Source organism: Pseudomonas sp. Irchel s3a12, assembly GCF_900187485.1.
Taxonomy (GTDB): domain Bacteria; phylum Pseudomonadota; class Gammaproteobacteria; order Pseudomonadales; family Pseudomonadaceae; genus Aquipseudomonas; species Aquipseudomonas neuropathica.
The window spans coordinates 1-113256 of record NZ_FYDN01000014.1 but is presented as its reverse complement, the minus strand read 5'-3'; the positions used below and the strand labels follow the sequence as shown (position 1 = coordinate 113256).

Annotated in this window: 106 protein-coding genes, 5 tRNA genes, 3 pseudogenes and 1 riboswitch (1 of these 115 only partly in view); of the genes and pseudogenes, 71 read left to right on the top strand and 43 right to left on the bottom strand. The window is 58.0% G+C overall.

What is annotated here, in order from left to right:
* From CKW14_RS22810 to CKW14_RS22800, 3 genes are all read left to right on the top strand, one after another.
* Positions 1 to 507, top strand: partial view of an ABC transporter ATP-binding protein gene (locus CKW14_RS22810; RefSeq protein ID WP_095048187.1) — the 3' end only. It extends 654 nt beyond the left edge of the window; only the last 507 of its 1161 coding nucleotides appear in the window; the start codon falls outside the window, past its left edge; the stop codon is at positions 505 to 507.
* Positions 508 to 730: 223 nt separating this feature from the next.
* Positions 731 to 2080 carry a carbohydrate porin gene (locus CKW14_RS22805; RefSeq protein ID WP_095126181.1) on the top strand — a complete coding sequence of 450 codons (1350 nt, stop codon included), beginning with the start codon at positions 731 to 733 and terminating at the stop codon, positions 2078 to 2080.
* 113 nt (positions 2081 to 2193) lie between these two features.
* Positions 2194 to 3048, top strand: a complete 855-nt coding sequence (locus CKW14_RS22800; protein ID WP_064391715.1) for a D-hexose-6-phosphate mutarotase — start codon at positions 2194 to 2196, stop codon at positions 3046 to 3048.
* 80 nt (positions 3049 to 3128) lie between these two features.
* Here the strand turns inward: CKW14_RS22800 and CKW14_RS22795 are convergent, their stop codons facing one another.
* The gene (locus CKW14_RS22795) at positions 3129 to 3989 is read right to left on the bottom strand and encodes a MurR/RpiR family transcriptional regulator (protein WP_171057240.1); all 861 of its coding nucleotides are present in this window, start codon (positions 3987 to 3989) and stop codon (positions 3129 to 3131) included.
* Positions 3990 to 4215: 226 nt separating this feature from the next.
* On the opposite strand from CKW14_RS22795, the gene zwf reads away from it, so the two are divergent.
* From zwf to CKW14_RS22775, 4 genes are all read left to right on the top strand, one after another.
* On the top strand, positions 4216 to 5682 hold the full coding sequence (gene zwf / locus CKW14_RS22790) for a glucose-6-phosphate dehydrogenase (protein ID WP_064119140.1): 1467 nt from the start codon (positions 4216 to 4218) through the stop codon (positions 5680 to 5682).
* Complete coding sequence (pgl, locus tag CKW14_RS22785; protein WP_095048185.1) at positions 5669 to 6379, top strand: 6-phosphogluconolactonase; 711 nt, start codon at positions 5669 to 5671, stop codon at positions 6377 to 6379. Before zwf ends, pgl begins: the two co-directional genes overlap by 14 nt.
* Before the next feature lie 17 nt (positions 6380 to 6396).
* Complete coding sequence (locus CKW14_RS22780; protein WP_008082815.1) at positions 6397 to 7062, top strand: bifunctional 4-hydroxy-2-oxoglutarate aldolase/2-dehydro-3-deoxy-phosphogluconate aldolase; 666 nt, start codon at positions 6397 to 6399, stop codon at positions 7060 to 7062.
* 280 nt (positions 7063 to 7342) lie between these two features.
* Positions 7343 to 7921, top strand: coding sequence for a hypothetical protein (locus tag CKW14_RS22775; RefSeq protein ID WP_095048184.1), 579 nt, complete (start codon positions 7343 to 7345; stop codon positions 7919 to 7921).
* Here the strand turns inward: CKW14_RS22775 and CKW14_RS22770 are convergent.
* Both CKW14_RS22770 and CKW14_RS22765 read right to left on the bottom strand, forming a co-directional pair.
* A complete protein-coding gene (locus tag CKW14_RS22770) occupies positions 7918 to 9099 on the bottom strand; it encodes an aminotransferase class V-fold PLP-dependent enzyme (protein ID WP_095048183.1) in 1182 nt (393 codons plus the stop codon). The two genes, CKW14_RS22775 and CKW14_RS22770, sit on opposite strands and share 4 nt — an antisense overlap.
* A 31-nt stretch (positions 9100 to 9130) precedes the next feature.
* Positions 9131 to 9367, bottom strand: a complete 237-nt coding sequence (locus CKW14_RS22765) for a DUF3820 family protein (RefSeq protein WP_003227425.1) — start codon at positions 9365 to 9367, stop codon at positions 9131 to 9133.
* A 205-nt stretch (positions 9368 to 9572) separates the two neighbouring features.
* Here CKW14_RS22765 and CKW14_RS22760 point away from each other — a divergent pair, with 205 nt between their 5' ends.
* Positions 9573 to 10040 (top strand): PA2169 family four-helix-bundle protein, encoded by a 468-nt coding sequence (locus CKW14_RS22760; protein WP_016983691.1) that lies wholly within the window; start codon positions 9573 to 9575, stop codon positions 10038 to 10040.
* A gap of 257 nt (positions 10041 to 10297) precedes the next feature.
* Here the strand turns inward: CKW14_RS22760 and CKW14_RS22755 are convergent, their stop codons facing one another.
* A complete protein-coding gene (locus tag CKW14_RS22755) occupies positions 10298 to 10768 on the bottom strand; it encodes a MaoC family dehydratase (RefSeq protein WP_003227420.1) in 471 nt (156 codons plus the stop codon).
* 42 nt (positions 10769 to 10810) lie between these two features.
* A complete protein-coding gene (locus CKW14_RS22750; RefSeq protein WP_095048182.1) occupies positions 10811 to 11755 on the bottom strand; it encodes an alpha/beta hydrolase in 945 nt (314 codons plus the stop codon).
* 199 nt (positions 11756 to 11954) lie between these two features.
* Here CKW14_RS22750 and fadD2 point away from each other — a divergent pair, with 199 nt between their 5' ends.
* On the top strand, positions 11955 to 13643 hold the full coding sequence (fadD2, locus tag CKW14_RS22745; RefSeq protein WP_095126180.1) for a long-chain-fatty-acid--CoA ligase FadD2: 1689 nt from the start codon (positions 11955 to 11957) through the stop codon (positions 13641 to 13643).
* Positions 13644 to 13990: 347 nt separating this feature from the next.
* Complete coding sequence (fadD1, locus tag CKW14_RS22740) at positions 13991 to 15688, top strand: long-chain-fatty-acid--CoA ligase FadD1 (protein ID WP_095048180.1); 1698 nt, start codon at positions 13991 to 13993, stop codon at positions 15686 to 15688.
* 250 nt (positions 15689 to 15938) lie between these two features.
* On the opposite strand, the gene CKW14_RS22735 is transcribed toward fadD1, so the two are convergent.
* Positions 15939 to 16316: a hypothetical protein gene (locus CKW14_RS22735; RefSeq protein WP_007917843.1), complete on the bottom strand. Its 378-nt coding sequence runs from the start codon at positions 16314 to 16316 to the stop codon at positions 15939 to 15941.
* A gap of 197 nt (positions 16317 to 16513) precedes the next feature.
* Here CKW14_RS22735 and CKW14_RS22730 point away from each other — a divergent pair, with 197 nt between their 5' ends.
* The 3 genes from CKW14_RS22730 to def all read left to right on the top strand — a co-directional run bounded on the left by CKW14_RS22730 (position 16514) and on the right by def (position 18362).
* On the top strand, positions 16514 to 16705 hold the full coding sequence (locus CKW14_RS22730; protein ID WP_027612573.1) for a CsbD family protein: 192 nt from the start codon (positions 16514 to 16516) through the stop codon (positions 16703 to 16705).
* A gap of 164 nt (positions 16706 to 16869) precedes the next feature.
* The gene (locus CKW14_RS22725) at positions 16870 to 17820 is read left to right on the top strand and encodes a YihY/virulence factor BrkB family protein (protein WP_007917840.1); all 951 of its coding nucleotides are present in this window, start codon (positions 16870 to 16872) and stop codon (positions 17818 to 17820) included.
* 2 nt (positions 17821 to 17822) lie between these two features.
* Positions 17823 to 18362, top strand: a complete 540-nt coding sequence (gene def, locus CKW14_RS22720) for a peptide deformylase (RefSeq protein ID WP_095126179.1) — start codon at positions 17823 to 17825, stop codon at positions 18360 to 18362.
* A 129-nt stretch (positions 18363 to 18491) separates the two neighbouring features.
* Here def and CKW14_RS22715 read toward each other — a convergent pair whose 3' ends face one another.
* Positions 18492 to 18911 (bottom strand): GNAT family N-acetyltransferase, encoded by a 420-nt coding sequence (locus tag CKW14_RS22715; protein ID WP_095048178.1) that lies wholly within the window; start codon positions 18909 to 18911, stop codon positions 18492 to 18494.
* A 325-nt stretch (positions 18912 to 19236) separates the two neighbouring features.
* On the opposite strand from CKW14_RS22715, the gene CKW14_RS22710 reads away from it, so the two are divergent.
* The 6 genes and pseudogenes from CKW14_RS22710 to CKW14_RS30545 all read left to right on the top strand — a co-directional run bounded on the left by CKW14_RS22710 (position 19237) and on the right by CKW14_RS30545 (position 24740).
* Entirely contained in the window at positions 19237 to 20178 is a 942-nt protein-coding gene (locus CKW14_RS22710) for a fatty acid desaturase (RefSeq protein WP_095126178.1), read from the top strand.
* 141 nt (positions 20179 to 20319) lie between these two features.
* Positions 20320 to 21111 carry a phosphate/phosphite/phosphonate ABC transporter substrate-binding protein gene (locus CKW14_RS22705; RefSeq protein ID WP_095048176.1) on the top strand — a complete coding sequence of 264 codons (792 nt, stop codon included), beginning with the start codon at positions 20320 to 20322 and terminating at the stop codon, positions 21109 to 21111.
* 189 nt (positions 21112 to 21300) lie between these two features.
* Complete coding sequence (locus CKW14_RS22700; protein WP_095048175.1) at positions 21301 to 21828, top strand: sigma-70 family RNA polymerase sigma factor; 528 nt, start codon at positions 21301 to 21303, stop codon at positions 21826 to 21828.
* Positions 21825 to 22838, top strand: a complete 1014-nt coding sequence (locus tag CKW14_RS22695) for an ABC transporter substrate-binding protein (RefSeq protein WP_095048174.1) — start codon at positions 21825 to 21827, stop codon at positions 22836 to 22838. Before CKW14_RS22700 ends, CKW14_RS22695 begins: the two co-directional genes overlap by 4 nt.
* A gap of 582 nt (positions 22839 to 23420) precedes the next feature.
* Positions 23421 to 24197: pseudogene (locus tag CKW14_RS30550) on the top strand (PAS domain-containing protein); the annotation flags it as partial.
* A 3-nt stretch (positions 24198 to 24200) separates the two neighbouring features.
* Positions 24201 to 24740: a methyl-accepting chemotaxis protein gene (locus CKW14_RS30545; protein ID WP_225919999.1), complete on the top strand. Its 540-nt coding sequence runs from the start codon at positions 24201 to 24203 to the stop codon at positions 24738 to 24740.
* 115 nt (positions 24741 to 24855) lie between these two features.
* Here CKW14_RS30545 and CKW14_RS29700 read toward each other — a convergent pair whose 3' ends face one another.
* The 5 genes from CKW14_RS29700 to CKW14_RS22660 all read right to left on the bottom strand — a co-directional run bounded on the left by CKW14_RS29700 (position 24856) and on the right by CKW14_RS22660 (position 28612).
* Positions 24856 to 25284, bottom strand: a complete 429-nt coding sequence (locus tag CKW14_RS29700; protein WP_141231818.1) for a hypothetical protein — start codon at positions 25282 to 25284, stop codon at positions 24856 to 24858.
* A gap of 42 nt (positions 25285 to 25326) precedes the next feature.
* Positions 25327 to 25740 carry a hypothetical protein gene (locus CKW14_RS22675; RefSeq protein WP_095126176.1) on the bottom strand — a complete coding sequence of 138 codons (414 nt, stop codon included), beginning with the start codon at positions 25738 to 25740 and terminating at the stop codon, positions 25327 to 25329.
* A gap of 182 nt (positions 25741 to 25922) precedes the next feature.
* On the bottom strand, positions 25923 to 26468 hold the full coding sequence (locus CKW14_RS22670; RefSeq protein WP_095126175.1) for a hypothetical protein: 546 nt from the start codon (positions 26466 to 26468) through the stop codon (positions 25923 to 25925).
* Between the two features lie 153 nt (positions 26469 to 26621).
* On the bottom strand, positions 26622 to 28046 hold the full coding sequence (locus tag CKW14_RS22665) for an MFS transporter (RefSeq protein ID WP_095048170.1): 1425 nt from the start codon (positions 28044 to 28046) through the stop codon (positions 26622 to 26624).
* A gap of 125 nt (positions 28047 to 28171) precedes the next feature.
* Positions 28172 to 28612, bottom strand: coding sequence for a PACE efflux transporter (locus tag CKW14_RS22660; protein ID WP_093430448.1), 441 nt, complete (start codon positions 28610 to 28612; stop codon positions 28172 to 28174).
* A gap of 121 nt (positions 28613 to 28733) precedes the next feature.
* Here CKW14_RS22660 and CKW14_RS22655 point away from each other — a divergent pair, with 121 nt between their 5' ends.
* The gene (locus CKW14_RS22655) at positions 28734 to 29606 is read left to right on the top strand and encodes a LysR family transcriptional regulator (RefSeq protein ID WP_095126174.1); all 873 of its coding nucleotides are present in this window, start codon (positions 28734 to 28736) and stop codon (positions 29604 to 29606) included.
* Positions 29607 to 29647: 41 nt separating this feature from the next.
* Here CKW14_RS22655 and CKW14_RS22650 read toward each other — a convergent pair whose 3' ends face one another.
* On the bottom strand, positions 29648 to 30679 hold the full coding sequence (locus CKW14_RS22650) for a LacI family DNA-binding transcriptional regulator (protein ID WP_095048168.1): 1032 nt from the start codon (positions 30677 to 30679) through the stop codon (positions 29648 to 29650).
* Between the two features lie 216 nt (positions 30680 to 30895).
* On the opposite strand from CKW14_RS22650, the gene CKW14_RS22645 reads away from it, so the two are divergent.
* Together CKW14_RS22645 and CKW14_RS22640 are read left to right on the top strand one after the other, a co-directional pair.
* Entirely contained in the window at positions 30896 to 31429 is a 534-nt protein-coding gene (locus CKW14_RS22645; RefSeq protein WP_095048167.1) for a gluconokinase, read from the top strand.
* An 82-nt stretch (positions 31430 to 31511) separates the two neighbouring features.
* Positions 31512 to 32867 (top strand): GntP family permease, encoded by a 1356-nt coding sequence (locus CKW14_RS22640; protein WP_095048166.1) that lies wholly within the window; start codon positions 31512 to 31514, stop codon positions 32865 to 32867.
* Between the two features lie 171 nt (positions 32868 to 33038).
* On the opposite strand, the gene alaC is transcribed toward CKW14_RS22640, so the two are convergent.
* On the bottom strand, positions 33039 to 34247 hold the full coding sequence (gene alaC, locus CKW14_RS22635) for an alanine transaminase (protein ID WP_053122962.1): 1209 nt from the start codon (positions 34245 to 34247) through the stop codon (positions 33039 to 33041).
* 139 nt (positions 34248 to 34386) lie between these two features.
* On the opposite strand from alaC, the gene CKW14_RS22630 reads away from it, so the two are divergent.
* The 3 genes from CKW14_RS22630 (at position 34387) to CKW14_RS22620 (ending at position 36425) form a co-directional block, all read left to right on the top strand.
* Positions 34387 to 35049, top strand: a complete 663-nt coding sequence (locus CKW14_RS22630) for a LysE family translocator (protein ID WP_095048165.1) — start codon at positions 34387 to 34389, stop codon at positions 35047 to 35049.
* Positions 35050 to 35117: 68 nt separating this feature from the next.
* Positions 35118 to 35612 carry a GyrI-like domain-containing protein gene (locus CKW14_RS22625; protein WP_095048164.1) on the top strand — a complete coding sequence of 165 codons (495 nt, stop codon included), beginning with the start codon at positions 35118 to 35120 and terminating at the stop codon, positions 35610 to 35612.
* Positions 35613 to 35936: 324 nt separating this feature from the next.
* A complete protein-coding gene (locus CKW14_RS22620) occupies positions 35937 to 36425 on the top strand; it encodes a GNAT family N-acetyltransferase (RefSeq protein ID WP_095048163.1) in 489 nt (162 codons plus the stop codon).
* A gap of 147 nt (positions 36426 to 36572) precedes the next feature.
* On the opposite strand, the gene CKW14_RS22615 is transcribed toward CKW14_RS22620, so the two are convergent.
* Positions 36573 to 37178 carry a pyridoxamine 5'-phosphate oxidase family protein gene (locus CKW14_RS22615; protein WP_095048162.1) on the bottom strand — a complete coding sequence of 202 codons (606 nt, stop codon included), beginning with the start codon at positions 37176 to 37178 and terminating at the stop codon, positions 36573 to 36575.
* 18 nt (positions 37179 to 37196) lie between these two features.
* Complete coding sequence (locus CKW14_RS22610) at positions 37197 to 37682, bottom strand: GNAT family N-acetyltransferase (protein ID WP_095048161.1); 486 nt, start codon at positions 37680 to 37682, stop codon at positions 37197 to 37199.
* 141 nt (positions 37683 to 37823) lie between these two features.
* Between CKW14_RS22610 and CKW14_RS22605 the strand changes: the two genes are divergently transcribed.
* Genes CKW14_RS22605 through CKW14_RS22595 form a run of 3 tightly spaced genes read left to right on the top strand, consistent with a single transcriptional unit; the run spans position 37824 to position 39898 of the window.
* A complete protein-coding gene (locus CKW14_RS22605) occupies positions 37824 to 38249 on the top strand; it encodes a nuclear transport factor 2 family protein (protein WP_095126173.1) in 426 nt (141 codons plus the stop codon).
* 40 nt (positions 38250 to 38289) lie between these two features.
* On the top strand, positions 38290 to 38634 hold the full coding sequence (locus tag CKW14_RS22600; protein WP_095048159.1) for a YciI family protein: 345 nt from the start codon (positions 38290 to 38292) through the stop codon (positions 38632 to 38634).
* The gene (locus CKW14_RS22595; RefSeq protein ID WP_095048158.1) at positions 38627 to 39898 is read left to right on the top strand and encodes an RNA polymerase sigma factor; all 1272 of its coding nucleotides are present in this window, start codon (positions 38627 to 38629) and stop codon (positions 39896 to 39898) included. Before CKW14_RS22600 ends, CKW14_RS22595 begins: the two co-directional genes overlap by 8 nt.
* Positions 39899 to 39939: 41 nt before the next feature.
* Here the strand turns inward: CKW14_RS22595 and CKW14_RS22590 are convergent, their stop codons facing one another.
* Positions 39940 to 40794, bottom strand: a complete 855-nt coding sequence (locus CKW14_RS22590; RefSeq protein ID WP_095048157.1) for a LysR family transcriptional regulator — start codon at positions 40792 to 40794, stop codon at positions 39940 to 39942.
* 89 nt (positions 40795 to 40883) lie between these two features.
* Here CKW14_RS22590 and CKW14_RS22585 point away from each other — a divergent pair, with 89 nt between their 5' ends.
* The gene (locus CKW14_RS22585; protein WP_095126172.1) at positions 40884 to 41321 is read left to right on the top strand and encodes a multidrug/biocide efflux PACE transporter; all 438 of its coding nucleotides are present in this window, start codon (positions 40884 to 40886) and stop codon (positions 41319 to 41321) included.
* A 108-nt stretch (positions 41322 to 41429) separates the two neighbouring features.
* Here CKW14_RS22585 and CKW14_RS22580 read toward each other — a convergent pair whose 3' ends face one another.
* Positions 41430 to 42188, bottom strand: coding sequence for an SDR family NAD(P)-dependent oxidoreductase (locus CKW14_RS22580; RefSeq protein ID WP_095126171.1), 759 nt, complete (start codon positions 42186 to 42188; stop codon positions 41430 to 41432).
* A gap of 125 nt (positions 42189 to 42313) precedes the next feature.
* Here CKW14_RS22580 and CKW14_RS22575 point away from each other — a divergent pair, with 125 nt between their 5' ends.
* Positions 42314 to 43210 (top strand): LysR family transcriptional regulator, encoded by an 897-nt coding sequence (locus CKW14_RS22575; RefSeq protein WP_095048154.1) that lies wholly within the window; start codon positions 42314 to 42316, stop codon positions 43208 to 43210.
* 120 nt (positions 43211 to 43330) lie between these two features.
* Here the strand turns inward: CKW14_RS22575 and CKW14_RS22570 are convergent, their stop codons facing one another.
* Both CKW14_RS22570 and CKW14_RS22565 read right to left on the bottom strand, forming a co-directional pair.
* Entirely contained in the window at positions 43331 to 44944 is a 1614-nt protein-coding gene (locus CKW14_RS22570; RefSeq protein ID WP_095126170.1) for an inorganic phosphate transporter, read from the bottom strand.
* Between the two features lie 224 nt (positions 44945 to 45168).
* On the bottom strand, positions 45169 to 46191 hold the full coding sequence (locus tag CKW14_RS22565; protein WP_095126169.1) for a transporter: 1023 nt from the start codon (positions 46189 to 46191) through the stop codon (positions 45169 to 45171).
* Between the two features lie 277 nt (positions 46192 to 46468).
* Between CKW14_RS22565 and CKW14_RS22560 the strand changes: the two genes are divergently transcribed.
* Together CKW14_RS22560 and CKW14_RS22555 are read left to right on the top strand one after the other, a co-directional pair.
* Entirely contained in the window at positions 46469 to 48091 is a 1623-nt protein-coding gene (locus tag CKW14_RS22560) for a methyl-accepting chemotaxis protein (protein WP_095048152.1), read from the top strand.
* Between the two features lie 110 nt (positions 48092 to 48201).
* Positions 48202 to 48645, top strand: a complete 444-nt coding sequence (locus tag CKW14_RS22555) for a hypothetical protein (protein ID WP_095126168.1) — start codon at positions 48202 to 48204, stop codon at positions 48643 to 48645.
* A 306-nt stretch (positions 48646 to 48951) separates the two neighbouring features.
* Here the strand turns inward: CKW14_RS22555 and CKW14_RS22550 are convergent, their stop codons facing one another.
* Both CKW14_RS22550 and CKW14_RS22545 read right to left on the bottom strand, forming a co-directional pair.
* Positions 48952 to 49257 carry a PepSY domain-containing protein gene (locus CKW14_RS22550; RefSeq protein WP_095048150.1) on the bottom strand — a complete coding sequence of 102 codons (306 nt, stop codon included), beginning with the start codon at positions 49255 to 49257 and terminating at the stop codon, positions 48952 to 48954.
* A gap of 162 nt (positions 49258 to 49419) precedes the next feature.
* Positions 49420 to 50547 carry a glycerophosphodiester phosphodiesterase gene (locus tag CKW14_RS22545; RefSeq protein ID WP_095048149.1) on the bottom strand — a complete coding sequence of 376 codons (1128 nt, stop codon included), beginning with the start codon at positions 50545 to 50547 and terminating at the stop codon, positions 49420 to 49422.
* A gap of 221 nt (positions 50548 to 50768) precedes the next feature.
* On the opposite strand from CKW14_RS22545, the gene CKW14_RS22540 reads away from it, so the two are divergent.
* Positions 50769 to 51095: a DUF2025 family protein gene (locus CKW14_RS22540; RefSeq protein WP_095126167.1), complete on the top strand. Its 327-nt coding sequence runs from the start codon at positions 50769 to 50771 to the stop codon at positions 51093 to 51095.
* Between the two features lie 131 nt (positions 51096 to 51226).
* On the opposite strand, the gene CKW14_RS22535 is transcribed toward CKW14_RS22540, so the two are convergent.
* Both CKW14_RS22535 and CKW14_RS22530 read right to left on the bottom strand, forming a co-directional pair.
* Positions 51227 to 51532, bottom strand: a complete 306-nt coding sequence (locus CKW14_RS22535; RefSeq protein ID WP_095048147.1) for an antibiotic biosynthesis monooxygenase — start codon at positions 51530 to 51532, stop codon at positions 51227 to 51229.
* Positions 51532 to 52236, bottom strand: a complete 705-nt coding sequence (locus CKW14_RS22530) for a CTP synthase (protein WP_095126166.1) — start codon at positions 52234 to 52236, stop codon at positions 51532 to 51534. Before CKW14_RS22530 ends, CKW14_RS22535 begins: the two co-directional genes overlap by 1 nt.
* Before the next feature lie 15 nt (positions 52237 to 52251).
* Between CKW14_RS22530 and CKW14_RS22525 the strand changes: the two genes are divergently transcribed.
* Complete coding sequence (locus tag CKW14_RS22525; protein ID WP_095126165.1) at positions 52252 to 53193, top strand: LysR family transcriptional regulator; 942 nt, start codon at positions 52252 to 52254, stop codon at positions 53191 to 53193.
* Here CKW14_RS22525 and CKW14_RS22520 read toward each other — a convergent pair whose 3' ends face one another.
* From CKW14_RS22520 to CKW14_RS22505, 5 genes and pseudogenes are all read right to left on the bottom strand, one after another.
* Positions 53194 to 53727 carry a DUF1003 domain-containing protein gene (locus tag CKW14_RS22520; protein WP_095048144.1) on the bottom strand — a complete coding sequence of 178 codons (534 nt, stop codon included), beginning with the start codon at positions 53725 to 53727 and terminating at the stop codon, positions 53194 to 53196. It abuts the gene before it with no gap.
* Positions 53728 to 53886: 159 nt separating this feature from the next.
* Positions 53887 to 54324: pseudogene (locus CKW14_RS30540) on the bottom strand (methyl-accepting chemotaxis protein); the annotation flags it as partial.
* 108 nt (positions 54325 to 54432) lie between these two features.
* A pseudogene (locus CKW14_RS30535) lies at positions 54433 to 55116 on the bottom strand (PAS domain-containing protein); the annotation flags it as partial.
* A gap of 280 nt (positions 55117 to 55396) precedes the next feature.
* On the bottom strand, positions 55397 to 56464 hold the full coding sequence (locus CKW14_RS22510; RefSeq protein ID WP_095126206.1) for a diguanylate cyclase: 1068 nt from the start codon (positions 56462 to 56464) through the stop codon (positions 55397 to 55399).
* 156 nt (positions 56465 to 56620) lie between these two features.
* On the bottom strand, positions 56621 to 57229 hold the full coding sequence (locus tag CKW14_RS22505) for a TetR/AcrR family transcriptional regulator (protein ID WP_095048142.1): 609 nt from the start codon (positions 57227 to 57229) through the stop codon (positions 56621 to 56623).
* Positions 57230 to 57445: 216 nt separating this feature from the next.
* Here CKW14_RS22505 and CKW14_RS22500 point away from each other — a divergent pair, with 216 nt between their 5' ends.
* Positions 57446 to 58501 (top strand): MBL fold metallo-hydrolase, encoded by a 1056-nt coding sequence (locus tag CKW14_RS22500; RefSeq protein ID WP_095048141.1) that lies wholly within the window; start codon positions 57446 to 57448, stop codon positions 58499 to 58501.
* A gap of 11 nt (positions 58502 to 58512) precedes the next feature.
* On the opposite strand, the gene CKW14_RS22495 is transcribed toward CKW14_RS22500, so the two are convergent.
* The 4 genes from CKW14_RS22495 to CKW14_RS22480 all read right to left on the bottom strand — a co-directional run bounded on the left by CKW14_RS22495 (position 58513) and on the right by CKW14_RS22480 (position 60409).
* Entirely contained in the window at positions 58513 to 58833 is a 321-nt protein-coding gene (locus CKW14_RS22495) for a helix-turn-helix domain-containing protein (protein WP_095048140.1), read from the bottom strand.
* Positions 58820 to 59188 carry a type II toxin-antitoxin system RelE/ParE family toxin gene (locus CKW14_RS22490; RefSeq protein WP_095048139.1) on the bottom strand — a complete coding sequence of 123 codons (369 nt, stop codon included), beginning with the start codon at positions 59186 to 59188 and terminating at the stop codon, positions 58820 to 58822. The genes CKW14_RS22495 and CKW14_RS22490 overlap by 14 nt, the downstream gene beginning before the upstream one ends.
* 42 nt (positions 59189 to 59230) lie before the next feature.
* Entirely contained in the window at positions 59231 to 59548 is a 318-nt protein-coding gene (locus CKW14_RS22485; RefSeq protein WP_095126164.1) for a hypothetical protein, read from the bottom strand.
* Positions 59549 to 59641: 93 nt separating this feature from the next.
* Positions 59642 to 60409 carry a helix-turn-helix domain-containing protein gene (locus CKW14_RS22480; protein ID WP_095126163.1) on the bottom strand — a complete coding sequence of 256 codons (768 nt, stop codon included), beginning with the start codon at positions 60407 to 60409 and terminating at the stop codon, positions 59642 to 59644.
* 112 nt (positions 60410 to 60521) lie between these two features.
* On the opposite strand from CKW14_RS22480, the gene CKW14_RS22475 reads away from it, so the two are divergent.
* The 3 genes from CKW14_RS22475 (at position 60522) to CKW14_RS22465 (ending at position 63367) form a co-directional block, all read left to right on the top strand.
* The gene (locus tag CKW14_RS22475) at positions 60522 to 61337 is read left to right on the top strand and encodes a sulfite exporter TauE/SafE family protein (RefSeq protein ID WP_095048136.1); all 816 of its coding nucleotides are present in this window, start codon (positions 60522 to 60524) and stop codon (positions 61335 to 61337) included.
* 76 nt (positions 61338 to 61413) lie between these two features.
* Positions 61414 to 62133 carry a hypothetical protein gene (locus tag CKW14_RS22470; protein WP_095048135.1) on the top strand — a complete coding sequence of 240 codons (720 nt, stop codon included), beginning with the start codon at positions 61414 to 61416 and terminating at the stop codon, positions 62131 to 62133.
* A gap of 85 nt (positions 62134 to 62218) precedes the next feature.
* Complete coding sequence (locus tag CKW14_RS22465) at positions 62219 to 63367, top strand: hypothetical protein (protein ID WP_095126162.1); 1149 nt, start codon at positions 62219 to 62221, stop codon at positions 63365 to 63367.
* 3 nt (positions 63368 to 63370) lie between these two features.
* On the opposite strand, the gene CKW14_RS22460 is transcribed toward CKW14_RS22465, so the two are convergent.
* Positions 63371 to 64360: a hypothetical protein gene (locus CKW14_RS22460; RefSeq protein ID WP_095048133.1), complete on the bottom strand. Its 990-nt coding sequence runs from the start codon at positions 64358 to 64360 to the stop codon at positions 63371 to 63373.
* A 240-nt stretch (positions 64361 to 64600) separates the two neighbouring features.
* On the bottom strand, positions 64601 to 65308 hold the full coding sequence (locus CKW14_RS22455; RefSeq protein ID WP_371857761.1) for an HNH endonuclease: 708 nt from the start codon (positions 65306 to 65308) through the stop codon (positions 64601 to 64603).
* Positions 65309 to 65863: 555 nt separating this feature from the next.
* Here CKW14_RS22455 and CKW14_RS22450 point away from each other — a divergent pair.
* The 8 genes from CKW14_RS22450 (at position 65864) to CKW14_RS22420 (ending at position 74348) form a co-directional block, all read left to right on the top strand.
* Positions 65864 to 66610 (top strand): methyltransferase domain-containing protein, encoded by a 747-nt coding sequence (locus CKW14_RS22450; RefSeq protein ID WP_256587276.1) that lies wholly within the window; start codon positions 65864 to 65866, stop codon positions 66608 to 66610.
* A 13-nt stretch (positions 66611 to 66623) separates the two neighbouring features.
* Positions 66624 to 67541: a bifunctional 2-polyprenyl-6-hydroxyphenol methylase/3-demethylubiquinol 3-O-methyltransferase UbiG gene (locus CKW14_RS22445; protein ID WP_256579885.1), complete on the top strand. Its 918-nt coding sequence runs from the start codon at positions 66624 to 66626 to the stop codon at positions 67539 to 67541.
* On the top strand, positions 67538 to 68683 hold the full coding sequence (locus CKW14_RS22440; protein WP_176471325.1) for a M50 family metallopeptidase: 1146 nt from the start codon (positions 67538 to 67540) through the stop codon (positions 68681 to 68683). The genes CKW14_RS22445 and CKW14_RS22440 overlap by 4 nt, the downstream gene beginning before the upstream one ends.
* 10 nt (positions 68684 to 68693) lie before the next feature.
* Positions 68694 to 68849: a TglA family RiPP precursor gene (locus CKW14_RS30015; protein ID WP_156685508.1), complete on the top strand. Its 156-nt coding sequence runs from the start codon at positions 68694 to 68696 to the stop codon at positions 68847 to 68849.
* Between the two features lie 66 nt (positions 68850 to 68915).
* Positions 68916 to 69830: a DUF692 family multinuclear iron-containing protein gene (locus tag CKW14_RS22435; protein ID WP_095048131.1), complete on the top strand. Its 915-nt coding sequence runs from the start codon at positions 68916 to 68918 to the stop codon at positions 69828 to 69830.
* Entirely contained in the window at positions 69820 to 70626 is an 807-nt protein-coding gene (locus CKW14_RS22430) for a hypothetical protein (protein ID WP_095126161.1), read from the top strand. Before CKW14_RS22435 ends, CKW14_RS22430 begins: the two co-directional genes overlap by 11 nt.
* A 57-nt stretch (positions 70627 to 70683) precedes the next feature.
* A complete protein-coding gene (locus CKW14_RS22425; RefSeq protein ID WP_256587275.1) occupies positions 70684 to 73071 on the top strand; it encodes a lantibiotic dehydratase in 2388 nt (795 codons plus the stop codon).
* A complete protein-coding gene (locus CKW14_RS22420) occupies positions 73068 to 74348 on the top strand; it encodes an MFS transporter (RefSeq protein WP_095048128.1) in 1281 nt (426 codons plus the stop codon). Before CKW14_RS22425 ends, CKW14_RS22420 begins: the two co-directional genes overlap by 4 nt.
* A gap of 84 nt (positions 74349 to 74432) precedes the next feature.
* Here CKW14_RS22420 and CKW14_RS22415 read toward each other — a convergent pair whose 3' ends face one another.
* Entirely contained in the window at positions 74433 to 75683 is a 1251-nt protein-coding gene (locus tag CKW14_RS22415) for a ribonucleotide-diphosphate reductase subunit beta (RefSeq protein ID WP_095126160.1), read from the bottom strand.
* A 541-nt stretch (positions 75684 to 76224) separates the two neighbouring features.
* Complete coding sequence (locus tag CKW14_RS22410; protein ID WP_093430405.1) at positions 76225 to 76485, bottom strand: DUF2790 domain-containing protein; 261 nt, start codon at positions 76483 to 76485, stop codon at positions 76225 to 76227.
* 454 nt (positions 76486 to 76939) lie between these two features.
* Here CKW14_RS22410 and acs point away from each other — a divergent pair, with 454 nt between their 5' ends.
* The 7 genes from acs (at position 76940) to argR (ending at position 85038) form a co-directional block, all read left to right on the top strand.
* Entirely contained in the window at positions 76940 to 78895 is a 1956-nt protein-coding gene (acs, locus tag CKW14_RS22405) for an acetate--CoA ligase (protein ID WP_095048126.1), read from the top strand.
* 748 nt (positions 78896 to 79643) lie between these two features.
* Complete coding sequence (locus CKW14_RS22395; protein ID WP_038366516.1) at positions 79644 to 80417, top strand: ABC transporter substrate-binding protein; 774 nt, start codon at positions 79644 to 79646, stop codon at positions 80415 to 80417.
* Between the two features lie 91 nt (positions 80418 to 80508).
* Positions 80509 to 81198, top strand: coding sequence for an ABC transporter permease (locus CKW14_RS22390; RefSeq protein WP_007912702.1), 690 nt, complete (start codon positions 80509 to 80511; stop codon positions 81196 to 81198).
* The gene (locus CKW14_RS22385; RefSeq protein ID WP_007912703.1) at positions 81195 to 81893 is read left to right on the top strand and encodes an ABC transporter permease; all 699 of its coding nucleotides are present in this window, start codon (positions 81195 to 81197) and stop codon (positions 81891 to 81893) included. The genes CKW14_RS22390 and CKW14_RS22385 overlap by 4 nt, the downstream gene beginning before the upstream one ends.
* Before the next feature lies 1 nt (position 81894).
* A complete protein-coding gene (locus CKW14_RS22380; RefSeq protein ID WP_095126159.1) occupies positions 81895 to 83007 on the top strand; it encodes a M14 family metallopeptidase in 1113 nt (370 codons plus the stop codon).
* A 27-nt stretch (positions 83008 to 83034) separates the two neighbouring features.
* Positions 83035 to 83799: an ABC transporter ATP-binding protein gene (locus CKW14_RS22375; RefSeq protein ID WP_007912705.1), complete on the top strand. Its 765-nt coding sequence runs from the start codon at positions 83035 to 83037 to the stop codon at positions 83797 to 83799.
* A gap of 246 nt (positions 83800 to 84045) precedes the next feature.
* Positions 84046 to 85038 carry a transcriptional regulator ArgR gene (gene argR / locus CKW14_RS22370; protein WP_176471324.1) on the top strand — a complete coding sequence of 331 codons (993 nt, stop codon included), beginning with the start codon at positions 84046 to 84048 and terminating at the stop codon, positions 85036 to 85038.
* Positions 85039 to 85045: 7 nt separating this feature from the next.
* Here argR and CKW14_RS22365 read toward each other — a convergent pair whose 3' ends face one another.
* The gene (locus tag CKW14_RS22365; protein ID WP_095126158.1) at positions 85046 to 92833 is read right to left on the bottom strand and encodes a dermonecrotic toxin domain-containing protein; all 7788 of its coding nucleotides are present in this window, start codon (positions 92831 to 92833) and stop codon (positions 85046 to 85048) included.
* Between the two features lie 304 nt (positions 92834 to 93137).
* Between CKW14_RS22365 and CKW14_RS22360 the strand changes: the two genes are divergently transcribed.
* From CKW14_RS22360 to astE, 7 genes are all read left to right on the top strand, one after another.
* Positions 93138 to 94358, top strand: coding sequence for an aspartate aminotransferase family protein (locus CKW14_RS22360; RefSeq protein ID WP_008077923.1), 1221 nt, complete (start codon positions 93138 to 93140; stop codon positions 94356 to 94358).
* Positions 94359 to 94573: 215 nt separating this feature from the next.
* The gene (gene aruF, locus CKW14_RS22355) at positions 94574 to 95593 is read left to right on the top strand and encodes an arginine/ornithine succinyltransferase subunit alpha (RefSeq protein WP_007951057.1); all 1020 of its coding nucleotides are present in this window, start codon (positions 94574 to 94576) and stop codon (positions 95591 to 95593) included.
* Between the two features lie 51 nt (positions 95594 to 95644).
* Positions 95645 to 96670, top strand: a complete 1026-nt coding sequence (gene astA / locus CKW14_RS22350) for an arginine N-succinyltransferase (RefSeq protein WP_095048121.1) — start codon at positions 95645 to 95647, stop codon at positions 96668 to 96670.
* Positions 96667 to 98136: a succinylglutamate-semialdehyde dehydrogenase gene (gene astD / locus CKW14_RS22345; RefSeq protein ID WP_176471327.1), complete on the top strand. Its 1470-nt coding sequence runs from the start codon at positions 96667 to 96669 to the stop codon at positions 98134 to 98136. Before astA ends, astD begins: the two co-directional genes overlap by 4 nt.
* Positions 98137 to 98299: 163 nt before the next feature.
* A complete protein-coding gene (gene astB / locus CKW14_RS22340; protein ID WP_095126157.1) occupies positions 98300 to 99646 on the top strand; it encodes an N-succinylarginine dihydrolase in 1347 nt (448 codons plus the stop codon).
* 57 nt (positions 99647 to 99703) lie between these two features.
* Positions 99704 to 99994: a hypothetical protein gene (locus CKW14_RS22335; RefSeq protein WP_016983958.1), complete on the top strand. Its 291-nt coding sequence runs from the start codon at positions 99704 to 99706 to the stop codon at positions 99992 to 99994.
* A gap of 12 nt (positions 99995 to 100006) precedes the next feature.
* Positions 100007 to 101017, top strand: coding sequence for a succinylglutamate desuccinylase (astE, locus tag CKW14_RS22330; RefSeq protein ID WP_095126156.1), 1011 nt, complete (start codon positions 100007 to 100009; stop codon positions 101015 to 101017).
* 151 nt (positions 101018 to 101168) lie between these two features.
* Here astE and CKW14_RS22325 read toward each other — a convergent pair whose 3' ends face one another.
* On the bottom strand, positions 101169 to 101678 hold the full coding sequence (locus CKW14_RS22325; protein WP_095048117.1) for a 6,7-dimethyl-8-ribityllumazine synthase: 510 nt from the start codon (positions 101676 to 101678) through the stop codon (positions 101169 to 101171).
* A gap of 101 nt (positions 101679 to 101779) precedes the next feature.
* Positions 101780 to 101951, bottom strand: a riboswitch (FMN riboswitch).
* Between the two features lie 198 nt (positions 101952 to 102149).
* Here CKW14_RS22325 and ltaE point away from each other — a divergent pair.
* From ltaE to CKW14_RS22285, 8 genes are all read left to right on the top strand, one after another.
* Positions 102150 to 103154, top strand: a complete 1005-nt coding sequence (ltaE, locus tag CKW14_RS22320; RefSeq protein ID WP_095048116.1) for a low-specificity L-threonine aldolase — start codon at positions 102150 to 102152, stop codon at positions 103152 to 103154.
* Positions 103155 to 103300: 146 nt separating this feature from the next.
* Positions 103301 to 105919, top strand: a complete 2619-nt coding sequence (gene alaS, locus CKW14_RS22315; RefSeq protein WP_095048115.1) for an alanine--tRNA ligase — start codon at positions 103301 to 103303, stop codon at positions 105917 to 105919.
* A gap of 90 nt (positions 105920 to 106009) precedes the next feature.
* On the top strand, positions 106010 to 107251 hold the full coding sequence (locus CKW14_RS22310) for an aspartate kinase (protein WP_007919332.1): 1242 nt from the start codon (positions 106010 to 106012) through the stop codon (positions 107249 to 107251).
* A gap of 187 nt (positions 107252 to 107438) precedes the next feature.
* The gene (gene csrA, locus CKW14_RS22305) at positions 107439 to 107627 is read left to right on the top strand and encodes a carbon storage regulator CsrA (protein ID WP_002554426.1); all 189 of its coding nucleotides are present in this window, start codon (positions 107439 to 107441) and stop codon (positions 107625 to 107627) included.
* Positions 107628 to 107689: 62 nt separating this feature from the next.
* A tRNA-Ser gene (locus tag CKW14_RS22300) sits at positions 107690 to 107780 on the top strand.
* Positions 107781 to 107887: 107 nt separating this feature from the next.
* Positions 107888 to 107964, top strand: a tRNA-Arg gene (locus CKW14_RS22295).
* Between the two features lie 72 nt (positions 107965 to 108036).
* Positions 108037 to 108113: transfer RNA gene (locus CKW14_RS22290), tRNA-Arg, on the top strand.
* A gap of 71 nt (positions 108114 to 108184) precedes the next feature.
* Positions 108185 to 108261: transfer RNA gene (locus CKW14_RS22285), tRNA-Arg, on the top strand.
* A 19-nt stretch (positions 108262 to 108280) separates the two neighbouring features.
* Here the strand turns inward: CKW14_RS22285 and CKW14_RS22280 are convergent.
* Positions 108281 to 108799, bottom strand: a complete 519-nt coding sequence (locus CKW14_RS22280) for a cell envelope protein SmpA (RefSeq protein ID WP_095126155.1) — start codon at positions 108797 to 108799, stop codon at positions 108281 to 108283.
* A 321-nt stretch (positions 108800 to 109120) separates the two neighbouring features.
* On the opposite strand from CKW14_RS22280, the gene mgtE reads away from it, so the two are divergent.
* Positions 109121 to 110563 (top strand): magnesium transporter, encoded by a 1443-nt coding sequence (mgtE, locus tag CKW14_RS22275; protein ID WP_095048113.1) that lies wholly within the window; start codon positions 109121 to 109123, stop codon positions 110561 to 110563.
* Positions 110564 to 110676: 113 nt separating this feature from the next.
* Here mgtE and CKW14_RS22270 read toward each other — a convergent pair whose 3' ends face one another.
* Complete coding sequence (locus tag CKW14_RS22270; protein ID WP_003178899.1) at positions 110677 to 111003, bottom strand: Arc family DNA-binding protein; 327 nt, start codon at positions 111001 to 111003, stop codon at positions 110677 to 110679.
* A gap of 390 nt (positions 111004 to 111393) precedes the next feature.
* On the opposite strand from CKW14_RS22270, the gene phnN reads away from it, so the two are divergent.
* Positions 111394 to 111963 carry a phosphonate metabolism protein/1,5-bisphosphokinase (PRPP-forming) PhnN gene (gene phnN, locus CKW14_RS22265; protein ID WP_095048112.1) on the top strand — a complete coding sequence of 190 codons (570 nt, stop codon included), beginning with the start codon at positions 111394 to 111396 and terminating at the stop codon, positions 111961 to 111963.
* Here phnN and CKW14_RS22260 read toward each other — a convergent pair.
* Together CKW14_RS22260 and CKW14_RS22255 are read right to left on the bottom strand one after the other, a co-directional pair.
* Positions 111938 to 112117, bottom strand: coding sequence for a PA3371 family protein (locus tag CKW14_RS22260; RefSeq protein ID WP_095048111.1), 180 nt, complete (start codon positions 112115 to 112117; stop codon positions 111938 to 111940). The genes phnN and CKW14_RS22260 overlap by 26 nt on opposite strands.
* A 20-nt stretch (positions 112118 to 112137) precedes the next feature.
* On the bottom strand, positions 112138 to 112374 hold the full coding sequence (locus tag CKW14_RS22255) for a hypothetical protein (protein ID WP_095126154.1): 237 nt from the start codon (positions 112372 to 112374) through the stop codon (positions 112138 to 112140).
* A gap of 295 nt (positions 112375 to 112669) precedes the next feature.
* On the opposite strand from CKW14_RS22255, the gene CKW14_RS22250 reads away from it, so the two are divergent.
* A tRNA-Arg gene (locus tag CKW14_RS22250) sits at positions 112670 to 112746 on the top strand.
* The last annotated feature ends 510 nt before the right edge of the window (positions 112747 to 113256 follow it).

Here is a 113256-nt window from a genome sequence, read left to right as displayed (position 1 = left end):
ACGCCGAAAGAGATCTACAACGATCCGGCCAACCTGTTCGTCGCGAGTTTCATCGGTTCGCCGCCGATGAACTTCATTCCGCTGCGCCTGCAGCGCAAGGACGGCCGTCTGCTGGCGCTGCTCGACAGCGGCCAGGCGCGTTGCGAGTTACCGATGAGCATGCAGGACGCCGGGCTCGAAGATCGCGAAGTGATCCTCGGCCTGCGCCCGGAGCAAATCGTACTGGCGAACGGCGAGGGCAATGGCCTGCCGAGCATTCGTGCCGAAGTGCAGGTGACCGAGCCGACCGGTCCGGACACCCTGGTATTCGTCAACCTCAATGAAACCAAAGTCTGCTGTCGCTTGGCGCCGGATGTGGCACCGCAGGTGGGCGAGAACCTGACGCTGCAATTCGATCCGTCGAAAGTGTTGTTGTTTGATGCCAACACCGGTGAGCGCCTCGGCACTGCCGGGCAACCACAGACCGATGCGCGGTCTGCGAACGTGGCGCAATTCAAAGGCCGCTGAAGATCGATGCTGGAATGCGGTCATGTGGGAGCTGGCTTGCCAGCGATGAGGCCGGCACATCCAACATGGATGTCGCCTGAAGCACCGCCATCGCTGGCAAGCCAGCTCCCACAGGGATTGGATTCCAAAAGGAGCACGCGGTGGATTGCCTGTAATCCATCGCACTTTATGTAAACCGCGTTAGATAAAAACAGTTAATAACAATAAAGACGAGGATGTAGGGATGAAAAAGAAACACGTCAATGCCCGGTTGATCTGCCAAGTGTCGGCTGCGGCGGCCTTGGTGCTGGCCGGTAACGCCATGGCGGCGGATGCCTTCAGTTCCGATTCGAAATGGATGACCGGCGACTGGGGTGGCGAGCGTACCAAGCTGATCGAGCAGGGTATCGATATCAAGGCTGACTACGTTGGGGAAGTCGGTGGCAACCTGAACGGTGGCTACAACGACGACAAGACCGCGCGTTACGCTGACCAGTTCGGTCTGGGCGTGGCACTCGATCTGCAAAAGCTGTGGGGCTGGGATAACACTCAGGCGAAGATCCAGCTGACCAACCGTAACGGTTACAACATCTCCAACGACCGCGTTGGCGATCCGCGTGCCGGCACCTTGAGTTCGTCGCAAGAAGTTTACGGCCGTGGCCACATGGTGCGTCTGACCCAGTTGTGGATTCAGCACCAGTTCTTCGACAACAAACTCGACGTCAAGGCCGGTTACTTCGGTGAAGGCGAAGACTTCAACACCTTCCCGTGCGACTTCCAGAACCTGGCGTTCTGCGGCTCGCAAGTGGGTAACTGGGCGACCAACATCTGGTACAACTGGCCGGTCAGCCAGGCCGCGATCCGTGTGAAGTACAACATCAACGACGAGCTTTACGCGCAGATAGGTGCGTACAACCAAAACCCGTCGCAGCTGGAACACGGCAACGGCTTCAAGCTCAGTGGCAGCGGCACCAAAGGTACCGTTCTTCCGGTCGAGCTGGTCTGGTCGCCGAAGGTCAACAGCCTGCCGGGCGAATACCGCGTCGGTTACTACAAGAGCACGGCCGATGCCGACGACGTTCGCGAAGACGTCAACGGTTTCGACGCTGCTACTACTGGCGATGCCTACAAGACCCACAGCAGCAAAAGCGGCTACTGGTTCGTCGCGCAACAGCAACTCACCAGCCACAACGGTGATGCGACCCGCGGTCTGAACATCGCGGCCAACGCCACGTTCCACGACAAGGACACCAACTTCATCGACAACTATCAGTCGGTGATGTTTGTCTACAAAGGCCCGTTCGACGCGCGTCCGAAGGATGACGTCGGTATCGGCGCGGCGCGTATCCACGTCAACGATGACGTGAAGAAAAACGCCGAACTGCTGAACGCTTCCAACGGTGTGTCGGACTACGACAATCCGGTGTTCTCGCCAATTCGTGAAACCGAATACAACTACGAGATCAACTACGGCTTCCACGTCACCAACTGGCTGACCGTACGTCCTAACCTGCAGTACATCACTCACCCGGGTGGTGTGGATGAAGTGGACAACGCATTGGTCGCTGGCCTGAAAATTCAGTCTACGTTCTAACGCGTCTGCGATAAGCTCCTCTCTATGTGCGCATATTTGCGGACAGCCAAGGCTGTCCGCTTTTTTTTGGGGGCGGCGCACCCCTGTGAAAGACGAGTTCAGGATCGTGGCAAATGCATGAGCATCCGCTACAACGCTTCTTCAAATCCCTGCGTGAACAACCGGTGTTCGCCTGGGAGCGCTATCAGATGCGCGACGTGTTGGTGATCGATCACCCGCTGTGTCAGGCGGTGTTCAGTCGTCAGGGCGCGCAGTTGCTGCACTTTCAGCCGCGCGGGCAAAAGCCGTGGTTGTGGTGTGCGGCGAAGTGGCCGCATGTCGGCGCTATTCGCGGTGGTGTGCCGGTGTGCTGGCCGTGGTATGGCCGTCATCCGAGCGAAAACGCCTGGCCATCGCATGGTTGGGCGCGACTGCTCGACTGGAAGTTGCTCGACAGCAGCAGCGCCGAAGATGGCGTGCGCCTGCACTGGCAATTGCAGCTATGCGACTGGCAGGTTGACCTGCATGCACATCTGGGCGAACGCATGGAACTGCGCCTGAGCACCGAGCATCAGGACGATATGCCGTGCCAGTTGAGCCAGGCTTTGCACGCTTACTGGCGTATTGGCGATGTCGGCGAGATAGCGCTGTCTGGGCTTGAAGGTGCGCAGGGCTATGACCAGTTGAATCGCCAGGTTTGCCAGCAGGAAGGCGAGTTGCGGGTGGATGGCGGCTGTCAGCGGGTGTTCCAGCATGACGGCGAATTGCAGCTGAAAGATCACGCCTGGCAGCGTGAGTTGTGCATTGATACCGGTGACAGTGCGGACACGGTGGTCTGGCATCCGGGCGCGCGGCCGTTGTTGGGCGTGAGCTGGGATGAGATTTCGGAGTTTGTCTGTGTGGAAGCGGCGGCGGGTGGGACGGACAGCTTGCACCTGGCGCCGGGGGAGAAGGCGCATTTGAGTTTGCAGGCGTGGGCGGCGGCTTGATGATCGTTCCCACGCTCTGCGTGGGAACGATCAACCCCTGTAGGAGCTGCCGAAGGCTGCGATCTTTTACGCGAAGCGTCCTAATTAAACTCGTCACCCACCGGATACCGGCTGGCATTCAAACTCTCTTTGATCTTGCGCAAATGCGGCTGGAAATCCACCCCGCGACGCAACGTCATCCCGGTCGCCAACACATCCAGCACCGTCAACTGAATGATCCGCGAAGTCATTGGCATATAAATGTCGGTGTCTTCCGGCAACGGAATATTCAGGCTCAAGGTACTGGCCTTGGCCAGCGGCGAATTCTCCGCCGTCAAACCCAACACCGAAGCCCCGTTCTCGCGAGCAATACGTGCCACCTCGACCAACTCGCGGGTGCGGCCGGTGTAGGAAATGATCACGAACAACTCACCGGTGTGCGCCACCGACGCAATCATCCGCTGCATCAACACATCAGCATGCGCGGTCACCGCCAGGTTGAAGCGGAAGAACTTGTGCTGCGCATCCAGTGCCACCGGTGCCGAAGCGCCGAGGCCGAAGAAGTGGATCTGTCGCGCCTGAATCAACAGGTCGACAGCGCGGCTGATCAGGTTCGGGTCCAGCGCCTGACAGGCACTGTCCAGGGACGCGATGGCGCTGCCGAAAATCTTCTGCGTGTAGGCCTCGGGATTGTCGTCGGCCTCGACCGCGCGGCTGACATACGCCGCGCCGCTGGCCAGACTCTGCGCCAGTTGCAGCTTGAGTTCGGGATAGCCGCTGACACCGAACGAACGGCAGAAACGGTTGACCGTCGGTTCGCTCACCGAGGCTGCCTGGGCGAGGGCGGCGATGCTGAAGCGGGTGGCCTGCTGCGGGTTGAGCAGGATCACCTCGGCGACTTTGCGTTCGGCCTTGTTCAGGTCTTCAAGGCGACTCTGGATCTGTTCCAGTAAATTTCGCACGCGGTCCATATGGAATTCCTAATTCACCTGCGCAAAGGTGCGCCGGGCTATGCAAATTGGGCCTTTGATATGGCCCGTAACGGTGGCCTATCCTACTGATGGCTCCGACCGACCACCACTCGGAATCTGTATTTTGCGAAAATGTTGTGGTTATTACTACATTTTCCCTTGAGTGATGCCTTGAAAAAAGGTATTTGTAGCTTAACTTGATAAAAGAACAAACATCATGCCTTCGATTACGGTTGAACCGTGCACCTTTGCCTTGTTCGGCGCGCTTGGCGATCTGGCCCTGCGCAAGCTGTTTCCTGCCCTTTATCATCTCGATGGCGCCGACCTGCTGCACGAGGACACGCGCATCATCGCGTTGGCCCGTGAAGAAGGTTCCGAGCAACAGCACATGGCGTTCATCGCCGCCGAACTGCGTCGTTATGTGGGCAAAGAGCTGGACGAGGCCGTCGCCGAGCGTTTTCTCGCACGCCTGACCTACCTGCACGTCGACTTCCTCAAATCCGAAGATTACGTGGCGCTGGCCGAACTGGCTGGCAGCACGCAACGCATGATTGCCTACTTCGCCACCCCTGCGGCGGTGTACGGCGCGATCTGCGAAAACCTGGCGAAAGTCGGTCTGGCAGAAAATACCCGCGTGGTACTGGAAAAGCCGATCGGCTCCGACCTCGAATCCTCGCGCAAGGTTAACGACGCCGTGGCGCAGTTCTTCCCGGAGAACCGTACCTACCGCATCGACCACTACCTGGGCAAAGAAACCGTTCAGAACCTGATCGCCCTGCGTTTCGCCAACAGCCTGTTCGAAACCCAGTGGAACCAGAATTACATCTCCCACGTGGAAATCACCGTGGCCGAGAAGGTTGGTATCGAAGGCCGTTGGGGCTACTTCGACAAGGCCGGCCAACTGCGCGACATGATCCAGAATCACCTGTTACAGCTGCTTTGCCTGATTGCCATGGACCCGCCGGCCGACCTGTCCGCCGACAGCATCCGCGACGAAAAGGTAAAAGTGCTCAAGGCGCTCGCGCCGATCAGTCCGGAAGGCCTCACCACACAGGTGGTGCGCGGCCAGTACATCGCTGGCCACAGCGAAGGCAAATCCGTACCGGGTTACCTCGAAGAACCGAATTCCAACACCCAGAGCGACACCGAAACCTTCGTCGCTTTGCGTGCCGATATCCGCAACTGGCGCTGGGCCGGCGTGCCGTTCTACCTGCGGACCGGCAAGCGCATGCCGCAAAAACTGTCGCAGATCGTCATCCACTTCAAGGAACCGTCGCACTACATTTTTGCGCCGGAACAACGCCTGCAGATCAGCAACAAACTGATCATCCGCCTGCAACCGGACGAAGGCATTTCCTTGCGCGTGATGACCAAAGAGCAGGGCCTGGACAAAGGCATGCAACTGCGCAGCGGCCCGCTGCAACTGAATTTTTCCGACACCTGGCGTAGCGCGCGGATCCCCGATGCCTACGAGCGGTTGTTGCTGGAAGTGATGAACGGCAATCAGAACCTGTTTGTCCGTAAAGATGAAATCGAAGCCGCGTGGAAATGGTGTGACCAGCTGATTGCCGGGTGGAAAAAATCCGGTGACGCGCCCAAGCCGTATGCGGCCGGGTCGTGGGGGCCGATGAGCTCCATTGCATTGATCACGCGGGACGGGAGGTCGTGGTATGGCGATATCTGATGTGCAACTGCCTGCGGGCGTGAACGCTCACGAATTCAAGAGCCCGGTGTTGTTGGCCGAAGGTCTGGCGCTGAACGTCGCCAAGCAATTGAGCGACGCCATTGCTGCACGCGGCAACGCGGTGCTGGTGGTGTCCGGCGGTCGTAGCCCGGTGGCGTTTTTCCAGCACCTGGCCAAGCAGGAACTGGACTGGTCGAAGGTCGTCGTGACCCTCGCCGACGAGCGCTGGGTACCGGTTGAACATGCCGACAGTAATGCCGGTTTGCTCAAGCAATACCTGCTCAAAGGCCCGGCAGCCAAGGCGCAGTTCCTCAGCCTGTATAGCGCGGCGGCCAACGTCGAGCAGGCTGCTGAACAGGCTGATCGCTTGCTTGCCGAATTGCCGCCGATTGACGTGCTGGTATTGGGCATGGGCGATGACGGTCACACCGCGTCGCTGTTCCCCGACAGCCCGAACCTCGCCGAAGCGCTGCAGGCTGATGGCACGCGCCGTTGCTGGCCGATGCTGGCGCCAAGCGTGCCGCGTCAACGCCTGACCATGAGTCGTGCGCTGCTGGCCTCGGCCAAACACAAGATTCTGTCGATTTCCGGTCAGTCGAAACTGACCACCCTGAATGCCGCGCTGGCATCCGACGTCGCCGCCATGCCGGTGCGCGCGTTTCTGCAACCTACGTTAGAGATTTACTGGTGCCCATGAGCCAAGGAACAGCCGCTATGACAACCCCATCCCCGACCGTTTCCATGGCGGACAAAGTTGCCCTGATCGACAGCCTCTGCGCCAAGGCGCGGATCCTGCCGGTGATTACCATCGCTCGCGAACAGGACGTGCTGCCACTGGCTGACGCTCTGGCTGCCGGTGGCCTCACCGCGCTGGAAGTGACCCTGCGTTCGCAGTTTGGCCTCAAGGCCATCCAGATCCTGCGCGACCAGCGTCCGGAATTGATGACCGGTGCTGGCACCGTGCTCGATCGCAACATGCTCGCGGCTGCCGAAGCCGCTGGCTCGCAGTTCATTGTCACCCCAGGCATCACCCGCGACCTGCTGGAAGCCAGCGTCGACAGCCCGATTCCGCTGTTGCCGGGCATCAGCAACGCCTCCGGCATCATGGAAGGCTACGGTCTGGGTTATCGCCGCTTCAAGCTGTTCCCGGCTGAAGTCAGCGGTGGTGTAGCAGCAATCAAGGCCCTCGGCGGTCCGTTCGGCGAAGTGAAATTCTGCCCGACTGGCGGCGTCGGCCCGGCCAACATCAAGAGCTACATGGCGCTGAAAAACGTCATGTGCGTGGGCGGTAGCTGGATGCTTGATCCGGAGTGGATCAAGAACGGCGACTGGGCCCGTATTCAGGAATGCACCGCTGAGGCACTGGCGCTGCTGGACTGATTGTTACCAGACACTTCGTTGTGTGTTCTACGGCTTTACGGTGCGCTTGGTCGGTGCACCGTTTTTTTTTGCCTGAAAATTGCTGTGTAGAAGTCATGTAGGAGCTGTCGAGTGAAACGAGGCTGCGATCTTTTGACCTTGCTCTTGAGCGCCAACATCAAAAGATCGCAGCCTTCGGCAGCTCCTACATCGACACCGTTACGACGCGATACATAGTTACCGCACAGCCGCGTTTGCGTGGCGCTAATCTGCGTTCATCTTACGGAAGAGAGAACGCCTCATGGATGACCATCAATCAGTAGCCTTGCCACACCCACCTCTGCGGCAACGGACCATTCAAATCCCTGGCAGCTTCGATTGGCGCAAAACCGAAGGCAAGGAGCGCAACATCAGTAGCGGTGTCGAAGGCCTGCCACTGGTTTTGCGTCTGACCCTGGTCGATCTCATGACCGGTGAGCCGGTGGTTGGCGCCCGGGTCTGGATCGAACAGCACATTGGTGCCGATACGCTGTGTGGAACCCAGTCGACCGACAGTCAAGGCATCGTACGGTTTACCAGTATTTACCCGGATCGACCCTCTGGTGGTGCTTCGTGCATCGCCATGACCGTGTGCATCGCCAGCGACGATCAACATTCGCAAGCACTTCACGAAGCCTGGAACGGACGGCTGCATCTGCCCTGTGCCTGCCGCTGTGAGACCATCGGAAATGACGCCTCGCGGCTGGAGTTGCGACCGATTGCCGGGGCAGGCGTGGAGGATGGCTACTTCGGTTGCCAGACGATCGGCGTCGACACATTTGCGGTGTCGTCGCAGATCGGCCTTGCGGGCTACGAAAAGTCCACGGGCGCGGTGTTTTAGCGCAGCTCGTTCAGCGCCCGCACCAGTAACTGCATGTCGGCAGCGGTGGTGGTCAGCCCCGGTGTAATGCGGATGCTCGGCCCGCTGGCTGCGCCATGGCGCACCACGGTGAACAGGTTGTAGTCGTTGAGCAGACGTTCGGCCATCGCCTGTTGATCGTCGTGTCGAGTGAAGCGCATGGATGTGATGCCGCAATACAGCCGAGGGTCGTCTGGCGTCATCACTTCGATGCCCGGCAAGTGCCGCACCGCGCTGACCCAAAGGTTGCGCAGATAATTCAGGCGAGCGCCCTTGGCTGGTGCGCCGCCGAGGGAACGGTGCTCCTCGAACACCAGCGGCAAGGTCATCAGCGCCGGAATGTTGGGCGTGCTGTACGAAGTGCGCGCACGGATGTCATTGCCCGGGTAATGCATTTCGCCCATGTCCGGATCAATGTCGGCCAGGCGGTGTGGCGCGATATAGAGGAAGCCGAGGGTGAGCGGTGCGCCGATCCATTTGTGCAGGTTGTATCCGGCGAAAGCGATGCCGAGGGCATCAAGATCGAACTCGATCTGACCGAGTGCATGGGCGCCATCGAGGATGACATCGACGCCATGCTCTTTGGCCAGCGCGGCGATGGCTTGCACCGGCATGACCAGACCGGTGCGGTGAGTGACGTGAGTCAGGGCCATCAGCTTGACTTGCGGATGACCGACGAAGGCTTCGCGGTAAGTCTCCACCAGGCTGTCGTAGCTCGTCGGGTGCGCGTGAGCAATCTCGATCACTTCAGCGCCGCGCTGCCTGGCGAGCCAGCGCATGGCGCCTTTGACCGTGTCGTATTCCAGATCGCTGATCAGCACCTGATCGCCCGGTTGCAAGCGGTTGTAGTTGCGAATCAGCGACTGCAGGCCTTCGGTGGCATTGCGGGTGAACGCCACACTCTGCGCGCGCACGCCAATCAACTCGGCCAGTTGCGCGCGAATATCGAGGTTGTCGTGCTGCTCGAAACGCTGGCGCACGTACACCGAGTTGCTGGTGTTGATCAGCTCGATGTTGCGCTGGTATTCCTCGATCACCGTGCGCGACATGCGCCCGAAATAACCGTTTTCCAGGTTCACGGGGCCGGGTTGAACGTCGTAACGATCGGCGAACGTTCGCCAAAAGGCTTCGTCACGGGCGCGGCGGGTGTTATCGGGCATGGTCGGCTGACTCAAGAGAGAGGAGGGCGCTTCAATGGCGCGGAGCAGGTTTGCCGTGTTTGGCGCGCAGCGGTTCGAGCAGGTCCGAGAGGCCGTTATGGTCGATCTCCTGCATCAGTGCGAGCAAGCCACCGAGTTCGCCGTGCGGGAAACCTTCGCGGGCAAACCAGTTCAGGTATGGCCCCGGCAGGTCAGCAATGATCCGGCCTTTGTATTTACCGAAGGGCATTTCGCGGGTGATCAGCAGTTCGAGTTTTTCAGGATTCATCGGTGAGATCGTCTGGCTTCAAATCAGCTTGGAAAATACAGGCATTCTGCATGCAGGCCAAATGACAGATCATGCAAATAACCGTGATACAGATAGTTCACTTATCTTTAACTAACTGATTTATAGGTATTTTTTAAAAATAAAAAAGCTGGCATGCACACTGCAATATCCCTTGCATCTTCAACCAATCGCAAGGAATTGAAAAATGACCGACATGAATAAAGAAGCCATCTCTGTACTCAATGACCTGATTGAAACCAGCAAGGACGGTCAGGAAGGGTTCAAGACTTGCGCTGAAGACATCAAGCACCCAGAACTGAAAACCCTGTTTGTAACTCGCTCCGCTGATTGCGCCACCGCTGCAGCAGAACTGCAAGCCGAAGTTCGCAAGCTGGGCGGCGATCCGGAAACTTCCACCAGCGTCAGCGGTGACCTGCACCGTCGCTGGGTCGACGTCAAAGCCATGTTCACCGGCAAAGACGAAGAGGCTGTACTGAACGAAGCAGAGCGCGGTGAAGACCATGCGCTGAAGGCCTACAAAGAAGCCCTCGAGAAAATCAGCAAGCATAATCTGGTAGGTATTCGTGACCTGGTTGAACGCCAATACCACGGCGTACAACGCAACCACGACCAGGTGAAAGCCCTGCGTAACCAGGCTCGCGCTCGTTCGTAAGCGTTTGCCGGTTATAAAAAACGCCAGCTAGTCTGGCGTTTTTTGTGTCTGGAAAAAGCACAAGCCCCTCACCCTAGCCCTCTCCCGGAGGGAGAGGGGACTGACCGAGGTGGCTGTTGGAGATACACCGACTTGAGCGATCTGAGGTGAACTCAGGTTTTGAAAAGCACGAAGATCGGCTCCCTTTCCCCCTCGCCCCCCCTGGGGAGAGGGCTGGGGTGAGGGGGAAAAGCTTTACCTGACACCCCGCTAATCAATCAGCCAATGCTAATCGCCGGCAAAGTCGGCAACGTCACCGTCTGCTGCTTACGCGGCGCCAGAATCTCAGCCTCACCATCCACCACCAGCTCATCACGCTGGTTGAACACACGAGTGGCAATGCGCACGCGAAACTTCGGCAGCTTCTCGAGAATTTCCAGGCGCACGGTCAGCGTGTCACCGATCTTCACCGGCTTCTGAAAGCTCATCTGCTGACCGATATAAATAGTGCCGGGCCCAGGCAGCTCGCAGGCAACGGCGGCACTGATCAGCGCACCGCTGAACATACCGTGGGCGATACGCTCCTTGAACATGCTGGCGGCAGCGAACTCGGCGTCCAGGTGCACCGGGTTGTGGTCGCCCGACATCGCGGCGAACAGCTGGATGTCGCGCTCTTCGACGGTCTTGCTGTAGCTGGCGGTCTGGCCGACTTCGAGGGCTTCGTAAGGGATGTTGGTAACCTGGGTCATCGGTCTCGATTCCTGTGACGGATTCAGTGAATCCACAAAAAATTATTCGCTGCGATGAGGTCGCGGATGGCTCAAGGCCTGATCGATCCAGGCCAGCACATCAGCGATCACTTCGTCGCGGTTGGTTTCGTTGAACAATTCGTGCCGCGCCTGCGGGTAGATCTTCAGTTGCAGGTGCTGGCTGCCGGCCGTGCGCAACGCATTGGCCAGATCTGTCAGACGCTTGCCTTCACTCACCGGATCACATTCGCCGCCGATTACCAGCAGCGGCAGGCCCGGGTCGATCTGGGCGAGATTGGACGCTTTGCTGATCTGCTGCAAGCCGCCGAGCAGGTCGATCCACAGTTGATTGGTGCAGCGAAAGCCACACAGTGGGTCGTTGGCGTACAGGTCGACCTCGGCCGGGTCGCGGCTCAGCCAGTCGAACGGTGTGCGCGCCGGTTTGAACTTGTTATTGAACGAGCCGAACGACAGCCACTCGATCAACGCGCTGCGACCCTTGCCACCCTGACGCAGTTTTTCCAGGCGAGCGATTTGCCGCGCAGCGCGGTACAGCGCAACGGGTTGAAAGTTGGAACCACTGAGAATCGCCCCGTGCAGGCTGGCGCTGTGATGCAGCAGATAACCTTGGGCGAGGTAGCTACCCATACTGTGCCCCAGCAGGATGATCGGCACACCAGGGTGCTGCTGGCCGATGTGCTGATTGAGGCTGGCTAGATCGCCGAGTACTTTGCACCAGCCGTCGTCATCGGCGAAGTGGCCGAGGGTACCGTGATTGGCGGTTTTGCCATGTCCGCGTAAATCCGGCGCGTACACGCCATATCCTTTGTCGCAAAACGTGTCCGCCAATCGCGCATAGCGGCCGCTGTGTTCGGCCATGCCATGGGCCAGCAGGATCACCGCTTTCAACGGCGCCGCCGGCAGCCATTGATTGACGAACAGGCGGCTGCGGTCACTCGCGTCCAGCCATAGGGTGTCGTGGATCATGGCGATTCCTTTGCTCAAAGTCGGATCATTGTATAGCGCGTCTGATCAGCCCACGCCACGGCAGGAAGATTCACACGATCAATGACGGCTTTGGCCATATTTGCCTCAATGGCCATAACTGCTAGTGTCCGTGAAGCTCCGCTTTTTCAGAAATGACAGAAAGCGGCCCGGATCGGCTCAGGTAAAGAGGACAAGAACAATGCAACCTGATTTCTGGAACGACAAGCGCCCGGCCGGCGTACCGCTGGACATCGACATGGGTGAGTTCAAGTCGGTGATCGAGGTGTTCGAGCGTTCCTGCAAGAAGTTCGCTGATCGCCCGGCGTTCAGCAATATGGGGATCACCCTGACTTACGCTGAACTTGAGCGGCAGAGCGCCGCCTTCGCCGGTTACCTGCAGGCGCATACCGATCTGGTTCCGGGCGATCGCATCGCCGTGCAGATTCCCAACATCCTGCATTACCCGATTGCCGTGTTCGGTGCACTGCGTGCCGGGCTGATCGTGGTCAACACCAACCCGCTGTATACCGCACGGGAGATGCGCCACCAGTTCAAGGATTCCGGCGCGCGGGCGCTGGTGTACCTGAACATGTTCGGCCAGAAGGTCCAGGAAGTACTGGCCGACACCGACATCCAATACTTGATCGAAGCCAAAATGGGCGACCTGATGCCCACCGCCAAGGGCTGGCTGGTCAACACCGTGGTCAGCAAAGTGAAGAAAATGGTCCCGGCGTATTCGCTGCCGCAGGCCATCTCCTTCAAAAGCGCACTGCGCATGGGCCGAGGTCTGGGCATCAAGCCGCTGAAGGTCAGCCTCGACGACATCGCCGTGCTGCAATACACCGGTGGCACCACCGGGCTGGCGAAAGGCGCGATGCTCACCCACGGCAATCTGGTGGCGAACATGCAGCAAGTGCGCGCCTGTCTCGCGCAACTCGGCCCGGACGGGCAGCCGCTGCTGCGCGAAGGCCAGGAAGTGATGATCGCACCGCTGCCGCTGTATCACATCTATGCCTTCACCGCGAACTGCATGTGCATGATGGTTTCCGGCAACCACAACGTGCTGATCACCAACCCGCGCGACATTGCCGGCTTCATCAAGGAGCTGAAGAACTGGCGCTTCTCCGCGCTATTGGGCCTGAACACCTTGTTCGTGGCGCTGATGGATCACCCGGATTTCAAGACCCTCGATTTCTCCAGCCTGAAGCTCACCAACTCAGGCGGCACCGCGCTGGTCAAAGCCACCGCCGAGCGTTGGGAACAGATGACCGGTTGCCGCATCACCGAGGGTTACGGCCTGACCGAAACCTCGCCAGTGGCCTGCACCAACCCGTACGGCGACCAGTCGCGGCTGGGCACGGTCGGCTTGCCGGTGCCGGGCACGTTGCTCAAAGTCATCAACGATGACGGTGTCGAACAGCCGATGGGCGAGCGCGGCGAGTTGTGCATCAAGGGCCCGCAGATCATGAAAGGTTATTGGCACAAGCCTGAGGCCACTGCCGAAGTGCTGGATGCCGAGGGCTGGTTCAAGTCCGGTGACATTGCGGTGATCGATCCGGACGGTTTCGTGCGCATCGTCGATCGCAAGAAGGACATGATCATCGTCTCCGGTTTCAACGTTTATCCGAACGAGATCGAAGACGTAGTGATGGCGCACCCGAAGGTCGCCAATTGCGCGGTGATCGGCGTGCCGGACGAGCGTTCCGGGGAGGCGGTGAAGCTGTTTGTGGTGGCGCGGGAAACCGGGGTCAGTCTCGAAGAACTCAAGGCTTACTGCAAAGAGAATTTCACTGCGTATAAGGTGCCGAAACACATCGTGTTGCGTGAGTCATTGCCGATGACGCCTGTCGGGAAAATTCTGCGGCGCGAGTTGCGCGATATCGCGTAAAAGTCAAAAACACAAAGATCGCAGCCTTCGGCAGCTCCTACCTTGGAATGCATTTCCTGTAGGAGCTGTCGAAGGCTGCGATCTTTTGCTTTAAGCCCCGGAAAAACGGGGCTTAAAAGGTGTTCTAGGATTTTTGCTCTAAAATGACTGCTAGGTAGTCTTGAGTCATGATAATGACTGTAGGGGCCGCTTTTGGCTCTAGTCGACCCTTGGCAAAGCTGCTACTCTCGGCGCGCTTTGTGACTTCTCGGCCTCTGTAAAAGCCAGATTCACCAATACCAAACACACACCAATAATAATCGCATCAAATGCGGTGAAGAATTCGCGTTGCTGAGGAGTGGGCTTCCATGATCGAAGACTTTTGGAAGGATAAATACCCGGCTGGAATTGCTGCCGACATCAATCCGGACGAGTATCCGAACATTCAGGCAGTGTTGAAGCAATCCTGCCAACGCTTCGCCAACAAACCGGCTTTCAGCAACCTGGGCAAGACAATCACCTACGGTGAGTTGTACGAATTGTCCGGTGCGTTTGCCGCGTATCTGCAACAGCATACCGATTTGCAGCCCGGCGATCGAATCGCCGTGCAACTGCCCAACGTTCTGCAGTACCCGGTGGCCGTCTTCGGTGCGATTCGCGCCGGGCTGATCGTGGTCAACACCAACCCGCTGTACACCGCGCGGGAAATGGAACACCAATTCAACGACTCCGGCGCCAAAGCCCTTGTTTGCCTGGCGAACATGGCGCATTTGGCTGAAACCGTGGTGCCGAAAACCGGCGTCAAACACGTCATCGTTACCGAAGTCGCCGACCTGCTGCCACCGATCAAGCGTTTGCTGATCAACAGCGTCATCAAGTACGTGAAGAAGATGGTGCCGGCCTATCACTTGCCAAAAGCCGTCAAGTTCAATGACGTGCTGAGCAAGGGCCAGGGTCAACCGGTGGCCGAAGCCAATCCCGACAGCGGCGACGTTGCGGTGCTGCAATACACCGGCGGCACCACGGGCGTGGCCAAGGGCGCGATGCTGACCCATCGCAACCTCGTCGCCAACATGCTGCAGTGCAAGGCGCTGATGGGTTCCAACCTCAATGAAGGTTGCGAGATCCTGATCACGCCGCTGCCGCTTTACCACATCTATGCGTTCACCTTTCATTGCATGGCGATGATGCTTATCGGCAACCACAACATCCTCATCAGCAATCCGCGCGACCTGCCGGCGATGGTCAAGGAACTGTCGAAGTGGAAGTTCAGCGGTTTCGTCGGCCTCAACACGCTGTTTGTCGCGCTGTGCAACAACGAAGGTTTCCGCAAGCTGGATTTCTCGGCGCTGAAAGTTACGTTGTCCGGCGGCATGGCCTTGCAACTGGCCGCTGCCGAGCGCTGGAAAGCGGTCACCGGTTGCGCCATCTGCGAAGGTTACGGCATGACCGAAACCAGCCCGGTGGCCACGGTCAACCCGATCCAGAACATCCAGATCGGCACCATCGGTATTCCGGTGCCATCGACCCTGTGCAAAGTCATCGATGATGCCGGTGTCGAGCAGCCGCTGGGTGAAATCGGCGAACTGTGCGTCAAGGGCCCGCAAGTGATGAAGGGTTACTGGCAGCGTCAGGAAGCCACCGATGAAATGCTCGACAGCGAAGGCTGGCTGAAGACCGGTGACATCGCGCTGATCCAGCCGGACGGCTACATGCGCATCGTTGATCGCAAGAAAGACATGATTCTGGTCTCCGGTTTCAACGTCTACCCGAACGAACTGGAAGACGTGCTGGCGACCCTGCCGGGTGTGTTGCAGTGCGCAGCCATCGGCGTGCCGGACGAGAAATCGGGTGAGGCGATCAAGATTTTCATCGTCGCCAAACCGGGCGTCACGCTGACCAAGGAAACCGTGATGGAGCACATGCGCGCCAACGTCACGGGTTACAAGGTGCCACGTTCGGTGGAGTTCCGCGATGCGTTGCCGACCACCAACGTCGGCAAGATCCTGCGCCGCGAGTTGCGTGATGAAGAGCTGAAGAAGATCAAGGCCAAGTCCGCCGCCTAAAACACGAAGCCCCGCAGATGCGGGGCTTTTTGTTGGTGTATGCGAGGGAGTTTGCAGTGTCCGGTAAATCCTACCCCCTCACCCCAACCCTCTCCCCCAGGGGGGCGAGGGGGAAGGGAGCCGATCGGGGGGCTGTTTAGAATCTGAGTTCAACTCGGAATCTCAGGTCGGCGTACCTCGTCCAGACACCTCGGTCAGTCCCCTCTCCCTTGGGAGAGGGCTAGGGTGAGGGGAAGGGGGCTGCCAAATCCTACTGACGGAACGGCGCAAAATTCACATTGGTCCCCGCCGGACGCATGTCCTGCAGATACGAGTCCTTGTCCGCACTCAATTCCAGGCTCAACGCGGCTTTACGCTTGCCTTCATTACGAATCACCAGCCCTTCCAGCTTTTCACGCAGAAACACCGTCGGCACTTTCAGGTGCAGCAGTTCGTCAGTGGCTGGCGTGTGCATCAGCAGGTGAATCCACTCGTACTGACCGATGGCCAGACGCGACACCGGCAGATCGAACCACCAGATGTTGCGGTTACGGTTCAGTTCGGCGAAGTGGCAGTTGTTGGTGCCGAGCACGGCGCCGCCCAGTTCCTTGTTGCGACGGGCGATGGCCTGCGTTTTATCGAGTTTCATAACATTCCTGCGGGATCGGTTCCTGGCGCTTGACGCCCATATGTTGCGCATTCTCGGGGCTACGCACGCAAACATAAAGCCCAACCTGCACGCCGCGACGAAATGAGCCGCTGAAAATAAATGAAACTTGGCGCAAACCCGGCCAGTCAATCATTACGTACTGACTTTTCCCCCTAATTGCACCAAGGAGAAACACCATGAGTAGCACAGGCGATAAAGTAAAAGGCATGGCCAACGAAGCAGTCGGCAACGTCAAACAAGGCGTCGGTAAAGCCACCGACAACACCAAGCTGCAAGCCGAAGGCAAACTGCAAGAGAAAAAAGGCGAGGCCCAGCAAGCGGTCGGTAAAGCCAAGGACGCCATCAAGAAAGGTGTCGACAAGGCGTAATTCAGCCTTGAACGAAATACATGAACGGCCATCCAAGGATGGCCGTTTTTGTGTCAAAAGCCTGCAGCAACCCGACGAGGTTCGCCAAACAGGCTACCGTGATGTAAAAAACGGCCCCTGAGTCGCCACGACTTCAACCTGTATTGCGGCGAAAGGAGACGCGAATGATATTTCCAGACATGAAAGGTCTGCCCCTGCATCGGGTGATGGTGCGCACGGTCACTGAATTCGTCGACGACGAGATGTCGACCTATGCCTCGGCACTGGCCTACCAGATGCTGTTCTCGCTGTTCCCGTTCATTCTGTTCCTGATCGCCCTGATCGGTTTCCTGCACCTGCCGGACTTTTTCTCCTGGCTGCGCCTGCAATCGGAACTGGTCCTGCCACCGCAGGCGCTGGAGCAGGTCAACCCGGTGATCGACCAGTTGCAGCAGTCCAAGGGTGGCCTGCTTTCCGTCGGTATCGTTATCGCCCTGTACACCGCCTCCGCGGGCGTGCGTTTGATGATGAGCGCGATGAACGCCGCGTACGACGTGGTCGAGGGCCGGCCGATCTGGAAGCGTTTCCCGCTGTCGATTGTCTACACCGTCGGCATTGCCGGCATGCTCCTGGTGGCCGCCGCGCTGATGGTGCTCGGGCCGCAGGTGATGGGCTGGATCGCCGCGCAGGTGGGGCTGGAAGACTTCATCGTTACCGTGTGGACCATCGCGCGCTGGCCGGTGATCGTGATTCTGATGATGGTCGCTGTGGCACTGATCTACTACGTCATGCCCGACGTCAAACAGGAATTCCGCTTCATCACCCCCGGTTCGGTATTGGCCGTGGTGGTGTGGATCATCGCCTCGTTGGGTTTCGCTTTCTACGTGAAGACCTTCGCCAACTACAACGCGATGTATGGCAGCATCGGGGCGATCATCGTGCTGTTGCTGTATTTCTACATTTCCGCTGCGGTGCTGTTGCTCGGCGCCGAGATGAACGCGGTGATTGAGCACATGTCCAGCGAGGGCAAGGATGCGGGTGAGAAAGTCCCCGGCGAACTCGATGAACATCCCAAACAACACGTCTCGGGCCTGGGCCGCGATCATTCGCTCAAGCCGGACACTGACGAAGTCTGATCATGATCCGTGAAATTCTGAAAATGGGCGACGAGCGCCTGCTGCGCATTGCCCCGCCCGTGCCAGCCGAGATGTTCGACAGCCCCGAGCTGTGGCAACTGATCGACGACATGTTCCAGACCATGGAAAGCGTCGGCGGCGTCGGCTTGGCGGCGCCGCAGATCGGTGTCGATCTGCAATTGGTGATCTTTGGTTTCGAACACAGCGAACGCTACCCGGACGCTGAAGCGGTGCCACAGACGATCCTGATCAATCCGCTGATCACGCCGTTGAGTCCGTTGATGGAGGAGGGCTTTGAAGGGTGTCTGTCGGTGCCGGGTTTGCGTGGCGCGGTAGATCGTTATCAGCAGATCCGCTACGAAGGGTTTGATCCGAAGGGCGAGCCGATTGTGCGCATTGCTTCAGGTTTCCACGCACGGGTTGTGCAGCACGAATGCGATCACCTGATCGGCCGGTTGTACCCGTCGCGCATCACCGACTTCACTAAGTTCGGTTTTACCGAAGTGATGTTCCCGGATCTTGATCCCACAGCTGACGATTGATCCAGTGCCCAGCACATATCCCTGTGGGAGCGAGCCTGCTCGCGAATGCGCAATATCAGTGACAGATTCTGTGACTGACACACCGCTTTCGCGAGCTGGCTCGCTCCCACATTGGTTTTTGCATGTCCTTCAGGATTGAGCGGGAACCCTTTCCATCGCAATCATCGGCTTGCTCCGCGCATACCGGCTCAAGCGCTCCGCCATCGCCTGCGGCAGCGCCGGGTCGAACGTGAATCCGCGTCGCTCATAAAACTCGCGCAAATCCGGATGACAGAACAGCCACACCGGCTCGCTCACATCCTGCACCGCCGCTGCAATCAGCTTTGCGGCAATGCCCTGTTCACGACACCCCGGATCAACGAACAGCCCGGTCAACCAATGCCCGCCGGACACTGGCCGCAAGCACAACGCGGCAACAATCTCGCCCCGTCGCGCGACCCACAATTGTGCCTCACGAACCGCTTTCATCGAGGACTGGTGGCTGCGGTAAAACTTGTTCATCAACGGCCATAACGACTCGTCGAGCAGGCTGTATTGGGTGTCGGGCATGGGATCGGACTGTCGGCGCTGAAAGCGGCGATTATAAAAGAACGCGCGCAACAGGATAGGTGTATACCTGAGCCTACATCCCCTGTGAGTGGAGTACGCATCATGTCCAAAGGTATGGATTCAAAGAAAGCCGCAAAGAAGAAACCGGCCAAGACCGCGATTGAAAAACGCGCAGAGAAGAAAGCCAAAAAGGTTGACATCTTCGGTCACTAATCACGCCTTTCCGGAGCCCGGTTCTCGGGCTCCTGCCTGAACCCGAAAATAATCTGCAAGATTGCACCGCGTCGTTGCACAGAAGGGGAAGAGTCCCGTTCCGAGCAATGCCATGCCCCATTACTTCGACGCCGCCCATCGTCAGCAGATCGAAACTCTGCGCCAACGCTTTACTGCCCGTACCGAGTGGCCGACCTGGTTGTTGCTGATCGGCGTCTATGGCGGCTGGTTTGCCATTGCTCTCAATAGTCATTGGCTGGGCCGTGCCTTGAGCACGCTGTTGCTGACTCCGCTGCTGGTGTTGTGGCTGTCGTTGCAGCACGAGTTGCTGCACGGGCATCCGACGCGCTGGGTTCGCTTCAACAAGATCCTTGGCTACGCGCCGTTTGCCGTGTGGTATCCGTACACGCTGTATCGCGACAGCCATTTGCTGCATCACCGTGATGAGGATCTCACCGTGCCCGGCGTCGATCCGGAAAGCCGCTATCTGACCCGCGTTGGCTGGCAGGGCAGTTCGCCGTTTGAACGCAGCTTGCACTGGTTGAACAAAACCGTGCTCGGGCGCTTTGTGATCGGCGCACCGCTGGCGCTGATGGCGCTGGCCAAAGAAGAGTTGCTGCGGCTGAAGAATGGCGAGCGCCAGGCCTGGTTGATGTGGCTGACCCACGGCCTGCTCACGTTATTGATGCTGTGGTTTGTCGCCCGTGTCAGCGTGCTGCCGGTCTGGCATTACGTGCTGCTGATCAGCGTGCCGGCGCTGTCGATTGCGATGATCCGCTCCTACTATGAACACCGCCCGCATGCGCAGCCGGAGCAGCGCACCGTCTTGAACGAAGCGGGTTGGCCATGGCGCTGGTTGTTCCTGAATCTGAATTTTCATCTGGTGCATCACGACTTGCCGAAGCTGGCGTGGTACGACTTGCCGACGGTTTACCGGATGCATCGCGAGCAATGGATCGCGCGCAGTGGCGGGTTTCTGGTGCATGGGTATGGCGAGTTCTGGCGGCGCCATGGAGTCAAGCCGATCGACAGTCCCGAGCATCCTTACCACTAACCCAAGAACACCACAAAACCCTGTGGGAGCGAGCCTGCTCGCGAAGGCGTCGTGTCAGTTGATGGATCTGTTGTCTGCCCCAGCGCTTTCGCGAGCGGGCTCGCTCCCACATTGGTTATTTGTAACTCGGGGAAAATGTGTATGGCTCAACACCACACCGAACTGCTGATGTACGTCGCCCCCGAGCCGATCCGCGCGGCCAATGAGCGCTGGATTGCGCGCATTATCGAGCAACTTGGCCACACTCGCCTGAGTGCTGAAGACCTGTCTCTGCCAGAACTCTGGCTATCCCCAGATCTGCTGCTCACGCAAACCTGCGGCTATCCACTGATGACTGCATTGCGCGGACAAGTGCGCATCGTCGGCCGCCCACGCTACGAACTGCCCGACGCCAGCGCTGGCAATCATTGCAGCCTGATCCTCGGCCACGCTGACGACCCACGCAAAACCCTGGCGGACTTTCACAACAGTCGCGGGGTGATCAACAGCGAAGACTCCAACAGTGGCATGAACCTGCTGCGTCAGCGCTTGGCGCCACTGAATCAGGACGGACAATTCTTCGCCTCGGTCGGTATCAGCGGCGGCCATCGCGAGAGCCTGCGCTGGCTGCGGGAAAACCGCGCCGATCTGGCTGCCATCGACAGCGTTACCTACGCCTATCTCGCCCGGTATGTGCCTGAAGAAGTCAGCGCCTTGCGGGTGATTGCGCGCAGCGCCCTGAGCCCGACCCTGCCGTTTATTACGGTAGGTAGCGCTACGGATGAGCAGGTCGAGCAGCTCCGACAGGTAATGAATGAAACCTTGCGCGAACTCCCTGATGTCGTACAGACCTTGGGATTGCCTGAGGTGTTTGCGGCCAGTGAGCGCGATTATCAAATCCTGCTCGACTATCAGCGTGAGGCTGAAGGACTTGGCTATGGGCGCTTGCGCTAAAGATCGCAGCCTTCGGCGGCTCCTACAGGGGATCGGTGTAGGCGCTGCCGAAGGCTGCGATCTTTTGATCTTTTATTTGTAAATGGAATATAAAGATTCGTTTTAAGTATTTTTAACGAATAAGGCGCCTTGCTACGATCGCGCCACCGGAACACCGGACATTCAGCGACCCCTCATCAAGGAGCCCCTATGTCCGGCGCCGACCTTTCCCATCGTCACACCGTGGACGGCCTGTTTCGCGCCCACTATGGTTGGCTCTGTGCTTATCTGCGCCGTCATCTGCATGACGCGGCCAGCAGCGAAGACATCGCCGCCGAAACCTTCGCCCAATTGCTCGAAGCCCCAGCGCTGAGGGCCATTCGTGAACCTCGCGCCCTGCTGACGACTATCGCCCAACGCCTGCTTTATCAGCGCTGGCGACGCGGTGATCTGGAACGTCACCATCGCCAGCACATCGATGTCGATTACGCCGCTTCGCCTGAAGACCTCGTAACGCTGTCGCAAACCCTCAACCGCATCGATCACAGCTTGCAGCGCTTGCCCGGCAAAGTCCGCGCGACGTTTCTGCTCGCCCGCATCGACGGCCTGACCTACCCGCAAATCGCCACCGAACTGGGTATCTCCCAGCGTTCGGTCAGCGTGTACATGAGCCGTTCCCAAGCGCTGTGCGATCGCCACAGCGCCAACCAATTCCTGCAAAACAAGAGGTCTGCATGAGATCGATCAAAACCCTGCTCGGCACGTCGTTGCTGGCTCTGAGCCTCAGCGTTGGTACTGTTTCGGCTACGGAGAAAACCGTGCCGATCCACTTCGGCGACATCACCTGGGAGAGCGGCAGTTTCATCACCGAAGTGCTGCGCCTGATCGTTGAGAAAGGCTATGGCTACCCGACCGACACGTTGCCCGGCAGTACGGTCAGCCTTGAGGCCGCATTGGCGAAAAACGATATCCAGGTGATTGGCGAAGAATGGGCCGGGCGCAGTCCGGCGTGGGTCAAGGCGGCCGCCGAAGGCAAGGTGTTCGGTTTGGGCGATACGGTCAAAGGCGCCACCGAAGGCTGGTGGGTACCTGAGTATGTGATTAAGGGCGACCCTGAACGCGGGATCAAAGCGTTGGCGCCGGAGTTGAAGTCGGTGGCGGACCTGCCGCGCTACAAAGACGTGTTCCGCGACCCGGAAGATCCGTCTCGCGGGCGCTTCCTCAATAGCCCGACCGGCTGGACCTCGGAGATCGTCAACAGCCAGAAGCTCAAGGCTTATGCGCTAAATGACAGCTTCGTCAACTTCCGCACCGGTTCCGGCGCGGCGCTGGATGCCGAGGTGGCATCGTCGATCAAGCGTGGCAAACCGGTGTTGTTCTACTACTGGTCACCGACGCCGCTGCTTGGCAGATTCAAACTGGTCAAACTGGATGAGCCGCCATTCGATGCCGAGGCCTGGAAGACCCTGGCCGATGCCAACAATCCCAACCCCAAGGGCACCCGCTCAATGCCGGCGAGCCTGGCGATTGGCGTGTCGGCGCCGTTCAAGGCGCAGTATCCGGAGTTGGTGACGTTCTTTGAAAAGGTCGATCTGCCGATCGATCTGTTGAACCAGACACTGGCGGGGATGAGCGAAAAACGTTTGCAGCCGAGAGTGGTGGCGCAGGCGTTTTTGCGTGATCAGCCGCAGGTCTGGAAGCCTTGGGTGCCCGCGGAGGTGGCGACCAAGGTGACTGGAAGTCTGTAAGTCGTTTCTGTCGTTTTTGTAGTGTTTGTAATGGCCTCATCGCTGGCAAGCCAGCTCCCACAGGAATCGCGCTGATTTGCAGAAGCGCAGAATCCTGTGGGAGCTGGCTTGCCAGCGAAAGCGTCTGCCCCGGCAACAATTCTCCCCGCGCTGAACCGTTTCTTGTGCAAAAAGTGCCAGATACTGGCCGACTAGTGGCCTTGCGCAGGTCTTTGCACTGGCTATGCTTCCCGTAACTAACTATGTCGACCGTCATGTCAAAACATGGCTGAAACACATCGTTGGTCCGTGAATTCATGCTGCCAGAGTGCGCAACCCAAGGCACCGACACTGAACCAACAAGGAGCGTCGCTTACATGGAAGTTCTTCAACGCGTTAGGGCTGGCCCGCGTGCGGGCTATCAAGAGAAGGATGTCTTGATTAGAGCGTCGCTGCATGGACGCTCCGATTGATCATCATTTATCACCTGACAACTTCCTCCCGTGGAGGAATGCGTGTGCCTGTTCTGTGGAACGTAGTGGTGGATCGTGAAAGAACTGAACTTTCATCAAATCAAAAGTCCGCGCGGAAGGTGATACAACCATGTTCAACCTACATCACAAGGCTGACCTTCAGGAAATCGAGCGCTTCAGCTGCGCCCTGACCGAGGCCAATGCCAAGTTGGCTGCGATCAGCCGTTCGATGGCCATGATCGAGTTCAGCCCTGACGGCATCGTTATCGATGCCAATGAAAACTTCTGCAAGACCATGGGCTACAGCGCCGATGAGGTGCGCGGCAAACATCACCGGGTGTTTTGTGAAGAGGCTTTCTATCGCAGCGAGGAGTACGCCAAATTGTGGCGTGACCTGGCTCGCGGTGAGCCGATCAGCGGGACTTTTCTGCGCTTGAACAAGGCCGGCAGGGAAGTCTGGCTCGAAGCCAGTTACATGCCGGTGTATGGCCCGGACAAGCAAGTCAGAAGTGTGATCAAAGTGGCGGCGGACATCACCGCGCGGATCAACAAGGAACACGAAGAAGAAAGCATGCTGGCCGCGATTGGTCGCTCCATGGCGGTGATCGAGTTCACTCCGGAAGGCAATGTCATCGCCGCCAATGACAACTTCCTCAAGACCATGCAGTACTCGCTCAACGAAATCGTCGGCCATCATCACAGCCTGTTCTGCCATCGCGCCGAAGCCGAGTCCCCGCAATACAAGGCATTCTGGGCGTCGCTCAATCGCGGCGAATATCACTCGCACCGTTTCGAGCGCAAGAACAAGTCTGGGCAGATGGTTTATCTCGAAGCCTCGTACAACCCGTTGTTCGACGCCAAGGGCCGACTGTACAAAGTGGTCAAGTTCGCCAGCGACATCACCCATCAGATGACCACGCTGCAGAACGCTGCCGAATCGGCCCACAGCACCTCGGTACAAAATGACGCCTGCGCGCAAAAAGGCTCACAGGTCGTGCAGCAAACCGTGCAGATCATTCAGGACATCTCCCGCGACCTCAACGAAGCGGCGGCGAGTATCGATGCGGTGAGCAAGCAATCGGACATCATCGGCACCATCGTCCAGACCATTCGCGGGATTGCCGACCAGACCAACTTGCTGGCGCTCAATGCCGCCATCGAAGCGGCGCGAGCCGGTGAACATGGACGCGGGTTTGCCGTGGTTGCGGATGAAGTGCGCAGCCTGGCGGCGCGAACCAGTCAGGCTACCTTGGAAATTGTCGAGGTAGTGCGCAAGAACCATGACCTGTCGCTGAGTGCGGTGTCGAGTATGCAGTCGAGCCTGAGTCGCACCGGGCTAGGTGTGGAGCTGGCGAATGAAGCGGGGGAGGTGATTCTGGAAATTCAGCAGGGCTCGCGGCATGTCGTGGATGCGATCAGTCAGTTCAATGAGACGTTGCAGTTGAATTGAGGATGACAGAGCACCTGTCACTCGGACTTGAGGGACAGGTGCTGATCAACACACACACACACACACACACACACACACACACACACACACACACACACACACGGCAATGCCCTTACTATTGTTGCAAATTGAAGTTTCCATTGATTTCGGCGGATTGGCTCCCGTCTTGCGAGGTGGCGGTAAAAAAGAAACTGCCTTTTGCGGTTTTATTTTCCCAGTCTATTTCGTCGATTTTGATCTCACCGCTCCCGGAGCGAGAAGACCAGGAACTGCCCTCGAATTTTGCCGGGTTGTAGTTGCCACGGGCTCCTTCTGATTCGAAGAGGTAAGTTTTGTTTGCTTCGATTTTTCCGGAAATGTAGATATCTGCACCCTGTGAATCGAGATTCTTATCAGCGAACCCAGCTACATGAAACTGATCAGTGCTCAGGTCTAGCATGAGGCGGGAGGTTGGAACCGGCTTATGCCCTTCGTTGTTTTCATTCACATTCAACGCAAAGTGCCCAATGGCTCTGGTAGCTTTTTTTTTCAAGTCTTTGTTCATATATTGTCTTCCTGCTAAGGGGGGATGACCTTCGCCCGATCACTACTTCGAGAACGAAAAATTTCCGTAGACGTCTGCGGTTTTGTCTTTGTCGTGACTGTCCTGGACGGTGAACTTGAAGTTGCCGGCAATGCTTCTTGTCTCGATGTCGACTGCCGTCACGGTAATTTCGCTGGCATCACTGATCGAACCCCAGGATGCATTGGCGTTTTTCGGGTTATAGAAGCCGCTGTTACTGGAGTTATTAAAACTGTACGTACCCACTTTGATCGGCTGACCGATGTGGAACTCTGCACCCCACTGCGGTGCGGTAGTTTTATTGTCGAATCCGCCCACTCTCAATAGATCGGACGTCAGATCGAAAATGATGCGGCTGGTGGGGATCAATGATTCCTCTCCACCTTTTTCCTTAACCTTCAGATTGAGAAAGTCGACGGCGTTTTTGTCCTTGCTCATGGTCTTATCCCTGCAAATTATCAATGGAGTTACGCATAGGGTTATGCGCGACAAATCCATAGTTCTTCAGGCAGAGCATGTCGTCTACTGTCAGAAATTACAGGTGCGACGGTATTTGCGACGAACGGTTTACCCCTCCAAACAAAAAAGTCCCTGGCGGGACTTTTTTAAAAACAGCCTAATCACAGCGCAGCGAGAAACTTGCCCGCCTGCTTGTCGCTGTCCTTCACATCGTTGTCTTTCTCCGCCTGCGCCAACTTCATCTTGTCCTGCAAGCGCTCGGCGATTTCTTTGCCGATGGCCAGTTGTTTCTCCGGCGGCATGGCTTTGATGTCGTCTTCGGTCAGCCCCATCGATTGCAGGATACTGTCGCGCAGACGCTGTTCCGGCGTTTTGCTCATGTAGTCCTTGAACTCGTCGGTGGCGGATGTCGCTGAGGTGCTGGTGGCGTCGGTCGATTGCAGGTTCACGCGGGTCTTGGCGAACGCTTCGTCGACGTTGTCGCTGATGCGCGAGGCTTCACTGACTTGCTGGGTGGCGATCTGCGTGGCCGAGTCCTGCACTTTGGCGGTGGCTTCAGCGGTTTGCGCCTGGGTCTGGTTTTGCAGGGTTTGCAGCATGGCGCCGTGCAGGCCACCTTGCAGACCGGCGGCTGCCGTGGTGGTGGCATCGTCATTCAGCGCTTTGGGCAGGTGAATGATTTGCTGTTGTTTGGCACTGATCAACATGACGTGTAGACCTGTAGGTAATTGCTGGCTCGCGTATCGGAGCAATTACCGTGCCTTTTGAATAAATCCTTTTATTTCAACAGCTTGATCATCAGTCAGGTATTCGTGGCGGTCATCCCTTGCCGATAAGCGGCAGAGGATGACCGTTGTCCATCAGCGATGAGCGATGTTTTCCAGCGCCAGATTGCGCGTGCGCGGGCCGAACCAGCCGATGGTCAGCATCACGATTAGCATGCTGCTGACGATAAACGCCAATACCCCCGGCGTACCGAAATTGTCGAGAAACAAGCCGATCAACAAGCTGCTGAACACTGTCGACAAGCGACTGAACGAATAACAGAAACCCACGGCGCGCGCGCGGATGTTGGTCGGGAACAATTCGCTCTGGTACGAGTGATAGCTGAAACTCAGCCAGGCGTTGCAGAAAGTGATCATCACCCCGCAGAAGATCAGCCCGAATGCGCTGGTCTGCAGGGCGAACAAGGTGCCGAAGGTCATCGCGCCGAGGGCCGAACCGACGATCTGCCATTTGTTTTCGAAGCGGTTGGCGAACTTGACGAACAGCAGCGGCCCGAGCGGGTAGGCGAGGGTGATGATGAAGGCGTACATCAAACTGTGAGTGACGCTGACGCCCTGACCGGACAGCAGCGCCGGCAGCCAGTTGCCGAAACCGAAGAACCCAATGGCCTGGAAGATGTGGAACACGATCAGCATCAACGCGCGGCGGCGATACGGTGGCTGCCAGATATCGGCGAAGCGGCCCTTGCCTTCGACGTCGACCGGTACGGCTTCGGGAACGTCCAGCGCTTTGCCGTGATCCTTCGCGCATCGTGCTTCGATGCCATCGAGAATCCGGTTGGCTTCCTCAAAGCGGCCATGCTGCGCGAGCCAGCGCGGCGATTCCGGCAGACGTTTGCGCAGCCACCAGATAAACAGCGCAAACACCGCGCTGGCCAGCACCACCCAACGCCAGCCGGAGACCCCGAACGGCGCTTGCGGCACCAGCCACCACGACATCAATGCCACCGCCGGCACTGACAGGAACTGCACGAAAAACGCGAAGGCAAAGGCTGAGCTGCGCATGCGTTTCGGCACCAGTTCCGAGAGGTAAGCATCAATGGTGACCAGCTCGATGCCCAGGCCGATGCCAACCAGAAAGCGCATGCAGATGATACCCAGCGCCGAACTCTGAATCCCCATCAACACCGTCGCCACCGTGTACCAGACCAGCGCGAAGGTGAAGATCGCACGGCGGCCGAAACGATCCGCCAATGGGCTGAGCAGACTGGCGCCGAGGAACAGGCCGAGAAACGTTGCCGAGGCAAACGCTGCCTGATCAGAGAAACCGAACACGCCCTGATTGCCAGTGGCAAAGATCCCGTCGCGGATCAGTCCGGGGCTGATGTAAGCGGTCTGGAACAGGTCGTAGAGTTCGAAAAACCCACCGATCGACAGCAGCGCCACCAGCCGCCAGATCGTCGCGACCGCCGGAAGGCGATCGATGCGGGCGGATACCTGAGCAGCGCGGATCGGGTCGATGCCGTCGCTTTGTGCGGTGGCGGGGGCGTGTGCAGTCATGGACTGGTCCATTTTTTATTGATGGAAAAGCTTAGCCTGCTATCGGAGTTCACGGATTGTGAATATCGGCGGATTAAACAGATAAACCGCTGAATTCTCGCAATATCTGCTTACGAATTAACGATTTATGCCGCAGCCGCCGAATCTGGTAGCGCCGAGGCTGGCAGCCCGAAAATCCGGTCAAACAGCCAATTGAAGGCAAACGTGTAGCAGGGGATGAAAATGATCAGCGCCAGATCGAGCAGAAACGCCTGCACCAGACTGATGTTCATCCACCAGGCAATCAACGGAATCAGGAACACGATCAGCGTCAGTTGAAAGCCCACCGCGTGAGCGATACGGCGTTTCACTGTGCGCGTGCGCGATACCTGGCGACTTTCCCAGCGCTCGAACAGCGAGGTGTAAATGAAATTCCAGGTCACGGCGATGGTGGTGATGATCACCGCCAGTGGCCCGGTGCTGCCCGGTGAGGTGCCGGACAATAACGCCAGACCGAGGGCGGAGAAAGTCATGCCGATCACTTCGTAGAGCGACACGTAGACCAGTTTGCGTTTGACGCCTTGCATGGGGAGTTGCCTCTTTCTTGCCGTTTTTCGCCAGCGGGACTGGCGAAGGCGGCAAAAGATAGCTTCAATAGGGCTGACAGAAAAAGTCAGTAGCTTTCAGTTTTGTTGATAGGTGTGCAAATTGAATTTCAACAGTGACAGCATCGAGCTGTTTCTTGCCGTAATCGAACGCGGCTCGTTTTCGGCGGCGGCGCGTGCGTTGGGCAAAGTCCCGTCGGCCGTGAGTATGGGGATCGGCAACCTTGAGGCGGAACTCGGTTATCTGCTGTTCGACCGCAGCCATCGCGAACCGCAACCCACGGCGATGGCGCTGTCGCTGGTGCCACACGCGCGGCTGATTGCCGAGCAACTCAAGCAGTTGCAAGTGCATGCGGTGGAACTGTCGTTGGGGCTGGAGAGCAAGTTGTCGATCGGCGTAGTCGCGGACATCGACCGGCGCCGTTTGCTGGCGGCGATCAAGGTGATCGCCGAGCACCATCCGTTGCTCGATATCGAAGTGCTGACCGCACCGCAGGACGACGTGTTGGCGATGCTGCACAGCGGCCGCGTCAGCCTGTGCCTGGCGTTCGCCGGATTGAGCATGAATGTGCTGGAGCGTTTTCAGTTTGTCGGCAGCGAACGGATGATTGCCACCCTGGCGGTGGACAGTCCGTTGTTGCGGGGTCAGGATCTGTTTCTTGAGGATCTGGTGCATGTACGGCAAATCATCGTCGCCAGTCGTGACTTGCCGATCAGTGAAACGCGGCCGTTGGTGGCGGAGTCGTATTGGCGCACCGACAGCCTTGAGACGGCGATGGAAATGGTTGAGGCGGGGTTGGGTTGGGGTAATTTTCCGCTGTCGGTGGTGCAGTCGCGGATCGAATCCGGGCGACTGAAACGGCTGAATTTCCGCAACATCGAAAACGGACTGGTGATGCCGGTGCATGCGGTATGGCTCAAGAGCCAGCCATTGCAGAAGGGCGCGCATGCCCTCGTCGAATTGTTGGGCGGTTGATCGTTCCCACGCAGAGCGTGGGAACGATCGGTTACCTGTTGTCAGGTACTTTCGCGAATCTTCAGTTCAAAGCCCATGTCTTCCACCGGACGCGCTACGCTGTTACCGGCCATCAACGTCAGCATCTGCTCCGCCGCGCGCCGGCCGATCGCTTCACGCGGGGTGTTGATGCTGCTCAGGCGCGGCACCATGTGCTCTGACATCGGCAAATCGTTGAAGCCCAAAATCGCCACCTGCTCGGGAATCTTGATGCCGTGACGCAGCGCTTCCAGTAACGCACCCTGCGCCAGGTCGTCGTTGCCAAAGAAGATCGCATCAACGTCCGGATGCGCCGCGAGCAATTGCAAAAACAACTCCCCGCCCAAGCCCACCGATGAAGAACGAGGCGTCAGTACTTCCAGATCCGGGTCGTAACGCCCGGCCTTTTGCAACGCTTTGCGAAAGCCTTCACCGCGCAACAAGGTGCGCTGATCAAGTTGCGCACCGATGTAAGCTAGGCGCTTGCGCCCACGCGAAAGCAAATGTTCGGCCGCCGTTTCACCGGCACTCAGTTGCGAGAACCCTACGCAATTCACTCCGGCAGCGCTGTCCAGTTCCATCATGTACACGCAGGGAATATTGCTTGCCTCGATCATCCGTCGTGAACTTTCCGTGCGATCAAACCCGGTCAGCAAAAATCCACGCGGCTGATAGGCCATGTAGTTGCGCAGCAGGTTTTCTTCTTCATCGCGTGAATAGTGGAAGTTGCCGATCAGCACTTCGAAGCCTTTGGGCGTGAGCACCCGATGAATGGCTTCCAGCGTATCGATGAACAGAAGGTTGGACAGTGAAGGCACTAATACCACGACCGAATGGCTCTGCGCCGAGGCCAATGCGCGGGCGGCAGGGTTGACCACGTAGTTGAGTTCGAGCGCGGCTTTCTGGACTTTTTCCACAAGGTCAGTGGCCACGGTGCTGACACCGCGCAAGGCCCGGGAGGCAGTAATCGGGCTGACACCGGCCAGGCGGGCAACTTCATTCAGGGTGGGACGGCCGGTGGTGCGAGTGTTTTTATCGTTTTTAGGGGAGGTCATCGGGCGGCTTGCCAAACAAAAATCAAGGCACTAAGGTAGCGCTGTCCTGATGCAGCTGTAAATGCGTAAGCGAGGTCCTGCCTGATCTTCGCTTTTTGGCGTTGGGAACAAACCTGCTGCAACCCAAAAAAACGACAAGAAGGCGTCGGCAACTTCTGCCTGTGCACTAGAGTCATAGCTAGCAAAGGTAGCGCTGTCTGCGCGCTGAGGTGTTATATGAGTCATCCCATCACCGCCCTGGTCATCATGGGCGTTGCCGGTTGCGGCAAGACGTGCGTCAGCGAGGCCCTGTGCCAATTGAGCGGCGCCACTGCCATTGAAGGCGATACTTTCCATCCGGCCGCGAACATCGAAAAGATGAGCGCGGGGATCCCCCTGAACGACGACGACCGTGCCGGCTGGCTTGACAGCCTGTGCGATGAACTGCGTCGCGTCGACGCGCTGGGCAAACGCCCGGTGCTGACTTGCTCGGCCCTTAAACACAGTTATCGCGAAGTGTTGCGCAGCGCCTTGCCGGGCCTGGGTTTCGTGTTTCTTGAATTGACCCCTGAAGTTGCCGCTGAACGTGTGTCCCACCGTCCGGGCCACTTTATGCCCGCGACGTTGATCGAAAGCCAGTTCGCCACCCTCGAATCGCCGAAGGGTGAGCCGTTGACGTTGGCGTTGAATGCTTCGATCCACAGCGTTGAAGAGCTGGCGTCCCAGGCTCACGTCTGGTGGCAGGCCCACGGTCTGAAGCAGGCGGTATGAGTGTGTTGAAAGAGATAGCGCTGTCCTTCCGACTTCTGTTTAACCCGCTTTAATAACAACAACAATCCAGGAGACACCCCCAATGTTTGGCATGTCCCACGACGCCTACCTGCTGCTCGATGCAGTGGTCACGGTAATCGGCCTGATTATCCTGATCACCAAATTCAAGATTCACCCGTTCATTTCCCTGACCATCGCCGCCGCGTTCCTCGGCCTGACGTCGGGCATGCCGATCGGCACCATCATCAAAGCGTTCCAGGACGGCTTCGGTGGCGTGCTCGGTTTTGTCGGCATCATCCTTGCGCTGGGCACCATGCTCGGCAAAATGATGGCCGAATCGGGCGGGGCGGATCAGATCGCCCAGACCCTGATCCGTGCGTTCGGTAAAGACAAAGTCCAGTGGGCGATGATGTTCGCCGCGTTTCTGGTGGGCATCCCGCTGTTCTTCGAAATCGGCTTTGTCCTGCTGATTCCGTTGGTGTTCATCGTTGCGCGCCGCACCGGCGTGTCGATCATCAAGATCGGTATCCCACTGCTCGCTGGTCTGTCCGCCGTGCACGGTCTGGTGCCACCGCACCCGGGTCCGCTGCTGGCCATCGGCGTGTTTGGCGCTGACATCGGCAAGACCATTCTCTACGGTCTGATCGTTGCGCTGCCGACCGCGATCATTGCTGGTCCGATCTTCGGTACGTTCATCGCCAAGCACATTCCGGGTCACCCGAATCAGGAACTGGTCGATCAACTGGCCCGCGAAAATGACGACTCGACCACGCTGCCGAGCTTCAGCATCACCCTGATCACCGTGCTGCTGCCGGTGTTCCTGATGCTGCTGAAAACCTTCGCTGACGTGGCGCTGCCGGACGGTCACTTCTTCCGCACCTGGATGGACATGATCGGTCACCCGATCTCGGCACTGCTGCTGGCGTTGCTGCTGTCGCTGTACACCTTCGGGCACAAGCAGGGCATCGGTTCGCAGCAGATGCTCAAGTGGCTCGACGCGAGCCTGGCGCCAACCGCCGCGATCATTCTGATCATCGGTGCCGGCGGTGGCTTCAAGCAGATGCTGGTCACCAGCGGTGTGGGCGACGTGATTGGCCACATGGCGGTCAGCGCGCAGATCTCGCCGATCCTGTTGGCGTGGCTGGTGGCGGCGGTGATCCGTATCGCGACCGGTTCGGCGACTGTGGCGACCATCACGGGCGCGGGCATTGTCGTGCCGGTGGTGGGGATGATCCCGGGCGTTAACCGTGAGTTGCTGGTGCTGGCCACCGGCGCCGGTTCGCTGATCCTGTCCCACGTGAACGACGCCGGTTTCTGGTTGGTGAAGCAGTACTTCAACATGACCGTGGCCGAGACGTTCAAGACCTGGACGGCGATGGAAACCATCCTCTCCATCGTCGCGTTGGGCTTTATCCTGCTGTTGTCGCTGTTCGTTTAAGCGGCTTCACGCAGACACAAAAAAACCGCAGCGATGCGGTTTTTTTGTGGGTGATCGTTCCCACGCTCTGCGTGGGAATGCAGCCCGGGACGCTCTGCGTCCCAAAGCGGACGCAGAGCGTCCATTGAGGCATTCCCACGCGGAGCGTGGGAACGATCAGAGGTGGGTCAGTTATTTGGTAACTAACCCATCCGCCCGGAACATCCCGCGAATCCCGCGCACCGCCTGACGAATCCGGTCCTGGTTTTCGATCAGCGCAAAGCGCACATGATCGTCGCCATACTCACCAAACCCCACCCCCGGCGAGACGCAGACCTTGGCCTCGGCCAGCAGTTTCTTGGCAAACTCCAACGAACCCAGATGCGCGTAGGCCTCAGGGATCTTCGCCCAGACGTACATCGACGCCTTCGGATTCTCAACCATCCAGCCCAGTTCATGCAGGCCTTTGACCAGCACGTTGCGGCGCTGGCGATACTGCTCGGCGATGTCGCGCACACACTGCTGATCGCCTTCCAGCGCGGCAATCGCCGCCACTTGCAGCGGGGTGAAGGTGCCGTAGTCGTGGTAGCTCTTGATCCGCGCCAGAGCGTTGACCAGTTCCGGGTTACCGACCATGAAACCGATGCGCCAGCCGGCCATGTTGTAGCTCTTGGACAGGGTGAAGAACTCCACCGCAATGTCCTTGGCGCCTGGCACCTGCATGATCGACGGGGCTTTCCAGCCGTCGTAGACGATGTCGGCGTAAGCCAGATCGTGAATCACCAGCACGTCGTACTGCTTGGCGAGGGCGATCACCCGTTCGAAGAAATCCAGTTCCACGCACTGTGCGGTCGGATTCGATGGGAAGCCGAGGATCATCATTTTCGGTTTCGGAATCGAACCGCGAATGGCCCGTTCCAGTTCGTCGAAGAAGTCCACGCCTGGCACCAGCGGCACCGAACGCACCTGAGCGCCGGCAATTACTGCACCGTAGATGTGAATCGGGTAGCTCGGGTTCGGCACCAGCACGGTGTCGCCCTGATCCAGGGTCGCCAGCATCAAATGCGCCAGGCCTTCCTTGGAACCGATGGTGACGATGGCTTCGCTTTCCGGGTCGATGTCGACCTCGTAGCGTTGCTTGTACCAGTTGGAAATCGCCCGGCGCAGACGCGGAATACCCTTGGATGTGGAGTAACCATGGGTGTCTTCGCGTTGGGCAACCTGGACGAGTTTTTCGACAATATGCGGCGGCGTGGCGCCGTCGGGGTTGCCCATGCTCAAGTCGATGATGTCTTCACCACGACGCCTGGCAGCCATTTTCAGCTCGGCGGTGATGTTGAAAACATAAGGGGGGAGTCGATCTATGCGCGCAAAGCGGCGCGGCGAACCTTGTTCAGCCATTGTTGCCTCGGATAACGTAAGCGCCCGGAACCGTCCGAGCGACGCTGGTCACTGCGGTGACCTGTGGCGGAAGATAAGGTCAGTGATGGCATACTGTCCAGCCCGTTTGTAAACAATTTTGTCCCAAGGAAATCGGTAGATGGAATTCACCAGCGGCTTCTTGCTGAGCCTTTCGCTGTGCCTGGATATCGGCGTGGCCAACATCGCCATGATCACCCTGGCGATGCAGCGCGGTTACTTTCAGGGCTTTGCGCTGGGCCTCGGCACCTGTGTTGGCGACCTGGTTTATGCGGTTCTGGCGCTGGCCGGGATGACCGTTTTGCTGCAATACGAGACCGTGCGTTGGGTTTTGTGGATTGGTGGTTCGGCGCTGCTGATCTACTTTGCGGCGAAGATGATTTACTCGGCGATCCATCACGAAGCGCTGCTGGCCGAGACGGCGGAAGTGGGGCAGAACTCCCATCGCAAAGAGTTCTTCCGGGGGATATTTCTCGCCATGTCGTCGCCGAGCGCGATTCTCTGGTTCGCGGCGGTGGGCGGCACCTTGATTGCGCGTTCCGGTGGTGGCGGTCCTTTGAGTTCGGCGCTGTTCCTCGGTGGGTTCCTCTGCGCCGGACTGCTGTGGTCCGCCGGTTTGTGCTTCGCTGCGAGCCATGGCGGCAAGCTCTTGGGCGATAAGCTATTACGCTATTCCTACATGGCATCTGCAGCGATCTTCTGCTATTTCGCGGTGTACGTGATCGTATCTGGCTACAACGAATTTGTCGGTTCGGGCGCCGTCGAGCAGTTGCACGCGCTGTAACCGTGCGATTTGGATCGGGCTTTCTATACTCCCAGCCGAACCCCTTTTTTTGTTCCAGGAGTCGAGTCATGGATGAGCAAAAACGCGTCGAAGTGGCTGAACCTCGCTTCGAACATGGACACTTCTTGCTGATTGCAGGTTTTCGCGGTCGATTTACCCAAGACACAGCCAAAGACATCCCGGCGCTGTGGGAAAAGTTCTTGCCGCACCTGGGAAAGATCCAGGGGCAAAAGAACGAAGTGACCTACGGTGTCTGCAGCAATTTCGACGGCAAGGGCGGCTTCGATTACATCGCCGGGGTGGAAATCAGTAAGCTCGATGACCTCGACCAGAAGGTCTACCAGTGGGTCGAAGTGCTGCCTCGCCAGTACGCAGTATTCGAGCACAAAGGACCGCTCGAGCAATTGCCACAAACCCTGCAATACATCTACAAGACCTGGTTGCCGACCTCTCATTACGTGGAGCTCAACGCCCCGGAGCTGGAGCGTTACAGCGCGGATTTCAATCCGAAGCTGCACACCGGCAAACTGGAAATCTGCGTGCCGGTCGATACCAAGGCCTGAGCCGACAAGCATGAGGCGGATCAATGATCCGCCTCATGGTTTTCAACCCCGCTTGCCTTTGCCCAACCGTCGCGCCCGCAACAGGTCGATGCCCAGAGTGATAAAGCCGAACGTACTGATGCCCAACACCATCAACAGGCCGATTTCAACGCTGCTCATAAGCGGTTTCCCCCAAGGGTAGTCAGAGACACACCTGAGAAATAGCCCGCCGCGAACCCGAAGAAAAGCACTTATACGCAGGCTTTACGCCGCCCTTGCGCATCGATATGCAGGCCTTATTCCTTTATGCTTTCGGCACTTTCTTCTGCCGATTTCCGAGCCGCCATGAACACCGTTATCCGCAACGTCACCGCCGCCGACCTGGACCGCTGCTACGCCATCGAAACCGTTGCCTACGAAGGTGACGAAGCGGCCACCCGCGAGAAGATCGCCACGCGCATTGCCACCTGGCCGGAAGGTTTTGTCGTCGCCGAAGTGGAGGGCGTGGTGGCAGGCTTCGTCAATTCCGGCGCGGCGTTTGACGTGCAGATGTCGGACGAGGCGTTTAAGGAGCTGATCGGCCACGACCCGAAAGGGCCGAACGTGGTGATCATGTCCGTGGTGGTGCACCCGGATTATCAAGGGCAGGGGCTGGCCAAGCGCTTGATGGGCGAGTTCATCGAGCGGATGCGCGGGATGGGTAAGGCGACGATTCATCTGATGTGCAAGGAAAAGCACATCCCTTTGTATGCCGGGTTTGGTTTTGCCTACATCAAACCGTCGGAGTCGGATCACGGCGGCATGGCGTGGCACGAGATGATCCTTACTCTCTAAAGCCAGCCCGATACTGATCGTTCCCACGCTCCGTGTGGGAATGTTTCCTGTGACGCTCTGCGTCACGACTTTGGGACGCAGAGCGTCCCCGGCTGCATTCTCACGCAGAGCGTGGGAACGATCATTTAACGATCATTTACGGGAGTATCAGTAGAGGGTGTCGGCAACTCGTTTCGGTGCTTCGCGGTCGTAGGTTTCGGCGTCGAACTCGCCATCGTTCAGGCGTTTGTGAAACGCGCCGGCGGAGGGCAGAGCCGAGCGCGGCAGATGCGTTTCAGGATTCCACGCATCCGAGCGTACAAACGCTTTGGAACAATGAAAGAACGCCGCTTCCACCGTCACCAGCAACACCGTTTTCGCCGGTTTGCCGTTCACCGCAAAGCTTTCCAGCAACTGCGGATCAGCGCTGATCGTCGCCGTACCATTGACCCGCAACGTCTCGCCAATCCCCGGAATAATGAACAACAACGACACCCGCGAATCGTGCAGCACATTGCGCAGAGTATCGATGCGGTTGTTACCTGGGCGATCGGGCAACGCCAGCGTGCGTTCGTCAATGATCCGCACAAACCCGGCTTTGTCACCGCGCGGCGAATTATCCAGGCCATCGGTGCCCACCGAGCTGACAATCACCAGCGGCGACAGGCGCACCATTGCTTGATAGTCCTCGTTGAGAAAACCGATCTGCTTGCGCAGCGCTCGTTCATGCGGCAGTCCGTAAATCGCTTCCAGTGCTTCGATTGAGTCGATCATCGTGCTTCCCTCGATGACTTAGAAAAACAGGCCCATGCGCCGTTCGTAACCGATCCGGCCCTTGTACGCTTCGCCGCTGTCGACGTAGCCGTGCTTGGCGTACAGCGCGATGGCCGCGTCGTTATCCGCATCCACCGACAATTCCAGCCCCTTGATCTCCGGCCACGCCTGACGTGCAACTTCGGGCAACGCTTGCAGACACGCCTTGCCGTAACCCTTGCCCTGAGCGCGGCGATCGACCTGCAACGCATGCAGGGTGGCGCTGTGTTCATCGGCCCAAGCCGGCAACACCGGCGGGCGCTTGAGCAACAGAAACGCCACCGGCACGTCATCCGCCAGCAGCGCAAAGCCCTTCACCCCGGGGCCGGGTTTCGACAGCAGGGTGTGCAAAGCACCGTGGATATCACCGGAGAACTTGATCTGCTCGGCATGGATTTCAATCGCCTCGACTTGCTCACGCTGCAAGGCGTTCAGGTTGTCGTACGGCACGAGTTGGGCTGACACGGGAATTTCCTTTTTCCTACAAAGATGAGGCTCGGATTCTAGCGATTTTGTCTTCTGCGGAAATTTTTTGTTTCGCCTGTCGATCTGCCCGTTCGCCGAACGACTAAGGGTGTCTTCACAACAAAAACCACGGAGAACAGCATGAGCGCACAAACCGATATCCAGACCCTGATCAACACCTACCGCGAAGCCGTCATGAAAAAGGACGTGGAGAAAGTCATGGCGCTGTACGCCGACGACATCGTCTCTTTCGACGCGATCAAGGCCCTGCAATTCAAGGGTAAAGCCGCCTACCGCGCGCACTGGGTCGAGTGCATGGAAATGTGCCCCGGCCCGCACATTTTCGAGTTCCACGAAATCGCCATCGAAAGTGCTGACAACATCGCTTTCGCCCACTGGGTGGCCAACTGCGGCGGCACCAATGACAAGGGCGAAACCCAGAGCTGCTGGATGCGCGTCACCGCTTGCTATCGGCAGGTTGGCGGGGCGTGGAAAATCGCCCACGAACACTGGTCGGCGCCGTTTGATCCGATGAGCGGTGCGACGCTGTTCGATGTGACCCCCTGATCTTCAGCCATAGTTGAACCGTCCGATTCAGGAGAACGCCATGAAGTATTTATGCCTGGTCTACAGCGATGAACGCCTGCTGCATTCATCGCCCGACAGCCCGGAGGACGCCGAGTGCTGGGCCTACGCCGAGTCGATCCAGGGCAGCGGGCGGATGGTTGCCGCCGAGGCGCTGGAGTCGGTGCAGACCGCCACCACGGTGCGTATGCGCAACGGCAAACTGTCGATCACCGACGGACCGTTCGCCGAAACCAAGGAGCAATTGGCCGGTTTCTACCTGATCGACGCCAAGGACCTCAACGAAGCGATTCAGGTTGCCGGCGATATTCCGGCCGCGCGGGTGGGCAGCGTTGAAGTACGACCGGTGCGGCAATTGAATGTCTGAGGTCAAGGCGCGGGTCGAGCAGGTCTACCGCGAAGAATCGCGGCGGATCCTGGCGACGCTGATTCGCTTGCTGGGTGATTTCGACCTCGCCGAAGAAGCCTTGCACGAGGCGTTCTTCGTCGCGGTCGAACGCTGGCAGCGCGACGGCGTGCCGGACAACCCGCGCACCTGGCTGGTGTCTACCGGGCGCTTCAAGGCAATTGATGTGTTGCGCCGCCGCGCGCGGTTCAAGGCCTCGCAGCCATTGTTGTTGGCGCAGCTGGAAGAACTGGAACAGGCGGACTGGAGCGGTGAAGACGTGGAAGACGATCGTCTGCGGCTGATTTTCACTTGTTGTCACCCGGCGCTGGCGGCGGATGCGCAAGTGCCGCTGACGTTGCGCGAAGTCTGCGACCTGACCACCGAGGAAATCGCCCGCGCCTTTCTCTCCGCGCCGGCAGCGATTGCCCAGCGCATCGTGCGCGCCAAAGCGAAGATTCGTGACGCGAAAATTCCCTATCAAGTACCGAGCCTGAGCGAACTGCCCGAGCGCCTCGATAGCGTGTTGCGGGTGATTTATCTGGTGTTCAACGAAGGGTATTCGGCGTCGTGCGGGGCCGAGTTGATCCGTGAAGATCTGACCCGCGAGGCGATACGGCTTGGCCGACTGTTGATGGAATTGCTACCGGAGCCGGAGGTGATGGGGCTGCTGGCGATGATGCTGTTGCACGAGTCGCGACGGTCGGCGCGCACTTCGCCGAGTGGTGAACTGGTGCTGCTGGATGATCAGGATCGATCTCAGTGGGATGCCGGGCTGATTGCTGAAGGTAGTGCGCTGGTTGAGCGTGCGCTGACGACACGGCGGTTTGGGCCATACTGTTTGCAGGCGGCGATTGCGGCGGTTCATGCTGAGGCGCCGTCGGCGGGGGAGACGGATTGGGAGCAGATCGTTGGTTTGTATGACGTGCTGTTGCGTGCGATGCCTTCGCCGGTGATCGAGTTGAACCGGGCGGTGGCGGTGGCCAAGCGGGATGGGGCGCTGAACGGTTTGAATCTGATTGAAGGGATTTTGGGTCGCGGCGAGTTGCAGGATTACCACTTGGCGCATTCGGCGCGGGCGGAGTTTTGTCGGCAGTTGGGTAGGGTGGAAGAAGCGCGGGCTGCGTATATGCGGGCCTTGGAGCTGACCCGGCAAGAGCCGGAGCGGCGTTTTATCGAAGGGCGGCTCATGGCGCTGGAATGGCCCTCACCCCAGCCCTCTCCCTCCGGGAGAGGGCTGGGGTGAGGGGCTTTTGACTTCAGGCTTGCCAGCGATTGGCAGCGCCGCTATTCCAGCATCTTGCTCAACAACCAGCTCCCCGCCGGCCCCGGCGGATACAGCCGCGACCACAAGGCATCGACAAACACCGGCTTAGGCCAGCCGCGCACCTTCAACTCCACCAGCAAATCATTGCCAAAACGCTGCGCCAGCCAACGCGGCAACGGCGCCCAGCCAAAACCTTTTTCGGCCATTTCCAGCAACATCAGATAACTCGGCGCCGACCACACCCGACCTTTGCCGCGACTGTCGTAAGGATTGACGATAGTCGCCAGGCGCAATTCACGGTGTTGTTCCAGGATGTGTTGATCAACGAGATCAAGCTTGGCCAGCGCGTGATCGCGATTGACGAACAGGGCGATTTCCGTGCGCTCGGCCACCGTCGAGGTCGCCAGGTCCGGTGGGTAGTTCTCTTGCATTTCGGCGAAGGCCAGATGCGCACGACCGCGCTGCACCAGTTCGATCAGGTCATCGCATTCGGCGATCAGGCATTCCAGCTCCAGATCCGGATAACGCTGCTCAAACCCGACCAGCGCCGCTTCAAAACGGTCCGACTGATAAGTGTCGGAAATCGCCACGGTCAGCTTCGGCTCGACGCCTTGGGACAACTGCCGCGCAGTCATTTCCAGACGACTGCTGGCCGCCAGAATCGCCTCAGCGCGTTGCAGCATCACATGCCCGGCCGGGGTCAGCGCCGGTTTGCGGCTGCTGCGATCGAACAACTGCAGATCCAGATCGATCTCAAGGCTGGCCACCGCCGCGCTGATCGTCGACTGACTGCGCCCCAGTTTGCGCGCCGCTGCCGAAAACGAGCCTTGGGTCGCCGCCTGGACAAATGCCAACAGCACTTCCTGCGAGATCATCAACTATCGCCTTGATCGATGGTTATTGGTTATGAAGTATCGGTATCAAGATAGATCATGGCAACCATCTTCACTCAAGGAGTCAGGCCATGACTGCCCACAAATCCATCTCTGAACGTATTTTCCAGGCCATCGGTTTCGAACTGCTGGCGATTCTGATCTGCACCCCGTTGCTGGCGTGGATCATGCAAAAACCGATGCTTGAAATGGGCGCGGTGACGGTGTTGATCGCCCTGTTGGCGCTGGGCTGGAACGTGGTGTTCAACCGCTTCTTCGATCGTCTGCTGGCGCGTATGAACGTTGCGCACAATGCCTGGGTACGGGTGGTGCACGCGTTGCTGTTCGAAGGTGGTTTGATCGTGATGGGTGTGCCACTGATTGCTTGGTGGTTGTCGGTCAGCCTGTGGCAGGCGTTTTTGCTCGACATCGGCGTGTTGCTGTTCTTTCTGCCGTACACCTACGTGTATCACTGGGGCTACGACGTACTGCGCGAACGCTTCATGACCCGCAACGCTTGTCAGGGCTAACCCCCATCTCCATGTAGGAGCTGCCGAAGGCTGCGATCTTTTGATGTTGTTTTTAAAAAAGATCGCAGCCTTCGGCAGCTCCTACACAGGGCTGTGTTTCAGCGTTGGTTAGAGGAACATGCCGCCAGATGCCTCGACCCGCTGACCATTGATCCACTGCGCACCGGGCGACAGCAACAACGCCAACGCCCCGCCAATATCATCCGGCTGCCCGGCCCGGCCCAGCGCGGTGTTGTCGGCGACCATCGCATTCACCGCCGCATTGTCGCGCACGGCACCACCACCGAAGTCAGTTTCGATGGCCCCCGGCGCGAGAATGTTTACACCAATCTGCCGCGCACCCAGCTCTTTGGCCTGATAACGGGTCAGCACTTCCATTGCCCCTTTCATCGCCGCATAAGCGCCGTAACCCGGCAAGCTGAAACGGGTCAGGCCGCTGGAAATATTGATGATCCGGCCGCCGTCGTTGATCAGGGGGAGCAATTGCTGGGTCAGGAAGAACGGCCCTTTCAACTGAATATTCATCAGCAGATCGAACTGCTCCGGCGTGGTTTCGGCGAACAGCGCGTGCACGCCGATCCCGGCATTGTTGATCAGGAAATCAAAGCGCTGACGTTTGAAGGTTTCCTGCAACGCGTGCTCAACCTGCGCACCGAAACCGGCAAAACTCTCGCTGCGGCTGACATCCAGTTGCAGCATCACGGCTTTGCCGCCGAATTTTTCCAGTTCAAGCACCAGCGCTTGGGCCTCATCGGCGCGACTGTTGTAGGTGCCGATGATGTCGATGCCTTGACCGGCGAGGTGCAGGGCGGCGTTTTTTCCCAGGCCACGACTGGCGCCGGTGATCAATGCGATTTTGCGGTCCATGGTTTTTCCTCGATTGCCGTGAGTGATCAGGTGATGGATCAAAGTTTATTTGTCCGTCCTATGGTGATAAACAGACTGAAACCGGAATCACTGATCGGTTAAACCGAACAATCAATAGGTGGCCCATGAACAAACTGGAACTGCTGCGCACCTTCGTCCGGGTCAGCGAACTGTCGAGTTTTACCCTCGCGGGCGAGAGCCTTGGCTTGCCGCGCTCGACCGTGTCCGAACATGTGCAAGCGCTGGAAACCCTGCTCGGCACGCGTCTGCTGCAACGCACCACGCGCAAGGTGCAGGCGACGCAGGACGGCCTGGTGTTGTACGAGCGCAGCAAGGATCTGCTCTCGCACATGGACGAGATCGAGGGCTTGTTCCGCCAGGACGAGGCGTCGCTGACCGGGCGCATTCGGGTGGACATGCCGAACATTCTCGCGCGGCGTCTGATCATGCCGCGCCTGCCGCAGTTCATGGAGCGTCACCCGAACCTGGAACTGGAAATCAGCAGCACCGATCGCCGGGTTGATCTGCTCAGCGAAGGCTTCGATTGCGTGGTGCGCATCGGCGCGCAACCGGATCAGTCGGTGGTCGCGAGGCACCTCGGCGACTTCCAGATGGTCAACTGCGCCAGCCCCGCGTACCTCGAGCGCTACGGCGTGCCGCAAACCCTGGAAGATCTCGCGCAGCATCGGCTGGTGCATTACGTCGGCGTATTGGGTTCGCGTTCGGAAGGTTTTGTGTACGAGGAGGGCGGTCAGGTTAAACGCTTGCCGATGGCTGGCAGCATTACGGTCAACAGCACTGACGCTTACGAGTCGGCGTGCCTGGGCGGTTTTGGTCTGACGCAGGTGCCGCGCACCGGTATGCAGCCGCATCTGGAAAACGGCGAACTGGTGACCGTATTGCCGCAATTCACCGCGCCGGCGATGGGGATTTCATTGCTCTATGCCAGGCAGCGACACTTACCTTTGCGAGTGCGCGTGTTCATGGATTGGCTTGGCGATCTGATTCGCTCCGCGCTCTGAACCTGAACACCAAAACTGTAGGAGTGAGCCTGCTCGCGATAGCGGTGTGTCAGTTTAATCAATGTTGACTGACACACCGCTATCGCGAGCAGGCTCACTCCTACAGGGGATCTTCGTCGGTCAGAAGATCTGGGTGAACAGCCAGTAGAGGCTGCCTGACAGCAGAATGGCGGCGGGGAGTGTCAGCACCCACGCCATCAACAGATTGCGGATGGTCCTCATCTGCAACCCGCCACCGTTGGCGACCATGGTCCCGGCCACCCCCGAAGACAACACATGGGTCGTCGAAACGGGCAAACCAAACATGTCCGCCGCGCCAATGGTCAACATCGCCACGGTTTCCGCCGAGGCGCCCTGGGCATAGGTCAGGTGGGTCTTGCCGATCTTCTCGCCGACCGTCACCACAATCCGCTTCCAGCCGACCATGGTGCCCAGCCCCAGCGCGATGGCCACGGCGATCTTCACCCACAGCGGAATAAACCGCGTGGCGTTGTCGATCTGTTGCTTGAACAGTTGCAGTTTGCCGCTGGTGTCGGCGTCGAAATTGCCGACCCTGTTTTTGTCCATCAGGCGAATGCTTTCGCTGGCCAGGTACATGTCGTTACGCACGTTGCCCATGGCTTCGGCCGGGACTTTCGCCAGTGAACCGTAGCCTTTGACTTCTTCACCGATGTGCCCAGTGAGGGCGGCGAGGGCGGGGATCAGTTGCGGCGTGGCGTCCTTGCTGCGCACATAATCGGAGAGGACCGCACGCGGATCGGCGGGCGTCGGCAGCGGTGCACTTTTCACCAGCGCCTGCTGGGTGACTTGCGCCACGGCGGCAAACTGCAGCGATTGTTCTTCGGGCATGGTGCGGTTCAAGGCGTAGGCCATCGGCAATGTGCCGACCAGAATCAGCATGATCAGGCCCATGCCTTTCTGGCCGTCATTGGAGCCGTGGGCGAAGGACACGCCGGTGCAGGTCAGAATCAGCAAACCGCGAATCCACCACGGCGGCGGGGAGTTGCCTTTAGGGGCCTTGTACAGCGCGCGATTCTTCACGAACGCACGCAGCGCCAGCAGCAACAGCGCCGCGCAACCGAAACCTACCAGCGGCGAGAGCAGCAAGGCGTAACCAATCTTGGTCGCCTGCGCCCAATCGACACCGCTGGTGCCGTCACGGCCGTGCATCAAGGCGTTGGCCACGCCGACGCCGATGATCGAACCGATCAGCGTGTGCGAAGACGACGCCGGCAAGCCCAGCCACCAGGTGCCGAGGTTCCACAGGATCGCCGCGATCAGCAGGGCGAAAATCATCGAGAAACCGGCAGACGAACCGACCTGCAGAATCAACTCCACCGGCAGCAACGCGATGATGCCGAACGCCACCGCGCCGCTCGAAAGCAACACGCCGAGAAAGTTGAAGAACCCCGACCAGACCACCGCGACATTCGGCGGTAACGAGTGGGTGTAGATCACCGTCGCGACGGCGTTGGCGGTGTCGTGGAAACCGTTGACGAACTCGAAACCCAGGGCAATCAGCAGCGCCACGCCGAGCAGCAGGAACGGCGTCCACGTGGTGACTACCGTGCCGAGTTCGTGCATGTCGTGCATCAGGCTGTAAGCGGTGAACAGCATTCCCATCGCCAACACGGCGAAAAAGATCACGTAGGTAAACGGGCCGGTTTTTTTGTCGAGGGCTGGCCTGCCACTGTGGGCGGACGCGGGGCTGGCGGTCAGGGAGGGAGTAGCCATGGCAGGACAATCCTGAGCGAGGGAAGGAATGTCGCCCATGATCGTTGCAGAATGTTACAGAGAGACTGCGCCATGTCAGTGTTTGGCTGATTAGCCCCACCGTCGGTCTTCTGCTCGTTCCCACGCTCTGCGTGGGAATGACGCCCGGGACGCTCCGCGTCCCTGTGACGCAGAGCGTCACTTGATGCATTCCCACGCAGAGCGTGGGAACGAGCGTTCAGGCGTCAGTAATCCCCGCGTTTGCGAAACGCCCAACGCCCGGCAATCACGGTAAACGTCGCCACCAGTGCAACCAAAATCCAGAACCCTTCCGGATCTTGCGACAACGGCACCCCACCCACATTCATCCCGAAAAAACCGGCAATGATGTTGATCGGCAGCGCCAGTACCGTCACCACGGTCAGGGTGAACAGCGTGCGGTTGCTCTGTTCGTTGAGGTTGGCGGCGATCTCTTCCTGCAACAGTTTGATCCGCTCGCCAAGGGCGGTGAGGTCGTTGATGATCAGCGCAAACTCCTCGGTGGATTTGCGCAACTCCTTGACGTCTTCCTTTTGCAACCAGGGCGGCGGCCGGTTGAGCAGACGCAGCAACGAGCCCGGCTCCAGCGCCAGCAGCCGTTGTAAACGCACCAACACGCGGCGATTGGCACCGAGTTCGGCACGGTTGGTCGACAGCCGGGAGGAGAGCAATTCGTCCTCGACTTGATCGACGCTCATGCTGGTCTTGCGCACAATCTGCGTCAGCACTTCACCCTGATCGCGCAGCAGATGCACGAGCAATTCCGATGGCGAACGAAAGCGCTCGCCGGCTTTCACCGACGAGCGCAATTTATCCACCGAGTGCAGCGGTTGCAGACGCGCACTGACGATCAGTTTGCTGCGCACACAGACCCACAGCGTCGACACGTCCGAGGAGACCATGCTGCTGAGGTTGAACACCACATCGTTGACCACCGCCAGCAACGCCGAGTCGACATGCTCGATGCGCGTCGACCGCGAGCCTTCATGCAACGCCTCGAAAAACTCTTCGGGCAATTGCAGATGACTTTTCATCCAGCGCTCGCACGCCGCGTGCGCCAGATTGAGGTGCAGCCAAAGAAATTCGCCACTGTCGCTGTCGTCCTGCAAACAGCGCAACGCCGTGGTGGAATCGACTTCGCGGCCACGTTCACCGGGCAGGAAGCGATAGCCGTAGAGCAGGCCAAACAGATCGGGATCGCGATGGCTGATATCGAGGCTGTGGTTCATGAAGGCTCGCTGCGAGGAGGGTGCGTCGGTTGTGCAAATGGCAGGTTCACTGAGCCGCATCATCGCAATGTCACATGACGTTTATGTGACGGCAAAGTGACGTCAAGTCAGCGACTTACCGATGGTCGGATTTTCTTCAAGAGGCGCTCTGGCGTGCCGATCACACTTGGGTTACGTTGCGCGCGCTTGGCCATGAGCCAAGGCGTGCCGACAGGGATGTCCGGCAAAATTTCACGCCTTACCGGGCGTGCCTCATCCTTGTCCTGAGTATCTTTCGATGCTGCAAAAATCCCTGAGAGCGCAAATTCTCGCCCTGCTGAGCGGCAGCCTGCTGGCGGTGCTGTTGATTGCCCTGGCCTGTTTTCATTTCCTCTCCAACGGCGTGCAGAGTTACAGCCAGTTGATCGCCGGTCCCTTGCACACTTCGCAATTGATCGACGAGGCCAACCTGCAATTCAAGGTGCAGGTGCAGGAATGGAAAAACGTTCTGCTGCGCGGCAAGCAGCCGGCGGATCTGGCCAAATATTGGGGTCAGTTCGAGGATCGTCAGCGCGATGTGCAGAACATCCTCGGTGAACTGGCCAGCCAGAAAGGCATCGAGCCGAGCCTGAAAAACCGCATCGAACGTCTGCGTGAAGAACATCGTCTGCTCGGCGCTGCCTACCAGAAGGGCCGCGATGCCTACGTAGCGGCTGGTGGCGATCCGACGGCGGGCGACAGCGCGGTCAAAGGTGTCGACCGTGCCGCCAGCGACCAGATGAGTGAACTGGTTGCCGAACTGCGCAAACAGGGCACCGCGCAATCGGCGCTGATCAGTGCTGACGCCGATCGCACCGTGTGGCTGGGGCTGTTGGTGATGCTCGCATCGGGCCTGCTGATCGGCCTGCTGAGCCTGTGGCTGGTCAACCGCAACCTGGTCGAACCGATCCGCAAACTCATCGATTACGTCACTCAGTTGAGTCGCGGCAAACTCGCCGAGCGCGTGGTCAGCGACCGCCAGGATGAGCTGGGCAACCTCGCCGCCGCCGCCAACACCTTGCGCGATTTCCTCGCCGAAACCTTCACCCGTTTGCAACGCAGCGCCAGCGATCTGGATAGCGCCAGTGGCGAGTTGAATGCGATCGCCACGACCATGGCCGGCGGCACCAACGAACAATTCAATCGCACCGATCAAGTGGCCACGGCGATGAACGAAATGTCCGCCACCGCGCAAGAAGTCGCACGTCACGCCGCTGATGCTGCGCGTGCGGCCGACGATGCCGACCAGTCCGCCCAGCAGGGTGAAAAGGTCATGCAGAGCACCATCCATTCGATCACCCAGATGCGCGGCGAAATCGCCAATACCGCCACGGTGATCCGTCGTCTGGAAGCCGACAGCGGCCGCATCGGCAAAGTGCTGGAAGTGATTCGCGGCATCGCCGAACAGACCAACCTGCTGGCCTTGAACGCGGCCATCGAAGCGGCGCGCGCCGGTGAGGCCGGGCGTGGTTTTGCCGTGGTCGCCGATGAAGTGCGCAACCTCGCACAACGCACCGCCGAGTCGATCATCGAGATCAACCAGATCATCCAGAGCGTGCAGACCGGCGCGGTGGACGCGGCGCAAGCCATCGACAGCGGCCAGACGCGCAGTGATGAAAGCGTCGAGCAGGTGACCCAGGCCGGCGCGATGCTAGAGCGCATCACCCACGCGGTGGAAGCGATCCGCGACATGAACCGTCAGATTGCTACCGCCGCCGAAGAGCAGACCTCGGTGGCCGAGGACATCTCGCGCAACCTCACCGAGATCACCTCGATCGCCAGCACCAACCTCGACAACGTGCAGCGCACCGAAAGCGCCAGTCAGAACCTGCATAGTCTGTCGGGTGAGCTGAACGAAGTCACCGCGCGTCTGAGTGCCTGACGCCAATGCCTGTGTACCGGTTCGGATACCGAGTCGGTACACAGTCGATCTCAAATTGAAGCAGCCGTGGTCGATGACCGGTTATCTATAACCGGCATTGGAGCCTTTCCATGGTCAGCATTACTTCAGTTTCGATCAATCAGACCGTCACGACACCCACCAGTAAAACCGCAATCAGCGACGTTGGTGACGATACCTCGACCACGGCAGCCGCCAGCACTGGCGTGAAAGCGGACACCAGCAAAGTGGCTGCGGGCGGTGGTGCGGCACCCGCGGGTGACAGCGATTCCAGCAGTGAAGAATCGGATTCGGTGAAAGAACTGCGCAAGCAGATTGCCGAGTTGCAGAAGCAATTGCAGGAGGAGCAGCAAGCGCTGCAAGCGGCCCAGGCGAAGCAGGAAAGTTCGGATGCCAAAACCGCCGAAGTAGCCGCCGCACAAGCGCAGATCACCGCCACCTCGGCCTCCCTGTCCACCGCCACCGCCTCGCTGTTGCAGGCGTTGCAGGATTCCGACTCGAGCACTTCGGGGGCGTTGGTCAGCACCTCGGTGTGATGCCTTTTCCCCTCACCCTAGCCCTCTCCCAAAGGAGAGGGAACTGACCGCGGTGACTGTTCGAGCTACGCCGACCTGAGATTTCGAGGCGCACTCAGGTTCTTGTTGTTTTCCTGATCGGCTTCAAGATTGCGAGTCGAACTCAGGCATTGAAAAGTCCCCGATCTGCTCCCTTCCCCCATCGCCCCCTTGGGGGAGAGGGCTGGGGTGAGGGGGAGAAAATTTCACTGACAACACATCAAAAAAGCCGAACACAAAAAAAGCCGCACGATCTTTCAATCGTGCGGCTTTTGGTGGTGCGTTCAATCAAGTGTCTTGCTTGTTGCTCAACACATTGCCAGTGGTCGCATCAAAGTCCACATCGAACTCTTTGCCATCAGCAGTTTTCAATTCAACTTCATACTCATAACCGTTGAAGTGGTTATCCAGGTCCGTGTCAGTAATAGTTGCACCCGGATGCAGTTTCAGCGCTTCGGCATTCATCGATTCCAGCGACTTGATCTTGCCTTCCTTGACCAGTTGCGGAATCTGGTCAACGCGAACATCAGCCTGGGCCAGGCCAGCGGTAAGAGTCAGGGCAGCGGCAGTAAACAGGGCAGTCAAAGTTTTCATCGGTTCATTCCTTGGGGTGATTCGTTTAAGTGGCCTCAGGTTAACCAGCGCAACTTAACTCACCCTTAAAACCCCGCACCCAAACAAAACGGGCAAGCCATGCACCGGCACAGAACCTGTGGGAGCGTGGCTTGCCCGCGATGAAGGCGCCTCGATTTCAGATCAGAAGCCGTTGTTCTTCAACACCTGATCAACCGTGCCAGCCGCCGGGCGTTTGTAGAACTTCAACAATTCGCTGGCGCGGTTGGTGAAGATGCCGTCGACACCGGCCGCCATGACTTTGTCGAAGTCCACCGGCTCATCGACGGTGTAGACGTGCACCAGCAGGCCTTGATCATGGGTGTACTGGTTCATCCACGGTTGCACCAGATCCGAATAGCTCTGGTCGCCGCCCTTGGTCAGCTTCGCCGACGGGCCGGTACCGATGGCACCTTGGGCCTTGGCGTAATCCACCCATTGCTTGAATTCGGCTTCGGACTTCGGCTCTTGTTTGCCGTAGAAAACGTTTTTGTCTTTCTCGCCAGACTCGGCAAAGGTCACTTTCGATTTTGGCTCGATGCTGCCTTCGCCAACCCATAGCAGGAGGATCTTCGGCACTTGCGGCATTTCTTTTTCCAGCAGGGCGAGGCTGTTCTTCTCGAACGTCTGCAGGATCACCTTGCCTTTACCCTGACCCACACCCAGTGCGCTTTTCGCCAGCTTCGAACCGGCCGGGCTCAGCCAGCCACGATCCTGGAGTTTTTCCTTGAGGTCTTTCTCGATCCCGGGAAACAGCTGCGGCTCTTTGGTCTCGATGTACAGGCCCGGCTTGTGTTGCGGGTTGGCCTGGGCGATGTCGATGATTTCATCGAGGGTCAGAATTTTCAGCCCGGCGTAGGAAGGGCGCGCGCGATCGGGGTACTTGGCGTTGAACCAGCTGCCAGCGTCGAGGGTTTTCAGTTCGGCCATGGTGAACGCGGTGGCCGAGGCGTCCTTGCGCTCCGGAAACTTGCTGGCGACGTCGGTGGTGCGTTGCAGGTTGTCGTCGTGCAGGGCGAACAGCACGCCGTCCTTGCTGCGCTGCAGGTCCATTTCCAGGTAATCGGCGCCCAGGTCGCGGGCCAGTTTGTAGGACGCTGCGGTGGATTCCGGTGCATCGAAGGACGCGCCACGGTGAGCGATCACCGCTGGGTGCGGGATGCCGTGGGCCGCAGCAACGGCGTCGGGATCAGCGTGGCTGGCGGCGTGCGCCTGACCGAGGCCGAGCAGCAGGCTCAGAACCAGGGCGCTTTTGGTGAAAGTGGCGGGCATGTTCGAGTTCCTTTCGCAGGGCATTTTCAAAGACCTACCTTTTAACAACTGAATCGATTGCGTGCTATCGCAGGACCGACATAAACGTATTAAAAGCGATTTTTCCTGCACTTTTGTGGCGCGGTTTGCAGTACGCTTGCCCTCGGCAGACGTCCCGGCAGAGGGCGCGCCGCTCCGTTGCCCTGCGTGTAAACCATCGATCATTTTTCGTGAGGTTTACCATGCGCATCACCTCCCAACTCATCTGCCAGGCTGCCGACGATCTCAAGGGGTTTGTCGGCCTCAACCGCAAGACCGGTCAATACATCGTGCGTTTCAGCGAAGATTCGTTCGGCATGGACGTGGCGGATGACGGCATTATTCCTGTGAGTGAATTCGTCTGGGCGCCGGCGACGGCGCAGACCATGACCCTTAAGCGCGAGTTGATTCAGCTATTGCTGGATCAGAACATCGACGAGCGGATCAACATCACCGAGCCGTTGCGCGTTTATATGAGCAAGGTTGAGGTGCCGGAGATTGTCGCGGTGCGGAGTCTGGTGCGCGGCTGATATTTTTAGTGGCTGTACCGGCCCCGTCGCTGGCAAGCCAGCTCCCACAAATACGGTGTGATCTTCAGAACAGCGCATAACCTGTGGGAGCTGGCTTGCCAGCGATGAGGCCGGTGAGTTCACCACCAACATCACAGGCTGAACCGATACTCGCGTTCGACTTTGCACACCCGCGTATGAAACGCCGAATACCATTCCGAGCGCCCACGCTCCTGAATCACCCGATGCTCCGGGTTCTGCCGCCACGCCAGAATCGCCGCTTCGCTCTGCCAATACGACACCGTAATCCCGACGCCATCCGCGCCTCTGACTGACTCCACCCCAAGAAACCCCGGCTGCTCACTGACCAGCTCAGCCATGCGCTCAGCGGCCTCGGCATAGCCGTTGTCACCCTCGGTTCGAGTCGAGGTAAAAATCACCGCAAAGCAGGAAGCCATCAACGTGCCTCCGCACAAGCTTCGACAAACGCGCGCACCAGCGGCGGCATCAACCCTTTGAGCGCCGCACGTTCCGGTTGAAATAGCGTGGCGACAAAGAACCGCTGATCCTTAAGTTCAATCGCGCGCAAATCCCCTGACGAATCATGACCGACAGCTTGTAGCCGATCGTTCAACAGTTGCCGTTCGAACAGCGGATTCACACCGAAGCGGCAGCGATAACCTTCACGAATCTCAGACGTTTCGTACGCCTTGGCGATCAACGATCCGGGCTCCAAGTGAATGCTGTCCACCGCTTCGACCAGCGAACAGGTCAACGGCGTGAGTACCGCGCGTTCTGAGTCGGGTGATGTTTCACCATGTTCCGCATCCACCCATCCCAACACGTTGCGGGAAAATTCCAGCACGGCATGCTGAAAGCCGCCGCAGGTGCCGAGGAAAGGGCGCTGCTGTTCGCGGGCAAAACGGATCGCTCGCAGTGCGCCTTCTTCACTTTTGTAGGGGCTGGCCGGTACGCACCAGAAACCGTCGAAATCGCCGAGTGGTGTGTCGGCGTGGATCTGCTCGGTGGCCAGCCATTCGAATTGCACGTTGCGATTGAGGTGTTCGGCGACCAGACCGAGGGCGACGGGAATGGCTTGGTGGGCGGTGACTTGCGGGTCGTAATCGCCAATCAGGGCGATACGGACGGCGCTGTTTTCCATGGGAGTTCCCTGCGCTTGTTGATTGATGGTGCTCACTATAGATTGGCGTTCACGCACTCAATATGGGCGTTTCCCCAAGTGATTAATGCAGCCACGCACTATCAGCTCGACTACCCCGACCTCGCCCTGATTCTAGCCTTGGTGCGTGGCGGCTCCCTGGCCCGCGCTTCGCAGCTGTTGAAGGTCGACGTGTCGACGGTGTTTCGCGCCGTGCGCCGTCTCGAAGCCGCACTCGGTCAGCAATTGTTCGAAAAAAGCCGCGCCGGTTACCTGCCGACGAACCTCGCGCAGACGCTGGCCGAGCAAGCTGAACGCGCCGAACAGGCATTGGAAGCCGCACGTATCGGCGTGGAGCAGGGCGGCGAAGTGGTCAGCGGCACGGTGCGCCTGACCTGCACCGATTCGGTGTTGCAGGGTTTGCTGCTGCCGGCGCTGGCGCAGTTCATGCCCAATTATCCGGCGCTGACCCTTGAACTGAGCACCTCCAACGACTTCGCCAACCTCAGTCGCCGTGATGCCGACATTGCTCTGCGCCTGACGCGGACACCGCCCGAGCATCTGGTCGGACGGCAACTGGCGAAGATTTCCTACCGGGTCTGCGCCAGTTCGCGCTATCTGCAAAATGTCGATGCTTCGGATCTGACGACGTTGACCTGGATCGCCCCGGATGACTTTTTGCCCGATCATCCGACTGTCGCCTGGCGTCGCCAGCACTTGCCCGGCGTCACTCCGGGGTATCGCTGCAACAGCATGTTGTCGGTGACAGAGCTGGTTCGTGCGGGCCTCGGTGTGGCGGCGTTACCGGACTTTCTGATCATCGACGGTTTGCAGGCGTTGAGCGAGCCGCTGCACGGTTACGACACTGCGTTATGGTTGCTGACCCGCGCGGATTGCCGAGCCTTGCGTTCGGTGGTGACGTTGTTCGATGAACTTGGGCGTGCGCTGCGTTTGCCGTGATCAGCGCTGCGGGTTCTGGCGCATATGATCGTGCAGCTCGCTGGTCAGGCTGGCGATGCGTTCGGTGAGGTTTTTGGTCATCTCGGTGAGGCGGGTGTTCTGCTCCAGCAGCTCAAGCAGTTGCGCGGTGTTCTTCGCCGCTTGGGCCTGACGCTCGGTATTGGCCTGTGCCAACGCTTCACGGTGTAGCGCATCGGCATCGGCTTGTGCCTTGTCGCGCGCGGCCTGACGGGTTTGTGCCAGCAGAATCAGCGGTGCGGCATAGGCGGCCTGGAGGCTGAACGCGAGGTTGAGCAGGATGAACGGGTAAACGTCGAATTGCGTCACGCCCGACACGTTGAGGCCGATCCACACCGCGACGATCACGGTTTGCGCCCCGAGAAACAGCGGCGTGCCGAAGAACCGCGCGAAAGCCTCGGCGCGCAGGGCAAACTTGTCGTTGCCGAAGGTGGTGTTGAGGTGGGCGTGGGGGCGGTGGAAGCGCAGGTGGTCGACGGGAGCTGTTTCAGGCAATGCGGGTTTTTCAGTGGTCATGGTGCACTCGGCAGGACTTGAGACTGAAGCTCACTATAGTCCTGCATCGCGGCTCATTGCCCTTTCGCGAGCAGGCTCGCTCCCACATTGGATTGCATTTCCCTGTGGGAGCGAGCCTGCTCGCGAAGGTCGCGCCTCGGTCTACTGACCCTGCATCGATTACCCCGGCACCCGTTCATTGGCAAACATGCTCACCGCATCCACCGCCTCACTGGCACCATCACGAATCTGCAGAATCACCGTCCCCGCCTGATTCGCCAACTCGACGCCTTCAGCCGCACGGCCACGGGTGCCTTCCATGCTCTTGATGGCCTGACGGGTTTCGCTCTGGATCAAACCGATCATGGTGGATATCTCCGCCGTCGAGCCGCTGGTACGCCCCGCCAGCAGGCGCACCTCATCGGCAACCACGGCAAACCCGCGGCCCTGTTCACCGGCGCGCGCCGCTTCAATTGCAGCGTTGAGCGCCAGCAGGTTGGTCTGGTCGGCAATCGAGCGGATGGTGTTGACGATGGCGGTGATCTGCTCGGAGCGTTCCCCCAGTTGTGCAATCAGCGTTGAAGACTCGGCAATGTCTTCGGCGATTTCGCGCATTTCGCTGGCGGCTTGCTGGATCACCTGCGTACCTTGCTCGGCGACTTTTCGCGTCGCTACCGAGATGTGATAAGCCGCGCTGGCACTGCGTGCGTCCTGTTCGTGTTGCTCGACGCGCGCGGTCACATCGGAGGCGAATTTCACCACTTTGCACAAGCGCCCGGCAGCGTCATAAACCGGGTTGTAATTGGCTTCGAGCCAGACTGTTTGCCCGCGTTTATCCACCCGTTCGAACTGCCCCTGGAACAATTCGCCCTGATTCAAGCGCCGCCAGAAATCCTCATAGGCGCTGCTGTTGACCAGTGCCGGCGTGCAGAACAAACGGTGATGTTTGCCTTTCAGCTCGGCGAGGGTGTAACCCATACGTGTCAGAAAGTTCTGATTGGCCGTGAGAATACTGCCGTCGAGGTTGAATTCGATGACCGCCATTGCCCGGTCGATCGCCTGTAACTTGGCATTGGCCTCACTTTCCCGCTGCACCTTGGCGGTCACGTCCATGGCGTACTTGACCACTTTCACCACCCGTCCCGAGGCATCTTTGATCGGGTTATAACTGGCTTCCAGCCAGATCGGCTGGCCCTTGCCGTCGACCCGCTCAAACGTACCGGACTGAAACTGGCCGTTTTTCAGGCGTGACCACAAATCCGTGTATTGAGCACTGCGCCCGAACTCCGGTGTGCAAAAACGTCGATGGGGCTGGCCGATCGCTTGTTCGGCGGTGTAATCCATGGTCTTGAGAAAGTTGTCATTGGCGCGCAGCACGACGCCATCGAGGTCGAACTCAATGACCGCCATCGAGCGATTGATCGCTTCGAGCAAGCCGGCTTGTTCGGTGAGGGTGCGCTGAAGATCGTCGACGACGGCTTTGTGGCGATTAAAGAACATGTTCGCAGTACTCAGGAAGTGGGGAAGATCGAGGATTCAGTCCCTATTTCCGCGCCGGCAGACCGAATGCGCGGACGGCATTCGGCAATGACTGCTCAATGCCAGTATTCCTTAGCTGGCAGATGGCTACTTATACAAAACTTCATAAACTTGTACAAGAGAGTAATTATTTGTAATTTTGTATAACTTTTTAGGCGTCGGCGTTGTCAGTCGCGGTCCTGGTCAAGGCCACACTGATGGTGTTGCGGCCCGTGTGTTTAGCGATGTAGAGCGCTTTGTCGGCATCGTCCAGCCAGTCCAGTGCATCCTTGTACAAGGATTGATAGCGCGCCAAACCGATACTCAGGCCCACTCGCAACTCTGGCACCTGCGGATGACGATACTGCTGCAATGCCTCGCGCAATTGCTCCATCAGGGCTTCGGCCTTGTGCAGGGGCAGTGTCGGCAGGATCACGCAGAACTCGTCACCGCCGTAGCGCCCGGCCAATTCGTACTGGTCCAGCAGGCGTTTGAGCTCCTGACTCAATTGCTGAAGCACTTCATCGCCGACGATGTGCCCGAAGCTGTCGTTGATCTCCTTGAAATGGTCGATGTCGATCAACGCCAGCGTGGCTTGGGTGTTGTGTTGGCGGCACTGCTGAAATTTCAGGTGCAGCAGGTCTTTCCAGGCCCCGTGATTGAGCAGGCCGGTGAGGCTGTCGGTGCGGCTCAGGGCACTCAGTGCGCGCTTGTGTTGGGAGAGTTTGATCGCCAGGTGATAACACACCATGCCCAGCGCGAGCGGATACAGGGTGAGCATCGGCAGGCAGGCCCAGACTTGCATTTGGGTCATCGTCAGGCTGAATTTAACACCGAAAATCGCCCAGCCCAGCAGTACACCGGCGAGTTGCGCGAGGGCGCCGAACGCGAACAGACGTTGGCCGCCGGCGGCGACGTTGTTCATGGTCATCATCGACAGGATGGTCACGGTGGTCAGCGGGTTGAACTGAAAGCACGCCGCCCAGAAACCGCCGAACATCGAGTCGTATAACAAATTGCGGCGTTCAGCCTGATACGGGAATGCCGAGCGCGTGGAGATCTGGTAAGCCAAGTGCGGCCAGGCGAAACCGTTAAACAACAACAGCGCCCACAGCCAGTCGGGCATGGTCAGCGGATACAACGCCGCAGCGACGCTGAAGAATCCCACGCCCAAGCCAATGGCTCTGGGCAGATAAATACGTCTGGCGAATGACAAGCCTTTGCCGCGTTGGTTTTCCATGATGCCCTGCGCGAAATTCATCCTGAAATACTTTGCAGTATTTTCTCAGGCTAACCGTTCGTCGGTCGATTGTCGGACATTGTCATTTATTCCAACGGGAATAATCAGTGTCCTTCCGAGCCATTTAGTCGATGGTTCGCGCAGGAGAGGGGCGATTTAGAGCTGATAGTGGGCCAGAAACATCTGCAGCGCCGATTCGGCGACGCTGTTCTGCATATCGACATCGAGGGCGGCACGGCCCATCGACATCTGCGGCCAGAAAGCAAAGGTCTTGAGCAAGCCTTGTACTTGCTGTGCGGCGAATTCCGGATCGACCGGTTTCAGTCGGCCGTCAGCCTGCGCGGCGCGAATCCACACGGTCAGACCTTCCTCGCGCTTGCCCATGCGCTCGACCATGTTCTGCGCGCGCTCCGGCGAGTGAATGGTGGCGGCAATTGCCACACGGGCCAGGGTCAGGAAATTCTCGTCAGCCATCAACTGCATTTTGGCCTGGAGCATCTGCCGTAATTGCTCGCGCAAGGGCTGATCGCGGTTATAGACGACGGATTGCTCTGCGCTGATTCGTGCCCACAACTGGTTGAGAATTTCGGCGAACAGCTCTTCTTTGCTGGGGAAGTGGTTATACACCGTACGCTTCGACACACCGGCCGTGGCGGCAATCTTGTCCATGCTGGTGATCTCAAAACCGTTGGCACGGAATTCGGCAATCGCCGCTTGAATAATGGCTTCGCGTTTACGGTCGGTGAGGCGCTGTGGAGCTGTCATAAGTACGCTTCGGCAAAGAAAAGATGAAATTACACTTGGCAGTTTACTTGTCATCCGCTTTGATGCAACCTAGAAACTACACCGAGCAGTGTAATGTTGCGTTAATCCTCGCAACCTAAAAAGCAGACAGTTCGGCCTATGCGTGCAGCTTGGCCATTTATCGTCCCAACCGTGGAGAAACCGCGAATTGCGCGGTTTTTCTGGAGTCATTCAGTCATGGCCAATCCTGTTTCTATCCCGGATAAAACATCCACGCCTGAAGCCTCTCGACAGGCTCAAGGCCTGTTTCGTAACCATGCGCCGGTGCAACGCGAAGGCCTGCGCAAAATGCTGCGGATCATGTGGAACATGATTTTCCACAAACCGCGCAACACCCGGCCCGCTGCGCCGATCCCGGTGCAAGCATTGACTCGGGAAGAGCTGCTGGCAGCGCCCAATCACAGCGTCTATCGCCTCGGTCACTCGACCTTGTTGCTGAAACTGCGCGACAAATTCTTCATCACCGACCCGGTCTTCGCCGAGCGTGCATCACCAGTGCAGTGGGCCGGGCCGAAACGCTTCCACCAGCCGCCGATCAGCATCGACCAATTGCCGCCGATCGAAGCGGTTATTCTGTCGCATAACCACTACGACCACCTCGATTACCAGGCCGTGCTCAGACTGGCTGCCAAGACCAACCTGTTCCTGACGCCACTGGGCGTCGGCGACACGCTGATCAAATGGGGCATCGAAGCCAGCAAAGTCCGCCAGTACGATTGGTGGCAGGGCGCCGAGATTGCCGGCATCCGTTTCGTTGCTACACCGTCGCAGCATTTTTCCGGCCGTGGCCTGTTCGATGGCAACAGCTCCCTGTGGGCGTCCTGGGTGATGATCGACGGCGACACGCGGATCTTCTTCAGCGGCGACAGCGGCTACTTCGATGGCTTCAAACGCATCGGCGAACAGTACGGCCCCTTCGACCTGACCCTGATGGAAACCGGCGCCTACAACGTCGAATGGCCGCACGTGCACATGCAGCCCGAAGAAACCCTGCAAGCGCACATCGACCTCAAGGGCCGCTGGCTCTTCCCGATCCACAACGGCACCTTCGACCTGGCGATGCACGCCTGGCACGAACCGTTCGACCGGATTCTGGCACTGGCGTGGGAACGCAGTGTTTCGATTACCACGCCGCAGATGGGGGAGGCGTTTAATATCGCTCAACCGCAACGCGGGGAGGCGTGGTGGTTGGTGGTTGAAGGGGAGAGTGAGGGAGTTGTACAGAGCGCTTAATGAGTTTCAGGTTAAGCAAACACCACTTCAATTCGGCCTTCTTTCCGTGATCGGGGGGCCGATTTCACTACGATCTGCACGTCTCGCCCAAGATGCGAAAGACATTCCATCATTTTGGCTTCACTGATCCCTCGAAATTTACCCCGCAGCATTTCGGAAAGTTTTGGCTGGGATAATCCAAGGATTTCAGACGCCTGAATCTGAGTGAGATGGCGAGCCTTGATGATCTCGCCGATCTTCGCCGCGAGCTGCGACTTAACCTGCATTTCACTGGCATTGGGCAGTTCGAGGTCTTGGTAGACGTTCCCGCTACCCTTTTCAATTTCTATCATTTTCTGATCCTTTCGCGTGATCCTGAGCGGCTCGAAGGCGGTTTCGTATCAGATCAACATCGGACTGAGCCGTTTTGATTCCGGTAGTCGACTTCTTTTGAAAGCAGTGCAATACATAAATGGCACTGCCGAAACGAACCGTATAGATGGCACGGTAGGTGTTGGTGTCGAAGTTTTCGATCAGCTCCAGTACACCTGCGCCTCCAAACCCTTTCAGGGGTTTTGCATCCGGATGCTTCAAACCAATCTGGGCCAAATCCAGTGCATAACCAAAAACATCCTGTACGTCTGTGGGCATCTGCTTGAGATCTTTCTTGCTACTGCAGACCCACAAGAGCGGCTTCCTTGCACTCATGCGAAAATATACCTATTTAGGGATAAAGATCAACTCGTTCTCTCAATCAGCCATCGCAAAATCCCCACGCCCCACCGATTCCAACGGCGCACGCTGAACACTCGCACTACGCCCCGGCGCAAACCCCGGAAAGAACACCAACCCCTGCGCCTCGAACCGGTAAGCCAGCGCCAGTCGCGCCGCATCCGCTACATCCTGCTGCGCTTCAAAGCGTTGAATGTCTTCAACCGAAATCTCAGCCTCCCGCGAGAGCTGTTCCACGCTCCAGCCCAGCATCGCTCGGGCCTGGACGCAGTGCGTCGGGGTGAACTGGAAAAGGGCAATGCGTTCGAGGATGTGGTTCATCGCAAGAGAGGCCATGGTGTGCTCCGGGCTCAAGAGTGCTGATTGAAAATGTACTGTGTTTTTGTACAGTTGTTTTCGGCCGGGATCAAACGCATTTTTTGATTTGCCCTAATTCGCCGCCTCCAACCAGACGGACGGTGCCTGTCCGAGGATCCGCCGGAACATCGTCGAGAACGCCGCCGGGCTCTCATAACCGAAGTCCAGCGCGATGCGCGTCACCGCTTCACCCGAGGCCAAACGTGCCAGCGCCAGGACCACGCAGGCCTGCTGCCGCCATTGTCTGAAGCTCAGCCCGGTTTGTTGACGAAACAGTCTGTTGAAGGTGCGCAAGCTTATGTGTAACTGGTCAGCCCATACCTGTGGTGATTGGTGGGCGTACGGCTGATGCAGAAAGTTCTGACAAATAGACAGGAGTTTTCCGTCAGTCGGCAGCGGAATGTGCAACGGCAGCGGCGCACTGCGCGTCAATTCATGCAGCAACAGATCAATCAACACGCCGTCGCGTCCGCCCAAGTCATAGGTCAGCGGTAACTCCACCGCCTCCATCAGCAAATGCCGCATCAACGGCGACACACTGATCACCTGACAGCGCTCCCCCAAATCCACTGCACCCGGTTCGATGTACAAGCTGCGCGTGCTGACCCCAAGCATCAACACCTCGTGCGCCACCCCCGGCGGAATCCATACCGCCCGCTGCGGCGGCACCACCCAGTTGCCGTCATGGGTGCTGACCTGCATAACCCCGGTCGCGCCGTACAACAATTGCGCCCGACGATGCGTGTGAAAAGGCAGCAAGTGACCGTGGGAATAATCCGTACCGATCGCCACCACCACGCGCGGCGTGTCATCCAGCAGATTGATCGAAACATTGCGCATCAGGCGTTTTCCGGTGGTTGGCGTAAACGCAAACATTATTGGCTGACTTGCTGAAGCAGGCCAAGCGATGCCGTTCTATCGTCGATCGCTCTCCTTTCATGGAAACCTCGTCATGTTCTATTTACTGCTGACCCTCTTCGGCTGCCTGACCGGCATCACCGCCGTCCTGTTCGGCTTCGGCGGCGGCTTCGTCGTGGTGCCGCTGCTGTATCGCCTGCTCACCGCCAGCCACGGCGCCGACGACCCGATCGGCCAATCGGCGATGCACATCGCCGTCGCCACCTCGACCTGCGTGATGATCGTCAACGCCCTGATCGCCACCGACAAACACCGCCGGGCCGGTAATCTCATCCGCCATTACCTGTGGCCGCTGGGTGGGTTTATCGGGATGGGTGCGGTCGTTGGCGCGATAGCGGCGGTGTGGGTCAGCGGCGACGTGATTCGCTACGCGTTCATCGCCTACCTCGGCGTGACCATCGTCGATTGCCTGTTACGACGCGGATTCCTCACGCAAAACGCAGACGTCATCCCACGCCGACTTGGCGCTATGGAAACTTCCGCAGGCGGTGTAGGCATCGGCGTCATCGCGACGTTTCTCGGTGTAGGAGGCAGCGTCATGACCGTGCCGCTATTGCGCCGTTGCGGGCTGAGCATGTCGCAAGCGACGTCCATGGCCAATCCGTTGAGTGTGCCGGTGGCATTGGCGGGGACGCTGACGTACATGGCGTTGGCCGGGTTCAGTCAGGCTGACCTGGGCGCGTGGTTTGTCGGGTATGTGGATTTGCTCGCGTTTGCGGTGCTGACGGTTGGCTCGCTCATCGGGATTCGATTGGCCGCGCCATGGATTGGGCGGATCCCGGATCGGGTGCATGCCTGGGTCTATATTGGTTTGCTGATTATTGTGCTGCTGTGCATTTCGCTTAAATGAACCATTGCCAGGTTACAGCGGAAGAAACCAAAATCGGTAACTGAACGCTGTCCTCAGCAACGACCAGAGAACCAGGATGTTGATCTTCAATTGCACCGAAGCCGCCAGTAAGTTTTTCAGCCGTGTTCACAAAGGCAAAAAGATTACGCCGGTGGACACTAATCCGCCGTCCTCAATCATTGAAGATGATGAGTCGAGCGGCGCTGATGAGCAGTGGCTGGTGCACGCGATAACGGTACAACGCAAGCATGTGTTGCTGGTCATTCACGTCCAGACCCGCTATTGCCTGATTTTCGCTGATGCGAAAAAGGCTGACACAGAAGACTTTGTTGATCGATTTGTGGATCGTTGGGTCAAGGGGATAGTGATCAACGCCCATCATCACGACCTCGGGCAGTGGTTAAACCCTGAGTTGATGTTGGCGCGGCTGAAACAGACTTGTGAGCATCAACGGTTCTATCGACGTAGTCATCGCAGCGCGCAAAAACACATTGATGAGATTGCATGGATTTTCCAGGACAAGGTCGCCCATACGGGGTCTTTGCCACCGGATGAAATCACCGCGATGGTATTTGACGAGCAAATGAATGACACGCCGAGGAACAGCAAGGGCGCCAAGTCTTACTACTTTCCGGATGAGGAAATGGCGCTTCACTGGCTGCGTCATTACTGCTTTCTTGATGACGTCCAGCTTCATGCTGCCAAGGAACGTCGCCAACAAATGGCTCGGGAAATTGCGGCGCTGGAGCACGAAGCCTGGCTTAAAAAGTACGAGCAAGAAAACTCGAATAGTTAAGCGGCCCCCGCCATAATCCGCAGCGTATTTTTAGCGTCGGCGCCTATGTGCCGACGCGACCTCCGACTCCTTCAAGGATTGATTCATGCTCAAGGGACTGATGCGCCTGGCGCCATATGCCGCGGCGCTGTTCACACTGATTTCCACTGCCCATGCCGAAGATGGCCGGCGCGTATTTACCGGTACGCTGGGTAAGACACCGATTGTCGTGGAGCTGAATACCACACAGCCGGACGAAGTGACTGGCCGCTACTTCTATGAGAAGTACCATCGCGATCTGCCCCTAAGCGGCGCGTTGCAGGACAGCACACTGACCCTGACCGAGGGCAACAATCGTTACGGTGATGAAAAGCCTCTGCCAACGTTGAAGCTGGAAGAGAACGGCGACGGCTGGCAGGGCGAGTGGCAAAGTCCGAAGGGCAAGAAGTTGTCGGTGAACTTGGCCGAAGCCAAACTTCCAGCGCCGACATCAGCGACTTTGCCTTTCATTGCCACACTGCCGAAGAGCGAACCCTACGAGTATCTGCGTTTACAGGGACTCAAGCTCAAGCCCGCGAAAACAGAAAGCTTCATGGGTTATAACCTGCAGTGGTGGGTCGAACCGGAATCGAAAATTTCGTTGTTCAGCGTCGCGTCCGGCTACCCGGCGCAAGATCAACTACGCATCAATCAGCTATTGCTTGAGCGACTTTGGCGAGAGGTCATTAGCTACCACGCCTGCATGCTGCAGGGTGGCGAAAATGCCGAGCAGTATCAGAGTGTCGCGCCCACGTTCCTGTCGCCGGACGTGGTCAGTCTGAACATCAATACCGGGTATGACTGTGGTGGCGCGCACCCCGATGTCAGTAACTCCCCCGTCAACCTCAATGTTCACACTGGCCAAGACATGAAGCTGCAAGACGTGTTGTGGGTTGGCGAGCGCGAGAAGACTTCGACTGGAGTAAGCGCCAGCAATCAGAGCGATGTGTTGGCGCCGTGGCTGATCAAACAATTCACAACGCTGTATCCCAGCGAAATGAAGAAGCCAGCCGACGGTGATGAGGACAGCTGTGATTACACCGATGAAAATGTCTGGAGTGTTTTGAATTGGCACTTCACTGCCAAGGGCATTTACCTGGGACCGTACTTCCCGCGCGTACAACGTGGTTGCGATGAACCAGAGTGGTCGATCCTGCCGTACTCCGTCGTCAAACAACACCCCGGCGCCGTCAAACTGCAACTGCCCCAAGGCTAACCGTCACTCCAGCCCCGGCGCTTCACGAATAATGAAGTGATCCAGGTTCTCGATATTGGCATTGAAGACCTCGAAAGGCTTTTCGGGGTTCTTCTTGCCGGGCACCTGCTTCAACTCCGGCGTCACCCCATAGAAGAAACAGAACAACGCCTTGTCGCTATCCGCCGCGTGCTTGATCTCCTCCAGAAACGCCTTGCGCTTGCGGTAGTTGTCGATCAGCTTCTTGTTCAGATAAACACTGACCGGGTACGGCTTCTTCTTACTGTCCTCGGGCTTCTTGAACCAGACCTTGTCCTCGAAATCGATCCGGAAACTGGCACCACTGTGGAAGTCCTCAATCTTCTTGATTCGCCCCCAGTAAATCAGCCCCTTGTTGTCCGTCAGATACTCAATCTTCTTGAAGAACGAACTGTACGGCGCCGTATGCTCGCCGACCTTCAACGGCATGCGCTTAAGCAACTCCTTGTCCGCGAAGTTCGAAACAAAGCACTCCACCGGGTGCGCAAACACACTGGTCTTGTCCGGTGCCGACTCACGACTCGCCGACTCTTTACCAGTGTCCGCCACCCCCCGCACCGGATCATTGCGCAACACATCCGCCGCCCCCGCTGGCGCGACAGGCTTGCGCACATACTCACGCCGGGTGAGCAGCAACTCTGATGGGAAGTGTTCCTCACGCCCGTCATCCACCTCGCCATCCGCCGTTTCAACGCCAGACGCTGAAACCTTCAAACTCACATACGGACAACCCGCTACATGCTGGGTAGTGGGCAGATTCTTGAAGTGCGGCGTGCGCACGTAATTCACATTCTTGGCGTTGAACGTGCCCAACTCGTTGGAAGCCTCGAACGCCGAACGACACGCATCGTTGGGGCACTGGAAGTGCTCCTTCGCGGAGTCAAACGCCACCGTCTCATCGAAATTAAGATCGCGAACGTCATAGATCGACAACTTGTCGTCGAGGCTGAGGCAGTAGGCGAGATCGAATTTCATGGTGGGGCTCGGATCCTTGAGTGGGGGAGAGGTATTAATAGCGGGAGGCGGCGCGGGTTGCACTGATTGTTTTCAGGATGATGCGGAATTTGTGGGAGGCAGCGTGCTGGCGATTGGTGGCATCAACTCAGTCCTGAAGACAGGTGTCTACGCAGCAGCGATAGGGGGGAGGGGATTTATCCCCGATAGGCAGCGAAGCGGCCCTACAACCAGCGAATGCGGTTATCCAGATAAACCGCATTATTCCTCTTCTAGTCTTCCAACTTTGTCGTAAAGCCAAGCAGTGAATTGCGCACTGTCGTCCGAATGGTGGCAACGTTGATGACAGTTGGGACACAACGCCACAACGTTCGAAGGACGGTCCGAACCCTCTTGCGACATATGCTTAACGTGATGCACTTCCAGAAACGGCTTCCCATCCTTCTTAAATGGAGCTGGTTCGCCACAGCCTTCGCACTTTCCATTGGCCTGCTGACGAACCCAGCCCCTCAACTCGGGATCGCGAAAGTAAACCTTTCTGGTGGATTCGGTCCAAACAGGATTCTTTATCCCTTTTGGGACGTATAGGAATGGTTGCCGCTCAAATTTGCCCGCCCGCTGTTCTAGCTTTGCTTCGTCCGCCGTGGGATCAGAGTCCTCAGGAGTAACAACGCTAGAAGCATCGAGCGCTGTGCGAATGCTACGCGCAACATTAGCGCCAACATTCTTGGCAGGTTTGTAACCCTTGATAGGTTCACGGCCCAGCTCGACCATGACGGAAGAAATGTTCTGCATCCGAAACTCGATAGAGCTCTTGGTTCGGTTGGCCAATACGCCCTCGCGAAGTACACGATTCTCGTGTGCCTTGTTGTATGTCAGTTCTTTCTGTTCACACGACCACATCCCGAGATAGGCATCGACCGCCGCCTGAATCTCTACGTCACTCCAGTCGCTGTTACTTTTTTCCATAACCATACAATCGCCGAGGGCTGTAAATCCTCGGACGATACTGAGTGGCCATCACGGCTGTCTAGGAAATTTCCTACAGAAATGAGCGACAGGTCTTGCAAGTGATCCCGCTAGCAGCACCCAACCCACGTCGGTGATGGTATTGAGTGCGCGCAGACTGACATCTCGATTGCCAATGTCGTCTTGACCTAGAACCTCAATCGACGTGAGCAGTAATAGACCGCTAAATACCTGCTGCTGGTCGAAGTCTGGCGTTCGAGAATAGCGGGCGTTTCTGACCTTCCTTAGAGGGATCCATCGGTTCAGAGCAGGAAAGTTCTGCTTTTCGACTGACTCAGCATTTTTTGAACCTTAAGCAGTGATGCATCAAAAAACGGCGTGCACTTCAAACATTCCTGGGTCAGTTTTCATGCACCTGTTTGGTGCGCATGAAATAATTATTTTCCACAGAAAAATGATGACACATTAATTAAGACTGGATATTCTCTGGTCGAGCAGAAAGGAATCTCGTTGCACTAAAGTGCTCCCATGTTATCGGACAAGGATGTGACATACATGTCTTCCCTAATGACTTCGCCTGCCACTCTCTACGAAACCGTCGGTGACGGCGTAGAGTCCAGTAATGCCTCATGGAGTTTCGGAGGCACGACCCCGCAACACTTTGACTCCCATGTATCGAAATCCGTACCTAAATATAAGGACGGGCACGATATCGTGCTGTCGCTCAGTGACTTTTTTGTAAAGAGCGACAGCACCTGTTACGAACTGGGTAGTTCTACCGGCACCCTTACCCGACAACTCGCACAGCGTCATTGCGCCTCGGCAAAGTGGGTGGGCATTGATGTGGAAGACGCCATGACCCGCAAGGCAAATGAGCTTCTGAGCGCATCGCCGCAGCACAATGTCAGCTTCGTTACCGATGACATCCTGACCTTTCCTTATGAAAAAAGCGATCTGATAGTTGCGTACTACACTATTCAGTTCGTGCACCCGCGTATTCGCCAAGCCTTGTTTGATCGTATCTACGAATCGTTGAACTGGGGCGGTGCTTTTATCATGTTTGAAAAAGTACGCGGCCCGGATGCGCGCTTTCAAGACATCCTCAGTAGCCTGTATGTAGATTATAAACGCGACCAGGGTTATAACGCCGATGAAATCCTGGCGAAGACAAGAAGTTTGAAAGGCGTACTTGAACCTTTTTCCACGGCTGGCAATATGGATATGTTATCTCGCGCCGGCTTTAAGGATATAACCAGTATATTCAAGTACATATGCTTTGAAGGTTTCTTCTGCATCAAGTGACCGGGATGTCATCGTGAGTACAACTATAGAGCAACAGTATTTGCAAGTTTTGCAAATGCCTGGAAAGTTTTGCGCGCAGAAAATGAACTGTGAATTGTGCAGTTCCAAAGCACATTGGGTTTTACTGGAAAGTGTCCAAGGTCCTGGTGATCAGGTCGTGGCATTGCCTGTACTCGGCTGCCAGGATTGCGGGCATATTTTCCAGCAGTACCGCTTCGATGAAGCCTTTTACAACGCCTACTACGACAAATTCTACCGCCTGACCCTGTTTGGCAATACGGAGCCGGAGCGCGCCTTCTTTCTAGACCAGGTCCGCCGTGGCGAACACCTGTGTCGGTACTTGCACGATGTGCTGCCCGCCAAAGGCAAACTGCTTGACGTCGGTTGTTCCGCCGGCGGCTTGATGATTCCCTTCGCTAAACGGGGATGGACTGTCAGAGGCAACGACCCCGACCGCGCCTATGTGGAATACGGCAAAAAAATCGGCCTGGATATCGATCTGGTGGGCGCCGAGCATATGAGCCCTAGTGGTGATTACAACCTGATCATCATCAATGGTTCGCTGGAACATGTTCATGATGTCAACCAGGTCATGCAACTTTGCCGGAAGGCCAGTGCCGAGGACGGATTGTTGTTGATTGAGGGGCGCGCGCTGGGTTATGGCATCGAGCAAGGGTTTCTGACGCATAACCATCGCCGTTACTTGAGTGCCAGTAGCATCGAGTACTTGATGTGCCTGCATGGTTGGGAACCGATCCAGACCACCCACGAACCGGTGTGCGGGCCGACCAGGCCGGGAGCGGTGTTCGTGCTGGGCCGCGCCTGTGCCCAGCCTGCCACCGAACGCCTCGAAAGCATTAAGGCCCAGGGTCGCAAGGCACTTCAGGAGTCTTACATGCCCAGCCTGCACGCGTTGCGAGCTCGCGCATGAGTGCCTCGGCCTGCGTTCTCGAAAAGTCGAGCATCCAAGCCCATCCCTGCTTCAGGGATGACCTGGTCGTGACCTCGCCGCCTGCCGATTCGGTGACGGGGCGCTACAACCTCTACGACCCTCGTAATGATATTGGCTTTGAACTGGGCAAGGCCGAGTACTCACTCGCTTTGCTCTTCGATGGCCAGCGAAGCCGGCAAGACATTGCCGACGCTGCCCTTGCGCAGCATCGAATAAAGGTCAGCCCTGAGAAGCTCGCGCAGTTCGAGCGCAAGCTACTCAATCTGAAGTTGCTGAGCAGCGAGCGAACCGCTCATAAAAAGGATCTGCGTGATCCCGCCACGGGTATCACCTACGGCCCGCTAAAAGAATATCTGCTGATTAATTTGGTGAAAACCGATCCGCAGCCTTTGCTCGATCATATTTACCGGTGGGCGCCCTGGTGCTGTCGCGCGATATTCATTTTGCCGCTGCTGGCATTGGCCCTGGCGAGCTTCGTGTATCTGGGTATGCACTTCGGCACGTTCCTGGCCGATGTCGGCGAGACGTATATCCACAGTTACCACTGGTTGCTCTGGCACTTCCCGGTCATTTTGACGTCCATCGCCCTTCATGAACTGGGGCATGCGATGGCCTGTCGTCATTATGGGGTCAAGGTTAACGATTTCGGAATCGGCATCTACGTGTTGCTCGCCACCGGCTGGGTACGTCCGGTGCAGACGCAATGGTCGCAGCTGCCACTGAACCAGCGGGTGATCACCATTCTGGCAGGACCCTTGGTTAGCCTTCTGTATGCCGGCGTGGGCATAGCCCTGTGGGCAATGTTTCGTGACACCGAAGGTGTTTTACCGGCTCTTTTTGTCGTGATGATCGTGGCTTCGTTCATTTCCCTGATACCGACGCTGCTGCCCATCTTCAATGGCGACACGTACCTGGCCATTACCGAAGTGCTCGGCCAGCCACGCCTGCGTCAGCGTGCTTTCAACCATGTAAAGCGCCATTGGCGTACTGCGCCGCTGGAAACGGTTTCCCCTGCATTGCGCAGACTCTACTGGGGTACATTTCTGTTGACCTGCCTGGGCTGGGTAATAGCCTGGTGCTTCACCGCAGCCACCTTGATTCGCCTTTTCAACCACCCATAAGGACAGTGACATGACTCAATCTACTGTGACCCCGGCTATCGCCAACGCGGATGAACTCACCACCGAATCCACCACCAACGTCGCACCGCAAGCCCTCAACGAAACGGCGTTCGAAGAGTTTGATCTCGACGATATCGAAATCATCGAAAGCAAAGTTTTCGCCTGATCGTTTCAAACGCTTCCTCGGCGTTACGTCGAGGGAGCCGTCCCCTTCCTCTGACTGGGCAACCACATGGCTCACTTCGTTAAGCCCGAACCGATTGGTGTGGGTATCCAGTACAACCCCGAGATTCTCGACTGGTTTCCGTTTGAGGACATCGAAGTCGATGTGCTGGAAATCCTTCTCGACAACATCATGGCCCCCATGGACGGCCCGCAGATTATCAGGCCCGCAGCCAAGGAGATGATCAATCGGCTGGCTGAGAAGTTCACCTTGCTGGCGCATTCCAATTACGGTTGCGATTTCGGTTTCAGCCCTCTCGAAGAAACCGCCGCGGTGCAACGCCATGTGCCCCTGGCCAAAATGCTGAACAGCCCATGGGTCGCCAACCATTGTTTCTATGGCGACAACTCCTGGCTGGACATCTGGAGCAGCCCGCTGCAGTTTTCCAATGCCGAGGTGCTCCGTTGTGCCGAACGCGCAAAGATGTTGCAGGCCCATTACGGGATGCCGCTGGCCCATGAAAACGCTGCTTATTACCTGCAATGCCCGGGCGCGGAAATGCGTGAAGCTGAGTTCCTGGCCCGGCTCGTACAGCAGTCCGGCACCTTTTTGCACCTGGACTTGCACAACATCTACACCAATCACTTGAACCTGAAAAATTTCGACTTGCGCGACTACCTCGACACCTTGCCATTGGACAAGGTGATCTCGGTGCATCTGGCGGGTGGCAGTTGGCACGAAGGGCTTTACCACGACTGGCATGACTCGTGTGTGCCTGAACCTGTCTGGGATCTATACGAGGAGCTTATGTCTCGTACCCAGCCTTCGGCGATCATCCTGGAATACCAGGGGCAGGCCCACCATGCGCTGACACGGGTGATGGACGCCAACGACGAACACATGATCGTCACCGATGTGCGCCGCGCACAGAAAATCTGGAATCACTACACCAAACCGGTTAAGGAGCTGATGCATGGATGCTGAGCAGGTCTGGAAGCTGTGGCGACGCCTGCTACGCGATGAAACACTGCAGCAGCAGTTGTACGAAGCCCAGGGGGCGACTCAATGGCTGGAGCATTATCCCGATGACGAGCGGGCGATTTTGCAGGTGTATGCCAGTCAGTTTGAGAGAGTGAAATGGTTCGTCGAGAACTATCAGTTCCGCTTGGTCAATTCGTTTATCAACGCGCTGGAAACCGGTGCCCCGTTGACGTTGCGCGCGTTGCTCAACATCGGGCTGGATCTGCCTGAACTGTCCAAGGCATTTCTGCGGCAACAAAATTGGCTCGATTATGGGCCAAGAGTTTATGGCTATTGCGATGCGGCGCTGGGGTTTCTGCTCGAGCGCCAGGAACTCGCTGATTACCCGCAGATCCTTGACCTGATGGGGCTTGAGCGCGAATGTGTGCGCCTCTACACCGGACTTGTGGAAACCAGCGCCGTGGTGCCGGGCCATTATCAGCGCACCGACGGTGCACGCATTTACCAGAGTAGCTATGCGCTGTCGCAGTGGTTGCGCGACAAAAGCCTGTTGGGGCGTAGCAGCCCGGAGGAAACCAGCCAACACATCCTGGTGTATTTACCTGACCCTGAGGCCCGCCATAAATTTACGCTCATAAGCCCGCGCGCGGCGCATCTCTATAGATGCCTGGAGCAACCGCAGTCACTCGCCACTTTGATGCAGATACTGAGTTCCTCCCCCACCGCGCAACTCAGCAGTGAAGACCTGTCATTGCTCGGTAAACTGCAGCAACTCAACGCAATCAGGATGCCGGTCTAGAACATGGAAAGCTCACAATACTTCTGGCTGCGCTCGACCGGATTTCCCATTCATCACTTGACCGATCTGGGCCGGTTCGCCGACCTGCCATCGTGCCGCGTCTTTGAACAAGACTTTCGCTCACTGCAGGCGTTGAAGGCAACGTTGCTTGAGAAAGCCAACGCGCACTCACCGCAGGCCTGCCGCAAGCTCATCCGCAAACTCAACGAGCACCAGGTCCTGCAACTCTCTGATCTGCCGGAAGTACTGCGCGAACCACTGGCCGAGTCTTTGCAGCAATGGAACGGCTTATTGGAGCGGACGGCGGCACGTGAAGAGGCAGCCGAGGAATATGACGCCTATCTGGAAAGTGCCCGCCAAGGGTTGATCGACTTCCTGGATGACGACGCAGTCGCCGAGGCTTTATTCATATCTAACCCCTCGGCGATGACACGTATCCGTGAGCTGGTCCGGGATCGGCACGGCAGAAACGATACCCGCAAAAAACAGAAGCTGCGTTTGGGCTGGAGTTACGCGCAACGTTTTTGCGCCAAGAACGATACCTCAAGTTTTTTCGGACCTTTGGCCTGGGGCCGGTTCGATGCCAACCAGACTGACAATGTACGTCTGACCCAAGGTGACACGGCGTGGATCAAGGAGCGCCACACATTCTTCGAGAACTGGGTGGTGCAGCGGCTCGTCGAACAGATTAACCGGCAATGTCCAGACACCGACCGAATGCCGTTGCAGCTCAATACCGGTTGCTATCTGCAAGAGCAGATCCTGTTCATGCCGATTGGCAAAAGCCAGCGCCTCACCCCGCAAACCGCTCGGGTATTGCACTACATCAGCGACCAACAGGGTCAAGAGCCCACGTTTGCAGGTATGTTGAGCGCCTGTCCGGAAGTCGCGCCCAGCACTCTGCGCGACCTGCTGGAGCACTTGGTGAGCAAACGGATCGTGCGCCGAGGCTGGCAAGTATCGCCTCGCGAGCGAAGCCCCATCGCGCGGCTGCAGCGCTGCCTGGTCGACGCGCAAGTGTCCGCTGATTTCGGCCTGGCCTGGCAATCGCGCCTTGAAGCATTGGAAGGCTTGCGCCGGGATTATGCCCACGGCGACCTGATGCGCCGGACCGAATGCCTGGAGGGTTTGAACCAGCTGCTTGGCGAGGCTGGGGTCGACCTCAGCCGAGAAACCGGCGCCATGTATGTCGGACGTTACCCGGTGTACGAAGATTGTTCGAGAAACATAGACATCAGCCTTGGCCAGGCCATGCTCAGCCAGGTCAATGAAGAACTGGCGCCGCTGATGCGCATCAATCAGTGGCTGATCAAAGCCATCGCGCATCAACTCAATGAGGCTTTCATTGAAGTCTGGGAACAGCGCCAGACTGCCAGCCCCGATCAGCCAGTTGATTTTCTCGACCTGCTCAACACCCTCGCGCCTCTGTTACCTGCACTTGAAGCGCGCCTCATCCTCGATCTCGAGCAGCGCCTGGAAACAGCCTGGACGCAAGTGCTGCAGGACTTCCCGGACCATCCCGAGGTACAACTTTGCGCGGCGGACATCGAACGCCTGATCACTTTGCTCAATAACGATCTGAATGTTGCTGGCTTCGAGGTGTTCGGCAGCGACTATCATTCTCCGGATATCCTGCTCTCCAGCGCGTCGGTCGAGGCCTTCAATCGCGGCGACTACCAAATCATCGTGGGTGAAGTGCATCCGGCAGTCCATACTCTGAGCCAGCCCGTCGCCGCGCCGTTCGGACCGTTCAATACTCAGATAAACCAACAGGTAGAGGCGTTATTCCAACGCCCTCGTCTGGTATTGGCTGACTCGCCCGAAAGCTATCAACGCTCCCACATCGACTGGCCTTTGCAGCCCTCATATTTGCAACTGGTGCTGCCGTCTGGCGGCGGTTGTGTCGCGGCGCATCAACAGTTTGCCGCCGGCAGGGCAAAAGTGCTGCGGGTGAACGGTCGCCTGCAAGTGGTCGATGCCCTGGGTCAGTTCAGCGAAGACTTGCTGTGCGTGTATTCCACCCCCATGCATCGGCTGGGCTTCGCCTTGGCTGGCAGCGCCGTGGCCAAACACGAACACCGACGTATCTGGTTGGGCCGCACCCTCTACAAGCGCGCTTCCTGGCTATTTACCAGCGATCTCCTGCCAGAGCCGAAGGGCTCGGTCGACGAGCTTGAGCACACCCTGCAATGGCGTGCCTGGGCCGCCGTCAACGGTTTGCCCCGTTATGCCTTCGTCAAGATTGATACCGAACCCAAACCGCTGTTCCTCGACTTCGATAATCCGTTGTCCTTCGACGGCATCACCAATGCGCTGAAGAATGCTGGTCACGTAAAGTTCTCTGAAATGCGACCGTGCCCCGATGAACTTTGGCTTGAAGAGGTGCGGGGGCGTTTCTGCTGTGAAATACGCACAACCTTTTCCACATGCGAGGCTTCGACATGAGTAATGAGAATACAGGCTCGTGCGCCAAGGCCGACCAGGAAATCAAACACACGTTTTTGTACCTGTTCTTGACCATATTCATCCCGTTTGGCCTCGGCCATTTTGTGTCGTACCTGTTTCGCACGGTCAATGCCTTGATTTATGTGGACCTGGAACGGGAACTGAACCTGCCCCCCAGCAGCCTGGGTCTCCTGACCGGCGTGTATTTTCTGACCTTCGCTGCGGCGCAGATTCCGCTCGGTGTCATGCTCGACCGCTACGGTCCGCGCAGCGTGCAGGCACCTATGCTGCTGTTCGCCGTGTTGGGCTCTCTGATTTTCAGTTTCTCCCATACCGAACTGGGTCTGATCATTGGTCGCGGTCTGATCGGCCTGGGTGTCGCTGGTTCTCTGATGAGTGCGATCAAGGCGTGCGCCATCTGGTTGCCCGCCGAACGCCTGCCGTTGAGTACGGCATGCCTGTTATCGGTAGGCGGCCTGGGCGCCATGGCGTCCACCACGCCCTTGCATGAACTGCTCAAGTGGATCTCATGGCGTGAAGCATTCTTGATCCTGGCGCTACTGACTTTGTTCGTCTGCGTGGTCATTCATTTCAGCGTGCCGCGCACCTACAAACCCAAACACACCACTCTCGCCGAAATGTCCAAGGCCGTGGGGACGCTGTATTCCTCGTGGGTATTCTGGCGACTGGCGTTGTACTCGGTATTTGCCCATGCGATCTATATGTCGGTGCTGTCGCTGTGGATGGGACCGTGGCTACGCGATGTCGCCCAGTTGAGCGAATCCAGCATGGCCAATACCCTGCTCTGGGGCACCGTGGCGATGGTTGCAGGCTCGCTGGCCTTCGGCTCGATCACAGATTACCTGCGGCGCTTTGGCGTTCAACCGATCATGGTATGCGGCGCCGGGGTTTCGATTTTCATCGTATTTCAATCGCTGATGATCAGCGGACTGCCTGTATCGCCGCTGCTGATTGCTATGGGTTTCAGCTTCTTCGGCACCTCGACGACCATGAACTACGCGATCGTAGCTCAGTCGGTATCGCCTGAGCTGGCCGGGCGGGTCAGTTCGTCGTTCAACCTGGTGGTGTTCGTGCTGGCGTTCGTCTTGCAATGGTTGATGGGGGAAATTTTGAACCTGTGGCCGGCAACAGGGCATGGGCACCCGGTAGAGGCTTATCAGTGGTCGCTGGGAGTGATGATTGCGTTGCAGGTGCCGGGGGTGTTGCTGTGGCTGAGTTTTAAGCCGTGGGAACTGAAAACAGCGACGGCGCGGTAAACCAGGACTGCCAGATCGTTTTCGTTCAGAAGCTGACTCGAAAAAAAACCCGCATGTGCGGGTTTTTTTGGGGTGCAGCTAGAATCAATCCCAGCTCAAGGCACCACCAGTTTGGTATTCGATCACACGAGTCTCAAAGAAATTTTTCTCTTTCTTCAAGTCCATAATCTCGCTCATCCAAGGGAACGGGTTAGTCGTCCCTGGATACTCTTCCTTCAAACCAATCTGGCTCAAACGACGGTTAGCGATGAACTTCAGGTAGTCCTCCATCATCGCCGCGTTCATGCCCAGTACGCCGCGAGGCATGGTGTCACGCGCGTATTCGATCTCCAGCTGCGTACCCTGCAGAATCATCTGGGTCGCTTCTTCCTTCATCTCGGCATCCCACAGGTGCGGGTTTTCGATTTTGATCTGGTTGATCACGTCGATGCCGAAGTTCAGGTGCATGGATTCGTCGCGCAGGATGTACTGGAACTGCTCGGCGACGCCGGTCATTTTGTTGCGGCGGCCCATGGACAGGATCTGGGTGAAGCCGCAGTAGAAGAAGATGCCTTCCAGAACGCAGTAGTAGGCGATCAGGTTGCGCAGCAGCTCTTTGTCGGTGTCCGGGGTGCCGGTTTCGAACTTCGGATCGGAGATCGAACGGGTGTATTTCAGGCCCCAGGCGGCTTTTTTAGCGACCGATGGAATCTCGTGGTACATGTTGAAGATCTCGCCTTCATCCATGGCCAGCGATTCGATGCAGTACTGGTAGGCGTGGGTGTGGATCGCCTCTTCGAAAGCCTGGCGCAGGATGTACTGGCGGCATTCCGGGTTGGTGATCAGGCGGTACACGGCCAGGACCAGGTTGTTGGCAACCAGGGAGTCGGCGGTGGAGAAAAAGCCGAGGTTACGCATGACGATGCGGCGCTCGTCGTCGGTCAGGCCTTCCGGGTTTTTCCAGAGGGCGATGTCGGCGGTCATGTTGACTTCTTGCGGCATCCAGTGGTTTGCGCAACCGTCCAGGTACTTCTGCCAGGCCCAGTCGTACTTGAATGGCACGAGTTGGTTGAGGTCGGCGCGGCAGTTGATCATGCGCTTTTCGTCAACGGCGACACGGGCGGAGGCGCCTTCGAGCTCGGCGAGGCCTTCGGCAACGTCGAGGGAGTTCAGTGCAGCCTTGGCGCGGGCGACAGCGGCCGAGTCGTCGGCGGTCACGGCGCGGGCTTCCAGCGCGGCGGCGCCGCCGGCGTTGTCGAGGCGGTCCATGTTGGCTTCGCTAGCGTGGCCGGCGTTGGCGCCTTTCACTGCTGCTACTTCACTGTCTTCTTTGTCGAATTCGTCCCAGCTCAGCATGACGTGTCGTCTCCTGCGTGAGGGCCTGTGCCCGTGTGAAACCTGATTGGTTGGTTTTTCACACGGTCGTACAGACCGCGTTGGATGTCGTTTTTTGCAGCGATGCACGCAGGCAAATAAACAGAAATTTTGACGGGTTCCGAGAGCCTCTGATGGGCGCAATCAGCGTTGAACGCTGCTGCGGGGCTTCAGAATGGCTTTTGCTCCCTGTAAGGGAATATTGCTGACCCGTATGGGGCGGCATTATAGGGAAAAAAACACGGCTGTGCTGAGGCGAATCCGCGCATGGAGCGGTCGAGGAGGGTGGTTTTTCGACGAGAGTGAGGGTTTACAGGGCTTTGCCGGGGATAGATTTTTTTTCGTAAAAATCTCGCTATTGTGAATTTGCTCAAAAAACGAACAAAAAAACCGCTTTTTCACTACATCTAGTGTTTTGCAAGCATTTTTACCGGCTTCAAACACAACTGAGCCCGACCGAAGTCGGGCTGGAATCGACCCTCAATGAAGCGCTGAGAGATCCAATTCGGTGCAGTCTCAAACATCAATTGGTACAGCCGTTACCCATGATGCTGTAACGCAGGATGTGACGCTGACCTTTGGAGTCGTCGTATTCCATTTTGGCTGGAACCACTTCGCAGACATTCGGAACTTCGCTCATGGAAACAACTTTGGCGATGTCCAGGTGAGTCGAGTAAGTGTATTCCTCAACAACCGGTTGTTGCTGCGCGACATCAGTCGGAACCTCATCTGCCATGGCGGTTGCGCACAGACTGCTGAGGGCCAGAACCAATAAAGCTTTCATTTCAGATTTACCTTTTTGAGGTCGAGTGGGGTCACGCAACCTTTTTAGGGTTGCGTGTGGAACTTCATCATTTGCAGTTATTACTGGAGAGCTGGATTAACGGCCTTCGTGGGGGCTGTAACGTTGTTAATCGCGTTTGCCTTGTCGGCGAGGTGAATTTTAGGGAGATGGGGCGGGGGTAAACAGACCGGGTTTTGATAAACACCTTTGGCAGATTTGGTAACAATCCCCGAAATCCCCCTGTAGGAGCTGCCGAAGGCTGTTAGAAGCAAGATCAAAAGATCGCAGCCTTCGGCAGCTCCTACAGGCGGCGTGGGGCATGGGGTTGAGGGTTTTGGTTCGGTATCGCCACGACTTGTAGGGGCTTGTTACTACCATCGTCGAATGGTTCTATGGCCCCCGCCCCGTTACAACAGGGTCATACAAAAACAACTATTACACCGAGGTAGGAAAGATGAGTGCGGCTTCTCTGTATCCCGTTCGTCCCGAGGTTCTGGCTAACACGCTGACTGACGAGGCGACCTACAAAGCCATGTACCAGCAGTCGGTCGTCAACCCTGACGGCTTCTGGCGCGAGCAAGCCAAGCGTCTCGACTGGATCAAGCCTTTCACCACGGTGAAACAGACGTCGTTCGACGATCACCATGTCGACATCAAATGGTTTGCCGACGGCACCCTGAACGTTTCCTACAACTGCCTCGACCGTCATCTGGCCGAGCGCGGCGATCAAGTCGCGATCATCTGGGAAGGCGACGATCCATCCGAAAGCCGTAACATCACCTACCGCGAACTGCACGAGCAAGTGTGCAAACTCGCCAACGCCTTGCGTGGTCAGGACGTGCACCGCGGCGACGTGGTAACCATTTATATGCCGATGATTCCCGAAGCCGTGGTCGCCATGCTGGCCTGCACCCGGATCGGCGCGATTCACTCGGTGGTGTTCGGCGGTTTCTCGCCGGAAGCCCTGGCCGGTCGCATCATTGACTGCAAATCGAAAGTGGTGATCACCGCTGACGAAGGCATCCGTGCCGGCAAGAAGATTTCCCTCAAGGCCAACGTCGACGACGCGCTGACCAACCCGGAAACCAGCAGCATCCAGAAAGTCATCGTGTGCAAGCGCACCGGCGGCGACATCAAGTGGAACCAGCATCGCGACATCTGGTACGAAGACCTGATGAAAGTGGCGGGCACCGTCTGCGCGCCGAAAGAGATGGGCGCGGAAGAAGCGCTGTTCATCCTTTATACCTCCGGCTCCACCGGCAAGCCGAAGGGCGTGCAGCACACCACTGGCGGTTATTTGCTGTACGCGGCGATGACCCACGAGCGCGTGTTCGACTACCGCCCAGGCGAAATCTACTGGTGCACCGCCGACGTCGGCTGGGTCACTGGCCACAGTTACATTGTCTACGGCCCGCTGGCCAATGGCGCGACCACGTTGCTGTTCGAAGGCGTGCCGAACTATCCGGACATCACCCGAGTGGCGAAGATCGTCGACAAGCACAAGGTCAACATCCTCTACACCGCACCCACCGCGATTCGCGCGATGATGGCCTCGGGTCAGGCCGCCGTTGAAGGTGCGGATGGCAGCAGCCTGCGTCTGCTCGGTTCGGTCGGCGAACCGATCAACCCGGAAGCCTGGGACTGGTACTACAAGAATGTCGGTAAGTCGCGTTGCCCGATCGTTGATACCTGGTGGCAGACTGAGACCGGCGGCAACATGATGAGCCCGTTGCCGGGTGCCCACGCGCTGAAGCCGGGTTCGGCAGCACGTCCGTTCTTTGGTGTGGTGCCGGCGCTGGTCGACAACCTCGGTAACATTATTGAGGGCGAGGCTGAAGGCAATCTGGTGATTCTCGACTCGTGGCCAGGTCAGGCGCGCACGCTGTATGGCGATCACGATCGTTTCGTCGATACCTACTTCAAGACCTTCCGTGGCATGTATTTCACCGGTGACGGCGCGCGTCGTGATGCCGATGGCTACTACTGGATCACCGGGCGCGTGGATGACGTGCTTAACGTCTCTGGCCACCGCATGGGTACGGCCGAGATCGAAAGCGCGATGGTTGCGCATCCGAAAGTTGCTGAGGCGGCGGTGGTCGGTGTGCCGCATGACATCAAGGGGCAGGGCATTTATGTCTATGTCACGTTGAAGAATGGCGAGGAGCCGACTGAGCAGCTTCGTCTGGAATTGAAGAACTGGGTGCGCAAGGAGATCGGCCCGATTGCTTCGCCGGATGTGATCCAGTGGGCGCCAGGGCTACCGAAGACCCGCTCGGGCAAGATCATGCGCCGGATTCTGCGCAAGATTGCCACGGCGGAATATGACGGGTTGGGGGATATCTCGACCCTGGCGGATCCGGGTGTGGTGCAGCATTTGATTGATACGCACAAGACCATGAATGTTGCTTAAGCATTCGGCTTGATGCATTGAAAAGCCCCGTCCGGTGTTTGCCGGGCGGGGTTTTTTTGTGTCTGGGGGTTTTGTGGTGGCTGGGCGGGCCTCTTCGCGAGCAGGCTCGCTCCCACAGTTTGACCGAGTACCTTCCGATCGTTCCCACGCTCTGCGTGGGAATGCCTCCCTCGACGCTCTGCGTCGGCTCCGGGGACGCGGAGCGTCCCTTGCTGCATTCCCACGCAGAGCGTGGGAACGATCGGGGGGTCAATAATTATCGATCTCCCCCGTAAGACATTTCCCCCTGTTACCCAACACCTTCCACGTAACCGAATGTGTAACCGCCCGCCCCGGAGCGGGGCAAAGGGAAACGCATTGCCCCGTTTTAGAGCCTCGAAACCCCCGGTGAAAAATAAGACACAACGCTGCGCTTGCCGGATTAGAAGGGTTTGCGAATAATAGGCCCGCAATTTGCAGCATAGATCGGTTCACTGTCTTTCGCTCTTGCATGAAATTGCAAGGCTGTCAATGTGCTCAAGTCGCTTTCTCTGTGCATCTGTAATTAGTTGTCGCATTGAAGAAATATCGGCTTCGGGCCTGTCGTTAGAATGCCGATCACTCGCTCATCGTGGCTGACGTTGAAATCTCCGACGGTTTCAATGGGAAATTTCCCACCGATGCAGCAACCGATTTCCCGATTCACCCATTCGCATATTGGGCTGTCGCTCACTCTGCCGTTTTTGCCCTTTACCGATGGAGTCCCAAGATGAAGAAACTTGTGCTGCTTGGCGCCCTGGCACTGTCCGTGCTGTCGATGAACGCCTTCGCTGACGAAAAACCTCTGAAGATCGGTATCGAAGCGGCTTACCCTCCGTTCGCTTCGAAAGCACCGGACGGCAGCATCGTCGGTTTCGACTACGACATCGGCAACGCTCTGTGCGAGCAGATGCAGGTCAAGTGTGTGTGGGTCGAGCAAGAGTTCGACGGTCTGATTCCAGCACTGAAAGTGCGCAAGATCGACGCGATCCTGTCGTCCATGTCGATCACTGAAGATCGCAAGAAGTCGGTCGACTTCACCAACAAGTACTACAACACCCCGGCACGTCTGGTCATGAAGGCCGGTACTCAGGTCAGCGAAGGTCTGGCTGAGCTGAAGGGCAAGAACATCGGCGTGCAACGTGGTTCGATCCACGAGCGTTTCGCCCGCGAAGTCCTCGCCCCGCTGGGTGCCGAGATCAAGCCGTACGGCTCGCAGAACGAAATCTACCTCGACGTGGCTGCCGGTCGCCTCGACGGTACCGTGGCTGACGCTACTCTGCTGCAAGATGGCTTCCTCAACACCGACGCCGGCAAAGGCTTCGCGTTTGCAGGTCCTGCGTTCACCGACGTCAAATACTTCGGCGACGGCGTAGGCATCGCAGTCCGTAAGGGTGACGCCCTGAAAGACAAGATTAACGCGGCCATCGCGGCCATCCGTGAAAACGGCAAATACAAGGCAATCCAGGACAAGTACTTCGCCTTCGATATCTACGGCAAGTAAAACGTCTCTGCGACAAGTCCGAAATGGCGCAAGCAACAGGATCTCTGCGGTTTGCGCCATTTTTTCATCCCAACTTTCGAGGACCTGAATCATGTTGAAAGGCTACGGGGCTGTCATCCTCGATGGCGCATGGCTGACGCTTCAGCTCGCCTTGTCGTCCATGGCTCTGGCCATCGTTCTCGGACTGATTGGTGTCGCGTTACGCCTGTCGCCGGTGCGCTGGCTGGCGTGGCTGGGCGATCTTTATTCCACGGTGATCCGCGGGATTCCTGATCTGGTGCTGATCCTGCTGATCTTTTACGGCGGTCAGGATTTGCTCAACCGCGTCGCACCGATGCTCGGCTATGACGATTACATCGATTTGAATCCGCTGGCCGCCGGCATCGGCACCCTCGGTTTCATCTTCGGTGCGTACCTGTCGGAAACCTTCCGTGGCGCGTTCATGGCCATTCCAAAAGGTCAGGCCGAAGCGGGCATGGCGTACGGCATGAGCAGTTTTCAGGTGTTCTTCCGGGTGATGGTGCCGCAGATGATTCGCCTGGCGATTCCGGGCTTCACCAACAACTGGCTGGTTCTCACCAAGGCCACCGCGCTGATTTCCGTGGTCGGTCTGCAAGACATGATGTTCAAGGCCAAGCAGGCGGCAGATGCCACCCGCGAGCCTTTCACCTTCTTCCTCGCAGTGGCGGCGATGTACCTGGTGATCACCAGTGTTTCGTTGCTGATCCTGCGTCAACTTGAGAAGCGCTACTCGGTAGGCGTAAGGGCGGCTGATCTATGATCTTCGACTACAACGTCATTTGGGAGGCCATGCCGCTGTACCTCGGCGGCCTGCTGACCACCCTTAAACTGCTCGCGCTGTCGCTGTTTTTCGGTCTGCTCGCGGCCCTGCCGCTGGGGCTGATGCGCGTCTCGAAGAACCCAGTCGTCAACGGCGCCGCGTGGCTTTACACCTACGTGATTCGTGGCACGCCGATGCTGGTGCAACTGTTCCTGATCTACTACGGTCTGGCGCAGTTCGAAGCGGTCCGCGAAAGCTTCCTGTGGCCATGGCTGTCCAGCGCAACGTTCTGCGCGTGCCTGGCCTTTGCGGTCAACACCAGCGCCTACACCGCGGAAATCATTGCCGGCAGCCTCAAAGCCACGCCGAACGGTGAGATCGAAGCGGCCAAGGCCATGGGCATGTCGCGCTTCAAACTGTACAAGCGCATTCTGCTGCCATCGGCCCTGCGCCGGGCACTGCCGCAGTACAGCAACGAAGTGATCATGATGTTGCAGACCACCAGTCTGGCCTCCATCGTGACCTTGATCGACATCACTGGCGCAGCACGCACGGTCAACGCGCAGTTCTATCTGCCGTTCGAGGCGTACATCACCGCTGGCGTGTTCTACCTGTGCCTGACGTTCATTCTGGTCAAGCTGTTCAAACTGGCCGAGCGTCGCTGGTTGAGCTACCTGGCCCCGCGGAAGCACTGATATGGAACGCATCGACCACGTATTGCCGTGGAGCCACTTGGGCAGCGAGCGCAAGATTTCGGTCTTTCGCTTCGGTCGCGGCGAGCGCAAGGCCTATATTCAGGCCAGCCTGCACGCTGACGAATTGCCGGGCATGCGCACCGCCTGGGAGCTGAAAAAGCGCCTCGGCGAACTCGAAGCCAAAGGCCTGCTCAACGGTGTCATCGAGCTGGTGCCAGTCGCCAACCCCTTGGGTCTCGGGCAATTGCTGCAAGGCAATCACCAGGGCCGTTTCGAGGCCGGCAGTGGCAAGAATTTCAATCGTGATTTCGTCGAACTGAGCGCGCCGGTTGCGGCCGCTTTAGCCGACAATCTCGGTGACGATCCGCAAGCCAATGTGCGCCTGATTCGTCAGGCCATGGCCGATCACCTGGCGGCATTGCCAGAGGCGAGCAGCCAGTTGCAAGGCATGCAGCGCGTGTTGCTCAGCCATGCCTGCACAGCCGACGTGGTGCTGGACTTGCACTGCGATGCCGAAGCCGCACTGCACATGTACGCGTTGCCGCAGCATTGGCCGCAGTGGCGCTCACTGGCCGCGCACCTGAATGTGAAGGTCGGATTGCTCGCGGAAGATTCCGGCGGCAGCTCGTTCGATGAGGCTTGTTCGCTGCCATGGCTGCGTCTGTCGCGGCAGTTCCCTGATGCGCAGATTCCACTGGCGTGTCTGGCAACGACCATTGAGCTGGGCGGTCAGGCCGATACCGGTCGCGCCGAAGCTTGCGCGTATGCTGAAGGCATTCTCGCCTTCCTCGCCGAGCAAGGTTTGATCACCGGCGAGTGGCCGAACCCGGCGCACGAGGCCTGTGAAGGCATGCCGTTCGAAGGCACCGAGTTGCTGTTCGCGCCGCATCCGGGCGTCGTAAGTTTTCTGCGCAAGCCCGGCGAGTGGGTCGAGGCCGGCGACGAGATTTTTGAAGTGATTGATCCTCTGTCCGATCGGGTCAGCACGGTGTGTGCTGGTACCTCCGGGGTGCTGTTTGCCATTGAACGGCTGCGTTATGCCCAACCCGGTTTCTGGCTGGCCAAGGTGGCGGGGCGCGAAGCGCTGCGTCACGGGCGCTTGCTCAACGACTGACTGACTGTTTTTGTGAGAACCGACCGCATGTACAAACTTGAAGTCCAAGACCTGCATAAACGCTATGGCAGTCACGAAGTGCTCAAGGGCGTGTCCCTGAAAGCGGCAGCCGGCGATGTGATCAGCATCATCGGCTCCAGTGGCTCCGGCAAAAGTACTTTCCTGCGCTGCATCAACCTGCTCGAGCAGCCGCACGCGGGCAAGATTCTGCTCAACAACGAAGAGCTGAAACTGGTGGCGAACAAGGACGGCGCGCTGAAAGCCGCTGATCCGAAACAGCTGCAACGCATGCGTTCGCGCCTGTCGATGGTGTTCCAGCATTTCAACCTGTGGTCGCACATGACTGCTATTGAAAACATCATGGAAGCGCCGGTTCACGTACTGGGCGTACCCAAGTACGAAGCCCGCGAAAAAGCCGAGTACTATCTGAACAAGGTCGGTGTGGCCCATCGTAAAGACGCGTTCCCGGGGCACATGTCCGGTGGCGAGCAGCAGCGTGTGGCGATCGCCCGTGCGCTGGCGATGGAACCTGAGGTGATGCTGTTCGACGAACCGACTTCAGCCCTCGACCCGGAGTTGGTGGGAGACGTGCTGAAAGTCATGCAAGCGCTGGCTCAGGAAGGTCGCACCATGGTCGTGGTCACGCACGAAATGGGCTTTGCCCGTGAAGTGTCGAACCAGTTGGTGTTCCTGCACAAAGGTGTTGTTGAAGAAAGCGGCAACCCGCGTGAAGTGCTGGTGAATCCGCAGTCTGAACGTTTGCAACAATTCCTCTCGGGCAGTTTGAAATAAATCAGGGCTGCCGTTGTGCACCGCGATAGTGCATGCTTCGCAGCCAGTAGGCTGGCTTCAATTTCCTGTAGGAGCTGCCGAAGGCTGCGATCTTTTGATCTTCAACAACAAGATCAAAAGATCGCAGCCTCGTTTCACTCGACAGCTCCTACAGTTGATCGGTGTTGGTCTCAAGATTTGTGTTCATTTACGGGCTAGCATTGGCCCATGCCTTCATCACTGTTCTTCGTTTCGGATCGCCCGCCCATGACTGCCCATCGAATTGGTTTCCTGATTTGGCCCAGCACTAAAGCGTTGACGCTGGCGCTGGCGGAGGAAGCCTTGCGTGTTGCTCAGCGTGTGCACCCGGAGGTGGTTTACGAGCTGTCGTTCCTGCAGGCGGAAGCCGTGACCGCAGCGGCGGCCGAAGGCGCCTGGCAATTGCCCGGTGAAGCCTGGACCGGCAAACTCGAAAACTTCCAGAAACTGTTCCTGCTCGCTGACGAGCCGCCGACCACATTGGCGCCGGCACTGAGCAGTGCGCTCAAGCAATTGGTACGTGCGGGTACGGTCATCGGCGGTCTGTCGGCCGGTGTCTATCCGTTGGCGCAACTGGGGTTGCTCGACGGTTATCGTGCTGCCGTGCACTGGCGCTGGCAGGACGATTTCGCCGAGCGTTTCCCTAAAGTCATTGCCACCAGTCACCTGTTCGACTGGGATCGCGATCGCCTGACCGCGTGCGGCGGCATGTCCGTGCTTGATCTGCTACTGGCGGTATTGGCTCGCGATCACGGTGCAGAGTTGGCCGGAGCGGTTTCGGAAGAACTGGTCGTTGAACGCATTCGCGAGGGCGGCGAGCGTCAGCGCATCCCGTTGCAGAACCGTCTCGGCTCCAGCCATCCGAAGCTCACCCAAGCGGTGTTGCTGATGGAAGCCAACATCGAAGAACCGCTGACCACCGACGAAATCGCCCAGCATGTGTGCGTGTCCCGTCGCCAGTTGGAGCGGATCTTCAAGCAATACCTCAACCGTGTGCCGAGCCAGTACTACCTGGAGCTGCGCCTGAACAAAGCCCGGCAGATGTTGATGCAGACCAGCAAGTCGATCATCCAGATCGGCCTGTCCTGTGGCTTCTCCTCGGGGCCGCATTTCTCCAGCGCCTATCGCAACTTCTTCGGTGCCACGCCGCGGGAAGATCGCAACCAGCGGCGCAGCAGCAGCCCGTTCGAGTTGTCGTCAGTGCCGCCAGAACGTGGCTGACGGCGGGTCAGCTATGCCTTGTCGATGGTAATGGTCGCTCCTCGCCATCGGAAAAATCCGAATCCACGAAGTCGTCAAGTTCGCGCCGGACCCCCGTCCTCCATCTTTCGTTCATTTGCTCGTTAAACGCCGTGGTGTATCTGTCCAGGCGTTGCTGACTTTCCGGGTGAAGGGGGTTGTCGTCGAAGTTGTATTCGGTCACGGCGTCGCCGGGCTGTGAAGGAAACTCGCCTGGCAACTCGGTAATCGCGTTCCCGGACAAGTCCGCGCTCGTCAATCGAGGCAGCTCGAACAGACCGTCAGGTACCTTGCTCAAGGCGCAATTGCCGAGACGCAGATTGTCCAACTGCGGGAGATGCCTCAGGTCTGGAACAATGTTGAGCGGATTGTTGCTCAGGTCCACGGAACTCAGGTTTTTCCAGCCTGCGAAGGCCTCTGCAGCCGGTTCCGTCAGGGTGATTCCACAGTCGGGCAGATGCAGGCTGCGCAGCCTGTCCATAGCGAAGATCGGGGCGGGAATCTCGCCCAGCGGAAATTTGCGGATGTCGATGTCTTTGAGCTTGGGAAAAAGCTCCAGCAGACGATCAACCCGAGGCGGGGCGGACGCTTTGGTGGTCAGATTCATTTTTTCAATGTGGTCAAAGCGTGCGGTCAGCGGCGGCAGCTCACCGGTAAACGACAACTCGCAGTAAACCGCTGGATCTGTCAGGAACGTGGGCGTTAGGCGCAGTTCCTTTTCCAGGTTGAGCCTGAAGGTTTGGCGATTGAGTTTTTCCGTCGCTGCTGCGTCGTTCCCAAGTGGCATCTGCGTTACAGGATCGCTGGGAGGCTCATTTGCCCAGGTGCCCAGGCGGTCGAGCAGGCCGGTCAGCTCGGTTTTGCGGCGCATCAGCTCAAGACGTCCATCGGCCAGCGTACCCGGAAGGCTGTAGATAAGATCGTTGGCGTCGAAACCGGACAGCGATGGGTAAAGACTTTGAGCCAGTTCGATGTCGTCCTGTCGAGCGGAGATACCAAAGTTGTCGGCCTTGGCCTGGAAAGCGGCTTTGACTCGTTCTCTGGAAGCCTCTGACAGCGGGTTGCTGCCCAGCTCCATGCCGCGACCAGAATAACGCGTCAGTTCCGCCGGCAGTTCGATGATGTTGTTGTCGCTCAGCAACGCCACTTCCAGATGCGGCAGCTGTTCCAGCCCGGCAGGCACACTATCGATCCCGGTGTTGATCAGATCGATGAACGTCAGGTTTTGCAGGGCCGATACATCGGGCGTGGCCTGCAATGTGTTGCTGTACAAGTCCAGCGATTTCAATCGGGTCAGCGTGGACAGGATCGCTTGTCCTTCAGGATCCAGAGTGATCTGGCACTTGCTCAGCATCAACGTTTCGAGCGACGACAGGCTTTGAAGCGCTTGAGGTATGCGGCCGAGGCCGAAGCCCTGCAGTTCCAGTCCCTGCAATCCGCTGAAGCTTCTGAGAAAACCCCCGGAAACCTTCAGCCCTGGATTGCCCTGAAGATTGAGATGCGTGATATGAGTGAAATCAGTGCTCAGCTCCGGTAACTCACCGGTAAACGCCGGCTTGGCATCGAAGGTGTTGAACCGTAGTGCTGAATTGTCGTTACGCCGGCCGCGCCAGAGTTGCTCAAGCTTGTCGCTGAATTCTTGTCTGGCGGCGAGTTCTGTGGCTTTTTCCTGAGCAGTCCATGGCAGTTCAGTCAACGGATTGTTGACCGGCAGACGCTCACGCCACGCGTTGAGATCACCCATCATTCGGGCGATTTCTGCCTCCCAACTGAGCAGTTGAGTCGTGCCGGCCAGCAATGTCCCGGGCAGGCGATAAATCATGTTGATGGCCGCGTTGTCACCCAGTCGCGGGAACAGTCTTTGCGCCATGGCAATGTCAGCCGATGCCGGTTTGACCCGGAAGTTGCGTCCCTGTGTGGCGTAGTAGCGCTTGATGCGCTCGCGAGCATTCAAGGACAGCGGATTATCGTTCAGATATACGCCGTCGGCCTGATCGGCACTCAAGCTGAAAAAAGTGTCCGGCAGCTCGGTGATGTTGTTGTTATTGAGATGGAGAATTTCAAGAGCCGGATGCTCGGCGATACCCTCGGGCACGCTGCTGATATCTGTATGGGCAAGTGAAACGCTCGTCAGGTTTGGCAAGGCGTTCAAATCAGGTGCGATTGTCAGCGGGTTGTGGCTCAGATCGAGCAACTGCAGTTTGGACATGGCACCGAGCAGTTGCTGCCCTTCAGGCGTGAATGTCAGCGCGCAGTCAGTCAGTTTGAGCTCTTTGAGATCCTTGAGGCGCCCGACGAATGAGGGGATGTCATCGAGCGCGAAGGCTTTCAGTTCCAGCGCCTGAAGATTCGGGAACAAGGCAGCAAATGCATCGAAGCCTGTGGTCGTTGCATTGCCTGCAAGCTTGAGGCTTGTCACGTGATCGAAGTTCACAGTCAGGCGGGGCAGTTCGCCGAAGAACTTCAGGTCTGTCGCAAAAGACGCGGTGCGCGCGCCGGTGTCAATTGACCTTTCACGCCAGAAATCCTCCATGAGCTCCTTGAAGGCGGAACGCGCGTCTTGTTGCTCCAGACGCTCGCCTTCGCTAAGCACCTGACCTGTAACCGGGTGCGCTGATGGAGTTTCCAGTGCCCAGCGCGCCAGATCCTCGCGCATTTGTTGCAGCTCCGCTCTCCAGCGCACGAGTTGTTTTCGACCGCCGGCCAGGTCGCCAGGCAAGTCGTAGATCATCTCGCTGGCCTCTTGTGCGTTAAGACCGGGAAACAACTGCCGGGCGAGGGCAACGTCTTGCTCGTCAGCCAGTACGTCAAAGTCGTTTCGATGGCTGCGGAAGTAATTCTTGATCTGGTCGCGGGAGGCTGCCGATAGCGGGTTGTCGGCAAGGTCAATGGCGTTACTGCGATCGGCGGGAAGGTCGAACAGCGCGTCAGGCAGTTGCGTGATGCGGTTCCCCGCAAGCACCACGGTTCGAAAAACCGGATGGCTGGTCAATCCTTCAGGCACGACGGTCAGCCCGCAGTTGGACAGGTCGAGATCGTCCAGTTGGGGCAGCAGGTTCAGGTCGGGGAACGTCCCCAGCGGATTGTTACTCAAGTTCAGCGAGTCGAGGCTGTCGAGTGAAAGCAGCACAGCCTGATTTTCCGGGGTCATGACCACGCCACAATTTTTCAGCTCCAGGTCGGTCAGTCGAGGCAGTTTTACTTCGCCAAGCGCAAGCGGCTCCAGTTCGAAGCCGTTCATTTTCAGCTCGGCCAGGTTCGGGAAGCACTCGACGAAGCGCAGGGCGTTGGTGATATTGGCGTTGCCGTTGAGGTCCAGCCGGGTAACGTGCTCGAAACCGGCGCTGAGCGTCGGCATATCCCCCGTGAACGTTGCCGTTGCCCTGAGTACTTTGAGGCGGTAGTAGCCGGGCGGGCTGCGCCAGAGCTGCTCGATCTGTTGCGCAAAGGATCGCCTGGCGTCCAGTTCGCGGGTTTGTGCTTCAAGGGGCAGACGTTCGCCCGTCTCAGGGTCAAGGACGGCGGCCTGGTTGGTCCATTGATTGAGTTCGAGGTTCAGGGCGCCGAGTTCATCTTCCCAGCGCGACAACTGTGCACCGAATTCGGCCAACGGCCCGGGCAGTCGGTACAACACCTGTGTAGCTTTTTCAGCATCAAGGGCTGGGAACAAGGCGATCGTGCGCTGCAGATCTTCCTGTACAGGCCGTACACCGAAGTACTTTCCGGTGTGCTCGAAGAACACTTTCACCCGTTCGCGAGAGGCCGCACTCAACGGGTTGTCAGCAAAGGTGTAACCGTCGCTGAGGGAGCTGGGCAGGTTGAAAAACCTTTCCGGTATCCGGGTGATGCGGTTGCGATCGAATTGCGCCGAGATCAGGCGTGGATGATCCAGCAAATCGTCGGGCACCGTGTAAATACCGGTATTCGACAGATTGACGTAACGCAATGCAGGCATCGAGTGCAGGTCCGGCGGCAAGCCCAGCGCGTTGCCTTCCAGATCGAGCAGAGTGAGTTGCGGCATAGAGGCGAACACCGACTCGGTGACCGTTGTCAGGCTGACTCGGCAATCGCGTAATCTCAATTCGCGCAGCGAGCGCATCGAGGTCAGCGCTTGTGGCAGGCTTGGCAGGTTGAGGTTGCGCGCATCCAGAATCTGCAACTGACTGAAAGACTGCAAAAAGCGCTCGACCGAGGTGGTCATGGGGCTGCCATCAATGCCGAGCGAAGTGATATGACTGAAATCGCTCGAGAGGACGGGCAAGTCGCCGATGATGGCGTGCTTAAGCAGCACGGCGTGCCCGGCGGCGAAGCCCTGTTGATCGTAGTGCGTGACGTTCTCCCGTCGCCAGCTTTTGAGTAACTCGTCCCTGAGCAACCTGCGGTTCTGGATTTCGGCGCGCTTCTCCAGCGGCGTGAGCGCCATGCCGGTTTCGGGGTGAATGGCGGGCGGATTGTTGGCCCAGACATGCAGTTCGTTCTGCAATTGCAGGTAGTCATTTTGCAGGCGAAGTATCTCTGCGCGTGGGCCAGCGGGACTGCGTAGCATGCTTTCGGCGAGATAACCCACCTCACGGTTCGACATTCGCGGATAGAGCACCCGGATGTCTTCTTCGAGTGTGCGCGGTTGGGAACTGGGGCGCGGCGGACGTGGTGGCGCAGGGGGATAACCATCGGTCCCCAGCAGCCGCAGTGTGTCGACAGCCGACGGTTGGGTCGGCGTATCGCCGATCACCTGACGCAACTCGTTGCGCTCAAGCGTACGTTCGCGAATGGTCGCCTTCAGCGCCTGGCCCTGGCCAATCCGGATGTCGAGGTTCTGGCGCTCGCTGTCGGGTAATGCGTACAACAGGCTGGAATAGAAATCGCTGAACGAATGCAGCTGCTGCCCACGATCGTCGTAAGGTTGATATTGGCCATCGTCGCGGCGAACCAGAACCTTGTGTGCGGCTGCATCTTCACGGCCGATGGTGTCCAGTAACGGGCCCTCGTAGCGCCTGTCCCGGATCTCGATCCGTACATCGCCGCTCCAGCCTGGCAACAATTTGAGGCTGTGCAGCGCCAGAGAGTCGGAGTCGGAATTGCTCACCGAGTCCAGCTCCAGGCCTTCATAGGCGCGGGTAACGCGCACCTCCTGACTGGCCATCTGCATGAGTGCCTGCTGGCGCGCGGGCAATTGTCCTTCGCTGATCTGCAACAGTTCGCTGCCGGTCGCGGTATCGAGCAGTTCGCGGGTGATGCTGGCCGGCAGTTCGGGAGGGTGGGCCTTGAGTCGTGCCGCCAGCGGATCATCGAGGTGCTGAAGGGTCTGATAACGCGCCTCGAACAGCGCGCTTCTGTTGCGTTTGGCGAGATCGGCCACTTGCTTGCGCAGGTTCTGACTGCGTACCTCGATGGACTGCGTCGGTCCCGCAAAGGGTTCGTTCAACAAGGCTTTGATCTGCGTCTCGTCGAGACTATAGAGCAGGGTTTTAAGCACGTCGTCACCGACCAGGCTGTCCTGGCGCAGTTCGGTCACGGGCAGGCTTGCGTCCGCAGACGATTGCCACAGCTGCTGCCCTTGTCGATCGAGCAGACGCAGGCACTTATCGCTTGGCCAGCGCCCGTATTCGCTGAGCACCTGCAGCTGTGTGACCGGATCAGCGCGCAAAAACTCTTCGGCGACATGGCTCTCGAGCTGATCGATGAAGCGTTGCAACTGCTGATCAATCTTGAAGCGCTGGATACTGTCGGCAAGCAAAGGCGGGACTTTTTCCTGATTGACATGCATTTTGCGCAACGCGTCTTCGCTGGTTCCGCTGATCCGCAAGACGGTTTCGCGCTCGTTCGGCGACAGGCTCTCGACGGAAGAACCGATACGGCGCAGAACCGTCTCGCCATCCCATTCCAGCGGTTGCTCGAGTTCAGTGTGCCAGGCGCCTTCGCCATTGTGGCGCACCACCGGTTGGTAAGCGTCGGGGCGGCTCGGGTGTTCAATGCGGTACTGCCCCGGCACCTGGCTTTCTTTTACTGCAAAGTGGGCATCCTCCAAGGGCAGCAGGCGCTTGCCCTGATGCGTGTGCAAACCCAGCGCATCGGGTTGCGAATCTGCCGTTGGAACCTGCGGGTGCTTGTAGCGTTCGAGATCCGGCTCCCAATAGCGGGTCTTGCCACTGGCCAGTTTTACCGGTTTGAAGCGGTCGATGAACGCCACGACTTCCTTGGGCAAAATCTTGCGGAACTCGGCCGCGCCAATCTTGCCGCCCACGGCGAACAGGCCCAACTGGATCATCGATTCCACGGTGCCCATCAAGAGTTCCAAGGCTTCGGTCGTTCGCCCCTGCGCCCACTCGATGACGCCTTCGAACGCTTCATCGAGCATTTGATAGGCCATGTACGCCATCATGGCTTCACCCAGCACCGGCACGAACGGCGCAACGATCAGCGCGGCGGTCTGCACGATGGTGGAAATGATGTTGCTCACCGAGTCCCAGAAGGCCCAGCGCGCTTTTTGGTCGACCACCGCGGTGGGTACGGCGATCACCCTGGCGTCATTGAAGATCTTGTTCAGTTTCGCGTGATGGATGTGTTGCCAGAGATTGTCATGGAACGCGGTCAGCGTGGTTTGCAGATCCGGGCGCTCGACAGCGGTGTCGCGCCATGCGGGCAGCGAGCTGCCGGACTCGGGCGGGTGCCACATGATCTGGCTCAAGCGGCTATTGAGGGTGCTGAAGAAAACACCTCGATGTTCGTGGTTCACGAATCGGCTGAAAAACTGCTGGTAGTCTTTCGAGCGCAACTGGCGGGTCAGTTCAGCGACCAGGTCGTAGGTCGAGGCGTATTCCTTGAAAGGGTGCTCGGGATCATCGGGGACATAAGCCACCACCCTTGCCGGGTCTCGCGAGGCGTACAGGTCTGGGGCAAACACGACGATACCGGTCAGCGGTGCGCACAGCATCCCCATGTCATGGCACAACACCGCTGCCCCGCTGATGTACAGGCCTTTCATGCCGTCGAGCACGGCATCGATCAAGCGAAAATAGCTTTCCGACACATCGCGGTTCATCCGCGCCCACTGCAGGGCGGCTTTCATCGCGGCTTTCTGGCTGTCATCGATTTTGTTGCGCAGCACGGTGGCCACCATCGGATCGGTATAGCCGAGGTTGTCTTTGAGATGGGCCTTGTATCGCGCGCCGATGTCCAGTCTTCGGCACAATCGGGTGAAAGCGGCGATGCTCATTTTCGCCTTGATCGCCGGCAGGGGACTGAACTGGCCGCTGACGGTGGGACGAGTGACGAAGGTCGAGTCAGCTTCGAAGGCATCGTCACGGGTTTCCGATTCCTCGAAGTTGTGCAGCGCGGCCTCCAGTAACGACACGGTCCAGGCGCGCGTGCCGGTGCGGATCGGAAACCACGGAGTGGTTGCGGGGATGTACAGGCGCACGAAGGTGTTGCGCACATCCAGGTCCAGGCCGAACCAGTTTTTCAGTTCTTGCTGGAGCAAGGGCTCGGCAAAGGTGCTGGCGTCCTGCAAGTGCTCCAGGCTTTGATCGACCTTGCTTTGCGCGGCCCATTGCGTGGCGTTGAGGCTATTCATCTGCTGATGTTGCTCGGCAGGTGCCGACTGGAGAGTGAGGGACAGGCGCGGCAGGCTGTTCGTGAGTGCCTGGCGGCGAGTCGGTGTCGCGGCGCCGAGCCAATCGGGCAAGGCATTTTTCAGCGGCAGGTAATGATCGTCTGGATGCAGCGCGTTGTTCGTGGCGGTCGAGGCTGTCGGAGGGTGTCGCTGAGTCAGGTGCATGGGCCATTCCTTGGCGTTGAAAAGAACGCGCAGCAAATCAGCAACCGGCCACCCTTGTGCGGTACATATTTATATCTTTGTCGCAGGGTTGAGTTGGTATTCTCTGCAGCCTGCCGCAAATCGACGGTGCCAGTTAAACTGCGCCTTTGCGACGCTATATGTCGCATTGCCGTAAACCCGGGAAAATCCGGGGTTTGCGCTATAAGAAGTTGTCGCTTGGCGACAAGGCCGGGCTGAAAACTGTCCTTACAATCCTCACCAAGCTCGCCAGTTTCAGGCGAGTGTTCCTCTTCAGGAGACTCCGATGTCCGTTGAGCACGCTGCGGTACAACGCGCCGATTTCGACCAGGTAATGGTTCCCAACTACGCGCCTGCCGCTTTCATTCCGGTGCGTGGCGCCGGTTCCCGCGTCTGGGATCAGGCCGGCCGCGAGCTGATCGACTTCGCCGGCGGGATTGCCGTTAACGTATTGGGCCATGCGCACCCGGCGCTGGTCGGTGCACTGACCGAACAGGCGAACAAGCTGTGGCACGTGTCCAACGTGTTCACCAACGAACCAGCCCTGCGCCTGGCGCACAAGCTGATCGATGCCACGTTCGCCGAGCGCGTGTTCTTCTGCAACTCGGGCGCTGAAGCCAACGAGGCCGCGTTCAAGCTGGCCCGTCGCGTTGCGTTCGACCGTTTCGGCACTGAGAAGTACGAAATCATTGCGGCGCTGAACAGCTTCCACGGTCGTACCCTGTTCACCGTCAACGTCGGTGGCCAGTCGAAGTACTCCGACGGTTTCGGCCCGAAAATCACCGGCATCACCCACGTGCCTTACAACGACCTGGCCGCGCTGAAAGCTGCGGTTTCCGACAAGACCTGCGCGGTCGTGCTGGAACCGATTCAGGGCGAGGGCGGCGTACTGCCGGCCGAACTGGCTTACCTGCAAGGTGCCCGCGAACTGTGCGACGCGAACAACGCGCTGCTGGTGTTCGACGAAGTGCAGACCGGCATGGGCCGCAGCGGCAAGCTGTTCGCTTACCAGCATTACGGCGTGACCCCGGACATCCTGACCAGCGCCAAGAGCCTGGGCGGCGGTTTCCCGATTGCGGCGATGCTGACCACCGAAGCGCTGGCCAAACATCTGGTCGTCGGCACTCACGGCACCACCTACGGCGGCAACCCGCTGGCGTGTGCGGTCGCTGAAGCGGTGATCGATGTGATCAACACCCCTGAAGTGCTGAACGGCGTGAACGCCAAGCACGACAAGTTCAAGGCGCGCCTTGAGCAGATCGGCGAGAAATACGGCCTGTTCACTCAGGTGCGTGGCCTCGGCCTGCTGATCGGTTGCGTGCTGAGCGATGCCTGGAAAGGCAAGGCCAAAGACATCTTCAACGCCGCTGAAAAAGAAGGCCTGATGATTCTGCAAGCCGGCCCGGACGTGATTCGTTTTGCCCCGAGCCTGGTGGTGGAAGACGCTGATATCGATGCCGGTCTGGATCGTTTCGAGCGCGCGGCTGCTGCACTGACGCAAGCCTGATAGACCCTTCGGCGCCTGGAGCTTTCAGGCGTCGATCAAAATTTTATGCCGGACCAGATCAACTGTAGGAGTGAGCCTGCTCGCGATTGCGGTATGTCAGTCAACTCATTGGTTTCTGACAGACCGCAATCGCGAGCAGGCTCACTCCTACATTGATCTCCATGTAGGCCCGGTTATTTTTTTTCTGTGAATTTATAAGAGAAAGGAGTGACACCATGCTGGTGATGCGCCCCGCGCAAATGGCTGATCTGGGCGAGGTACAGCGTCTGGCTGCGGACAGCCCGATTGGTGTCACTTCCTTGCCGGATGACGTGGAACGTCTGAGCGACAAGATTGCCGCGAGCGAAGCCTCGTTTGCTGCCGAAGTGAGCTTCAACGGTGAGGAAAGCTATTTCTTCGTCCTCGAAGACACCGCCACCGGCAAGCTGGTCGGCTGCTCGGCGATTGTTGCTTCGGCCGGTTACTCGGAGCCGTTCTACAGCTTCCGCAACGAGACGTTCGTGCATGCCTCCCGTGAGCTGAAGATCCACAACAAGATCCACGTGCTTTCGCAGTGCCACGACCTGACCGGCAACAGCTTGCTGACCAGTTTCTACGTGCAGCGCGAGCTGGTCGGTTCGCCGTGGTCCGAGCTCAACTCCCGTGGCCGTCTGCTGTTTGTCGCCAGTCACCCGGAGCGTTTCGCCGATTCGGTGGTGACCGAGATCGTCGGTTACAGCGATGAGAACGGCGACTCGCCATTCTGGGATGCCATTGGTCGCAACTTCTTCGACCTCAATTACGCTGAAGCCGAGCGTCTGTGCGGGCTGAAAAGCCGTACGTTCCTCGCCGAGCTGATGCCGCATTACCCGATCTACGTACCGCTGCTGCCGGATTCCGCCCAAGAGGCGATGGGCCAGGTGCACCCGCGTGCGCAGATCACCTTCGACATCCTGATGCGCGAAGGCTTCGAGACCGATCACTACATCGACATTTTCGACGGTGGTCCGACCCTGCATGCACGTGTGTCGGGGATCCGTTCGATCGCTCAGAGCCGCGTGGTGCCGGTGAAGATCGGCGAGCCGGTGAAAGGTGCCGGGCGTCAGTATCTGGTGGCTAACGCGCAGCTGCAGGATTACCGCGCGGTGTTGCTGGAGCTGGATTACGCGCCGGGCAAACCGGTGACTCTGGATCTGGAAGCGGCCGAAGCCCTGGGCGTCGGTGAAGGTGCCAGCGTGCGCCTGGTGGCGGTTTAACGCCTTAGCGAGTTTCACGGGTGGCGAAGGCGGCCCGTTTGAGGAGATAGCATGATTGTTCGTCCCGTACGCAGCAGCGATTTATCCGCTCTGATCGACCTAGCCCGCAGCACCGGCACCGGCCTGACCACATTGCCGGCCAACGAAGAGCGTCTGGCCCACCGGGTCGGCTGGGCCGAGAAGACCTTTCGCGGCGAAGCTGGCCGTGGCGACGCGGACTACCTGTTCGTGCTCGAAGACGACGATGGCCGCGTGGTAGGGATTTCCGCCATTGCTGGCGCCGTTGGTCTGCGTGAGCCGTGGTACAACTTCCGTGTCGGTCTGACCGTCAGCGCTTCGCAAGAGCTGAACATCTACCGCGAGATCCCGACGCTGTTTCTGGCGAACGATCTGACCGGCAATTCCGAGCTGTGCTCGCTGTTCCTGCACGCCGATTACCGCAACGGTCTGAACGGTCGCATGCTGTCGAAGGCGCGCATGCTGTTCATCGCGGAATACCCTGAATTGTTCGGCAACAAGATCATCGCCGAAATGCGCGGTGTGTCCGATGACGCCGGCCGTTCACCGTTCTGGGAAAGTCTCGGTCGTCACTTCTTCAAGATGGAATTCAGCCAGGCCGATTACCTGACCGGTGTCGGCAACAAGGCGTTCATTGCTGAGCTGATGCCGAAATTCCCGCTGTACACCTGCTTCCTCTCCGAAGGCGCACGTAACGTCATCGGTCAGGTGCACCCGGACACCGAGCCCGCCTTGGCGATGCTCAAGAGCGAAGGTTTCAGCTACCAGGGTTACGTCGACATCTTCGACGCAGGTCCGGCCATTGAATGCGAAACCGGCAAGATCCGCGCGGTACGTGACAGTGAAGCGCTGGTGCTCGCTGTTGGCACACCGGGCGAAGACGCCACGCCGTTCATCATCCATAACCGCAAACGCGAAGACTGCCGCATCACCGCTGCGCCGGCGCGTCTGGCTGCCGGCACCCTGGTGGTCGATCCGCAGACCGCCAAACGTCTTCAACTCAACGCTGGCGATCAAGTGCGCGCCGTGGCGTTGTCCGCTGCACGGGAGTCGAAATAATGAATTCGCTATACATCGCAGGTGAGTGGCTGGCCGGTCAGGGCGAAGCCTTTCAATCGCTGAACCCGGTGACCCAGCAAGTGCTGTGGTCGGGGGAGGGTGCTACGGCTGCGCAGGTTGAGTCGGCTGTGCAAGCTGCGCGTCAGGCGTTTCCGGGTTGGGCACGTCGCACGCTGGACGAGCGCATCACTGTGCTTGAGGCTTTTGCCGCGTCGTTGAAAAGCCACGCTGACGAACTGGCTCGCACCATTGGTGAAGAGACCGGCAAACCACTGTGGGAATCGGCGACCGAAGTGACCAGCATGGTCAACAAAATTGCCATCTCGGTGCAGAGCTACCGTGAACGTACCGGCGAGAAGAGCGGCCCGTTGGGCGACGCCACCGCCGTATTGCGCCACAAACCACACGGCGTGGTCGCGGTGTTCGGTCCTTACAATTTCCCAGGGCACTTGCCGAACGGCCATATCGTTCCGGCGCTGCTGGCCGGCAACAGCGTGCTGTTCAAACCCAGCGAACTGACCCCGAAAGTCGCCGAGCTGACGGTCAAGTGCTGGATTGAAGCCGGTCTGCCGGCGGGCGTTTTGAACCTGTTGCAAGGTGCGCGCGAAACCGGCATTGCGCTGGCGGCGAACCCGGGCATCGACGGCCTGTTCTTCACCGGTTCGAGCCGCACAGGCAACCATCTGCACCAGCAGTTTGCCGGGCGTCCGGACAAGATTCTGGCGCTGGAAATGGGCGGTAATAATCCGCTAGTGGTTGATCAGGTCGCGGATCTGGATGCGGCGGTTTACACGATCATTCAGTCGGCATTCATCTCTGCCGGCCAGCGTTGCACCTGTGCACGCCGTCTGCTGGTGCCGCAAGGCGCGTGGGGCGACAGCCTGCTCAAGCGTCTGGTGGAAGTCAGTGCGAGCATTGAGGTCGGTGCATTCGATCAGCAACCAGCCCCATTCATGGGCTCGGTGATTTCCCTCGGCGCGGCGAAAGCGCTGATGGATGCTCAAGAACATCTGTTGGCCAACGGCGCCGTGTCGCTGCTGGAAATGACTCAGCCGCAGGCCCAAGCCGCGCTGCTGACCCCGGGAATCGTCGATGTCACCGCAGTTGCCGATCGCCCGGACGAAGAGCTGTTCGGCCCGTTGCTGCAAGTAATCCGCTACACCGATTTCGAAGCGGCGATCGCTGAAGCCAACGACACTGCTTACGGCCTGGCCGCAGGTCTGTTGTCGGATTCTGAAGCGCGTTATCAGCAGTTCTGGCTGGAAAGCCGCGCCGGTATCGTCAACTGGAACAAACAACTGACCGGTGCTGCGAGCAGCGCGCCGTTCGGTGGTGTCGGCGCTTCGGGCAACCACCGCGCCAGCGCCTATTACGCGGCGGATTACTGCGCGTACCCGGTGGCCTCGCTGGAAACCCCAAGCCTGGTGTTGCCTGCTGCCCTGACGCCCGGCGTGAAGATGGCGTGATGCCCATTCGCGAGCAGGCTCGCTCCCACAGGTTCAGTGGTGTTCACACATATTGTGTTCAACATAAATCCTGTGGGAGCGAGCCTGCTCGCGAAGGCCGCGCCTCGGTCTAAAAGAATAGTTACTGAAGCCTATAACAACAGATTCTCGTGGAGCCTCGCTGATGAAATCCTATGAAGTCAATTTTGACGGTCTAGTGGGGCCGACCCATAACTACGGCGGTCTGTCCTACGGTAACGTTGCCTCCCAGAGCAACAGCCAGCAGTCTTCGAACCCGAAGGAAGCGGCCTTGCAAGGTCTGGCGAAGATGAAAGCGCTGATGGAAATGGGCTTTCAGCAGGGCGTGCTGGCGCCACAGGAACGTCCGGACGTGGCCGCCCTGCGCCGTCTGGGCTTCAGCGGCACCGACGCGCAAGTGATCGAGCGCGCCGCCAAAGAGGCGATGCCGCTGCTGGTCGCCAGCTGCTCCGCGTCGAGCATGTGGGTGGCTAACGCCGCGACTGTCAGCCCGAGTGCCGACACCGCAGACGGTCGCGTGCATTTCACCGCCGCCAACCTCAACTGCAAATACCACCGCAGCATCGAGCACCCGACCACCAGCCGTGTGCTCGGCGCGATGTTCGCCAATCAGCAGCACTTCGCGCATCACGCGGCATTGCCAGCGGTAGCGCAATTCGGTGACGAAGGCGCGGCCAACCACACGCGTTTCTGTCGAGAGTATGGCGAGGCGGGCGTCGAGTTTTTCGTGTTCGGCCGCAGTGCGTTCGACAACCGTTTCCCGGCGCCACAGAAATACCCGGCGCGCCAGACCCTCGAAGCCTCGCAAGCGGTCGCGCGTCTGCACGGTCTGCGAGACGAAGGCGTGGTTTACGCGCAGCAGAACCCGAACGTGATCGATCAGGGCGTGTTCCACAATGACGTGATCGCCGTCGGTAACGCTGAAGTGTTGTTCTATCACGAAGATGCATTCCTCGAGACCGATCAGATGCTCGCCGAACTGCAAAGCAAGCTCGCCAAAGTCGGCGGCAACTTCCAGTCCGTGTGTGTGCCGCGTTCGGCAGTCACCGTGGATGATGCGGTGCGTTCCTACCTGTTCAACAGCCAGTTGCTCTCGCGTCCTGACGGCTCGATGCTGCTGATCGTGCCGCAAGAGTGCCAGGCCAACGAGCGCGTCTGGGCTTATCTGCAAAGCCTGACCAGCTCCGGCGGTCTGATTCGCGAAGTGAAAGTCTTCGATCTCAAGCAAAGCATGCAGAACGGTGGTGGCCCGGCGTGCCTGCGACTGCGCGTCGCGCTTAACGAAACCGAACTGGCGGCGGTCAACCCAGGGGTTATCATGACGCCACCGTTGTACGGTTCGTTGACCGCATGGGTTGAAAAGCACTACCGCGACCGCCTGAGCGAAACCGATCTGGCGGATCCGCAATTGCTGCTTGAATGCCGGACGGCACTGGATGAACTGACGCAAATCCTTAAACTGGGCGCGGTTTATCCATTCCAGATCAATTGATGGCCGGCGCGTCGCCAGAACGCGGCGCGCGGCTTGTCTCCCCAAGAGAGTAAAAACATGAGCGATTCCCTGCAGTTGATCCTTGAAGACACCGACGGCACGCAACTGCAAACCTCGTGCACGCGCGTCGCGGTCATGTGGCAAGGCAAAGAGCTGTGGATCCAGCAGGACGGCCGTGGCCAACTGCTAATTGGCGTGGACGTTGAAGAAGGTGACGCCGAGTACGCCAACCTGCTGTTGCGCCCATTGGCGACTAATCTGGTAAGTCTGCAACTGGAAATGGAACCGGCTGACGTCGGCGACGACGAAGACCACGTGCACGGCCCGGATTGCAACCACGATCACTAAGGAAACCGCTCTATGCTCGCCCTCGGCAAACTGCTTGAACTGACCCTCGCCGGCCGTGAACCGGCGGAGAAGACTCAACTGACTGTCGAAGGCGTGCGTATGCGCTGGTTGAGCGAAGGTGCGCTGGAAGTCCGGCCACCGCAAGCGCGCGACAATGGCCTGGACCTGCTGCTGTCGGCAGGCATCCACGGCAACGAGACAGCGCCGATCGAGTTGCTTGATCGGCTGCTGCACGATATCGCTCGCGGTGACCTGAAGCCGCGCGCACGCATTCTGTTCCTGTTCGGCAACCCGGAAGCGATTCGCAAGGGCGAGCGTTTCGTCGAGCAGGACGTCAATCGGCTGTTCAACGGCCGTCATGAACAAAGCAGTGGCAGCGAAGCGCTGCGTGCCTGTGAGCTGGAACGTCTGGCGGCGAGTTTCTTCAGCCTGCCGGATCGCCAGCGTCTGCACTACGACCTGCACACGGCGATTCGAGGCTCGAAGATCGAGCAATTCGCGTTGTATCCGTGGAAGGAAGGTCGCCAGCATTCGCGTCTGGAGCTGGCACGTCTGCGTGCTGCCGGGATGGAAGCGGTGCTGTTGCAGAACAAACCGTCGATCGTCTTCAGCTCGTACACCTACGACAAGCTCGGTGCCGAGGCTTTCACGCTGGAACTGGGCAAGGCGCGGCCGTTCGGGCAGAACGACGGGGTCAATGTCTCGCTGCTGGAAACCCGTCTGCAGCAGATCATTGAAGGCAACGAGCCGCAGATGGCTGAGCAGGGGCTGGACGGTTTGCAGCTGTTCAGCGTCGCCCGGGAAATCATCAAGCACAGCGATGCATTCCGCCTGAACCTGCCGCAGGACATCGAAAACTTTTCAGAGTTGGAAGTGGGTTACGTGCTGGCCGAGGATTTGGCCAATACCCGTTGGGTGATTGAGGAGGAGGGAGCACGCATCATCTTTCCCAATCCCAAGGTCAAGAACGGCTTGCGCGCGGGCATCCTGATCGTGCCGGCCACCGACGAAAACCTCGCCTGACAGCGATCTCTAAACCGGCACAAACCCAATGTGGGAGCGAGCCTGCTCGCGAAAGCGGTCTATCAGTCAACTTATCATCGACTGGCAGTCCTTCTTCGCGAGCAGGCTCGCTCCCACATTTATTTGAGTGAGGTCAAAACCTCACTCGGCGTCAGACCGCTACAGCATGCGGCTCGGTGCGGCGCAGTGCGCGAACCTTGCGCAACGTATCGGCGCAAGTCCGCGCCGCTTCCTGGCCCTTGTGTACAAAGTGCTCAAAGAAGAACTTCTGATGCTCGTCACCGGCATGGAAGTGATGCGGCGTCAGGGACACCGAGAACACCGGCACTTCAGTTTCCAGCTGCACTTGCATCAGGCCGCTGACCACCGACTGAGCGACGAACTCGTGACGGTAGATGCCGCCGTCCACGACCAGGGCTGCGGCGACGATGCCGGCATAACGACCGGTTCTGGCCAGCAACTTGGCGTGCAGAGGCATTTCAAAAGCGCCGCCGACTTCGAAGATGTCGATGTCCGATTCCTGATAACCCAAGGCAAGCATTTCGGCGACGAAGCCTTTACGGCTCTGGTCGACGATTTCCTTGTGCCAGCAGGCCTGAATGAACGCGACGCGCTCGCCGTGAGGGTGTTTGCTTTTGCTGTCGATAGCGGTGGGTTGCATGTTCTGACTCCTGTTTGTGTGAAAAACAGGGCGTTATGAATCGAAAGGGATTCAAGGGTGCGCACACGCACAACATCGCGCGGACGGCCCTTTGGCGTTAATCCCGTTCTCTCTTCATCCGGACTATGACCGTCGGCCCCGGAATCACACCGGGTCTGCTGACCTTGCCACCGCGCACAACCCAAGCTGTGTTCGTCGCCAAGCGCTCGCGGGCTATGCGCATTGCGCGCAATTACCGCCGGTGGGGAATTGCACCCCGCCCTGAGAACGTTTTTGCCGCCCTTTATCGGGCGGCGCAGCGTTTTTAACACAGATTGTGGCTGTGTGCATTGCGCCTTTCTGATGATTGCCATCGAATTTTCTGGCGGTTCGAAACGACTTTTCCTTGCGCAAGGGTTGATTAATCCGAGCGATGACCGCAGTAATTCAACTTCGTAAAGGGATTTCCCCTGCTGATTAGAGGCCAGATTCATGAGCGTTATCGATCTTCGCAGCGACACCGTCACCCAACCGACTCCCGCCATGCTCGATGCGATGACCGCAGCGGACACCGGTGATGACGTTTACGGCGAAGATCCGACGGTCAATCGTCTCGAGGCCGAACTGGCCAAGCGATTGGGTTTTGCTGCCGCATTGTTCGTACCGACGGGCACCATGAGCAATCTGTTGGGGTTGATGGCGCACTGTGAGCGCGGCGACGAATACATCGTTGGCCAGCAGGCGCACACCTACAAATATGAGGGCGGTGGCGCGGCGGTGCTGGGCTCGATCCAGCCGCAGCCGCTGGAAGTGCAGGCCGACGGTTCGCTGGATCTGGATCAGGTCGCGGCGGCGATCAAGCCTGACGACTTCCATTTCGCCCGGACTCGTTTGCTGGCGCTGGAAAACACCATGCAAGGCAAAGTCCTGCCGCTGGAGTATCTGGCCCGCGCCCGCCGCTTCACTCAGGACAAAGGCTTGCAACTGCACCTCGACGGCGCGCGCCTTTACAACGCGGCAGTCAAGCTGGGCGTCGATGCTCGGGAAATCACTCGGTACTTTGATTCGGTGTCGGTGTGCCTGTCCAAAGGCCTTGGCGCGCCGGTGGGCTCAGTGCTGTGTGGCTCTGAGCAGTTGATTGGCAAGGCTCGTCGCTTGCGCAAAATGGTTGGCGGCGGCATGCGTCAGGCCGGGCTGCTGGCAGCGGCGGGGCTGTATGCGCTGGACCACAATGTTGATCGTCTGGCAGACGACCATGCCAACGCACAGTTACTGGCCGAGGGCTTGCGTGAAGCAGGTTTCATCGTCGAACCGGTGCAAACCAACATGGTTTATGTGCAAATGGGTGAAAAAGCTGAAGCGATCAAGGCCTTTGCCGCCGAACGCGGGATCAAGTTGAGCGCTGCCGCACGTCTGCGCATGGTCACGCACATGGACGTCAAACGCTCGCAAATCGAGCAAGTGATCGCGACATTCGTCGAGTTTTCGCGCAAGTGATAGCGTTAGCCGTCCAATTGACCGTTTCTATCGTATAAACACGCTGTACCCCGCGCGCAGGGCCGATATAATGCGGCCCTTTGCCGTCGCTTCGTCTGTTGACGTTTCGAACAGGCCTTTGGCCGCAGCCTCCGTGGAAGAACCTAATGAAAAGCGCAGAAATCCGTGAAGCCTTCCTTCGCTTCTTCGAAGAGCAAGGCCACACCCGTGTAGCCTCCAGCTCTTTGATTCCGGGCAACGACCCGACCCTGCTGTTCACTAACGCGGGGATGAACCAGTTCAAGGACTGCTTCCTGGGCCAGGAAAAACGTGCGTACACCCGCGCGACCAGCAGCCAGAAATGCGTGCGTGCCGGTGGCAAGAACAGCGACCTGGAAAACGTCGGTTATACCGCTCGTCACCACACATTCTTCGAAATGCTCGGTAACTTCAGCTTCGGCGACTATTTCAAGCACGACGCGATTACCTTTGCCTGGACCTTCCTGACCGGCGTTCTGAAACTGCCGAAGGAAAAACTCTGGGTCACTGTCTACGCCTCCGACGACGAAGCGTATGACATCTGGACCAAAGAAATCGGTGTGCCGGTCGAGCGCATGATCCGCATCGGCGACAACAAAGGCGCGCCTTACGCCTCCGACAACTTCTGGACCATGGGCGATACCGGCCCGTGCGGCCCATGCACCGAGATTTTCTACGATCACGGCGACCACATCTGGGGCGGCCCACCGGGCTCGCCGGAAGAAGACGGCGACCGTTACATCGAGATCTGGAACAACGTGTTCATGCAGTTCAACCGCACCGCCGATGGCGTGTTGCATCCGTTGCCAGCGCCGTCGGTCGATACCGGCATGGGCCTGGAGCGGATCAGTGCGGTGATGCAGCACGTCAATTCCAACTACGACATTGACCTGTTCAAGAACCTGCTGAAGGCCTCCGCTGAAGCCATCGGTTGCGAAAATGGCGACCAGTCTTCGCTGAAGGTTGTTTCCGACCACATCCGTTCGTGCGGCTTCCTGATCGCCGACGGCGTGCTGCCGTCCAACGAAGGTCGCGGTTATGTACTGCGCCGGATCATCCGTCGCGCTTGCCGTCACGGTAACAAATTGGGCGCCACCGGCAGCTTCTTCTACAAGATCGTCGCGGCGCTGGTCGCCGAGATGGGCGAAGCGTTCCCGGAACTGAAGAAGCAGCAGAGCAACATCGAACGTGTGCTCAAGGCTGAAGAAGAGCAGTTCTCCAAAACGCTGGAGCACGGCCTGAAGATCCTCGAGCAGGATCTGCTGGAACTCAAAGGCACCGTGGTGCCGGGCGACGTGGTGTTCAAACTCTACGACACCTACGGTTTCCCGATGGACCTGACCGCCGACATCGCCCGCGAGCGCAGCCTGACTGTCGACGAAGCCGGTTTCGAACGTGAGATGGAAGCCCAGCGTGTTCGCGCGCGTTCGGCCAGCTCCTTCGGTCTGGACTACAACACCCTGGTCAAGGTTGATGTCGCCACCGAATTCACCGGTTACAAAGACACCAGCGGTTCGGCAAAAATTGTCGCTATCTATAAAGATGGTCAGTCGGTCGACGTCTTGAATGAAGGCGAAGAGGCGGTGATCGTTCTGAATCAGACGCCGTTCTACGCTGAATCCGGCGGCCAGATCGGCGACTGCGGTTTCCTGCAGGCAGGTAACGCGCGTTTCGACGTACGTGACACCACCAAGACCGGTGGCGCCTTTCTGCACCACGGCGTGCTGGACTCGGGCAGCCTGACCATTGGCGCGCCAGTGGAAACCCACGTCGATGCCGAAGTGCGTCACGCTACCTCGCTGAACCACTCGGCCACGCACTTGCTGCACGCTGCATTGCGTCAGGTCTTGGGCGAGCACGTTCAGCAGAAAGGTTCGTTGGTGGATAGCCAGCGTCTGCGTTTCGACTTCAGCCACTTTGAAGCGATCAAGCCGGAACAGATCAAAGCGCTGGAAGACATCGTCAACGCGGAGATCCGTAAGAACTCCGCGGTTGAAACCGAAGAAACCGACATCGAAACCGCGAAGAACAAAGGCGCCATGGCGCTGTTCGGCGAGAAGTATGGCGACAACGTGCGCGTGCTGAGCATGGGCGGCGATTTCTCCGTCGAACTGTGTGGCGGTATCCACGCCAACCGTACCGGCGATATCGGCCTGCTGAAAATCATCAGCGAAGGCGGTGTGGCATCAGGCGTGCGTCGTATCGAGGCAGTCACTGGTGCTGCAGCACTGGCTTACTTGAACGCGGCAGAAGAACAACTCAAGGAAGCGGCCAGCCTGGTCAAGGGCAGCCGCGACAACCTGATCGACAAGCTGTCGGCTGTGCTGGAGCGCAACCGCCAACTGGAGAAACAGCTGGAGCAGTTACAGGCCAAGGCTGCCAGTGCCGCGGGCGACGATCTGTCGAACTCGGCAGTGGACGTCAAGGGTGTGAAGGTTCTGGCCGCACGTCTGGATGGTCAGGACGGCAAGGCGCTGCTGGCGCTGGTTGATCAGCTGAAAAACAAACTCGGCCGCGCAGTGATCCTGCTCGGCAGTGTCCATGAGGAAAAGGTCGTACTGGTTGCAGGCGTAACCAAGGACCTGACTGGCCAACTCAAAGCCGGTGATTTGATGAAGCAGGCTGCTGCGGCAGTGGGCGGGAAGGGCGGTGGTCGTCCGGACATGGCGCAGGGCGGCGGTGTCGACGCCGGCGCACTGGATGGTGCTTTGGCGCTGACCGTTCCATTCGTCGAGCAGGGTTTATAAGGCAGTCCGCCCGGCCCGCAGTCTAGTGGCGGGCCCGGCGGCTGTTCGAGTGATTATTGGGCGCCCTTCATGGGCAGAGGCGGCTTTGAAATGGCTTTGATCGTACAGAAATTTGGAGGCACCTCGGTCGGTACCGTCGAGAGAATCGAGCAGGTCGCCGACAAGGTTAAGAAATTCCGCGATGCCGGCGATGACCTGGTGGTTGTGCTGTCTGCAATGAGCGGCGAAACCAACCGTCTGATCGATCTGGCCAAGCAAATCAGTGGCGACACTCAACCGGTTCCGCGTGAGCTGGACGTGATTGTTTCCACCGGCGAGCAGGTGACGATTGCCCTGCTGGCCATGGCGCTGATCAAGCGCGGTGTGCCGGCGGTGTCGTACACCGGTAATCAGGTGCGGATCCTGACCGACAGTGCGCACAATAAAGCGCGTATCTTGCAGATTGATGACCAGAAGATTCGCGGTGATCTGAAAGCAGGTCGCGTGGTGGTTGTCGCCGGTTTCCAGGGCGTCGACGAGCACGGCAACATCACCACCCTCGGTCGTGGCGGTTCCGACACTACCGGCGTGGCACTGGCTGCCGCGTTGAAGGCTGACGAGTGCCAGATCTACACCGACGTTGATGGTGTCTACACCACCGACCCGCGCGTTGTGCCGGTCGCTCAGCGTCTGGACAAGATTACCTTTGAAGAGATGCTGGAAATGGCCAGCCTCGGTTCTAAGGTGTTGCAGATCCGTGCGGTGGAATTCGCCGGCAAGTACAACGTTCCGCTGCGCGTACTGCACAGCTTCAAGGAGGGTCCGGGCACCCTCATTACTATTGATGAAGAGGAAACCATGGAACAGCCGATCATTTCCGGCATCGCTTTCAACCGCGATGAAGCCAAGCTGACCATCCGTGGCGTGCCAGACACCCCGGGCGTGGCGTTCAAGATTCTCGGCCCGATTAGTGCCGCGAACATCGAAGTCGACATGATCGTGCAGAACGTCGCGCACGATAACACCACCGACTTCACCTTCACCGTGCACCGCAACGACTACCAGGCCGCACAGACCGTGCTGGAAAACACCGCTCGCGAGATCGGTGCCCGTGAAGTGGTTGGCGACACCAAGATTGCCAAGGTCTCGATCGTCGGCGTCGGCATGCGTTCCCACGCAGGTGTGGCCAGCCGCATGTTCGAATCCCTGGCGAAAGAAAGCATCAACATCCAGATGATCTCGACCTCGGAAATCAAGGTTTCCGTGGTGATTGAAGAGAAGTACCTGGAACTGGCCGTGCGCGCCCTGCACACGGCTTTCGAACTGGATGCTCCGGCCCGTCAGGGCGAGTAATTCCGTTTCTTGAAGGGCGCGGTCTGACCGCGCCCTTTATTTTTTGAATGGCGCGAGCCCTGAACTGTTCTTTTGCTCGCGCTGGTCAATACTCAGGCATGTAGGGCTACGATCGCTCCGGTTGTAGGTCGGGTGCCTTTTTTTTGCAGACTGTTGTCCCTGAAATGAATTGCGTGAGGAGAAAGGTATGCTGATTCTGACTCGTCGGTGCGCAGAAAGCCTGATTATCGGTGATGGCGAAATCACCGTGACCGTGCTCGGCGTTAAAGGAAACCAAGTGCGTATCGGCGTCAACGCCCCGAAAGAGGTTGCCGTGCACCGTGAGGAAATTTACCTGCGTATAAAGAAAGAGAAGGACGAAGAACCAAGCCATTAATTTTTATCGATTTTTATGTTTGCAAACGGGGAAAAGGTTGGTTAAGATACGCCCCGTGTTGCGGAGAGCTGGCCGAGTGGCCGAAGGCGCTCCCCTGCTAAGGGAGTACACCTCAAAAGGGTGTCGGGGGTTCGAATCCCCCGTTCTCCGCCATTATTTGCTTAGTACGTTGTAATCTGGCTTTTTCTGTAAGTTGTTGAAATTAATAGAAAAAGTGGTTGGAATAGAGATTAGACGGGCTATAATGCGGCGCAACAAATGCACTCGTAGCTCAGCTGGATAGAGTACTCGGCTACGAACCGAGCGGTCACAGGTTCGAATCCTGTCGAGTGCACCATTTAAGAGTCAGTTACAGCAATGTAAATGACTTGGCTTCAACCAGGTGTGATCTGGTCTAACAAACACAAATGCACTCGTAGCTCAGCTGGATAGAGTACTCGGCTACGAACCGAGCGGTCACAGGTTCGAATCCTGTCGAGTGCACCATTTAAGAGTTAGTTGCAGCAATGTGAATAACTTGGTTTCAGCCAGTTGTGGTCTGGTCTAAAAACACAAATGCACTCGTAGCTCAGCTGGATAGAGTACTCGGCTACGAACCGAGCGGTCACAGGTTCGAATCCTGTCGAGTGCACCATATACCAAAAAGCCCGCGTTTAATGCGGGCTTTTTGCTGTCCGGGATTTGGCTTTTGCTTTCACGCATCCTCGCTCGTCAAAATCAATTTGAGCCGAACGTCCTCGCTTGAGGTCGTATCGATAGCTCGTCGTCGATGTTCGGATATTTACCTTGTGCGGTTTACCTAGCGCGCTCTCGACATCTTGTTGGCTCATGCCGGCAATGACACGGCGATTGATGATCGCTTCGCGACGTTGCCTGGCGTCGATCAGGTTTCCGCATCTGTCTTCAGCGTGACCAACAATCCCCAGTGCTCGAGTTTTTGTTGTCATCCCGGATATTTCTTCATGGTTGTGTTCCGGCATCACCGCCACGACTGATCCGGGGGAATAGGGGTGGACTTCCTGTGCTGAGCGCTGCTCGCCGTGCGCACAGCTCATCGAGGTGAAGGTGATGCTGCCATCATCGGCTTCGCAACGATGGAGGGTAAGGGCGGCCCCGGTGGGCGGCAGGCAGAGCAGACAGGTGAGCACAAGGTGGGATGGTTTCAATGGCATTCGGCGTCCTCCATGACGATCTACGCTCAAGAGTAGTCGCTACATTTTCAAGCGCCGGTGTGTTTTCTTTTCAGGATGAGTCGTCGCATTTGCAGGGATCAGGACAGTGCTCAGGTTTGTTTCGCAAGCGCTTGTTTCGACCGCGATTTTTTAACGTTTTAAACCGTCAGGCGGTGTATCATTGCGCCCGTCAGCCCCGCCGGGGCTTATGGAAAACCTCCATGGACTTACCCAGTAGTTACTCAGTAAATAGTTTCACCAATCATGAATTGACTGATTGATCCTTCCGGCGTGCCCCGCTGCTGGGAGTGGAGTTCGCCTATGTCTGAAATCGAAGTAAAGAAAACACAAGAAAGCCTGCAGGATCGCCTGGCTCAGGTCGTCGAACTGCTGCAGCGTCAGCGGGTCGTGGAAGACCTGACTCACCGCCAGGAAGGCGCGCATCACGATCGCGTCGAAAATCTGGTTCACCGACAAAATCTCGTCGAGCTGCAACGCAAGCTCGATGATCTGCACTCTGCCGACGTCGCCTACATCCTTGAAGCCTTGCCGCTGGACGATCGTCTGACGCTCTGGCAATTGGTCAAGGCTGATCGCGACGGCGACATTCTTCTCGAAGTATCCGACTCCGTTCGTGAAACGCTGATCGCCGACATGGACGATCACGAGCTCTTGGCTGCGGCCAAGGACATGGACGCCGACGAACTTGCTGACCTGGCTTCCGAGCTGCCGCGAGACGTCGTCCATGAGCTGATGGAGAGTCTGGATAACCAGCAACGTGAACGCGTACGGTCGGCCCTGTCTTACGACGACGAGCAGGTCGGTGCGTTGATGGACTTCGAGATGGTCACCATCCGTGAGGATGTCAGTCTCGAAGTGGTTCTGCGTTATCTGCGTCGACTCAAAGAGCTCCCCGGCCACACCGACAAGCTGTTTGTGGTCGATTACGACGGCGTGCTCAAGGGTGTGTTGCCGATCAAGCGTCTGCTGGTCAACGATCCGGAGAAACAGGTTGCCGAGGTGATGGCCAGCGATCCGGTGAGTTTCCATCCGGACGAAGATGCTTACGACGCCGCTCAGGCGTTCGAGCGTTACGACTTGATCTCGGCCCCTGTAGTCGACAAGAACGGCAAGTTGATCGGCCGTCTGACGATCGACGAAATGGTCGACCTGATTCGTGAAGAAAGCGAGAGCGAAGTTCTCAACATGGCCGGTTTGCGTGAAGAGGAAGACATCTTCGCCTCCGTCTGGAAGTCTTTACGCAACCGTTGGGCATGGCTGGCGGTCAACCTGATCACTGCGTTTGTCGCCTCTCGAGTGATCGGTCTGTTCGAAGGCTCGATCGAGAAGCTGGTAGCGCTCGCAGCGCTGATGCCGATCGTGGCGGGTATCGGCGGCAATTCCGGTAACCAGACGATCACCATGATTGTTCGCGCCATGGCGCTCGACCAAGTCAGCACTGGCAATACCTCGCGTCTGATGCGCAAGGAGTTGGCGGTGGGCTTGATTAACGGCTTGGTCTGGGGCGGTGTGATCGGCGTCGTTGCTTATCTGCTCTACGGCAGTTGGTCGTTGGGCGTGGTAATGACGGCAGCGATGACGCTGAATCTATTGCTGGCTGCGTTGATGGGGGTGTTGATCCCTATGACCCTGGCGAAAATGGGGCGAGATCCGGCGATGGGGGCGAGCGTGATGATCACTGCGATGACGGACAGCGGTGGTTTCTTCATCTTCCTCGGGCTGGCGACAATCTTCCTGCTCTGATCGGTATTAGCGAAACAGCCCGCCAATGGGCGGGCTTTTTTGTGGCTGCGAAATCTCAAATGCCGCGCAAAAAAAAGCCAGCAATTAAGCTGGCTTGAGATGTTCGGTATGGCTCAGGACGCGTCTGCTGCCATTTCGGCGTCATGGGCAATCAAGGACACCAAAGCGTTTTGCTGACGATGAGACAGCTGGCGGAAACGTTGCAACAGCTCGCGCTCGTGCAACGACAGTTCCGGGCTGTCCAGGCGCATGCTCAGCTCTTCGCCCAGTGCACCTTCCTGAATAAGACTCTGCTCAAGGCGCGCAATGATCTCGGAGTTCATGCTGCGATGATGATTGCGAGCCACCTCGGCAATGCGTTCACGCATTCCGTCTGGCAGACGTACGACGAACTTGTCAGCCGTACGGCTGGAATAAATTGCCTGTTTCAATGGGCGCATATATTTAACCGGTTAGTTCAGGGGAGCGGTTCTCGGGATTGGCCGCAGGATGTGTGGTAGGACAAGCATCCGCGCCAAATGGTTCAACCTGAATTGTTAAGAGGCCCGCATCATGCCTCAAAATTGCCAGATCATTGGCGTCAATTCTGTGACAAATATTGAGCTGGGTAAAGGCGTAATGCCAGCACCAATTATCAGAAATGCGGACTGGTTAGAAATCTTCACCTCTGTCCGCATCCTTGTCCGCTTCCTGCTGCACATCAATTGATGTCCGATAGCATCAGAACGCGCATGCTATGCGGGTTCTGCATCCTTGTTCCTTACCTGTACAGGATAGTGGCAAATTGCCGATTTACTAGTGGCATACACCTGCTGGAGGGCGTTTTCAGGATGGATGGCAAGCTAATTTACTTGATGGGGCCGTCCGGGTCAGGCAAGGACAGTTTGATCGAGGCTGCGCGAGCCCCCTTACGTGCATTGAACTGTGAAGTGATGCGTCGGGTGATCACGCGATCTGCCGAATCGGTGGGGGAGGATGCTGTTGGGGTGACGCCGGATGAGTTTGAGCAGCGTGAGCGCGCCGGCGAATTTTCATTGGCCTGGCGTGCCAATGGTCTCGCCTACGGGATTCCAGTGGAAATGGATCAATGGCTGAATGCCGGACGGCATGTATTGGTCAATGGTTCCCGGGCCAATCTGCGTCAAGCAATGGAGCGCTATCCAGCGCTGCTGCCAGTTTTGCTGACAGTTCGGGGTGAGGTGTTGCGAGAGCGTCTGCTCAAGCGCGGTCGAGAAACGCTTGAGCAAATTGACGCAAGACTGGATCGCAATATGTTGTTCAAGGATAGGCGGTCAAGTGATGAGCCGGTAAATGTCATTGATAATTCCGGGGAGCTGGCGGAGGCCGTCAGTGATCTTTTGCGTCTGATCAGGCTCAGCGTAAAACCGGATCAAATTTGATCTTTCTTCCCGCAGCCAGTGCCAACACAAATAGTGTGGCAAAAATGGCGCAGCCAATCAGGGGCAGGGTGATTTCAGCGCCCTCGAACAGCGATAAATGCACAACGCCACTCAATAGGGCGAGGATCAGAAATCCCGCAGCTGACTTGGACATGTTTTACTCCTGAAGATGTTTCAAAAAACCAGATATTCGGAGGTCAGTGCTGGTCGCACCTGCTCGGAGTTACTGACGGCCTGTGGGGTAGAGGTGTCCTGATCGTTCAGCACCGCCAGTTGGGGGGCTTTTTGTACCTGCAAGTAATGCGGCATGCGCTGGGCCAATGGCTTCTGTGTTGCACGCTCGGGCACAAACTGGAAGCTCACCAAAACCGCTAGAGCAATTGCATTTGCAAGCAAAAGGGCGCTGTTCATGGATGTAGCTCCGAATGTTCTTCGATAGAACAGACAAAGCAGCCGTCGTGCCAACAGTTTAACCTCTGTTAAGTCCTTTAAAAACAAGCATTTGAGCGGGTTTCTCGAATTGTGCAGGTTGCAATCTGCAATAGTGGCTTTTCTGGGGGCGTGCAAAATGCACGGTAAATCTTCCCGCAGCATTGCAGGCCGCTTGCCTACACTTAAAAAGCCAAACGGACGACATGACAAATCAGGGTTCGGTGGTTAACATGCACGCCGTCCGTCATGCAGCGTCTGCTGCGACAAAGCGTGTGTCTCAGTAGCTCAATTGGATAGAGCATCCCCCTCCTAAGGGGAAGGTTGGCAGTTCGAACCTGCCCTGGGACACCATCTATTGTTGAAACTCCCCTCCTTTAATACTCGATGGTCTTGAAGCGCTCAATCAGCAGGCGTGGCAAGGCCTAGTCGTAATTTGTATGCGCTTTCTCTTGGAGGGCTTTCTGGTTGAGTTCGAATCAGGCATGGGAGTTGTGTCTATATAGAGGGAGCTTTTTCGCCTGCTTTGATAGAAAAGTGAAATTAACGGTTGACGGCAGATTCAGGATGTCTATAATTCGCCCCACTTCCGGCGCAGTCGAAACGGAAAACTCCTTGATATTCAATGAGTTATGTAGGTTTCGGCGGCAGGTTGCTTCAGTTCATCGAAGTCAAAAGGAGGTTGAAAAAGAGGTGTTGACAGCAGCGTGTAACGCTGTAGAATTCGCCTCCCGCTGACGAGAGATCGGAAGCGCAAGTGGTTGAAGTTGTTGAAGAATTCTTCGAAAACTTCTGAAAATAATCACTTGACAGCAAATGAGGCTGCTGTATAATGCGCGCCTCGGTTGAGACGAAAGATCTTAA

Bases quoted from the DNA above. Each gene is read 5' to 3' on its own strand.
- CKW14_RS22770 (WP_095048183.1), bottom strand. From the start codon at position 9,099: ATGCCCGATAACACCCGCCGCGCCCGTGACGAAGCCTTTTGGCGAACG.
- CKW14_RS22415 (WP_095126160.1), bottom strand. From the start codon at position 75,683: ATGCTGAGCTGGGACGAATTCGACAAAGAAGACAGTGAAGTAGCAGCA.
- CKW14_RS22805 (WP_095126181.1), top strand. From the start codon at position 731: ATGAAAAAGAAACACGTCAATGCCCGGTTGATCTGCCAAGTGTCGGCT.
- CKW14_RS22490 (WP_095048139.1), bottom strand. From the start codon at position 59,188: ATGAGTGCAAGGAAGCCGCTCTTGTGGGTCTGCAGTAGCAAGAAAGAT.
- CKW14_RS22605 (WP_095126173.1), top strand. From the start codon at position 37,824: ATGAGCGCACAAACCGATATCCAGACCCTGATCAACACCTACCGCGAA.
- CKW14_RS22725 (WP_007917840.1), top strand. From the start codon at position 16,870: ATGATATTTCCAGACATGAAAGGTCTGCCCCTGCATCGGGTGATGGTG.
- CKW14_RS22640 (WP_095048166.1), top strand. From the start codon at position 31,512: ATGTTTGGCATGTCCCACGACGCCTACCTGCTGCTCGATGCAGTGGTC.
- CKW14_RS22735 (WP_007917843.1), bottom strand. From the start codon at position 16,316: ATGAAACTCGATAAAACGCAGGCCATCGCCCGTCGCAACAAGGAACTG.
- CKW14_RS22260 (WP_095048111.1), bottom strand. From the start codon at position 112,117: ATGTCCAAGTCAGCTGCGGGATTTCTGATCCTCGCCCTATTGAGTGGC.
- CKW14_RS22765 (WP_003227425.1), bottom strand. From the start codon at position 9,367: ATGAATCCTGAAAAACTCGAACTGCTGATCACCCGCGAAATGCCCTTC.
- CKW14_RS22450 (WP_256587276.1), top strand. From the start codon at position 65,864: ATGTCTTCCCTAATGACTTCGCCTGCCACTCTCTACGAAACCGTCGGT.
- CKW14_RS22695 (WP_095048174.1), top strand. From the start codon at position 21,825: ATGAGATCGATCAAAACCCTGCTCGGCACGTCGTTGCTGGCTCTGAGC.
- CKW14_RS22705 (WP_095048176.1), top strand. From the start codon at position 20,320: ATGGCTCAACACCACACCGAACTGCTGATGTACGTCGCCCCCGAGCCG.
- CKW14_RS22775 (WP_095048184.1), top strand. From the start codon at position 7,343: ATGGATGACCATCAATCAGTAGCCTTGCCACACCCACCTCTGCGGCAA.
- CKW14_RS22460 (WP_095048133.1), bottom strand. From the start codon at position 64,360: ATGAAATTCGATCTCGCCTACTGCCTCAGCCTCGACGACAAGTTGTCG.
- def (WP_095126179.1), top strand. From the start codon at position 17,823: ATGATCCGTGAAATTCTGAAAATGGGCGACGAGCGCCTGCTGCGCATT.
- CKW14_RS22335 (WP_016983958.1), top strand. From the start codon at position 99,704: ATGAGCGATTCCCTGCAGTTGATCCTTGAAGACACCGACGGCACGCAA.
- CKW14_RS22540 (WP_095126167.1), top strand. From the start codon at position 50,769: ATGCGCATCACCTCCCAACTCATCTGCCAGGCTGCCGACGATCTCAAG.
- CKW14_RS22615 (WP_095048162.1), bottom strand. From the start codon at position 37,178: ATGATCGACTCAATCGAAGCACTGGAAGCGATTTACGGACTGCCGCAT.
- CKW14_RS22800 (WP_064391715.1), top strand. From the start codon at position 2,194: ATGCATGAGCATCCGCTACAACGCTTCTTCAAATCCCTGCGTGAACAA.
- CKW14_RS22395 (WP_038366516.1), top strand. From the start codon at position 79,644: ATGAAGAAACTTGTGCTGCTTGGCGCCCTGGCACTGTCCGTGCTGTCG.
- CKW14_RS22665 (WP_095048170.1), bottom strand. From the start codon at position 28,046: ATGACTGCACACGCCCCCGCCACCGCACAAAGCGACGGCATCGACCCG.
- argR (WP_176471324.1), top strand. From the start codon at position 84,046: ATGACTGCCCATCGAATTGGTTTCCTGATTTGGCCCAGCACTAAAGCG.
- CKW14_RS22560 (WP_095048152.1), top strand. From the start codon at position 46,469: ATGCTGCAAAAATCCCTGAGAGCGCAAATTCTCGCCCTGCTGAGCGGC.
- acs (WP_095048126.1), top strand. From the start codon at position 76,940: ATGAGTGCGGCTTCTCTGTATCCCGTTCGTCCCGAGGTTCTGGCTAAC.
- CKW14_RS22750 (WP_095048182.1), bottom strand. From the start codon at position 11,755: ATGATCCACGACACCCTATGGCTGGACGCGAGTGACCGCAGCCGCCTG.
- CKW14_RS22595 (WP_095048158.1), top strand. From the start codon at position 38,627: ATGTCTGAGGTCAAGGCGCGGGTCGAGCAGGTCTACCGCGAAGAATCG.
- pgl (WP_095048185.1), top strand. From the start codon at position 5,669: ATGGCGATATCTGATGTGCAACTGCCTGCGGGCGTGAACGCTCACGAA.
- CKW14_RS22755 (WP_003227420.1), bottom strand. From the start codon at position 10,768: ATGACCCAGGTTACCAACATCCCTTACGAAGCCCTCGAAGTCGGCCAG.
- fadD1 (WP_095048180.1), top strand. From the start codon at position 13,991: ATGATCGAAGACTTTTGGAAGGATAAATACCCGGCTGGAATTGCTGCC.
- CKW14_RS22670 (WP_095126175.1), bottom strand. From the start codon at position 26,468: ATGTTGATCAGTGCCAAACAACAGCAAATCATTCACCTGCCCAAAGCG.
- CKW14_RS22760 (WP_016983691.1), top strand. From the start codon at position 9,573: ATGACCGACATGAATAAAGAAGCCATCTCTGTACTCAATGACCTGATT.
- phnN (WP_095048112.1), top strand. From the start codon at position 111,394: ATGGATGGCAAGCTAATTTACTTGATGGGGCCGTCCGGGTCAGGCAAG.
- ltaE (WP_095048116.1), top strand. From the start codon at position 102,150: ATGAGCGTTATCGATCTTCGCAGCGACACCGTCACCCAACCGACTCCC.
- CKW14_RS29700 (WP_141231818.1), bottom strand. From the start codon at position 25,284: ATGAACAAAGACTTGAAAAAAAAAGCTACCAGAGCCATTGGGCACTTT.
- CKW14_RS22565 (WP_095126169.1), bottom strand. From the start codon at position 46,191: ATGAACCACAGCCTCGATATCAGCCATCGCGATCCCGATCTGTTTGGC.
- CKW14_RS22500 (WP_095048141.1), top strand. From the start codon at position 57,446: ATGGCCAATCCTGTTTCTATCCCGGATAAAACATCCACGCCTGAAGCC.
- CKW14_RS22390 (WP_007912702.1), top strand. From the start codon at position 80,509: ATGTTGAAAGGCTACGGGGCTGTCATCCTCGATGGCGCATGGCTGACG.
- CKW14_RS22255 (WP_095126154.1), bottom strand. From the start codon at position 112,374: ATGAACAGCGCCCTTTTGCTTGCAAATGCAATTGCTCTAGCGGTTTTG.
- CKW14_RS22650 (WP_095048168.1), bottom strand. From the start codon at position 30,679: ATGACCTCCCCTAAAAACGATAAAAACACTCGCACCACCGGCCGTCCC.
- fadD2 (WP_095126180.1), top strand. From the start codon at position 11,955: ATGCAACCTGATTTCTGGAACGACAAGCGCCCGGCCGGCGTACCGCTG.
- CKW14_RS22510 (WP_095126206.1), bottom strand. From the start codon at position 56,464: ATGGAAAACCAACGCGGCAAAGGCTTGTCATTCGCCAGACGTATTTAT.
- CKW14_RS22410 (WP_093430405.1), bottom strand. From the start codon at position 76,485: ATGAAAGCTTTATTGGTTCTGGCCCTCAGCAGTCTGTGCGCAACCGCC.
- CKW14_RS22630 (WP_095048165.1), top strand. From the start codon at position 34,387: ATGGAATTCACCAGCGGCTTCTTGCTGAGCCTTTCGCTGTGCCTGGAT.
- CKW14_RS22465 (WP_095126162.1), top strand. From the start codon at position 62,219: ATGCTCAAGGGACTGATGCGCCTGGCGCCATATGCCGCGGCGCTGTTC.
- CKW14_RS22365 (WP_095126158.1), bottom strand. From the start codon at position 92,833: ATGCACCTGACTCAGCGACACCCTCCGACAGCCTCGACCGCCACGAAC.
- CKW14_RS22375 (WP_007912705.1), top strand. From the start codon at position 83,035: ATGTACAAACTTGAAGTCCAAGACCTGCATAAACGCTATGGCAGTCAC.
- CKW14_RS22600 (WP_095048159.1), top strand. From the start codon at position 38,290: ATGAAGTATTTATGCCTGGTCTACAGCGATGAACGCCTGCTGCATTCA.
- CKW14_RS22380 (WP_095126159.1), top strand. From the start codon at position 81,895: ATGGAACGCATCGACCACGTATTGCCGTGGAGCCACTTGGGCAGCGAG.
- CKW14_RS22660 (WP_093430448.1), bottom strand. From the start codon at position 28,612: ATGCAAGGCGTCAAACGCAAACTGGTCTACGTGTCGCTCTACGAAGTG.
- CKW14_RS22470 (WP_095048135.1), top strand. From the start codon at position 61,414: ATGTTGATCTTCAATTGCACCGAAGCCGCCAGTAAGTTTTTCAGCCGT.
- CKW14_RS22530 (WP_095126166.1), bottom strand. From the start codon at position 52,236: ATGGAAAACAGCGCCGTCCGTATCGCCCTGATTGGCGATTACGACCCG.
- CKW14_RS22495 (WP_095048140.1), bottom strand. From the start codon at position 58,833: ATGATAGAAATTGAAAAGGGTAGCGGGAACGTCTACCAAGACCTCGAA.
- CKW14_RS22535 (WP_095048147.1), bottom strand. From the start codon at position 51,532: ATGGCTTCCTGCTTTGCGGTGATTTTTACCTCGACTCGAACCGAGGGT.
- CKW14_RS22360 (WP_008077923.1), top strand. From the start codon at position 93,138: ATGTCCGTTGAGCACGCTGCGGTACAACGCGCCGATTTCGACCAGGTA.
- CKW14_RS22555 (WP_095126168.1), top strand. From the start codon at position 48,202: ATGGTCAGCATTACTTCAGTTTCGATCAATCAGACCGTCACGACACCC.
- CKW14_RS22580 (WP_095126171.1), bottom strand. From the start codon at position 42,188: ATGGACCGCAAAATCGCATTGATCACCGGCGCCAGTCGTGGCCTGGGA.
- CKW14_RS22645 (WP_095048167.1), top strand. From the start codon at position 30,896: ATGAGTCATCCCATCACCGCCCTGGTCATCATGGGCGTTGCCGGTTGC.
- astE (WP_095126156.1), top strand. From the start codon at position 100,007: ATGCTCGCCCTCGGCAAACTGCTTGAACTGACCCTCGCCGGCCGTGAA.
- CKW14_RS22545 (WP_095048149.1), bottom strand. From the start codon at position 50,547: ATGCCCGCCACTTTCACCAAAAGCGCCCTGGTTCTGAGCCTGCTGCTC.
- CKW14_RS22455 (WP_371857761.1), bottom strand. From the start codon at position 65,308: ATGGAAAAAAGTAACAGCGACTGGAGTGACGTAGAGATTCAGGCGGCG.
- CKW14_RS22310 (WP_007919332.1), top strand. From the start codon at position 106,010: ATGGCTTTGATCGTACAGAAATTTGGAGGCACCTCGGTCGGTACCGTC.
- csrA (WP_002554426.1), top strand. From the start codon at position 107,439: ATGCTGATTCTGACTCGTCGGTGCGCAGAAAGCCTGATTATCGGTGAT.
- CKW14_RS22585 (WP_095126172.1), top strand. From the start codon at position 40,884: ATGACTGCCCACAAATCCATCTCTGAACGTATTTTCCAGGCCATCGGT.
- CKW14_RS22280 (WP_095126155.1), bottom strand. From the start codon at position 108,799: ATGCCATTGAAACCATCCCACCTTGTGCTCACCTGTCTGCTCTGCCTG.
- CKW14_RS22480 (WP_095126163.1), bottom strand. From the start codon at position 60,409: ATGCGCAATGTTTCGATCAATCTGCTGGATGACACGCCGCGCGTGGTG.
- CKW14_RS22675 (WP_095126176.1), bottom strand. From the start codon at position 25,740: ATGAGCAAGGACAAAAACGCCGTCGACTTTCTCAATCTGAAGGTTAAG.
- CKW14_RS22385 (WP_007912703.1), top strand. From the start codon at position 81,195: ATGATCTTCGACTACAACGTCATTTGGGAGGCCATGCCGCTGTACCTC.
- alaC (WP_053122962.1), bottom strand. From the start codon at position 34,247: ATGGCTGAACAAGGTTCGCCGCGCCGCTTTGCGCGCATAGATCGACTC.
- astB (WP_095126157.1), top strand. From the start codon at position 98,300: ATGAAATCCTATGAAGTCAATTTTGACGGTCTAGTGGGGCCGACCCAT.
- zwf (WP_064119140.1), top strand. From the start codon at position 4,216: ATGCCTTCGATTACGGTTGAACCGTGCACCTTTGCCTTGTTCGGCGCG.
- CKW14_RS22505 (WP_095048142.1), bottom strand. From the start codon at position 57,229: ATGACAGCTCCACAGCGCCTCACCGACCGTAAACGCGAAGCCATTATT.
- CKW14_RS22550 (WP_095048150.1), bottom strand. From the start codon at position 49,257: ATGAAAACTTTGACTGCCCTGTTTACTGCCGCTGCCCTGACTCTTACC.
- CKW14_RS22780 (WP_008082815.1), top strand. From the start codon at position 6,397: ATGACAACCCCATCCCCGACCGTTTCCATGGCGGACAAAGTTGCCCTG.
- CKW14_RS22575 (WP_095048154.1), top strand. From the start codon at position 42,314: ATGAACAAACTGGAACTGCTGCGCACCTTCGTCCGGGTCAGCGAACTG.
- aruF (WP_007951057.1), top strand. From the start codon at position 94,574: ATGCTGGTGATGCGCCCCGCGCAAATGGCTGATCTGGGCGAGGTACAG.
- CKW14_RS22625 (WP_095048164.1), top strand. From the start codon at position 35,118: ATGGATGAGCAAAAACGCGTCGAAGTGGCTGAACCTCGCTTCGAACAT.
- CKW14_RS22440 (WP_176471325.1), top strand. From the start codon at position 67,538: ATGAGTGCCTCGGCCTGCGTTCTCGAAAAGTCGAGCATCCAAGCCCAT.
- CKW14_RS22325 (WP_095048117.1), bottom strand. From the start codon at position 101,678: ATGCAACCCACCGCTATCGACAGCAAAAGCAAACACCCTCACGGCGAG.
- CKW14_RS22270 (WP_003178899.1), bottom strand. From the start codon at position 111,003: ATGCGCCCATTGAAACAGGCAATTTATTCCAGCCGTACGGCTGACAAG.
- CKW14_RS22620 (WP_095048163.1), top strand. From the start codon at position 35,937: ATGAACACCGTTATCCGCAACGTCACCGCCGCCGACCTGGACCGCTGC.
- CKW14_RS30015 (WP_156685508.1), top strand. From the start codon at position 68,694: ATGACTCAATCTACTGTGACCCCGGCTATCGCCAACGCGGATGAACTC.
- CKW14_RS22475 (WP_095048136.1), top strand. From the start codon at position 60,522: ATGTTCTATTTACTGCTGACCCTCTTCGGCTGCCTGACCGGCATCACC.
- CKW14_RS22520 (WP_095048144.1), bottom strand. From the start codon at position 53,727: ATGACCACTGAAAAACCCGCATTGCCTGAAACAGCTCCCGTCGACCAC.
- CKW14_RS22730 (WP_027612573.1), top strand. From the start codon at position 16,514: ATGAGTAGCACAGGCGATAAAGTAAAAGGCATGGCCAACGAAGCAGTC.
- alaS (WP_095048115.1), top strand. From the start codon at position 103,301: ATGAAAAGCGCAGAAATCCGTGAAGCCTTCCTTCGCTTCTTCGAAGAG.
- CKW14_RS22700 (WP_095048175.1), top strand. From the start codon at position 21,301: ATGTCCGGCGCCGACCTTTCCCATCGTCACACCGTGGACGGCCTGTTT.
- mgtE (WP_095048113.1), top strand. From the start codon at position 109,121: ATGTCTGAAATCGAAGTAAAGAAAACACAAGAAAGCCTGCAGGATCGC.
- CKW14_RS22590 (WP_095048157.1), bottom strand. From the start codon at position 40,794: ATGATCTCGCAGGAAGTGCTGTTGGCATTTGTCCAGGCGGCGACCCAA.
- astA (WP_095048121.1), top strand. From the start codon at position 95,645: ATGATTGTTCGTCCCGTACGCAGCAGCGATTTATCCGCTCTGATCGAC.
- CKW14_RS22430 (WP_095126161.1), top strand. From the start codon at position 69,820: ATGGATGCTGAGCAGGTCTGGAAGCTGTGGCGACGCCTGCTACGCGAT.
- CKW14_RS30545 (WP_225919999.1), top strand. From the start codon at position 24,201: ATGACCACGCTGCAGAACGCTGCCGAATCGGCCCACAGCACCTCGGTA.
- CKW14_RS22570 (WP_095126170.1), bottom strand. From the start codon at position 44,944: ATGGCTACTCCCTCCCTGACCGCCAGCCCCGCGTCCGCCCACAGTGGC.
- CKW14_RS22485 (WP_095126164.1), bottom strand. From the start codon at position 59,548: ATGGCCTCTCTTGCGATGAACCACATCCTCGAACGCATTGCCCTTTTC.
- CKW14_RS22710 (WP_095126178.1), top strand. From the start codon at position 19,237: ATGCCCCATTACTTCGACGCCGCCCATCGTCAGCAGATCGAAACTCTG.
- CKW14_RS22420 (WP_095048128.1), top strand. From the start codon at position 73,068: ATGAGTAATGAGAATACAGGCTCGTGCGCCAAGGCCGACCAGGAAATC.
- CKW14_RS22435 (WP_095048131.1), top strand. From the start codon at position 68,916: ATGGCTCACTTCGTTAAGCCCGAACCGATTGGTGTGGGTATCCAGTAC.
- CKW14_RS22715 (WP_095048178.1), bottom strand. From the start codon at position 18,911: ATGCCCGACACCCAATACAGCCTGCTCGACGAGTCGTTATGGCCGTTG.